At 42.2% G+C, this 108190-nt stretch carries 104 protein-coding genes (1 of these 104 running past the window's edge); 52 read left to right on the forward strand and 52 right to left on the reverse strand.

Translation table 11 applies throughout. From position 1 onward, the window contains the following. From L1077_RS11435 to trmB (L1077_RS11445), 3 genes are all read right to left on the reverse strand, one after another. On the reverse strand, window positions 1–83 hold the beginning of the coding sequence (locus L1077_RS11435; protein ID WP_237136969.1) for a sensor histidine kinase. Its footprint begins 1537 nt before the window's first position; only the first 83 of its 1620 coding nucleotides appear in the window; it begins with the start codon at window positions 81–83; the stop codon falls past the left edge of the window. Between the two features lie 134 nt (window positions 84–217). Then, window positions 218–1255 carry a methyltransferase gene (locus tag L1077_RS11440; protein WP_237136970.1) on the reverse strand — a complete coding sequence of 346 codons (1038 nt, stop codon included), beginning with the start codon at window positions 1253–1255 and terminating at the stop codon, window positions 218–220. Window positions 1256–1324: 69 nt separating this feature from the next. Next, window positions 1325–2050, reverse strand: a complete 726-nt coding sequence (gene trmB / locus L1077_RS11445) for a tRNA (guanosine(46)-N7)-methyltransferase TrmB (RefSeq protein ID WP_237137056.1) — start codon at window positions 2048–2050, stop codon at window positions 1325–1327. A gap of 128 nt (window positions 2051–2178) precedes the next feature. Between trmB (L1077_RS11445) and mutY the strand changes: the two genes are divergently transcribed. Both mutY and L1077_RS11455 read left to right on the forward strand, forming a co-directional pair. Further along, complete coding sequence (gene mutY / locus L1077_RS11450; RefSeq protein WP_237137057.1) at window positions 2179–3237, forward strand: A/G-specific adenine glycosylase; 1059 nt, start codon at window positions 2179–2181, stop codon at window positions 3235–3237. Window positions 3238–3274: 37 nt separating this feature from the next. Further along, entirely contained in the window at window positions 3275–3547 is a 273-nt protein-coding gene (locus tag L1077_RS11455; RefSeq protein WP_046356858.1) for an oxidative damage protection protein, read from the forward strand. A 35-nt stretch (window positions 3548–3582) separates the two neighbouring features. On the opposite strand, the gene ispB is transcribed toward L1077_RS11455, so the two are convergent. Next, a complete protein-coding gene (gene ispB / locus L1077_RS11460) occupies window positions 3583–4557 on the reverse strand; it encodes an octaprenyl diphosphate synthase (RefSeq protein ID WP_237136971.1) in 975 nt (324 codons plus the stop codon). Between the two features lie 379 nt (window positions 4558–4936). On the opposite strand from ispB, the gene rplU reads away from it, so the two are divergent. The 7 genes from rplU to galU all read left to right on the forward strand — a co-directional run bounded on the left by rplU (window position 4937) and on the right by galU (window position 9390). Further along, on the forward strand, window positions 4937–5248 hold the full coding sequence (gene rplU / locus L1077_RS11465; protein WP_023399739.1) for a 50S ribosomal protein L21: 312 nt from the start codon (window positions 4937–4939) through the stop codon (window positions 5246–5248). Window positions 5249–5267: 19 nt separating this feature from the next. After that, window positions 5268–5525: a 50S ribosomal protein L27 gene (gene rpmA, locus L1077_RS11470; RefSeq protein ID WP_063361063.1), complete on the forward strand. Its 258-nt coding sequence runs from the start codon at window positions 5268–5270 to the stop codon at window positions 5523–5525. Window positions 5526–5654: 129 nt separating this feature from the next. Next, a complete protein-coding gene (gene cgtA / locus L1077_RS11475) occupies window positions 5655–6800 on the forward strand; it encodes an Obg family GTPase CgtA (protein ID WP_237136972.1) in 1146 nt (381 codons plus the stop codon). Between the two features lie 51 nt (window positions 6801–6851). Further along, window positions 6852–7343: a type 3 dihydrofolate reductase gene (gene folA / locus L1077_RS11480; RefSeq protein ID WP_237136973.1), complete on the forward strand. Its 492-nt coding sequence runs from the start codon at window positions 6852–6854 to the stop codon at window positions 7341–7343. A 78-nt stretch (window positions 7344–7421) separates the two neighbouring features. After that, window positions 7422–7796 (forward strand): DUF3718 domain-containing protein, encoded by a 375-nt coding sequence (locus L1077_RS11485; protein ID WP_237136974.1) that lies wholly within the window; start codon window positions 7422–7424, stop codon window positions 7794–7796. 223 nt (window positions 7797–8019) lie between these two features. Further along, the gene (hpf, locus tag L1077_RS11490) at window positions 8020–8376 is read left to right on the forward strand and encodes a ribosome hibernation-promoting factor, HPF/YfiA family (protein WP_063361059.1); all 357 of its coding nucleotides are present in this window, start codon (window positions 8020–8022) and stop codon (window positions 8374–8376) included. Window positions 8377–8514: 138 nt separating this feature from the next. Continuing rightward, complete coding sequence (gene galU, locus L1077_RS11495) at window positions 8515–9390, forward strand: UTP--glucose-1-phosphate uridylyltransferase GalU (protein ID WP_237136975.1); 876 nt, start codon at window positions 8515–8517, stop codon at window positions 9388–9390. A 53-nt stretch (window positions 9391–9443) separates the two neighbouring features. On the opposite strand, the gene L1077_RS11500 is transcribed toward galU, so the two are convergent. Next, on the reverse strand, window positions 9444–10121 hold the full coding sequence (locus tag L1077_RS11500; protein WP_237136976.1) for a hypothetical protein: 678 nt from the start codon (window positions 10119–10121) through the stop codon (window positions 9444–9446). A 126-nt stretch (window positions 10122–10247) separates the two neighbouring features. Then, on the reverse strand, window positions 10248–10514 hold the full coding sequence (locus L1077_RS11505) for a ribbon-helix-helix domain-containing protein (protein WP_237136977.1): 267 nt from the start codon (window positions 10512–10514) through the stop codon (window positions 10248–10250). 13 nt (window positions 10515–10527) lie between these two features. Here L1077_RS11505 and L1077_RS11510 point away from each other — a divergent pair, with 13 nt between their 5' ends. After that, window positions 10528–10923: a VOC family protein gene (locus L1077_RS11510; RefSeq protein ID WP_237136978.1), complete on the forward strand. Its 396-nt coding sequence runs from the start codon at window positions 10528–10530 to the stop codon at window positions 10921–10923. Here the strand turns inward: L1077_RS11510 and recG are convergent. The 3 genes from recG to asnC form a co-directional block, all read right to left on the reverse strand. After that, entirely contained in the window at window positions 10920–13004 is a 2085-nt protein-coding gene (gene recG / locus L1077_RS11515; protein WP_237136979.1) for an ATP-dependent DNA helicase RecG, read from the reverse strand. The two genes, L1077_RS11510 and recG, sit on opposite strands and share 4 nt — an antisense overlap. A gap of 8 nt (window positions 13005–13012) precedes the next feature. Then, a complete protein-coding gene (gene trmH, locus L1077_RS11520) occupies window positions 13013–13708 on the reverse strand; it encodes a tRNA (guanosine(18)-2'-O)-methyltransferase TrmH (RefSeq protein ID WP_237136980.1) in 696 nt (231 codons plus the stop codon). Window positions 13709–13801: 93 nt separating this feature from the next. Next, window positions 13802–14260: a transcriptional regulator AsnC gene (gene asnC, locus L1077_RS11525; protein ID WP_063361053.1), complete on the reverse strand. Its 459-nt coding sequence runs from the start codon at window positions 14258–14260 to the stop codon at window positions 13802–13804. A gap of 176 nt (window positions 14261–14436) precedes the next feature. Between asnC and asnA the strand changes: the two genes are divergently transcribed. After that, on the forward strand, window positions 14437–15432 hold the full coding sequence (asnA, locus tag L1077_RS11530; RefSeq protein ID WP_237136981.1) for an aspartate--ammonia ligase: 996 nt from the start codon (window positions 14437–14439) through the stop codon (window positions 15430–15432). A 26-nt stretch (window positions 15433–15458) separates the two neighbouring features. Here asnA and L1077_RS11535 read toward each other — a convergent pair whose 3' ends face one another. The 7 genes from L1077_RS11535 to L1077_RS11565 form a co-directional block, all read right to left on the reverse strand. Continuing rightward, window positions 15459–17069, reverse strand: a complete 1611-nt coding sequence (locus L1077_RS11535; RefSeq protein ID WP_237136982.1) for a DUF342 domain-containing protein — start codon at window positions 17067–17069, stop codon at window positions 15459–15461. A gap of 368 nt (window positions 17070–17437) precedes the next feature. Beyond that, window positions 17438–17830 carry a RidA family protein gene (locus L1077_RS11540; protein ID WP_063366779.1) on the reverse strand — a complete coding sequence of 131 codons (393 nt, stop codon included), beginning with the start codon at window positions 17828–17830 and terminating at the stop codon, window positions 17438–17440. 10 nt (window positions 17831–17840) lie between these two features. After that, window positions 17841–19943, reverse strand: coding sequence for a bifunctional GTP diphosphokinase/guanosine-3',5'-bis pyrophosphate 3'-pyrophosphohydrolase (gene spoT / locus L1077_RS11545; protein ID WP_237136983.1), 2103 nt, complete (start codon window positions 19941–19943; stop codon window positions 17841–17843). Window positions 19944–20124: 181 nt separating this feature from the next. Then, entirely contained in the window at window positions 20125–20400 is a 276-nt protein-coding gene (gene rpoZ / locus L1077_RS11550) for a DNA-directed RNA polymerase subunit omega (protein WP_237136984.1), read from the reverse strand. A 122-nt stretch (window positions 20401–20522) separates the two neighbouring features. Continuing rightward, window positions 20523–21146, reverse strand: coding sequence for a guanylate kinase (gmk, locus tag L1077_RS11555; protein WP_237136985.1), 624 nt, complete (start codon window positions 21144–21146; stop codon window positions 20523–20525). Window positions 21147–21243: 97 nt separating this feature from the next. Further along, a complete protein-coding gene (locus tag L1077_RS11560) occupies window positions 21244–23256 on the reverse strand; it encodes a methyl-accepting chemotaxis protein (protein WP_237136986.1) in 2013 nt (670 codons plus the stop codon). A gap of 537 nt (window positions 23257–23793) precedes the next feature. Next, complete coding sequence (locus L1077_RS11565) at window positions 23794–24153, reverse strand: hypothetical protein (RefSeq protein ID WP_237136987.1); 360 nt, start codon at window positions 24151–24153, stop codon at window positions 23794–23796. A gap of 74 nt (window positions 24154–24227) precedes the next feature. Here L1077_RS11565 and L1077_RS11570 point away from each other — a divergent pair, with 74 nt between their 5' ends. Both L1077_RS11570 and L1077_RS27330 read left to right on the forward strand, forming a co-directional pair. Continuing rightward, window positions 24228–24455, forward strand: a complete 228-nt coding sequence (locus L1077_RS11570; protein ID WP_237136988.1) for a transposase — start codon at window positions 24228–24230, stop codon at window positions 24453–24455. Further along, entirely contained in the window at window positions 24452–24958 is a 507-nt protein-coding gene (locus L1077_RS27330) for an IS3 family transposase (RefSeq protein WP_237136989.1), read from the forward strand. The genes L1077_RS11570 and L1077_RS27330 overlap by 4 nt, the downstream gene beginning before the upstream one ends. A gap of 220 nt (window positions 24959–25178) precedes the next feature. On the opposite strand, the gene L1077_RS11580 is transcribed toward L1077_RS27330, so the two are convergent. From L1077_RS11580 to L1077_RS11595, 4 genes are all read right to left on the reverse strand, one after another. Next, entirely contained in the window at window positions 25179–26234 is a 1056-nt protein-coding gene (locus L1077_RS11580; protein WP_237136990.1) for an SDR family NAD(P)-dependent oxidoreductase, read from the reverse strand. Then, window positions 26200–26592 carry a hypothetical protein gene (locus L1077_RS11585; protein ID WP_237136991.1) on the reverse strand — a complete coding sequence of 131 codons (393 nt, stop codon included), beginning with the start codon at window positions 26590–26592 and terminating at the stop codon, window positions 26200–26202. The genes L1077_RS11580 and L1077_RS11585 overlap by 35 nt, the downstream gene beginning before the upstream one ends. Next, complete coding sequence (locus tag L1077_RS11590; protein WP_237136992.1) at window positions 26593–27666, reverse strand: Mut7-C ubiquitin/RNAse domain-containing protein; 1074 nt, start codon at window positions 27664–27666, stop codon at window positions 26593–26595. Window positions 27667–28737: 1071 nt separating this feature from the next. Then, the gene (locus tag L1077_RS11595) at window positions 28738–29742 is read right to left on the reverse strand and encodes a hypothetical protein (protein WP_237136993.1); all 1005 of its coding nucleotides are present in this window, start codon (window positions 29740–29742) and stop codon (window positions 28738–28740) included. Between the two features lie 432 nt (window positions 29743–30174). Here L1077_RS11595 and L1077_RS11600 point away from each other — a divergent pair, with 432 nt between their 5' ends. Next, window positions 30175–30837, forward strand: a complete 663-nt coding sequence (locus tag L1077_RS11600; RefSeq protein ID WP_237136994.1) for an inovirus Gp2 family protein — start codon at window positions 30175–30177, stop codon at window positions 30835–30837. A gap of 54 nt (window positions 30838–30891) precedes the next feature. Here the strand turns inward: L1077_RS11600 and L1077_RS11605 are convergent, their stop codons facing one another. From L1077_RS11605 to radC, 5 genes are all read right to left on the reverse strand, one after another. After that, complete coding sequence (locus L1077_RS11605) at window positions 30892–31392, reverse strand: lecithin retinol acyltransferase family protein (RefSeq protein ID WP_237136995.1); 501 nt, start codon at window positions 31390–31392, stop codon at window positions 30892–30894. A gap of 101 nt (window positions 31393–31493) precedes the next feature. After that, window positions 31494–32054, reverse strand: a complete 561-nt coding sequence (locus tag L1077_RS11610) for a tyrosine-type recombinase/integrase (RefSeq protein WP_237136996.1) — start codon at window positions 32052–32054, stop codon at window positions 31494–31496. 211 nt (window positions 32055–32265) lie between these two features. Next, window positions 32266–32670 (reverse strand): DUF2787 family protein, encoded by a 405-nt coding sequence (locus L1077_RS11615; protein ID WP_237136997.1) that lies wholly within the window; start codon window positions 32668–32670, stop codon window positions 32266–32268. A 50-nt stretch (window positions 32671–32720) separates the two neighbouring features. Beyond that, window positions 32721–33146, reverse strand: coding sequence for a DUF2787 family protein (locus tag L1077_RS11620; RefSeq protein WP_237136998.1), 426 nt, complete (start codon window positions 33144–33146; stop codon window positions 32721–32723). After that, window positions 33143–33619 (reverse strand): RadC family protein, encoded by a 477-nt coding sequence (gene radC / locus L1077_RS11625; RefSeq protein WP_237136999.1) that lies wholly within the window; start codon window positions 33617–33619, stop codon window positions 33143–33145. Before radC ends, L1077_RS11620 begins: the two co-directional genes overlap by 4 nt. A 234-nt stretch (window positions 33620–33853) precedes the next feature. Between radC and L1077_RS11630 the strand changes: the two genes are divergently transcribed. The 9 genes from L1077_RS11630 to L1077_RS11670 all read left to right on the forward strand — a co-directional run bounded on the left by L1077_RS11630 (window position 33854) and on the right by L1077_RS11670 (window position 44718). Further along, window positions 33854–34291 carry an RNase H family protein gene (locus L1077_RS11630; protein WP_237137000.1) on the forward strand — a complete coding sequence of 146 codons (438 nt, stop codon included), beginning with the start codon at window positions 33854–33856 and terminating at the stop codon, window positions 34289–34291. A 169-nt stretch (window positions 34292–34460) separates the two neighbouring features. Next, the gene (locus L1077_RS11635; protein ID WP_016788474.1) at window positions 34461–34646 is read left to right on the forward strand and encodes an AlpA family phage regulatory protein; all 186 of its coding nucleotides are present in this window, start codon (window positions 34461–34463) and stop codon (window positions 34644–34646) included. Window positions 34647–34773: 127 nt separating this feature from the next. Further along, a complete protein-coding gene (mads1, locus tag L1077_RS11640) occupies window positions 34774–34950 on the forward strand; it encodes a methylation-associated defense system helix-turn-helix domain-containing protein MAD1 (protein WP_016788473.1) in 177 nt (58 codons plus the stop codon). Next, entirely contained in the window at window positions 34947–35876 is a 930-nt protein-coding gene (locus L1077_RS11645) for a restriction endonuclease (protein WP_222717186.1), read from the forward strand. Before mads1 ends, L1077_RS11645 begins: the two co-directional genes overlap by 4 nt. 28 nt (window positions 35877–35904) lie before the next feature. After that, the gene (locus tag L1077_RS11650; protein WP_237137001.1) at window positions 35905–38742 is read left to right on the forward strand and encodes a type I restriction endonuclease subunit R; all 2838 of its coding nucleotides are present in this window, start codon (window positions 35905–35907) and stop codon (window positions 38740–38742) included. After that, complete coding sequence (locus L1077_RS11655; RefSeq protein ID WP_237137002.1) at window positions 38739–40484, forward strand: restriction endonuclease subunit S; 1746 nt, start codon at window positions 38739–38741, stop codon at window positions 40482–40484. Before L1077_RS11650 ends, L1077_RS11655 begins: the two co-directional genes overlap by 4 nt. Beyond that, window positions 40481–42094, forward strand: a complete 1614-nt coding sequence (locus L1077_RS11660; RefSeq protein WP_237137003.1) for a restriction system-associated AAA family ATPase — start codon at window positions 40481–40483, stop codon at window positions 42092–42094. Before L1077_RS11655 ends, L1077_RS11660 begins: the two co-directional genes overlap by 4 nt. After that, complete coding sequence (locus L1077_RS11665; RefSeq protein WP_237137004.1) at window positions 42094–43161, forward strand: hypothetical protein; 1068 nt, start codon at window positions 42094–42096, stop codon at window positions 43159–43161. Before L1077_RS11660 ends, L1077_RS11665 begins: the two co-directional genes overlap by 1 nt. An 18-nt stretch (window positions 43162–43179) precedes the next feature. Beyond that, window positions 43180–44718, forward strand: a complete 1539-nt coding sequence (locus tag L1077_RS11670; RefSeq protein WP_237137005.1) for a class I SAM-dependent DNA methyltransferase — start codon at window positions 43180–43182, stop codon at window positions 44716–44718. 22 nt (window positions 44719–44740) lie between these two features. Here L1077_RS11670 and L1077_RS11675 read toward each other — a convergent pair whose 3' ends face one another. Together L1077_RS11675 and L1077_RS11680 are read right to left on the reverse strand one after the other, a co-directional pair. Next, window positions 44741–45958: a tyrosine-type recombinase/integrase gene (locus L1077_RS11675; protein ID WP_237137006.1), complete on the reverse strand. Its 1218-nt coding sequence runs from the start codon at window positions 45956–45958 to the stop codon at window positions 44741–44743. A gap of 200 nt (window positions 45959–46158) precedes the next feature. After that, window positions 46159–47019 (reverse strand): YicC/YloC family endoribonuclease, encoded by an 861-nt coding sequence (locus L1077_RS11680; RefSeq protein WP_237137007.1) that lies wholly within the window; start codon window positions 47017–47019, stop codon window positions 46159–46161. A 153-nt stretch (window positions 47020–47172) separates the two neighbouring features. Between L1077_RS11680 and rph the strand changes: the two genes are divergently transcribed. The 7 genes from rph (at window position 47173) to trmB (L1077_RS11715) (ending at window position 53192) form a co-directional block, all read left to right on the forward strand. Then, complete coding sequence (rph, locus tag L1077_RS11685) at window positions 47173–47886, forward strand: ribonuclease PH (protein WP_023399777.1); 714 nt, start codon at window positions 47173–47175, stop codon at window positions 47884–47886. 14 nt (window positions 47887–47900) lie between these two features. After that, entirely contained in the window at window positions 47901–48545 is a 645-nt protein-coding gene (gene pyrE / locus L1077_RS11690; RefSeq protein ID WP_046354198.1) for an orotate phosphoribosyltransferase, read from the forward strand. Window positions 48546–48691: 146 nt separating this feature from the next. Beyond that, entirely contained in the window at window positions 48692–50041 is a 1350-nt protein-coding gene (mpl, locus tag L1077_RS11695; RefSeq protein ID WP_237137008.1) for a UDP-N-acetylmuramate:L-alanyl-gamma-D-glutamyl-meso-diaminopimelate ligase, read from the forward strand. A 4-nt stretch (window positions 50042–50045) separates the two neighbouring features. Further along, window positions 50046–50663, forward strand: a complete 618-nt coding sequence (locus L1077_RS11700) for a flavin prenyltransferase UbiX (protein ID WP_237137009.1) — start codon at window positions 50046–50048, stop codon at window positions 50661–50663. A 42-nt stretch (window positions 50664–50705) separates the two neighbouring features. After that, on the forward strand, window positions 50706–51626 hold the full coding sequence (locus tag L1077_RS11705) for an ABC transporter ATP-binding protein (protein WP_237137010.1): 921 nt from the start codon (window positions 50706–50708) through the stop codon (window positions 51624–51626). Window positions 51627–51628: 2 nt separating this feature from the next. Further along, a complete protein-coding gene (locus tag L1077_RS11710) occupies window positions 51629–52396 on the forward strand; it encodes an ABC transporter permease (protein ID WP_237137058.1) in 768 nt (255 codons plus the stop codon). A 121-nt stretch (window positions 52397–52517) separates the two neighbouring features. Next, entirely contained in the window at window positions 52518–53192 is a 675-nt protein-coding gene (trmB, locus tag L1077_RS11715; RefSeq protein WP_237137011.1) for a tRNA (guanine(46)-N(7))-methyltransferase TrmB, read from the forward strand. 18 nt (window positions 53193–53210) lie between these two features. Here trmB (L1077_RS11715) and L1077_RS11720 read toward each other — a convergent pair whose 3' ends face one another. Beyond that, the gene (locus L1077_RS11720) at window positions 53211–55100 is read right to left on the reverse strand and encodes a GGDEF domain-containing protein (RefSeq protein WP_237137012.1); all 1890 of its coding nucleotides are present in this window, start codon (window positions 55098–55100) and stop codon (window positions 53211–53213) included. Window positions 55101–55395: 295 nt separating this feature from the next. On the opposite strand from L1077_RS11720, the gene panP reads away from it, so the two are divergent. After that, window positions 55396–57027: a pyridoxal-dependent aspartate 1-decarboxylase PanP gene (gene panP, locus L1077_RS11725; protein ID WP_237137013.1), complete on the forward strand. Its 1632-nt coding sequence runs from the start codon at window positions 55396–55398 to the stop codon at window positions 57025–57027. Between the two features lie 348 nt (window positions 57028–57375). Then, complete coding sequence (locus tag L1077_RS11730; RefSeq protein WP_237137014.1) at window positions 57376–58470, forward strand: sensor domain-containing diguanylate cyclase; 1095 nt, start codon at window positions 57376–57378, stop codon at window positions 58468–58470. A gap of 5 nt (window positions 58471–58475) precedes the next feature. On the opposite strand, the gene L1077_RS11735 is transcribed toward L1077_RS11730, so the two are convergent. Further along, window positions 58476–61895: a PAS domain-containing hybrid sensor histidine kinase/response regulator gene (locus tag L1077_RS11735; protein ID WP_237137015.1), complete on the reverse strand. Its 3420-nt coding sequence runs from the start codon at window positions 61893–61895 to the stop codon at window positions 58476–58478. A gap of 400 nt (window positions 61896–62295) precedes the next feature. Here L1077_RS11735 and L1077_RS11740 point away from each other — a divergent pair, with 400 nt between their 5' ends. From L1077_RS11740 to L1077_RS11785, 10 genes are all read left to right on the forward strand, one after another. Continuing rightward, complete coding sequence (locus L1077_RS11740) at window positions 62296–62559, forward strand: DUF4212 domain-containing protein (RefSeq protein WP_039611905.1); 264 nt, start codon at window positions 62296–62298, stop codon at window positions 62557–62559. Window positions 62560–62570: 11 nt separating this feature from the next. Next, window positions 62571–64295, forward strand: coding sequence for a sodium:solute symporter family protein (locus L1077_RS11745; protein ID WP_063366802.1), 1725 nt, complete (start codon window positions 62571–62573; stop codon window positions 64293–64295). Window positions 64296–64358: 63 nt separating this feature from the next. After that, complete coding sequence (locus L1077_RS11750) at window positions 64359–66206, forward strand: DUF294 nucleotidyltransferase-like domain-containing protein (protein ID WP_237137016.1); 1848 nt, start codon at window positions 64359–64361, stop codon at window positions 66204–66206. A gap of 4 nt (window positions 66207–66210) precedes the next feature. Further along, window positions 66211–66828: a 3'-5' exonuclease gene (locus L1077_RS11755; protein WP_237137017.1), complete on the forward strand. Its 618-nt coding sequence runs from the start codon at window positions 66211–66213 to the stop codon at window positions 66826–66828. Window positions 66829–66990: 162 nt separating this feature from the next. Beyond that, window positions 66991–68004, forward strand: a complete 1014-nt coding sequence (gene epd / locus L1077_RS11760; RefSeq protein ID WP_237137018.1) for an erythrose-4-phosphate dehydrogenase — start codon at window positions 66991–66993, stop codon at window positions 68002–68004. Window positions 68005–68034: 30 nt separating this feature from the next. Then, window positions 68035–69213 (forward strand): phosphoglycerate kinase, encoded by a 1179-nt coding sequence (locus tag L1077_RS11765; protein WP_237137019.1) that lies wholly within the window; start codon window positions 68035–68037, stop codon window positions 69211–69213. Between the two features lie 150 nt (window positions 69214–69363). Next, window positions 69364–70428: a class II fructose-bisphosphate aldolase gene (gene fba / locus L1077_RS11770; RefSeq protein WP_063361031.1), complete on the forward strand. Its 1065-nt coding sequence runs from the start codon at window positions 69364–69366 to the stop codon at window positions 70426–70428. A 616-nt stretch (window positions 70429–71044) separates the two neighbouring features. After that, on the forward strand, window positions 71045–71734 hold the full coding sequence (gene phoB, locus L1077_RS11775) for a phosphate regulon transcriptional regulator PhoB (RefSeq protein WP_023399796.1): 690 nt from the start codon (window positions 71045–71047) through the stop codon (window positions 71732–71734). Window positions 71735–71795: 61 nt separating this feature from the next. Next, the gene (phoR, locus tag L1077_RS11780) at window positions 71796–73124 is read left to right on the forward strand and encodes a phosphate regulon sensor histidine kinase PhoR (RefSeq protein ID WP_237137020.1); all 1329 of its coding nucleotides are present in this window, start codon (window positions 71796–71798) and stop codon (window positions 73122–73124) included. 78 nt (window positions 73125–73202) lie between these two features. After that, window positions 73203–74171 carry a PstS family phosphate ABC transporter substrate-binding protein gene (locus tag L1077_RS11785; RefSeq protein ID WP_063361029.1) on the forward strand — a complete coding sequence of 323 codons (969 nt, stop codon included), beginning with the start codon at window positions 73203–73205 and terminating at the stop codon, window positions 74169–74171. Window positions 74172–74255: 84 nt separating this feature from the next. On the opposite strand, the gene L1077_RS11790 is transcribed toward L1077_RS11785, so the two are convergent. The 8 genes from L1077_RS11790 to sfsA all read right to left on the reverse strand — a co-directional run bounded on the left by L1077_RS11790 (window position 74256) and on the right by sfsA (window position 80861). Beyond that, on the reverse strand, window positions 74256–74492 hold the full coding sequence (locus L1077_RS11790) for a hypothetical protein (protein ID WP_237137021.1): 237 nt from the start codon (window positions 74490–74492) through the stop codon (window positions 74256–74258). Window positions 74493–74679: 187 nt separating this feature from the next. Next, window positions 74680–75528, reverse strand: a complete 849-nt coding sequence (gene panC, locus L1077_RS11795; RefSeq protein WP_237137022.1) for a pantoate--beta-alanine ligase — start codon at window positions 75526–75528, stop codon at window positions 74680–74682. Then, window positions 75528–76322 (reverse strand): 3-methyl-2-oxobutanoate hydroxymethyltransferase, encoded by a 795-nt coding sequence (panB, locus tag L1077_RS11800; protein ID WP_237137023.1) that lies wholly within the window; start codon window positions 76320–76322, stop codon window positions 75528–75530. Before panB ends, panC begins: the two co-directional genes overlap by 1 nt. Beyond that, window positions 76323–76829: a 2-amino-4-hydroxy-6-hydroxymethyldihydropteridine diphosphokinase gene (folK, locus tag L1077_RS11805; protein WP_237137024.1), complete on the reverse strand. Its 507-nt coding sequence runs from the start codon at window positions 76827–76829 to the stop codon at window positions 76323–76325. After that, the gene (gene pcnB / locus L1077_RS11810; protein WP_237137059.1) at window positions 76826–78175 is read right to left on the reverse strand and encodes a polynucleotide adenylyltransferase PcnB; all 1350 of its coding nucleotides are present in this window, start codon (window positions 78173–78175) and stop codon (window positions 76826–76828) included. The genes folK and pcnB overlap by 4 nt, the downstream gene beginning before the upstream one ends. 359 nt (window positions 78176–78534) lie before the next feature. Continuing rightward, window positions 78535–79500, reverse strand: coding sequence for a tRNA glutamyl-Q(34) synthetase GluQRS (gene gluQRS / locus L1077_RS11815; RefSeq protein ID WP_237137026.1), 966 nt, complete (start codon window positions 79498–79500; stop codon window positions 78535–78537). Window positions 79501–79545: 45 nt separating this feature from the next. Then, window positions 79546–79989, reverse strand: coding sequence for an RNA polymerase-binding protein DksA (dksA, locus tag L1077_RS11820; RefSeq protein ID WP_039611892.1), 444 nt, complete (start codon window positions 79987–79989; stop codon window positions 79546–79548). 164 nt (window positions 79990–80153) lie between these two features. After that, window positions 80154–80861 (reverse strand): DNA/RNA nuclease SfsA, encoded by a 708-nt coding sequence (gene sfsA, locus L1077_RS11825; RefSeq protein WP_237137027.1) that lies wholly within the window; start codon window positions 80859–80861, stop codon window positions 80154–80156. 82 nt (window positions 80862–80943) lie between these two features. Between sfsA and pepB the strand changes: the two genes are divergently transcribed. Continuing rightward, window positions 80944–82239 carry an aminopeptidase PepB gene (gene pepB / locus L1077_RS11830; protein WP_237137028.1) on the forward strand — a complete coding sequence of 432 codons (1296 nt, stop codon included), beginning with the start codon at window positions 80944–80946 and terminating at the stop codon, window positions 82237–82239. 48 nt (window positions 82240–82287) lie between these two features. Here the strand turns inward: pepB and L1077_RS11835 are convergent, their stop codons facing one another. The 5 genes from L1077_RS11835 to gpmM all read right to left on the reverse strand — a co-directional run bounded on the left by L1077_RS11835 (window position 82288) and on the right by gpmM (window position 87631). Beyond that, window positions 82288–82707, reverse strand: coding sequence for a CBS domain-containing protein (locus L1077_RS11835; RefSeq protein ID WP_237137029.1), 420 nt, complete (start codon window positions 82705–82707; stop codon window positions 82288–82290). A gap of 98 nt (window positions 82708–82805) precedes the next feature. Continuing rightward, on the reverse strand, window positions 82806–83567 hold the full coding sequence (locus L1077_RS11840; RefSeq protein WP_237137030.1) for a divergent polysaccharide deacetylase family protein: 762 nt from the start codon (window positions 83565–83567) through the stop codon (window positions 82806–82808). 109 nt (window positions 83568–83676) lie between these two features. Then, window positions 83677–84900 (reverse strand): S41 family peptidase, encoded by a 1224-nt coding sequence (locus L1077_RS11845; protein ID WP_237137031.1) that lies wholly within the window; start codon window positions 84898–84900, stop codon window positions 83677–83679. Between the two features lie 38 nt (window positions 84901–84938). Next, entirely contained in the window at window positions 84939–86084 is a 1146-nt protein-coding gene (locus tag L1077_RS11850; protein ID WP_237137032.1) for a murein hydrolase activator EnvC family protein, read from the reverse strand. A 2-nt stretch (window positions 86085–86086) separates the two neighbouring features. After that, a complete protein-coding gene (gpmM, locus tag L1077_RS11855; protein WP_237137033.1) occupies window positions 86087–87631 on the reverse strand; it encodes a 2,3-bisphosphoglycerate-independent phosphoglycerate mutase in 1545 nt (514 codons plus the stop codon). A gap of 288 nt (window positions 87632–87919) precedes the next feature. Between gpmM and L1077_RS11860 the strand changes: the two genes are divergently transcribed. The 4 genes from L1077_RS11860 to gpsA all read left to right on the forward strand — a co-directional run bounded on the left by L1077_RS11860 (window position 87920) and on the right by gpsA (window position 90192). After that, window positions 87920–88351: a rhodanese-like domain-containing protein gene (locus L1077_RS11860; protein ID WP_237137034.1), complete on the forward strand. Its 432-nt coding sequence runs from the start codon at window positions 87920–87922 to the stop codon at window positions 88349–88351. Window positions 88352–88364: 13 nt separating this feature from the next. Next, on the forward strand, window positions 88365–88622 hold the full coding sequence (gene grxC / locus L1077_RS11865) for a glutaredoxin 3 (protein ID WP_237137035.1): 258 nt from the start codon (window positions 88365–88367) through the stop codon (window positions 88620–88622). A gap of 76 nt (window positions 88623–88698) precedes the next feature. Next, window positions 88699–89181 (forward strand): protein-export chaperone SecB, encoded by a 483-nt coding sequence (secB, locus tag L1077_RS11870; RefSeq protein WP_063361015.1) that lies wholly within the window; start codon window positions 88699–88701, stop codon window positions 89179–89181. Window positions 89182–89184: 3 nt separating this feature from the next. Next, window positions 89185–90192 carry an NAD(P)H-dependent glycerol-3-phosphate dehydrogenase gene (gene gpsA, locus L1077_RS11875; protein ID WP_237137036.1) on the forward strand — a complete coding sequence of 336 codons (1008 nt, stop codon included), beginning with the start codon at window positions 89185–89187 and terminating at the stop codon, window positions 90190–90192. Window positions 90193–90245: 53 nt separating this feature from the next. Here gpsA and L1077_RS11880 read toward each other — a convergent pair whose 3' ends face one another. Continuing rightward, complete coding sequence (locus L1077_RS11880) at window positions 90246–91409, reverse strand: DcaP family trimeric outer membrane transporter (RefSeq protein WP_237137037.1); 1164 nt, start codon at window positions 91407–91409, stop codon at window positions 90246–90248. 367 nt (window positions 91410–91776) lie between these two features. Between L1077_RS11880 and acs the strand changes: the two genes are divergently transcribed. Both acs and L1077_RS11890 read left to right on the forward strand, forming a co-directional pair. Further along, the gene (acs, locus tag L1077_RS11885; protein WP_237137038.1) at window positions 91777–93717 is read left to right on the forward strand and encodes an acetate--CoA ligase; all 1941 of its coding nucleotides are present in this window, start codon (window positions 91777–91779) and stop codon (window positions 93715–93717) included. A 92-nt stretch (window positions 93718–93809) separates the two neighbouring features. Next, on the forward strand, window positions 93810–94463 hold the full coding sequence (locus tag L1077_RS11890; protein WP_237137039.1) for a response regulator transcription factor: 654 nt from the start codon (window positions 93810–93812) through the stop codon (window positions 94461–94463). Between the two features lie 36 nt (window positions 94464–94499). On the opposite strand, the gene purU is transcribed toward L1077_RS11890, so the two are convergent. The 4 genes from purU to L1077_RS11910 form a co-directional block, all read right to left on the reverse strand. Beyond that, window positions 94500–95330, reverse strand: a complete 831-nt coding sequence (purU, locus tag L1077_RS11895) for a formyltetrahydrofolate deformylase (protein WP_237137040.1) — start codon at window positions 95328–95330, stop codon at window positions 94500–94502. Window positions 95331–95476: 146 nt separating this feature from the next. Next, complete coding sequence (locus L1077_RS11900; protein ID WP_237137041.1) at window positions 95477–96070, reverse strand: Crp/Fnr family transcriptional regulator; 594 nt, start codon at window positions 96068–96070, stop codon at window positions 95477–95479. 37 nt (window positions 96071–96107) lie between these two features. Next, on the reverse strand, window positions 96108–96974 hold the full coding sequence (locus L1077_RS11905; protein ID WP_237137042.1) for a DMT family transporter: 867 nt from the start codon (window positions 96972–96974) through the stop codon (window positions 96108–96110). A 22-nt stretch (window positions 96975–96996) separates the two neighbouring features. Further along, entirely contained in the window at window positions 96997–97815 is an 819-nt protein-coding gene (locus L1077_RS11910) for an arylamine N-acetyltransferase family protein (protein ID WP_237137043.1), read from the reverse strand. 184 nt (window positions 97816–97999) lie between these two features. Here L1077_RS11910 and L1077_RS11915 point away from each other — a divergent pair, with 184 nt between their 5' ends. Continuing rightward, window positions 98000–98641 (forward strand): NAD(P)-dependent oxidoreductase, encoded by a 642-nt coding sequence (locus tag L1077_RS11915; protein WP_237137044.1) that lies wholly within the window; start codon window positions 98000–98002, stop codon window positions 98639–98641. Window positions 98642–98804: 163 nt separating this feature from the next. Continuing rightward, window positions 98805–99290, forward strand: a complete 486-nt coding sequence (locus L1077_RS11920; protein ID WP_237137045.1) for a MarR family winged helix-turn-helix transcriptional regulator — start codon at window positions 98805–98807, stop codon at window positions 99288–99290. 5 nt (window positions 99291–99295) lie between these two features. On the opposite strand, the gene L1077_RS11925 is transcribed toward L1077_RS11920, so the two are convergent. The 4 genes from L1077_RS11925 to L1077_RS11940 all read right to left on the reverse strand — a co-directional run bounded on the left by L1077_RS11925 (window position 99296) and on the right by L1077_RS11940 (window position 104011). After that, window positions 99296–101248: a BCCT family transporter gene (locus tag L1077_RS11925; protein WP_237137046.1), complete on the reverse strand. Its 1953-nt coding sequence runs from the start codon at window positions 101246–101248 to the stop codon at window positions 99296–99298. Window positions 101249–101329: 81 nt separating this feature from the next. Next, window positions 101330–102160 carry a GNAT family N-acetyltransferase gene (locus L1077_RS11930; RefSeq protein ID WP_237137047.1) on the reverse strand — a complete coding sequence of 277 codons (831 nt, stop codon included), beginning with the start codon at window positions 102158–102160 and terminating at the stop codon, window positions 101330–101332. 273 nt (window positions 102161–102433) lie between these two features. After that, window positions 102434–103291: a substrate-binding periplasmic protein gene (locus L1077_RS11935; protein WP_237137048.1), complete on the reverse strand. Its 858-nt coding sequence runs from the start codon at window positions 103289–103291 to the stop codon at window positions 102434–102436. 306 nt (window positions 103292–103597) lie between these two features. Further along, window positions 103598–104011 (reverse strand): rhodanese-like domain-containing protein, encoded by a 414-nt coding sequence (locus tag L1077_RS11940; RefSeq protein ID WP_237137049.1) that lies wholly within the window; start codon window positions 104009–104011, stop codon window positions 103598–103600. 160 nt (window positions 104012–104171) lie between these two features. Between L1077_RS11940 and L1077_RS11945 the strand changes: the two genes are divergently transcribed. Then, window positions 104172–105029, forward strand: a complete 858-nt coding sequence (locus tag L1077_RS11945) for a LysR family transcriptional regulator (RefSeq protein WP_237137050.1) — start codon at window positions 104172–104174, stop codon at window positions 105027–105029. A 178-nt stretch (window positions 105030–105207) separates the two neighbouring features. On the opposite strand, the gene L1077_RS11950 is transcribed toward L1077_RS11945, so the two are convergent. After that, a complete protein-coding gene (locus tag L1077_RS11950) occupies window positions 105208–107940 on the reverse strand; it encodes a hypothetical protein (RefSeq protein WP_237137051.1) in 2733 nt (910 codons plus the stop codon). Between the last annotated feature and the right edge of the window lie 250 nt (window positions 107941–108190).

Below are 108190 nucleotides of genomic sequence, written 5' to 3' on the forward strand. Positions count from 1 at the left end.
AGTGAGAGCGACAAAGCTGTTACTAACATAACAGCACTTATCAAAACTTTTCTTATACTTGTTTTTGTTGTGTGTTTTCCCATTGTGCGCTCATAGGTGGACCTCTTAACAGCTAACCTTAGTTTAGCAGCTTAGTTAAGTAAGTTAACAAAAAAGCGGCAATTCCCTGCATCTAGCCGCCAGCAGCCATGTTGAAGCTGGCGAACGGTGTGAGATTTTAGGCTTTCTGTGCCTGATATACCGCGAATTTGCTATTTTTAACTTCTGTTTTAAAGTGCGTAAAGTGCTGCTCTATGATGGGCGGGTATTTCAAAAAGCTATTGGCAACGATCTGTAAGCAGGCGCCTTTTTTCATTATATGTTGCGCATTTGCTAAAAATGTCTCAGCGATGCTGTAGTCAGTGTTTAGGCCAGTATGAAATGGAGGGTTGCTGACAATCACATCAAATTTAGTTGTTACTTGCGTTAGTCCATCGCTCAGAATGAACTGTCCATTGTGGCCATTTAGTTTTAGGGTTTGCTCACTGGCATACAGTGCGAGTGCACTGACGTCTAGGCATTGCAAGGATAAATTAGGTTGCGCATTTAACATGAAGGTTGCTATCAATCCAGCGCCACAGCCAAAATCGAGCACATCCCCTTTGTTTGGTATTGTTAAATGGTTAAGCAGTAACTCTGTACCATTATCAAGCTTGCCATGATTAAAGACGCCAGGCACGCTGATAGCATCAAAGTTTTGTTCAGCTACCTTAACGTTAAAAGTATGGTGGTAATCGGCAATATCAAAGCCGTCTTCTAAAGTGAGCTCGTTGAATTCGTATAAGATACAATGTTTAGCACTGTCTAATTTATAACTAGCTTGCGCATAAGGCTTCAATTGCTTTTCAACCGATTTAACACCGCCTTTATTTTCTCCAACAACGAGTAACCGAGTCGCTTCCCCAAGGTTGGCTCTAATGTTCGTTAACATCATATTTGCCTCAGGTTTAGATTTCGGATAGTAATAAATTACTAAATCTAAGTTATCTATGTTAGGTAAGCTATGGTTAACAAAGCTAGTCACGTTTTGATATTTGGAGGCAGCAAGGTGGTCAGCGAAGTTATAGCTAAAAGCATAAATTTGCGCAGCCGGATTGACCTTAGCTAGTTCAGACAAAAAACCATCATCATTATGATTAATAACTAGAACTTTTTCGCCATGGAGTTCCTCTTCATTGCGAAGTAAAAGTAAGCTAGGGTTTGATAGTTTTTGCATGATATATCTCAGGTAGTTTTGTATCGATTATGAAGTGAAAGGGGCAATCAAAGCCCCTCGGGAGTCTTGTTAAACTGTGCGCTCAAACATTAGATCCCATACTCCGTGACCCAGTCGGTGGCCGCGCTGTTCAAATTTTGTAAGCGGTCTAAAGTCAGGTCTAGGTACATAGTCATTGTTTTCAGACTGGTTACTGTAACCTTCGGCTTGTTGCATGACTTCCAACATATGCTCTGCATAGTTTTCCCAATCAGTTGCCATATGAAAGACGCCGCCGACCTTTAATTTTGCTCTGATCTTTTGTGCAAATTCAGTTTGTACAATACGGCGCTTGTGGTGACGTTTTTTATGCCAAGGATCTGGGAAAAAGAGCTGTAACTTACTCAAGCTGCTATCAGGGATGCAATCGGCTAACACTTCTACTGCGTCGTGTTCAAATACACGTAAGTTCGTGAGGCTATGTTCATCGGCTTCCATCAGGCAAGCGCCAACGCCTGGGCGGTGAACTTCAATACCAATAAAGTTTTGGTCAGGGTTATTTTTAGCCATCTCAACCAGTGATTTACCCATACCAAAGCCAATTTCTACAACTACATCATTGTCGTTGCCAAATATTTCACTGAAGTTGAGTAGGCCTTGGCTGTGCTCAAGTCCAAGAGTTGGCCAGCACTTTTCTAGCGCTGCTGCTTGACCTTTAGTTAGGCGACCTTCACGTTTTACAAAGCTGCGCACTTTACGGATGTATTTACCTTCTTGCTCAGCCTGCACTAGTGCTTGTTTACTCGATTCGTTCATTGTCATCATCTGCGGTGTAAAAATTGGGCGCACATTATCCCTGTTCACGCGGATAAGTACAAGAGCTTGACGTTTTTAAAAACCTTCTTACACTACTGGCGCGTGAAGCAAGTAGATTGAGAATAAAGATGCCCGTTGACCGTCAAACAGCAAATTGGTTTGCAACACAAGTTGTAGATTGGTACCACGTCCATGGCAGAAAAACATTGCCGTGGCAAATAGATAAAACCCCTTATAAAGTATGGGTGTCTGAAGTTATGTTACAGCAAACACAGGTTGTAACCGTGATCCCCTATTTTGAACGTTTTATGTCAAGGTTTCCGACAGTGATTGACTTGGCTGATGCGGATGAGGATGAAGTGTTGCACCATTGGACTGGCCTGGGGTACTACGCGAGAGCTAGAAACTTACATAAAACAGCGAAAATTATTCGCGATAAATATCAGGGTACGTTTCCTGAGACTTTTGAGCAAGTTGTAGACTTGCCAGGTATTGGGCGCTCAACTGCAGGGGCCATACTGTCACTTGCTCTGGGGCAGCATCACTCTATATTAGATGGCAATGTCAAAAGGGTATTGGCACGTTTTTTTATGGTAGAAGGTTGGTACGGGGTTAAGAAGGTTGAGAACCACCTATGGGATCTGACTAACGCGGTGACACCCTCTGGTGATGTTCGTGAGTTTAACCAAGCAATGATGGACTTGGGAGCAAGCCTTTGCTCTCGTTCTAGATTTCAATGTGAGCCGTGTCCGCTGGTCGATAAGTGCATGGCTCATAAGAGCAATAGGGTAAAAGAGTTTCCTAATTCCAAGCCCAAAAAAGAGAAACCTAAAAAAACAGCTTATCATTTGATGGTCAAAGTCGGTGATAAAGTTTTGATGGAAAAGCGTCCCAACAGTGGTATTTGGGGTGGGTTATTTGGGTTCTTTGAATTTAGTGATTTAACCGAGTTGGAGGCGTTTTTAATTCAGCAAGGAATTGATGTGACAACGCGTACTTTGGAATCATTTGTTCATATTTTTACTCACTTTGAGCTAACAATACACCCTATTTGTGTTGAGGTTCAACAAATTCCTGATTGTGTCCATGACAATCAATTGCTTTGGTATGATGTTAATCACCCTCCTGAGGTCGGACTGGCGGCACCAACGAAAAAGTTAGTTAAAGTATTAAAGGCAATGGGGTAAACTGTTCTCATCAAAAAGATAGAGAATAGGTGAGAAAATGGCACGTACAGTTTTTTGTCAGAAATTAAACAAAGAAGCGCCAGGCTTGGATTTTCAATTATATCCAGGAGAAGTGGGCGAGCGTATCTTCAATAATATTTCTAAAGAAGCTTGGCAGCAGTGGCAACACAAGCAGACAATGCTAATTAATGAAAAGCACTTAAATATGATGGACCCTGATCACCGCCAACTGTTAGAAGAGCAAATGGTCGGCTTTTTGTTTGAAAATAAAGAAGTTGAAATTGAAGGTTATAGACCTCCAGAGAAATAAAAAAAGCTGCCTCGGCAGCTTTTTTTATTTTGTGATTAATATTCTCTGTCTACAGAAAGCTTTGCTAATGCAATGAGCGCATCTTTAAACTGAGAGTCTGCTAAAACGTTTAGTTGTGCTATTGCTTTTTCTGACTCTTGTTGTGCTCTTGACATGGTTTTTTGTAGCGCTTGAGTTTCTTCAAGAGTTTGCAAGATATCAGGTAAATTATCGATGCCATTTCCTGACTCAATCGCTTCTCGGATCTGAGCTACCTGTGCTTCTGAGCCTGACTTCATGGCATAAATAAGCGGGAGTGTCGGTTTACCTTCTGCCAAATCGTCACCAATATTTTTGCCTAGTTGCTCAGCGTTTGCGCTATAGTCCAGTATGTCATCAACTAATTGAAATGCAGTGCCTAAATGCATCCCATACAGCTTTAAAGCATCTTTGACAGATTGCGGCTGTTCGGAGATAACTGCGGGTAACATGGTTGCTGCTTCGAATAATTTAGCCGTTTTACTATAAATCACCTGCATATAGCTTTGCTCTGTGGTGTCCGGGTCGTTGCAATTCATTAATTGCAGTACCTCACCTTCAGCAATAATATTGGTCGCATCTGCCAATATTTGCATTACTTCCATATTGTTAAGGCCAACCATTAACTGGAAGGAGCGCGTATATATAAAGTCTCCAACAAGTACACTTGCAGCGTTACCAAATTCGGCGTTTGCTGTTGGCTCACCACGTCTTAGGTTTGATTCATCTACGACGTCATCGTGTAACAGAGTTGCAGTATGGATAAACTCAATGATGGTAGCTAAAGTAATATGCTTATTCTGGGCTTCTGCTTCTAGTGCTTTTGCAACCAATAAAGTCAACATTGGTCTAATGCGTTTTCCACCGCTATTAACAATGTAAAGACCCAATTGATTTACTAACGCAACATCAGACTGCATTTGTTCGAAAATAAGTTGATTCACAGAGAGCATATCCTGCTCAATCAGTGATTGGATAGTCTTAATATCCATAGTATACCGTGCTAAAGCCCCAGTTAGAGATAAACGCCGCAGATTGTACATTAAAATTTCAGTCGACTCGAATTTTATGCGTATTGATAGGTAAAAAAATAGATGGCGGTTTAAATATTGGGCATTTTTGAGTTTGTTATATGTACGGATATGATCTGTCAAGTATTTTGATTGAAAGTTTTTGCAGAAAAAAATAGTTTAGCAACGCAAACTTTTTAGCTAGAATAGGCAAAAATGAATTAATGCTCTCAAACAAGTCAATTTTTATTCATTATTTTGTCTTTAGGGTATTGCGTGCAGTTCGACATTAGCGTAAACTTCGCGCCCTATTGAAGAATATTAAGTTGCGTCGATTTGAGGGCGCACAACGGAGTTAATTATGTACGCGGTTTTCCAAAGTGGTGGTAAACAGCACCGTGTGACTGAAGGTCAAACAATTCGTCTAGAAAAATTAGACGTTGAGACTGGTGCATCAATTGAATTTGATTCAGTACTTCTAGTTGCTGATGGTGAGAAGATCGAGATCGGTGCACCATTCGTAAATGGCGGTAAGGTAACAGCTGAAGTTGTTTCTCACGGTCGTGGCGAGAAAATTAAGATTGTTAAGTTCAGACGTCGTAAGCATTCTCGTAAGCAGATGGGCCACCGTCAGTGGTTCACTGAAGTTAAAATCACTGGCATTAGCGCTTAATTTTTAGAGGTACAGAAAGATGGCACATAAGAAGGCAGCTGGTAGTACTCGTAACGGTCGCGATTCAGAAAGTAAACGCCTAGGTGTTAAGCGTTTTGGTGGCGAATCAGTTCTAGCGGGTAACATCATCGTTCGTCAACGTGGTACTAGATTCCACGCTGGTTCTAACGCAGGTATCGGTAAAGACCACACTATCTTTGCAAAAGCAGATGGTAAAGTAGTTTTCGAAACTAAAGGTCCTTTAAACCGTAAATACGTTAGCATCGTTGCTGAGTAATCGGTAAAGATTTATAAAAACCCCGCTTAGGCGGGGTTTTTTGTTTTTATAGCTATATTTTATTTATCAGCAGCTAAGCGTACCTTGCTATAATAGCTGTTGCTATTCCAATCCAGTAAGAGAGTAACCATGAAGTTTGTCGATGAAGTAGAGATCCGTGCTGAAGCCGGTGATGGCGGAAGCGGTGTCGTTTCGTTCCGTCGAGAGAAGTTTGTCCCAGATGGTGGTCCAGATGGCGGTGATGGTGGCGACGGCGGCAGTGTATTTTTAGAAGCCGATGAAAACCTCAATACTTTAATTGACTACCAGTTTGAGCGATTCCACCGCGCAGAGCGTGGCACAAATGGCCAAGGTCGTAATTGTACTGGTAAAAAAGGCACTGATTTAGTATTGAAAGTGCCAGTGGGTACTCGAGTTACTGATGTGGACACGCAAGAAAGCTTAGGTGATTTAACTCGCCATGGACAAAAGTTGCTTGTTGCTAAAGGTGGCTATCATGGTCTGGGTAATACGCGCTTCAAATCAAGTACGAACCGAGCTCCAAGACAAAAAACATTGGGCACACCAGGCGAAGTAAGAAACCTAAAACTTGAGCTAATGCTGTTAGCTGATGTTGGACTACTTGGTTTACCAAACGCGGGTAAATCAACTTTTATCCGAAGCGTATCTGCGGCTAAACCAAAAGTTGCTGATTATCCATTTACGACGTTAGTTCCTAACCTTGGTGTTGTGAGACCTGAAGCAAATAAATCGTTTGTTATTGCTGATATTCCGGGATTGATCGAGGGGGCTTCAGATGGGGCTGGTTTGGGTATTCGCTTCTTAAAACACTTGGAGCGTTGTAGAGTCTTATTACACGTTGTAGATGTGATGCCAATAGATGGAACTGACCCTGTTGATAATGCATTTGCGATTATTAATGAGCTGCATCAGTATAGTCCTAAGCTTGCAGAAAAGCCTCGCTGGTTAGTACTTAACAAAATTGACTTACTAGCTGAAGATGAGTTGGAAGATGTGTGTGAACGCATCGCTCAAGAGCTTGATGCAAAGGAAGTTTACCGTATTTCTGCGGCAAATAAATTTAACACTCAGCAATTGTGTTACGATATTCAAGGCTTGTTGGATACCTTACCAAGAGATAAATTTGATGAGGAACAGCAAGAAGAAGTTGAGTTCAAGTGGGATACTTATCATCGTCAGGCAACTCAAGAGAATGATGACTGGGATGACTGGGATGAAGATGACTACGATGTAGAAGTTATCTACGAAAGATAATAAAGGGCCGTTTGGCCCTTTTTTAATACAAAATCATTATTGGAGTATATTGTGGTTATATCAATGATAGCGGCTATGGCAAAGGATCGAATAATAGGTGATGACAATAAAATGCCTTGGCATCTACCAGCAGATCTGCAGCACTTTAAAAAAATTACGTTAGGTAAACCTGTGATTATGGGGCGTAAGACATTTGAATCGATTGGTCGCCCGTTGCCTGGCAGAAGAAATATTGTGATTACCAGAAATGCTCAGTATCAAGCTGAAGGGATAGAAACTGCATCTTCTACTGAAGAAGCTCTTGCTTTGGTAGATAAAATAGACGAGGTTATGATCATTGGAGGTGGAAATATTTACAAACAGTTTCTACCATTATGTACAAAGCTGTATTTGACATACATAGATTTGGATGTTGAGGGAGACACTCGATTTCCTGATCACACCTCTTCGGGCAGTTGGGTAGAAGCCGAATGTGAAGTCCACGAGCCAGATGATAGAAATAAATATCGTTATAAGTTCGTAACTTTGAATAAAGGATTATGACTTTGTTGCTAACAGTTGTGTGTGTTGCTACAATAGTGTTTGTCCTTATGTAATAAAAAAGTGCTAGGTGAATTGGCAATGAAATTTGTACCTGTTTTGTTAAGTGTTTGTATTGGTTTGGGCGCGTTTTCTTTTAGTTCTGAGACTAAAGCTAACGATCAATTGGCTGTTACATTATGCGAGTACATCGCTGTTGATGACAAAGGCCGAGTTCGTAAAGCGTTAAAAAGTTCACGTGTGAAAGTGCGTAACATATTTGGTTCAATCCAATGTAACGGAAATAACATTCTTCGCCACGCAATTGCAAGTAATGCTGTTGAGACTGGCAAGCTAATTGTTAAAGGTTTACCGAAAAGCGCGCTTTCAGACGGTGCTGACATTGCTTGGGCTGAAAGCAATGGACATGGTGCTTCACCGCTCATTGCAGAAATTAAGAAAAGAGCAGGTTTATAATTTAACACTTGTTCTTACTTTAAAAAGCTCCCACTTTGGGGGCTTTTTTAGTATTTGTACACCTCCTCAAATTCATGTTCTATGCGTGTTGAATACTGCGGTTGTAATATGACCTAAATCAAATAGATAACTACATGATGACATTTTTCTTAAATTAGGCCTTGAGAATTGGAAGGTCTGCTCCAATACTTATTTGTAGGGTAAATAAAAAAAGGAAGATCCTATGAAGATTAATCTTTCTGGTCATCACGTTGATATGACAGATGCAGTGAAACAACACGTACAAGAAAAATTTTCAAAAATTGCCAATCATTTTCCTTCGTTGTTGTCACTAGATATTATAATCAGCAAAGAGCATAAAAAGTTTTATACGGAAATAAGTACAAACTATGCTGGGTCACGCATTTCAGTAAAGGGTGAAAATGACGTGATGTATCCAGCCATTGCTAATGCCGCAAAAAAATTGGATGCATCATTGAAGCATAGGAAAGGACAATTGAAAGCAAACAAACATGAAAAACCGGTGAGCACAACACCACCAATCGCACATGAAATAATACAAGAAATGAACTTGAACTGATTTAAAGGGGGCAGTAAAGCCCCTTTTTTACAATAGCAATTTGATAGATTTTTATTTTACTTTAGACATTTCACACAATTGCTATGTAAGATAGAATTGAACTTTACCTTAAAAAATATAATTCGATAGCGAACACATATGAAAGCAGTTATACCTGTTGCGGGTTTGGGGACTCGCATGTTGCCAGCAACAAAAGCAATCCCAAAGGAAATGTTACCGGTTGTAGATAAGCCGCTTATTCAATATATCGTCAAGGAGTGTGTATCTGCTGGTGTAAAAGAAATTGTATTGGTAACTCACTCTTCTAAGAATGCAATTGAAAACCACTTTGATACAAGCTTTGAGTTAGAAGCTACGCTAGAGAAGCGTGTGAAGAGAAAACTATTAGACGAAATCCGTTCGATTTGCCCTGAAGACGTCACAATAATGCATGTAAGACAAGGTGAAGCCAAAGGGCTTGGACATGCGGTCTTGTGTGCAAAACCAATCGTTGGAGATGATGATTTCATTGTTGTGCTTCCTGATGTCATTTTAGACGAATATAGTGCCGATCAGCGAATCGAGAATTTAGCTGCTATGGTTAAGCGCTTTCAAGAAAATGGCAGTAGTCAAATTATGTTGGAGCCAGTACCTCATGAAGATGTCAGCAAGTACGGTATCGCTGATATTAATGGCGTAGATTTATCGCCTGGGCAAAGTACTGCTATCAAATCAATGGTTGAGAAGCCTAGTCAAGAAGAAGCACCATCAAACTTAGCTGTAGTTGGCCGTTATGTCCTATCAAGTAAAATCTGGCCATTATTGAAGAGGACACCTGTAGGAGCTGGGAGTGAGATCCAGCTTACAGATGCCATCGATATGTTAATGGAAACAGACACAGTTGAGGCCTTTCATATGAGTGGCATATCTCATGATTGTGGCGATAAGCTAGGCTATCTGAAGGCGATTGTTCAGTATGCTATGAAAGATGAAACGCTTGGTGATGAATTCACTCAGTACATCAAATCATTATAAATGATTAAGTAAGCAGGCTCTTATAGAGTCTGCTTAAGACTAAACTTTGCAGATTAGTGGCGTTCGGTAAACCTTCTCCAAGTTATGTTGCTGTTTAACACTCTGACAGGTTTTACTACTCTGGCTAACAAGTCTATATTCGGAGCATCAACGACATCCCCATTTTCTTTCAAACCAAGTAAATAGCTCATAGCAGAGCGATTTCCCAGTTGGATCGCAGAAATATATATCTGCTGCTCAAAGTTCAACCTTAAGCTACTAATTGCAGTTTTTAGACCTTGTTGATCAATATTTGGTAGACCGCATTTTTGCAAGTAACCTAAACGCTCACCTTCCCCTGAAAACCAGATCCGTACTTTTTCACTGTAACGATTCGATTTAGATGGCAGATCGAAGAGTAACCTATCATGCCCTAACTCTTTAACAAGTTGGATGTAGTGCTCTAATCCTGCATGCCATAACGCACTATGGATTGGGACTACTCTAGGCTGGATCTTTCCATGTGTATGAAATTTAAAAGTGTGAATTGACTCTATGGTGCCTATGTCACTCAAAGTGAGATTACCTAGTTCGTCGCTATAAGCACCAGTATAGTAGGCGAGTAACGGAAGCCAAAAATGCCAATGCTTAGGCTGTTCTCGTTTGAGCTTTTCGTCGCCGTAAATATAGCCATTAAATAGACTATATAGTTCCATGTGGGTAAAGGCGCGTCTGCCAAACTGAGATTTCATAAGTCAGTGCTTTAGCTAATAAATATTTGGTAGACAAGTCTATAGCGTTTAATTGTAATGTGAAAGGACTATAAAAATTATTTGTAAATCGTTCTGTAGTAGTGGGTTACTACCACAGTTACCTATCTATTCTGTACAATTTTCTAAGTAAGTAAGGCAGGATATTCGCAATAATGAAGCGAGATTAGTTACTTTCCCATGTCTTTCAATAGATTCCTGATACAAGGTGGAAATAAACTGGGCAAGTGTGGTGTGCTCTTGTGCGGCGATTTTTTCGAGTATCCGCCAGACCTTATTTTCAAGCGCTAAACTCGTGACAACCCCCTGTATACGAATAGACTTTTTAGTGACTTGATATAATTCAGGCGTCTGAGATGCGTATAGTTCACACATATAGGAAGCTCCTATGGCTAAAATGATACATTCAATGATCCGAGTACAAGACTTATCAAAATCTGTGCAATTCTATCACGAACTTTTTGATTTAGAGGTAAAAAGGCAGGTAGATTTTGATGGCTTTTCGCTTACTTATCTGGCTAATGAAGAGACTAGTTTTGAGCTTGAGCTAACACATAATTATGATAACGAAAAAGCATATGAACTGGGTAATGGCTATGGTCATTTGGCTTTTAGTTCTGAGGATATTGAGACAATATGGCGCATCGCAAGTTTACATAACTACGACCCTTCTGATATTAAATCATTGCGTCATAAAGATACACTAGTGGCACGATTCTTTTTTGTTGCAGATCCCGATGGTTATCAAGTCGAAGTCATTGAAAAAAGCGAAGTATATTTTTAAGCCATTGCGAATTCGCCTCGATTACCCATCCAGCGCAGGATCAAGGGGTCTACAGAGTCTTGGTATTGATTGAGTAATGAAAATGCAAGCGCGCGAATACTAGGGAGCATATGCTTATCACGAGTTAAATCTGCAATTTTAAGATCAACAAGTCCTGTTTGCTTGGTACCAAGTACTTCACCAGGCCCTCTTATTTCTAAATCCTTTTCAGCAATGACAAACCCATCATTGCTATCTCTGAGCACGCCCAGCCTTTTCTGTGCTGTATTAGACAGTGGCGCGTGATAGAGTAATAAGCAATGAGAGGCAATATCGCCACGTCCGACCCGACCTCTAAGTTGGTGCAGTTGAGCAAGTCCAAGGCGCTCTGGGTTTTCAATAATTATTAGGCTGGCATTTGGGACATCAACACCCACTTCTATCACGGTTGTTGCAACGAGTACGTGATACGTGCCAGCTTTAAAGTCCGCCATGATTTGTTGTTTTTCTTGTGCTTTCATACGGCCGTGGATGAGTGCTATTTTCAGCTCTGGTAATAACTTGGTCAGCTGCTCAGCTGTATCTTCAGCGGCTTGACATTGCAGTACTTCAGATTCATCAATGAGTGTGCATACCCAATAAACTTGCCTATTTTGTTCGATACATGCGCTTTTGACGCGTTTTATAACTTCATCACGACGGGTATCAGGCACTGCTACAGTTGTGATAGGGGTTCTACCTGGCGGCAGTTCATCTATGATTGAAGTTTCCAAGTCTGCATACGCAGTCATAGCTAGGGTACGGGGAATAGGCGTCGCAGTCATCACCAGTTGGTGTGGATAGCAATCGCCAAATTTACCTTTTTCTCTGAGTGATAGACGTTGATGTACACCAAATCTGTGCTGTTCATCAATAATGATAAGCGCAAGATTAGAGAATATCACCTGTTCTTGAAATAGGGCGTGTGTGCCTACCACCATTTGAGCTTGTCCAGAGGCGATTTTTTCAAGTGTTTCTTTGCGTTCTTTCCCTTTGGTTTTCCCACCTAGCCAGCATGTATCAATTCCTAATGCAGTAAACCAGTTCGTGAAGTTGAGCGCGTGTTGCTCTGATAGGATCTCTGTAGGTGCCATCAATGCAACTTGATAGCCTTTTGATATTGCAGTTAATGCACTAAGCGCTGCGACTAAGGTTTTACCTGAACCTACATCACCCTGTACTAGACGAAGCATCGGTTCTGGCTTTTGTAAGTCCTGTTTTATTTCACTGACAACTCTGCTTTGCGCATTGGTTGGCTTAAATGGAAGTTGGGCCAAAAACTCAGTTTCTAATGGATTACTAGGTGGCAGTGCAATTGCTTTGACGGCTTGGCTTTTTTTTCTGAGCTTTAATAAGCTTAAGTTTTGTGCCAGTAGCTCTTCAAAAGCAAGACGCTGCTGTGCAGGGTGCTGCCCTAATTCCAATTGGCTTAAATCTACGTCATGTGAAGGCGAGTGTAATAACAGTAGCGCTTCTTTGAGGCTTAATTGATTCGGTCTGAATTGAGCTGGTAAATGGTCTTCTATATCGTATTTTTGCAGTAACTTTACTGCTTGCTCTGCAATTGCTCGTATGCTGAGCTGCTTAAGCCCTTCGGTCGTAGGATAGACTGGGGTGAGTGTGTCATCGGCTGCGTTATTATCTTGCAGCGTATCCTTGATACTATATTCGGGGTGTGCCATTTCAAGGCCAACTCGACCACGGCGAGCCTCACCAAAGCAGCGCATGATTTTACCAGGTTGCATGGCATTTTTTTGTGCCGCGGAGAAATTGAAAAAGCGCAGAGTGAGCCTGCCTGTACCATCGTTAATTTGGCACACAAGCATACGGCGTTTACCAAAAGTGATGTTTGCCTGCTCAATCTCTCCTTCTACACTGACGTGCATATGCGGCATTAATGTCGCGATGGAATAAGTTTTTGCTCTATCTTCGTATCGTAATGGCAAGTGAAATAACATATCTTGAACACTTGCTATACCTAATTTAGCTAACTTCTCAGCAGCTTTAGGACCAACACCTTTTAGATCTGTAATGGGGTAATTAGCTAAATTAGGAGCAGACATGAGTTTCCTTACTTTTTACTAAATTTGAGCGTATTCCAAAATGCATCATCAGCGACAATTTCGCCATCTTCATCTAACTCAGGGTAGGGAAGGCCTTTTTCATTACAGCGGTTTGCAATAATTGGGTGGCACCCTTCAAAAAGGAGCGTGTGTTTTATTTTTGGGTCCAACATGTCTTTACGTTGGTACATACCGGCTTCCTCGCGTTGCCTTTGCGCTTCGTAGAGAATGAGCGCTGCTGCAACAGATACATTTAATGACTGCACCATGCCTGCCATTGGAATGACGATATGCTGGTCAGCATGCTCAAGCGCCCTATCGGATATACCTAAACGCTCTTGACCAACAATCACAGCAGTTGGTTTGGTGTAGTCAATTTCTCTAAAGTCGACGGCGGTATCACTTAAATTGGTAGCAAGTAGCTGGATCCCCGGGTTTTGCTCTCTGATTTTGGCAACAGCTTGGTCGATATCATCATGCATTTGCGTGTCGACCCAATTTTTGCTGCCACCAGAGGTATTGTTGGTTAAGCGTCTTTGATCTTGCGGCCATACGGCGTGAACATAGTGACAGCCAACAGCGTCAGCTGTTCGTACGATAGCGGATAGGTTATGGTGCTTGTGTACCTCGTCGAGGCATACAGTCAAATCCGTTTGCCGTTGTTCCAATATTCGTTTTACGCGCTGAAAGCGATTTTCTTTCATCAAGGACTGCTCTTAAATACAATATTGTGGCTATTATACCAAAATAATTACTGTATAAGTACACACCTATTTGGTCTCAGAGCTGACAAAAGTTTATGGCTGGATTTCACGCATAATTGGTGCTTGTAATGAGATCAAGGTCTCGGTCGATTGAATGGCCTCAATCGATTGTATCTTATTGACAAGTACATCATGTAAGTGGTCCATTGATTGACTTAAAACCTTAATAAAAATACTGTAATTACCGGTTGTATAATAGGCTTCGACAACTTCCTCAAAACTTTCTAATTGCGCAATGGTATCTTGGTAATCTCTCGCGTGCTTGAGGTTAATACCGATAAAGCAACACACATCATAGCCAAGTTTTTTTGCATTGATGCAGACTTTAGTCCCTGTGATGATCCCAGCTTGCTTCATCTTTTCGACACGAACATGAATTGTACCTGCACTTACAGCAAAACGTTTGGCCAATTCGGCATAGGGAGTTCTGGCGTCATTCATTAGTGCGTGCAAAATAGATTTATCGAGATTATCGATCTGATAATTTTCCATGGTTATTGTTATCTGTAATTGTTGATTCTATAAATATATAGCACTTTTTTTATTGGTTGAAGTTGTGTTTTAGTATTTTTGGTTTTGAATATTGAATTTTGTCTAAAATTTGTTGACGATGGATATATCAGATAATTAATACACAGAATCATCAAAAATTTGGAATGGGGATCAATATGAAAGCACAATACTTAAAAACACAGCAGCAAATCGCTCGCGTAAAAAGCGTTTTTTCAGCACAGTTAACTGAGCAATTAGGTTTAGTCGAAGTACAAGCACCGATACTGGCAAAGGTAGGGGACGGTATTCAAGACAACTTAAGCGGCACAGAAAAAGCGGTATCAGTGAAAGTAAAAACGCTTGCTGACAGTGAGTTTGAAGTTGTTCATTCTTTAGCGAAATGGAAGCGTAAAACGTTGGGAGATTATGGTTTTGAGGTGGGTGAGGGTTTATACACTCACATGAAAGCACTGCGCCCAGATGAGGACCGTTTATCACCTATTCATTCAGTTTTTGTTGATCAGTGGGATTGGGAAAAAGTCATTTGCGGTGATTCACAACGTAACCTTGTTGCACTGAAAGAGACTGTTCAAACACTATATCAGTGCATCAAGCACACTGAGAAAGTCATTTCTAAAGAGTTTGGTACAGACGTGTTTTTACCTGAGAAAATCACATTTGTTCATGCTGAAGAGCTAAGAGCCATGTACCCTGACTTTACAGCAAAGCAGCGGGAAAAAGCGATTGCTCAAGAATATGGCGCGGTATTTTTAATTGGTATTGGTGGCGAGCTAGGTGATGGTAAAATCCATGATGTACGCGCGCCGGACTATGACGATTGGTCAACGGCAACGTGTGAAAAATACCAAGGTCTAAACGGTGATATTATTGTTTGGAACCCGGTTCTTGAAGATGCATTTGAGATTTCATCAATGGGTATCAGAGTGTCACCTGATTCTCTGGCACACCAGCTAGAGATAAGTGACGCGCAAGAGAGACTTGAATTTGATTGGCACAAAGCGCTGCTTGCAGGTGAGTTACCTCAGACCATTGGCGGTGGTATAGGCCAATCTCGTTTAGTGATGCTGCTAATGCAAAAGCAGCACATTGCGCAAGTTCAAGTGGGTGTATGGCCAGAAGCGCTTAAGCAAGATATTGAAGGCGTACTTTAGTTGATTTAAGAGGGGAGGGCTCCCCTCTAAATTTTAAATTCTATCTCTATTTGTCCATCTGCCAATTTTGCTGTGCAAGGTGGGTAACTCCGGTTGGTGGTATAGGTTTTGTCAAAAATATGAATTTCAACACCGGAATGTAGTGCTGACGTTGCTTGTAGCTGTGTACCTTCAAGTAATTCATGAAGCGTATGATCCAACTCACTGAGTTTATTTTCAAGTGCTTCAGCTTGCTGACAATAATGTATTTGCGTGGCACTGATTTTGGCCATGAGCATTTTCTTTTTTTCGATATCTTTGAGTTGTTCGGCTTTTTCGACCGCTTTTTGTAAATTTTCTAATTGCTCGTCTGTGTCGCCTAAGTCGCGTATACATTGGTCGGTTTTATTGGTGATTTCGACGCCTGAATTGGCAAGGAATACGGACATAGTTGCCCCTGAAGGGCTGCCTATTTCGCCCGCTGTGACAGATTGCGCATCAAATACGGTTCCGCCAATTAATTTACCCCGAGGATTGTCTTCTAAGCCAACACGAACTGTTCTGAGCGCTTTGATATCACAGTGGTTTGCTTGTTTTTGAATATAGATATTACGGGCTTCTAAATAAGTGTATTGGCCGTGGACTATATTGATATTACCTTTGGCAATGAGTTTGCAGGTTAAACTTTGATCATTGTCGCTGTGATCAAGGTGACCAATGACGCCGCCGCGTACTTCTATATTTCCTTCGCTGATAATTTCACCGGACTCGACTGTGCCCATAATAGTAATATCGCCACTGGCTTTGACTTTCATGCCAGGTTCGACGTTATGGGTGACAATCACGCTGCCGCTAAATTCTATATGGCCAGATTTCACATTCACATCTGCAATGGTAAATATGTCATCGACTCGCATACCATTTTGAATATCTGAGGGGCAGCCTGCAATGGTTGAAATTAGCTCGAGTGGATTGGTTGGTGAGATTTCAGTGCCTTCACCTGCAACCAGTTGAAACGATTCTCCAGGTACTGGTGTAATGCTATCCCCTGTTACTGTGAAACCCTCTTTGCCAGGAGTCGCTGGGCGCTGAGTAATGAGTAATGTCCCTGGCGAGACGCTTGAAAGCGCGCCAAAGTCGCGCATGTCTACAGTACCGTCCTCTCTTAATTTGGGCTGCTTTAAACGCTCTTTGAGTGTTAAAACGTGTGATATTAGCTTGGCTGGTAGACCATTTTCAGGAGGACGACCTTGGGCAATAATACCGCTATGCTCGGTACCTGGAGGTGCGTCAAATTGCTTTGCGAGTAGCTTTTCTAAAAAAGCTTGCTTGTACCCTCTACAAACCCCAGCTTTAACAATTATTTTTTTAGCTTGCTCTAGACTGATAAGGCTACCGCCTTGTGCCGTTGTAATGGTGGCAGAGGCTTGCATTTTGTCTTCGGAAATTGAAATTTTTAACTGCGCGTGTTTTTGCTTTGCGACTAACAACTGCTGCTCTGCTACTTCACTTTGAAAGTAAGCAGCTATTGAATCATGATCGACTTCACAATCGGCATAGGGAGAACACTCAAGCGCTTCGACAATGAACGCCTGACTGGGTGGTGTTGCAGAAGCAACGTCCATTAATATTTGGCCATTTTTAGTGACTTTAAACACAGACTATTCCTTATAGACCGAGCGGCTCAAAACTGAGCTCACACTTAAACTTACCCTTTGCGCTGTAATTGCAGCGCATGTGCGCTTATTAGCAATGAATTCGTTAGTATTAGTATGACAATCAAAAATTCAATAAATTCCGAGCGTCCATTTTATGTCATCATTTCTTATGATTAGGCTGACTCAAAGCATTTTATTTTTGCTGTTCGCGTTATCAGCTTGCTTAATTAATATTATGTAGTCAAGCTGTTAAGATCAAAGTTGATGGGCTATTTTTGGAAGATTTTTCAATGTATGGCGTTATATAAGTTGTACGCAAATGAAAAAGGCCTAATGGGTTAGGCCTTTTAGCGGGTGATAAGTCACCGTTAATTCATTGATGGTAACTCCATAATACCGTCAATTTCAATTTGTACATTTTTTGGCAACTCTTTCACACCAATAGCAGCTCTGGCAGGGTAAGGTGTTTTGAAGTACTGGCTCATAATTTCATTCACTGTGGCAAAATTGCTTAAATCAGTCATGAAAATATTCACTTTCACCATATCTTGCAACTGTCCGCCTGCCGCTTCACATACTGCGGTTAAGTTTTTAAACACTTGATGTGTTTGTTCTGCAAAATCTTCAGAGATAACTTCCATTGTATCTGGCACCAGCGGGATCTGACCCGATAGGTATACCGCAGTACCTACTTTGATTGCTTGGTTGTATGTACCGATCGCAGCAGGTGCCTGATCGGTTGAAATAATTGCTTTATTCATAATAACTTCCTTAGCGCTTTCTATATACACGCTGCACATCAGGCATAACGCGGATCTTGCGCATAATATTGGCGACGTGAATTCTATCTTTTACTGTCACGCCCAAATCAATAATATATAAATTACTTTCTTTTTCTTCTGTGGCTATTTCAACAATATTAGCTTGTGCACTGGCAACCACATTGGTTAATTTGGCAAGCGCACCTTGGTGGTTGATGATCTCTACTCTCAGTGCTGCAATGTATTCTTTCTCGGGATTGTCTTCCCATTTTACAACACAGTACTTCGCACGTTCACCTTCCCAGCCTTTGATATTACGGCACTCTTGTCGGTGCACCATCAAGCCTTTACCTTGACTGACATAGGCTGCAATTGCATCACCTGGCACAGGTCGGCAACACTTAGCGTAAGTCACTAGCATACCTTCAGTACCAATAATCGCAGCTTTAGCTTGCTTGGCAAGGCTTTCAAGTCCGTCATCAGCCTGAAGTAAACGTTTGGCAATCAATACACTCATGATATTGCCATTACCTATTTCCACAAGCAGCTCTAGTAGTGTATTAAGATTATGCTCTTCTAGAACACGTTCAATCTGTTCGGTTGGAATGTCATCGAGTTTTTGTTCACCCAGTGCTGAATCAAGCAAGCGCCTACCCAGTTGAATTGACTCTTCTTGGTGCTGGCTCTTGAGGTAATTGCGAACGCCTAAACGGGCCTTACCTGTCACAATAAAGTTAAGCCAAGTCGCATTCGGATGTGCCCCAGAGCTGGTGATAACTTCAACGGTCTGACCGGTATCTAGTGCTTTACTTAGTGGATATGGTTTACGGTTTACCCTTGCTCCGACGCATGTGTTACCTACATCAGTATGTACTGCATAGGCAAAATCAACAGCCGTTGCGCCCATGGGTAGCTCAACAATGCGACCATCAGGAGTAAATACGTAGATTTCTTCTGGGAAAAGTTCTGTTTTTACGTTTTCAACAAACTCAAAAGAAGATCCAGCACTTTGCTGCAATTCAAGTAAGCTCTGCATCCATTGGCGAGCACGCTGCTGCGCAGTATGACCTGCACTGTCACCTGACTTTTTATACATCCAATGTGCAGCAACCCCTTTGTCTGCCATATGGTCCATGTCATGTGTTCTAATTTGAATTTCGACAGGGATACCGTGTGGGCCGACTAGAGAGGTGTGTAGTGATTGGTAACCATTGGTTTTAGGAACAGCGATGTAGTCTTTAAAGCGAGTTTCAATTGGCTTGTATAGGTTGTGCGCAACGCCAAGGACTCGGTAACAGGTATCGATATTATCGACATTAATGCGAAATGCATAGATATCCATGACTTCATTGAATAACAGCTCTTTATTAAGCATCTTTTTATAAATACTATATAAGTGCTTTTCACGCCCCTTAACGGAAGCGGTGATACCGCTTTCTTCTAAGCGAGACTCTATCTCAGTCTGAATATTACTGATCACTTCTTTGCGGTTACCACGTGCTTTGGCGACTTCTGACTTAAGTGCGCGGTGACGCATCGGGTAGAGCGCTTGAAAACCTAAGTCCTCTAGCTCGTTTTTGATATCATGGATACCTAAGCGATTGGCAATTGGCGCGAATATTTCAAGCGTTTCTCTTGCAATTCTGCGGCGCTTCTCAGGTCTTAAAAAACCTAATGTGCGCATATTATGTGTTCTGTCCGCAAGCTTGATAAGAATGACGCGAATATCCTGTGTCATTGCCATGATCATTTTGCGATAGTTTTCAGCTTGAAATTCTTTTTTGTCTTTAAAATCGAGCTTATCTAATTTACTTACACCCGCAACAAGTTCGGCAACGGTTTCGCCGAAGATTTCAGCCAGATCCGCCTGACTAAAATCAGTATCTTCTATGACGTCATGCATTAATGCAGCCATGAGGGTCTCATGGTCTAACTTCATGCTGGCAAGTATCTGCGTCACTTCAACAGGGTGAGTGATATAGGGTTCACCACTTGAGCGCGTTTGCCCTTCGTGCGCTTCGCGCGCAACAACATAGGCTTTTTGCACCAATTCCACATCTTCAGGTGCTAGGTACTCTGAGATTTTTTTCTTGAGGCCTTCAAATAGATACATTCACACTCCAATGTTCCAGTGAAGTTAATAGATAGTTATTATTGAATATACGATGAATTGGCTCGGAAGCCAACGCAAAGGCGTGATGCTTTTGCAAATAATGAAAAAAAACGCCAGCTTTGAGCTGGCGTTATATCAAACTTTACTTAGACAGGGCGTTTTAAGCCGTCTAGAAGTTTATTTAGCGGTTACCACCAACAATAGCTGCAACTGCTGCAAGCTCTGCTGCTTCTTGGTTCTGCTGCTCTTCACGGTCGATTACGTCAAGAGAGTCTGTTGTTACAAGACCTTCTTCGATTTCACGTAGCGCGATAACGGTTGGCTTGTCATTTTCAGCCTCAACCAAAGGGTCTTTGCCACCAACAGAAATCTGACGAGCGCGACGCGCTGCAACAAGGATTAAATCGAAACGGTTACCAATTTTATCTACTGCATCTTCTACAGTTACGCGAGCCATCGAAGCACTCCAAAAAATTATACATTTAGCAAAGGGCTAGTTTACTTCAATCAGCCCTGTTCGCCAAGTGAATGGTTAAAATTTATCGCGAGTATGTCAATCTCATCCAGGATTTAACGTGTTTAATCAGCGAGTAGATCCGCGATAAGTGCTTTGTGACGAGTTTGCTGCGCTTTGATTTGCAATCTCGCTGCGACAACAATGTGCTCCAATTCACAAAGCGCAGTATCAAAATTATCATTCACTATGACGTAATCAAATTCATCGTAATGGCTACTTTCTGACTTGGCTTCAGCCATTCTTGCAGCAATCACTTCTTGTGAGTCTTGACCGCGATTATTTAAGCGCTGCTCTAATTCGCTTTGCGAAGGCGGTAAGATAAACACGGTTTTGACTTCAGGCATTAATGCTCTGACTTGCCTTGCACCCTGCCAGTCTATATCTAAAAAGACATCGATACCCTTGTTTAACTGATCTTCAATCGCTTGCTTTGACGTACCATAGTAATTCTCAAAAACTTGCGCCCATTCAAAAAAATCACCTTTATCGATCAGTGCTTTGAATTCATCAACGGAAACAAAGTGATAATGCTCACCATTGTTTTCGCCAGGACGTGGTGAACGTGTCGTATGTGATACTGAAACTTTAATATTGGCTTGTTTGTTCAATAAAGCTTTGATCAAGCTTGATTTACCAGCACCAGAAGGCGCAGATAAGATAAACAAGTTACCGCGAGTCATTGTCATAGTGAAACCTTTGTGTACGCAAAAGGGAGTCTGAGCGCTTCTTACTCCCGTAAAAAGCGCTATTTTAAATCTTTGTGCGTCTACTTACCAGTTTTGGCTAGCCACGTAATCTAAATCGGCTCACCAACACGGCCAGCTCTTCGGCTTGTTTGTTCAGCTCTTGTGCTGAATGTGCGGCGACTTGTGTATCTTGCAAAGAGCTCTGGCTCGATTGCTCGATCTGTGAAATATCTCTGGCCATTTCACTGGCTACGACTGATTGCTCTTCAGTGGCGGTGGCAATTGATTGGATCATCGACGCGATTTCACTGGCACCGGTGACGATCCCTTCAAGTTGTGTACCTGCATCTTCAGCCATAGACACGCTGTGGTTAACTTGCGCTACGCTGTTTTCCATGGATTTAACTGCATGTTCTGTCTGAGATTGGATCGACTGGACGGTACTCACAACTTCTTCGGTGGCTTTGGATGTGCGCTCAGCTAGTGTTCTTACTTCATCTGCAACCACGGCAAAACCACGCCCTTGCTCACCGGCTCGTGCGGCTTCAATCGCAGCGTTCAGCGCCAATAAGTTGGTTTGTTCGGCAATACTGCCAATCACACCAATAACATTGCCAATTTGGCTACTTAGCTCGCCAAGGTGTGTGACGTTTTCAGCGGTATCTTGTACTTCATTTGACGCTGATTTAATTTTATCAACTGTAGCCGTAACGGTAGAGCCGCCCTCTGATGCAAGGCTTCGTGCGCCGTCGGCATGGCTAGCGGCAACTTGGCTTTGTGATGCCACCTCTGAAACAGTTGCACTCATTTGCTCTATGGCTGTGGCGACCTGAGTGGATTGATCGGCGGACGCTTGGCTGCGAGAGGCAATTTGATTGTTTGTCTCAGCGATATCATCACTGGATGTTTTAACATCATTCACCACATTACTGATGGCTTGCAGTAGAGAGTTGAGTGAGTTTGACATCTTATTAGTGGCTTCTGCGAGGCTGTCAATTTCATCTTTGCCCTCATGGGTCAGCAGCGGTCTTGAGATATCTCCTTCACTGATCCCTTCCGCAATGGTGAGTACTTGACTTAAACGAGTCACAATCGAGCGACTGATCACAAATGCGACTGCGATAGCGATAATGGCAGCGACAAGCGTAATGAGAATAATGATCACAAGTGTGGTATTGAGTCCTTCAACCAATAAATCCAGCGCTTTAGTGGCATCATCTTTTTCTTCTTCACTTGAGACTTCAAGGATTTCGGATAGCTCGATCATCTGGTTAGTCGTGAGCTCAGCTAATTTTTTTTGTGCTGTGACGTAAGCTGTTGAGTCATAGGAGCTAAAGACTTCTTGCGCTTCTTTTTGAATGGTTGCGAACATCTCTTCAATGCGGGCGATATCACGAACTTCGTTAGGTTTTTGTTCTAGAGGTTTTAGTAAATCTAAGTAATGCCTGAAGCTTTGTGCATCATCGTTAAAATCCGCTTCAGCGGCTGGGGCACCCGTGGTGTGAGAAATGATGGCTGCGATCATGTCACCACCCTCATCAACTAGCTCTAAATAATATCTTACACCCGGTAAGTCATCGTTTATTGATTCCTGTAGATCGGTTGATTTTAGGGCACCATTAAATTCTTGCTCTTTTAGATCATCTAATAAATCTTCCAATGGTTGACCTACGTCACGATCTAATTTATCAACGCGTTGCTTAACTTGTTCGTAAGCGCGAGGGTCATATTTGGCAAAAATCTCGTTATTTACATCGCGGTGGAACTTCTCTGCCAACTCCATGATACGCGCCATTTTGTCTCTGTCAGATTGCTTCGCAGACTCATACCCGTAAAGCTCTTTTTGCGTGGATTTAAAACGTTCAAACAACTGATTAAATTGTCCCACTTTACTGACATCGCCATTAAGATATTCAAGCGCAATATTATTGAGCTGGTACTCTAAATGAAGTAGACGGTTATATAAAATCATACCGGGTAGGTCATCACCTTTAACTTCAAAAGCTCTTGCAGTCTCGGTGGAGACTTTAAACCAAACAACGGTACTGGAAAAAACCATCAGTGCGATGAGGCAACCAAAGGATAAATATAGCTTTTTACTTAAGTTCATATTGTTACCCAAGAAAGTTGTGTACTCCGATTCCCTGGAATATCAAATTTGCCTTTTCAAATTATTAATTAAGGATAAGAAAATTGCGAATTTATGAATTAATTTCCTGATTGTTTGTTATATCGACATAAAAAGGTTCATAAAAGCACTTCGGGTAAAGCATGCTATTGTTTACTTGTTTAAAAAGTAAACTTGGCTTTCTCGTTTTTGATATAAATGGTGGGATGCTTATCACTGTGAAGTAATTTTCAGACTTGGTCAAAAGCCAAGCCTGAATTAGGCTTGGCGATGTACAGTGAACTAACCTTCGCTGTTTGTCACCCTAGGGTGCCTAGAATGGAATATAACTAACGCGATATACACACAAGTCGCATAGGTGTTGATCAGTGGCAGCATTGCTGTGATAACAGCTAATATTTTGCTATATCGATATTTGTGCGCGACGAAATAGTTTATTACAAGGCAAGCAAAAACTTGCACAAAAAAAGCGACGGATATAAGGTGTAGCTCACCATTTCTAAGCATTTCTATCATATTTTAAGTCCTGTCAATTGGGGTAATGATTACTCTTCCTCTCACTCCTGTTTGTATAACTCTTAATCGAATACCATACTCTGCTGCTTTTTGTATGTACTGCTCTAGCTTGTATTGTGAAGAAAACTGATAAGTACCGTGAATTGAGGATCCCGCATCTGGGATCCGGTTTCCTTCAGAATCAATTGCACTATGTCTTGTATACGTTAAGCGCAGTTTGGTCCCTGATCTCAAAGTGGCTGCTTTCATAACTAATTGTGAGCCATCATCAAATTCAAATAGTAGCTCAATTCCTGCAACAGGATCATAAAATAAACCGCCAAAATAGAGAGTGTAACTCCCCCATAAACTGAAACAGTCCATAAGTAGAGTTTCTATCAATATAAGAGGAAATTTTACGATGCGAAAAAGTAAGTTCACCGAAACACAGATAGTTTATGATCAAAGAAGCTGAATCGGGTGTGCCTGTACCAGAAATATGCCGTAAACATGGTGTTGGTCAAAGTACATTTTATAAGTGGCGTTCTAAATATGGTGGGATGGACGCCTCTGATGTGAAGCGTTTAAAAGAGCTTGAAGATGAAAATCGCAAGCTAAAAGACATGTTTGCGACTCTCAGTTTAAAACATTCAATGCTTGAGGGAATCATCTCAAAAAAGCTGTGAAAACAAGTAGACGCAGAGCTTGGGTCGAACACTTACGAGCACGGTTTGAGGTTAGCGTAGCATTTGCCTGTGACGTAGCGGGTTTAGGTCGAAGCGTTTATTATTATAAATGCAAGCGACCATCGGATGATGATGTAATTGATGCTTTGTTAGCGCTTGTTGAGCGGCACCCTAGGTGGGGCATGCCAAAGCTGTTTAAACGACTTAGGTATCAAGGCAAAGTATGGAATAAAAAGCGCGTTGAGCGAGTGTATAAGATGCTTAACCTTAACCTTAACCTTAGACGAAAAGGGAAACGTCGTGTACCAACACGCATACCGGAGCCGTTAAGCGAACCGAGCAAACATAATGACTCGTGGTCGATGGATTTTATGAGCGATGCGCTTAGTTACAGGCATCGCTTTAGAACACGGAATGTGCTGGATGATTACAACCGCCAGCCCAGCTTTCTTAATACCATTCAATCAAACATAACCATCGATGACAACCATGTTTGGTTTTAGGCAATGTTCATTCAATAGGGTAGCAATAAAGGGCAACTTTCTAAGATAGAAGCTCCAGCTTCATATTCTTTTACGTTAGAAACTTTGCTGATATAAGAGCGCTTTTAAGTTTGTCTTGCCAGTCATTAAAAGAAACACCTGCAACACACGCAAAACCATCTCTATGATCAACCGCGAGCATCATTATTTATTGTTACCTTGTCAAATGAATTGTTTATTTTTACCATTCGCATTCATGATAATCTTTTAAAAATCGCCCATAAGTAGGCGTAGCTCCATTAATAGTTTCAAAAATTGGAGCTAATACTCTGGCAGCCCCGTCAATACAATCTAAAGGGGGGACAACACCTATAGCTCGATTACGTGATTTAATTGGCAAGGGGTTTTCTTGAGTTACCCACCCAGTATCAACACTATTGACGTATATATCTTGTTTTACGTAATCAGATGCGATTGTTCTTGTCATCATATTTAGCGCAGCTTTTGCCATATTTGTATGGGGGTGACGGTGAGTTTTATTTTTTCGATTAAATTGTCCTTCCATCGCCGATACATTGATTATGAACTTTCTTTCCAAGCTAGATTTTTGAAGCAGGCTTTTTAGTTTAGAGCAAAGTAAAAACGGAGCTGTTGTATTAATAGTTTGCGTTTCTAAAAATTCAAGTGTATCTATATTTGCTGCTGTTTTTGTCCAACTATTCTGAGGTGATATATCGACTGGCTCGGAAAACTCATCAAGCATAGTGTTATCGATGACATTAGGCTTTGATACTCTAGAATAGGTTAACCAACGATGGTTCTCACTTTCTAACTGAGGATCATGGAAGCGACTGAGTAAATTGCGATCAACACATTCTAACAGGGCGTTTTCTCGCTTGGCCATTTCTTGATAGTAACTCTGAGGCTTTTTTATTGTTTGCGCAGCATTATTGATAAGAATATCGAGCTTATCATAACGTTTAACTATATATTCAATAAAAGATTCCACTGAAGGAATATGTTTTAAATCAAGGCCATATATAATTAAGTTATCTGCCCAATCTTCATAGTCATGTTCTAACATATAACGTCTTGCAGTATCGTACTTAAAGCGACTGGTTACAATCACTTTCGCACCAGCACGTAATAGCTTCAACGCGATTTGAAAACCAATTTTGACTCTTCCCCCTGTTAATAAAGCAAGTCGTCCATTTAGATCTGCTTTATCACTTCTGCGCTTAAAGTTAAAGGATGAACACTCATTACATAGACGGTGGTAATGATGATGAACACTCATTACATAGACGGTGGTAATGATGATGAACAGATTGATATAGTTGCTTGCAAATGTAGCATCGATTTGGCTTAAATAACTTTCTTTCAGACGAGGCAATAATATCAAACATTTGATGAGCTGATTTTTTACATTGAAACTTGTTCATGAGCCACTGACCGCTAGGTATGATATCTCCATCTAACGAGAAGTTTGGTTCTGCAAGGCATCGCTCTGTAGATTCCAGTAGTATCGCATCATGTAGCTTTTGTAGTTCTTTTTGAGAATGAGTACCGCTATTGCCATTATAATGATGAGCTAATTTAGACAAAATTGCGTTCTGTTTCATATGATAATGCAGAGGAGGTGTGTTTAAGTTCATTTACAAGCTCCTATTTTTCACATCAGTTAATATTTTTTGTATTTTGCTAAAATGCCCACCTTGCCAATAAATTTGCTCACATTTAGCACATTGGCTAAAAGTTATATTATTGGCATAGACCTTTTTAGGTACTTTTGTTTTAATTTCTTCTTTTTTAACGGTAGTGATAGTGCCATTACATTTAATACAGCGTGATAAAGGATCGAAGTGGTCAGCTAAATGATAGTGTTTAACTATTTCTCTAAATTGCTCAATCGGCTCTACTGCTCTTACCCAGCGACCGTATTTAACTTTACTACGTTTCAACAAACCTTTATCGCGGGTCAATAAAATACACTCACCAACTGAAGCGACCTCCGCCAATACCGAATCACCATGGTCATGGTTTTCAAATAAGCAATTGAATCCAGCCATTCTCAAGTAACGAGCAAGTCCACCTAAATGTACATCTAATAAAAATGTCAATTCACCATTTGGTTTCCACGGCATATTTGAGTTAGTATACTCAGCAGAAGAGGAATAAACGGAAACTTTGTCTCCGTCATTAAGTCGGAAATTTAAGTCTACATTTTTATCATTTACCCTAATTAACCCTACTTCTGTATGCGGAATCCCCATTGCCTGAATGGCATCCCCAATGGCAGGAGTATCATCAAAATCATATCTAATCTCTACATTCTTAATTTCATCGTTAAGAAAGTCAGTACAATGCCCGTTAAACCGAAATAATGCATGATACATCTTCGTTGTGAGTGAATAGTTGTGATTTAAATACGCAGGCCAAAGCATATGCATGAGCTGGCGAGCTTGAATCTCATTCATCGCACCTAACTTTGCAAAACGCTGTATCCACTCTCTGTAGTGAGATTGAACTATTTCCTCTGAACAGGGTACTAATGACGTAGTATGCGCAGTCGTGACGTGCATCTTTCGATAGTGGTGATCATTTTTATAACCATATAACTGTGAAAGTAAGTTCCGCGCAGCTGAAATTTTTATTGGCTTAAAAGGCCAGTGTTTAACAAGAACTTTGGCTTGATTTGAAAATACTTTTGGGGATAAGTAAAAGGGCATAACTGTCTCCGTCTTTACAACCAATAACGCATTTTCTGTCCCACTCTAAAAGCGTTATCTGCCACTGACGTGTGCATTATGCAATGATTTATTAAACTATGATTTAGGTTGCTCACCTATTACTTCATGACCTACTGATCTTTTCTTGTGGGAAGAAAGGATATGAAGCGACCCTTAATTCCTCGATATCCTAAATCAATTATAAAAAGAATTAAAGTTATTTTTATATCAAGAAACCGCACCTCAATTTTCAAGTTTTTTCTGAGTGGTTATTTATCGCTAGTATGCGCCCCTGCACGAAAACTTTTATCATAAAGAACCAGCGTAGGGAGGAGGAGTAACTGTGTTGCTAATAAAATACAGCTTTTAATTGGGTGCAAAAAGATTATCCATAAAGTAGTGAAGTAGCTTTTTTAAGGAATAATCTACTAAATATGCTTACTTGGTTATTTCTATTTAGTAGCACACTATTCGCAATTGACTACTTTTGCTACATGGATTTTAGAAACCTCTGTGAATTACAGCATTGCATATGGGTTCTTGATTTTTAACGACGAAAAGTAATTTATCCTTATTCACTTTGGTTGCATTATGCCCAGCTCCAGCTGCCCGACTTTACTCTGTGATTTTTTCCTCCTCTTTTCGTTAGAGGTATATCCCAGAGACCAATCAGGTTCGCTACGCGTCGGAACGACGAATAACAAACAGTTTCCATCGGATGTTTTACTATGCTGACCTTTAGTAAGCATGTTGACTTGTTTAACGGTTAAATTTGGCATTTTTTCACCTCTTGTACTCACCAGTAGTTTGAGACTAGCAGTGAAAAATACTCACCACAATACTCATCAATTGGATGAAACAGAAAGAAAAAATACGGAACGATAAAACAAAACCCCGCTATAAGGCGAGGTTTTTCATGTGGTTATGAATTTTAATGAGCGCTAGTTAAATTTATTCAATATTCTGGATCTGAATGTGTATTCTGGTTATAAAGAGTTAACATATCAAGTGGTTAGATTGTTTTGATGTTTGGATTTAGATTTTTAACCACCAATTTAACCACCATTTGAGCTATTGTAATTTCTCATATCTCTCATCAATGAGTTTCTTGATTACATCGCTAATATTCGAGTCATCCTGCTTCACCAGCCATGTTAGTCGCTCTTTAGTGCGATCTGTCATAGAAACGCTGTAGGGACGTTTACCCTTATTTTTATTTCTAAACTTCGTCTGGTTCCAGGATGCCTTCATTTTTTGGATTACCAATATTGTCTCAGCTGGTTTCATTAGCAAGTGATAATCGAAGTAGGAGACCAGTGCTTGGTATTTTTCACTAGTCATTACTGGCTGCCAGGGCAAGGTAAACTCATCTAAATTTCTTTTCAGGTACTTTATACAGGTTGTAATTTGCTCTTCACTTTTATGGTCAAGCCAATCTATAAACTTTTGGTTTTCGCTGACTTGATTACTACATTGAGCCCATAGATCGTGAATCAAATTTACCAAATAGCGCTGCCCTCTCAAGTCAACATTACTATGATGTAGTGTTTCAATTACATAGCGAAAACGAGCGTTATGGTCGACGAATTTTCGCAGTTCATCTGTCCGCGTAAAAAACCTTAAAGGCACAGGATGGTCTCTAAATTCGTTGGAATTTGGTCTTGCTTTTCTACCATAAGAACTCGATGCGACTGGTGAAAAGTTATACTTTTCTTTCTGTGCAAAACGTGAGTTTTCATTATTTGAGAAGGAAGTTGTTGAGTCAGATCCCGAGTGAAACAAAAGTAGCGTGATACAGAAACCACAGGCTCTTGGATTTTTCTTTAGGAAACGCAACTCGTCTTCCGAGATTTGATCATTGGCTTTGAACTTTGCACGGACCTCTGCAATTAGTTGCGATTTATCTTCACATTCTTCTAACTCGGATAGGTATCTGTTGAGGTGCTTATTTGCTTGTACCAAAGTATCGCAAGACTCAATAAAGCCTGTATCAATGGAATGTTGTCTGCGTATTTCTCTTGCAAGGTAAATAGCTTCACGCCAAGAGTGAGCCTGTAACATACCAGAATCATTCATTACTACTTCTCTAGTTAAAAACATAATCACGTTAGCAATAGAGTATCATTTCAATGAGAATTACTCATTAATTTAATGTCGTTTTAGTGATGATTTAATAGTGATTACATAGTAATTTATTGTTGATGAATTTAACTTTTGAAGCATTGCTTTGTATGGGGTTAATCGTAATGATGCCTTGTTTCTGTGATGTTTTTCGTTTCGTTCTTGATAACTTGAGAGTGAATTTCACGCTTTTTGTGATAGGTGGAGTGTTGTCAGAGCTGGTTTGTGACCGAGTAACAAGCCAAGTTTAAGTGACGGTATGGTTTATATATATAGGCAAAAGAGCCATCTAGGAGGGTTATACCTACCTTAAGTAGGTTAGGGATATACGGTAAAAAATCATATGAGAAGAGATTCCTGTAGATGAACAACACAGGAATCAATCTCATGAAGAAATCTACCTACCAAGGATTACCAACATTAGGTTCATCGTATGAGCTTAACAACGATCACCTAGATACGATTCGTATACCAATCGACAATGCTATCGATGAGTACCCGAGGGTTTTTGCTGTTAGGTTTGAGCTTCGTCAACCTAGAAGTGTTTTAACTGATTGCCTTAGCCGTGATGAGATCATAGGTAATGAGGCTTTAGGTATTCGACGTATCGATTTAGCTACTCGTTTTGTTCAGTCGTTCAAGGCTAAGCTTAAGGCGCATGAGCGTAAAGCTCGTAGAGAAAAAAAAAGATTTTACCCTTGTACTGTTAGATACGTATGGGTACGAGAGCGTGATACATCGGATAATGATCATTATCACTTTGTTTTGCTGTTGAACCGGGATTGTTTTTGGAGGCTGGGTAGCAGCAAAAAGGTTGGGTCTTTAGCATGGACTATCGCTAGTGCGTGGGCTAGTGCACTTAACTGTGATATTGATTATGCCAGTACGCTTGTAGATTACCCACCAAATCGATGTTATGCCCTTGAGCGAAATAGTCATGAAATTATTGAGCAGTATAAAAACTTATTCTTTAGGCTCAGTTATTTTGCCAAGTATGCCACGAAGCATTATGACGAAGGTCATCGCTGTATAGGTCGAAGCATTCGTTAGGTTCGAACCAAGGTCTTTATCCAGAAAGCAAAAAATAAAGGGGAGACAATCCCCTTATCCTTTGTGACGGTCCCTTAAGTCCCATACACGCCACTGACTCGCTTGAATGTGCGCACGAGCGTCACGTTTAAGCTGAGTCAATGTGAAGGTGTTTGAAAAGATATCACCGCTTAGACAGTGGCTACAAAACTGATGGCAATTTTCATCTAGCAGGGAATAGTCTGTCTGCACACCAAGCATAGCTTCTGCAATTTGGGCGGTAAACTCGCTGCCAACGGAACGGCCGTGAGCATTGCAACTCACGTAAATGGAAAGAGCTGTAGTATCAGCTAGGAATTGATGAATTGATACGGCTTCAATAAGACCTTTGCCATTACGATGGATGATACGTCCATTTCCCACGTAGACACCCGAATGTTCAGCATAACCAAATGCGAGATCGCAATACACTATGCAGCCTCTGACTGGGTGATTGGTTTTCCAGAATAAATTTTGGATTAAACTTTTCGATAAGTTGCCGACTAGAAAGCTTCCTATTGCGTTATATGGATTCATGTTATTTGCCCTCTAATGTTGTGATGACGAAACTCAAAAAGGCTCTGAGCTTAATGTTTATAAGGGATTAGCGGTCCCGCCCCCTTAGTAAATGACCATGCTTAAAGCTCAAGAGAAACGAAGTCCTTATCAACCTCATCTTGAGTGATACCGATATATCGAAGGGTGACGCCCTCAGATGTGTGACGAAGCATTTTCATGACACGCCCTATATCTTTTGTGGATTGATAGAGAAAGTAACCTCGGGTCTTTCTCATCGAGTGAGTACCTAACGCGATATTCAGCTCTTGGCCTACTTGCTGAAACGCCATCGATACAGCACGTCGCGTGATTGGCTGCGGTGGTTTGTTTTTCAACTGTTGGCATCGGTGGGATTGAAACAAGTAGATGTGGTCGGGATGTTGCTCTCTCAATCTAGCAATGTGCAGCTGCGCTTTGGTATTGAGCTGAATGTTGGCGAGCTTTCCGGTTTTACTCTCTCGAATAATAAGTCGGTCGCCATTAATGTCTTCAAAGCGAATCGACAACAAATCAGAAATCCTCAGTGCCAGATTTAATCCGATATGCCATATATCGGCCATTTGTGGATGACAACGAATACTCAATAGATGACCAACCATACGTATGGTGTCATCGTCTTTGATTGCTTGGACCTCAGCCATAGTCTGCTTCCTTTTTTGTCTGTAGGAGGGTGTTTTGGGAAGCACAAAGCCGACGATATTAAAGAACCCTTATACAGCAAGGGATGGAAGCTTCCCGTTTTAACAATATGGGAAGCAGCCTCGTTTTGGCTCTGTGCTGGTGGTTGTGTTGAATGTTTGTGATATGAAGTTGAGCTTGATGGGCAGTGGATAGGGTTGCTACGAGTGATGATTAACTGTACTCAACCTGAACTTGGTCGTAGGCGTTCATTTCTACATAAGCTAGAAAGTTACACTCCCACATCCCATATAGCTCGGTTGTTTCTTGCAGGTACATACCAAGCCATCCGCTGAAACGAGCGAAAGCGACGTCGTTAGCAAAATCAAAAGCCAAGTCAGGTACGAGCTCTTGTGTACCTGTTTCTACATAAACAAGGTCAGTGATTTCCATAAGAGCGATATGGTTATCTTTGACCTCCACCGTAATAGAGACCGGGTGAAAGCCTCCGTCTTTCGGATGGTAGCTTGAATCTTGAAAACGGATGGTCATTTTTCCTCGGTAATTAACATCATCAATAGAGCGTTTAACTAACTCGATAAGTTGATGTGAAGGCTTAGCTCGCTTGCACGCGAACATAGCCAGATTGGCAGCTTGATTCATAGAGACCTCTTTGAAGGTAGTTAGGATTAACGAACGGATGTGATGTTGATTGAGATTGCAGATTGCGTGGTTAGAGTGTGAGTAATGGCTTTGAGCCAGCTAGCAAGCAAGGCTTGTACTTCTGGCCGTTGTAAGTTGCACTGCTTAATCTCTGGGTGATAGAACCAACACCCTGCGAAGTTGAAATACAGGGATAACTCTTTTTGTGGAGTACCTGTGACCATCACATCAAAGGTGGCAATAAAACGTAGTTGCCAAGGTGTTTTGCTTGATGCTCGCTCCAATTGAATTTCGATTGGTTGAAAACGGCTATTCATATCTTTAGAGCGTATGTTTAACGCTACCCGTTCGACTGTATTCGGGATGACGTTTTCAGACATTAGCGCATCAAGAAAACAATGCATGGGACGAACGAGTTCTTCGTTAACACCGGAAATGGTGAATCTATTCATACCCACCCCTTTTCTGCAAATGACACACAGTCCTCACCCACAACGATGTGGTCCAATACTCGGATATCTACCAGCTTTAGTGCATCCACTAGACGCTGTGTAATACGCCTATCTGCTTGAGAGGGCTCCGCAATACCTGAAGGGTGGTTGTGAGCAAAAACTACCGCGGCGGCGTTGTGGTTTAGCGCTGCCTTGACCACCTCGCGTGGGTAGATAGAAGCAGCATCAATAGTGCCAAAGAACAATTCTTCAAATTCTATTAACTGATGTTGATTATCAAGAAACATCACAGCAAACACTTCGCGGTCGTGAGCCCCTAACTTGAGCTTTAAGAACTCTTTTACATTGGTTGGGTTAGTGAACGTGCCCTCTCGTTTGTATTTTGCAGCCAGTGCTTCGGCTGCACGTTCTAGCAGTTCATTTAACTTTGAAGTTTTGAATGGGTAATCGTGTTGGTTGTTGGAGTTACGCATAAGAGCTCCTTAGATCATCTGTTTGGTTATGCGTACTGATGAAATATATCTGAAAGGACTTTAAATCGGCTTGCTAGGGATGGAGGATAGAAAGCAATCGCTCTCAGAGGCAGGTAAAAAATAACTTACTTGTCGTTGTTATGTACCAATCGTAATTAAGCGACGAATGAACAATCAACACAATTGGCTGGTGCAAAGGGTGTATCGGCTTTTTAGTCTCTGGAGAGTATGACAATGAGTATAGAAATTTATGTAGAAGCGGCCATGGTGCGGAAGCAAAGAGGTCGCCTTGTTGGTGGTATTGCGTACACAGCGCTCGATGCTAATGGATGTATTGATGATGAAGATTGGGAGCCTGTTGACTATGTCGCTGACCAGGCTTACCTAGATCTGTCAGCGCTTGCTTTTGGGTTAGAGCATGCGAGAGATAGCGATATTATTTATTCAAGCAGCGATTATTGTGTCAAGGGTTTTAATGAGTGGTTAGGTGGTTGGAAGCGACGAGACTGGCGCAAGGTAAATAAAGAAACGATAGCTAATGCAGACCTTTGGCGGTTGGTTGATGAAAGAAGCAAAGATAAGAGTGTTGAGGTGAGAAAAGTCGCAGCTTGTTCAGCAGGAAAAGATGCCGCTTATAGATACGCTCTCGCGGTGGCGAACCGTCAGTTGTAATGATAATGAATCACTTGCTGGCACTGCCAGCAAGTGATTCATATGTGTGTGCTCTTATGAAGAGGTATGTTTAGCTACCCCATCCCCATCCCCGTAGGCGAGCTAAGGAAAAGTAAAAAATAACGCTGTGGCCTTTGTTATGAGTTGAACTACATAACAAGGTTTCAAAATGAAATTTCTTAAACTACAACAAGTAATGGACAAAACTACACTGTGTCGTAGCAGCATTTACAACCTGATTAAGGCTGGTGAATTTCCTAAGAATGTAACCGTGATGGGTAAGCGCAAGGCTTGGCTGGAAAGTGAGGTAGAAGATTGGATGATAGAGAAGTTGCAAGCAGCAGAGCTCGATTAAGATTGCATAATAAGTATATAAAACAACAGTCACATAAACACATATCTACACATTGTCCATTCCTTAATTTTCCCATATTCTCTCATATCAACTTTGATGACTAAACCAATATGAGATTGCACTTTGAATGGTTGACCAAATCCTAACGCTTAAAGAAGTAGCGGCTTATCTAAAGTTAGCCGAGAAAACAGCATACAGATTAGCAAGCGAAGGCAAGCTACCAGGCTTTAAGGTCGGTGGTTCATGGCGCTTTAAGCGAGAAGATTTAGAAGCTTGGATAGAAAAGCAAAAGGACAACGGATGATCCCCAATTACCAAGAGTTTATGCGCCCATTCCTTGAAGTGATAAAGTCAGCCAATGGGAAAGAAGTAAAGCTTAGGGATGTGATTAATCAGTTAGCACAACGGTTCAATCTCTCAGACGAAGATCGGGAAGAGCGATTGCCGAGCGGTAAACAAACCATCCTTGACAACCGTATTGGCTGGGCACGCACTTACCTTACTAAAGCAGGTTTGCTTGAAGCTACTAAGCGAGCACACTTCATTATTACAGATAGAGGCATTCAAGCGCTGCAAGATAAAGATGCGGTTATCAATAATCAATACTTAAAGCAGTTTGATGAATTTGTTGCGTTCAAAGAGCAGAAAAATGACTCTTTAAGTTCGCAAACAGCCTCTACTGAAGTAATTGAAGATACAGTAGATGAAATCACTCCAGATGAAGTGTTAAGAGCTGCGTATAAACAAATAAATGACGCCTTGGCCTCAGATATCTTATCCCGAACCCGTAAAGTATCCCCAGCTTTCTTTGAGCAATTACTTATCGATCTGCTACTAGCAATGGGCTATGGGGGTAGCGATGAGGGAATGGCCCATACGCTTGGGAAGAGCGGTGATAACGGAGTCGATGGCGTGATTAATCAAGACCCACTTGGCGTTGATCAGGTTTACATTCAAGCCAAGCGTTATGCTGATGGTAATAACGTTGGGGCAGGTGAAATTCGAGACTTCTTTGGTGCGCTTAGTCTGAAGAAAGCACAAAAAGGCATTTTCATCACTACATCCGAGTTTACTTCTTCAGCCATACAAACAGCTAAAGATTTGGGGATGCGCATAGTGCTTATTAATGGTAAAGAGTTGGCTAAGTTGATGTTGCGATACAACATTGGCAGCCGTGATGAAGATGTATTGCATTTGAAAAAAATTGACGAAGAGTTTTTCGAAAGTTAATCAATGAAACAAAGCTTGGAATTAGATTATGGATATTGACGGACTAAAACCGGAAACGCAGGCGCGCTTATCAATTGATGAGCAATTGAAGGCCTCTGGCTGGAAAATACAGACCTGGCCCAAGGTGAATCTTGGCGAAGGCTTGGGCGTAGCGGTCCGCGAGTATCCAATTGACAGTGGGAAAGGGCAATATACAGATAGTGCCGATTATTTGTTATTCGTTAACCGTTTAGCTGTTGGTGTTATCGAAGCAAAAAAAGATGAAACAATTCTTTCACAGGTGGAAGAGCAAACGCTTCGTTATGCCACTAGCAAAATCAAGTTCCGAAAAGAAGAAACGCCTTTATCGTTTCTATTTGAAGCAACAAGCCAAGTTATTCATTTTACAGATTTGCGAGATCCGGCCCCGAGAGCTCGAGAACTATTCCATTTCTTTAAGCCGGAAACATTACAAGCGTGGTCCAAGCAAGAACACTCTTTACGTAACAGCTTAAAGAACTCTATGCCAGAACTAGAGAAAGCAACTCTTCGCGATTGTCAGGTGAGTGCTATTTCCGGGCTCGAGAAATCGCTAGCTGAAAATAGACCGCGTTCGCTGATACACATGGCAACAGGTGCGGGTAAAACCTTTACCGCTATTAATGCGGTCTACCGTTTGCTTAATCATGGTGGGGCGAAACGTATACTCTTTCTGGTAGACACTAGAAACTTAGGTAAACAAGCACAACAAGAGTTCCATGCGTTTAAACCGCAAGGTAAACAAACCTTTTTCCATGAGAATCACATTGTTCAACGCTTAAATAGCAGCACCATAGACGATGCGGCTGAAGTGTGTATTTGTACCATTCAACGCATGTACTCTATCTTGAGTGGCAAGCCGATAGATGAAAGTGCTGAAGATGTATCTCTACATGAAATTAAACAAAATCAACAACAGGGAAAGTTGGTTAAGTACAACCCAGCAGTACCTATCGAAACCTTTGATTTCATCATCGTTGATGAGTGCCACCGATCGATTTACAACTTGTGGAAGCAGGTACTCGATTACTTTGATGCTTTCACCATTGGTTTAACTGCCACACCAGATAAGCGTACTTTTGGTTTCTTTAATGAAAACATTGTTGCTGAATACAGCTATGAGGATTCGGTGCTTGATGGCGTAAATGTTGGCTACGACGTTTATGAGATAGAAACAGCAATTGGTAACAAAGGTGCTGAGCTAAAAGCTAAAGAGTGGCTAGATCATCGTGATAAACTCACCCGTACAAAACGTTGGGCGCAGGCTGAAGAAGATAGCAATTACACCAGCAAAGACCTTGACCGTTCGGTGGTCAATACAAGCCAAATTCGCCAAGTCATAAAAGCGATGAAAAGGGCGGTTGAAACAGAGATATTTCCCAATCGCAAAGAAGTACCGAAAACACTGATCTTTGCCAAGACAGACAGCCATGCTGATGACATCATTCAGGTTGTCCGTGAAGAATATGGCCAAGGAAACGAATTCTGCAAAAAGGTAACCTATAGCGCGAAAGACCCTGATGGTATTCTTAATGACTTTCGTAACGACTTTAACCCAAGGATCACGGTTACCGTTGATATGATTGCAACGGGAACTGATGTAAAGCCACTCGAAATCTTGCTCTTTATGCGAGACGTGCGCAGCAAAGGCTATTACGAGCAAATGAAAGGGCGTGGTGTACGTAGTTTGAGCTATGAGGATTTACATAATGTCAGTAAAAGCGCTACTACCGATAAGGACCGTTTTGTTCTTATTGACGCCGTTGGGGTGGAGAAATCTCTAAAAACAGAGAGTAGATCGTTAGAAAAAGCTCCTAATCTGTCAATGAAAGACTTATTACAAGGTGTGGCGATGGGGCATAGAGACGATGACACCATCCAAAGTTTGGCCAGTCGTTTAACGCGGTTAGCTAAACAGCTCGATAAACGGGGTTTAGATAAAGTAGAAAAGATCGCAGGTAAACCATTACCACAACTAGCTAGAGAATTACTCACTGCGATTGACCCTGATGCTATCACTAAACAAGCATTAACCAATGCGAAAAAGGCAGGGATCACACGTAGTGAAGAAACCCTAACCGATAGCGAGCGTCAAACAGCGAAAGAGCAACTTGTCGACCAAGCTTGCCAAAGTTTTGATAATCCAGAAACACGTGATGTGATTGAATCAGCTCGCCGTAACCGCGAACAGCTTATTGATCACATCAATCTAGATACCGTCACGTATTCTGGTTATAGCAGCCAAGCCGCGGATGATGCTGAAAAGATGATTCAAACCTTTAAAGACTTTATCAAACAACATAAAGACGATATCCAGGCATTAAGTTTCTTCTACCAGCAACCTTATCAACGTAGAGGGTTAACATTCGCTATGCTAGAAGAATTGCACCAAGCGTTAAACAAGCCACCATTGCTACTTACAACGGAAAAGCTCTGGACTGCCTACGAGCGATTTAATCAAAGCGATGGTAATAACAAGAAGAATACAAACACGCGACGACAACTAACCGATATAATATCACTAATCAGGTTTGCCATCGGCTTAGATACAGAGTTGAAACCTTTTGCTGAACAGGTTGATGCTAAGTTTAAAAAATGGATCTTCCGTCACAATGCCCAACGATCCACTGCCTTTACCGAGCAACAGACTCAGTGGTTACGTTTGATTAAAGACCATATTTCCGTCAGCTGTTTTATAGAACGTGATGACTTTGACTACAGCCCTTTTTCCGATCACGGTGGCTTACAAAAAGCGTGGGGTTTATTCTCCGTTAGTAATGAGAACAACGGCGACAGAAACGAATTAGATAGCCTATTGGCTGAATTGAATCAGGAATTAATTGCGTGAGTGAAATAGATAATTTGCCCCAAGGGTGGGAGCAGTCAAAGATTGGCGAAGTATGTGAGCCATCTCAATACGGCTACACAGCTAAAGCAGGTGCTCATGGCAATTACCATTACCTTCGTACCACTGATATTACAAAAAAAGAGCTAAACTGGGAAAACGTACCGTTTTGTGAAATTTCAGACGAGGATGCTAAAAAGTATCTTTTAAAAGATAATGATGTAGTTATCTCACGCGCTGGTTCAATCGGCTATTCATATTTAATATCAAAAGCTGAAAAGTCCGTTTTTGCATCATATCTAATAAGATTTCGTCCCTTATTAAATCCAAAGTACTTCAGGTATTTTTTAGACTCTCAGCAGTATTGGAATGCTATCTCAGAGGGAAGCTCGGGAATTGCTGTTCAAAACGTGAACGCTAAAACACTTTCTCTTATTGATTTACCAATTGCTCCAGAAAAGGAACAAAGCCGAATTGTCGAAAAGTTAGATGAGACATTTTCGGAACTCGACTCTGGAGTAAAAGAGCTTGAATCAGCGAAAATAAAACTTACTCAATACCGTCAATCATTACTAAAAAGTGCCGTTGAAGGCTCGCTTACACAAAAATGGCGAGAAGTTAACAGCGGAAGTATTAAGGAAACTGGAGCTCAACTATTAGAGCGAATCCTTACCGAACGTCGTGAACGTTGGGAACAACAAAAACTGGCAGAGTTTAAAGCTAAAGAGAAAAAGCCACCTAAAAACTGGCAAGCTAAATACCCTGAGCCGACAAGTCCGGAAGTCGAAGGTTTACCAGAGTTACCAGATGGCTGGGTGTGGGCAAGTTTGGATATGATCATTAATAATGTAGAAGCTGGCAAAAGCTTCAAATGTTTGGAACGACCACCTGAGAGCGGTGAGTATGGTGTGGTTAAAGTAAGCGCTGTGACTTGGGGGGAGTATGATGAACAAGAAAGTAAAACGTGTACACGCTCCGACCTAGAGAACGATAATATTCTTATCGAAGAAGACGACTTTTTATTTTCTAGAGCGAATACCACTGAGCTTGTAGGCGCATGTGTAATTGCAAAGCATGTTACGAAAAAGGTAATGCTTAGCGATAAAATACTCAGACTACAATTCGTTGAAGACAAGTTGAAGTTTTGGCTCCTTCAATTCATGCGAGGAGAGCTTGGGCGTACTCAGATAGAGCATGCCGCTACAGGTAACCAGGCTTCAATGAAAAACGTTGCTCAGGGAAAACTTCTTAAATTCGCAGTGCCGTTACCTCCTTTAAGTGAAGTGGAAGAAGTACAAAGTAATTTAACTAGTGCTTTTCAATATATAACTAACAGCACCTCTGAAGCAGACATAACGTTGAAGTTTTTAAATGCTCAGCGTAAAAATATACTTAAATCAGCTTTTTCAGGACAACTAGTACCTCAAGATCCTGCTGATGAACCTGCTTCTACATTACTCGAAAAAATAAAAATAGAGCGTGAAGAGCTTGCAAGAATAGCCAAACCTAAACGAACGAAGAAAGTGCAAACTATGAAAAAAATCACTAGAGATAACGTTGCTAAGTGGGTAAGTGAATATAAAGAAAGCAGCTTTACCTTTGAAGAATTACAAAAATCCTTTCAAGGTGATTATGATCAGTTAAAAGATTGCATATTTGACATGTTAAGTGAAGACAAGCCGGTAATTATCCAGGTGTTTGATCAGGAAATTGATTCAATTAAATTCGTAAAGGAAGGCAAATGAAACTCGTTAGGCTGAAAATTATAGATGCTGATACTTGTGGTGGTTTGTTAAATAACGTTGAAATAAATTTCCGAAATAGCGAGATTGAAACGGATAGATTTTCACCATTATGTTTGATTGGCCCAAATGGTACAGGTAAATCACAAGTATTACAGATTATTGCTGAGATATTTCAAGCTGTATTTTCTGAGTTTCTACCAGAGGAAGAGCAAGGCACAGCAAACAAGCAGATCCAGTTTGAACTCGAATATTTTATTGCTGATAGCAAGGAAAAGATCCATCTGGTAAAGATACAAAGGCGTAAAGTTGGTAAAAAATTACCTGAAATTGCAGTTGAAGAGCTTATTGATGCTAAATGGGAATTAATTTCTGACCAATCTAAAGTAGTGAGCTTATTGCCTTCGAAGATTATAGGTTATACATCTGGCGACAATGAAACCTTAAGTATTCCTTTTTTTGTAAGTAGGGCTGGCTATGCAAATCAAGTAAGAACTAATGCTACTAAAGATGAACTAAAATCGAAACCAATCCTAGACTCTAGAATGCTATTGATCGATTACAGTACCAACTTGGAAGTTTTAGTAGCTAACTTACTCCTAAATCCAACTAATGTTAGACAAAGCTTAACTGAGAAGTCTAACTTGGAAAAGCTGAGATCATTTCGTTGCGTTATTCAAAGAAAACATACGGCTGCTCCCAGTGGTGGTGTGCAATTAACGGATGAATTAGATAGTTATATTGAGTACTTGAAGCGTTGTGCAACTTGTTTTATCTATGATGAACAAACATGGTCATGGACGTTTGACTTCTATGTTCAGAATGCGACTAACACAGCTTTTAAACATTACTGGAAAGGAGGGGCTTTAGAGCTATATTCTTGTTTTCATAAATTAGCAATGTTGAATGATCTCATTATTCCAGCGAAAGATAGAGCGGCATATGTAAAAGGCGTAGAACAGAGACGATTTGCGTCTAGGTTACCAGAACCGATGGAGCGCGAAAAAGTTTTTCGGTTTGAGCGTGTTGAGTTTATTTCACAGAAGAGTAATAAGCCTGTTGACTATGTTTCTCTTTCAGACGGAGAGCACCAATTTGCACAACTATTAGGGACACTATGCATGGCATCATTCCCTAATGTATTGTTTCTACTAGATGAACCGGAAAGCCATTTTAATCCTAAATGGAGAGTCGAATTCATATCGAACATAATGAACTTACCGACCGCCAGCAAAGAGAAGTGTAAGAATGAAGGAAAGCGTTCTGAAAATTCATTAGCGTCTATGCAAGACTGCCTGATAACTACGCACTCTCCATTTGTTCCTTCAGATATGGATAGAAAAAACGTAATAATATTTAGTAAGAATGATAAAGGAGTAATTGAATCACGACCTCCGAGAATTCAGACGTTTGGCAGTAAATTTGATGCGATTCTTGCTGAGTGTTTTGATATTTCACCACAAATATCAGGGGTGCCAAGAGATCAAATTAAAGAGTTAATGGCAAGTGGTACAAAACAAGACCTCCAAGAAGCAGTAGCGAATTTAGGCGAATCACCAGAACGAATGAAATTAGCAGCAAAATTAGCATTAATTTCTAGTGAGGATAGTTAATGTTTGTTAATTACCCGGTTGATGCAGCACTAGATAATAATTTTGTTCATGAAAGTATTTACGAAGCGATTGCTCTTATTTTTGATAATCTTAATAGGGGAGCCGTAGTACCTGATTGGCCATTAATATTACCTGAAAGGCATAGAGCAAAATTAAGCTCTCGAAGAAAACTGCGTGACTTGCTAGTAGAATTAAAAAATATTGCAGCCCAACAAACAGAGGCGCGACGAAGTGCAGTATTGGCCTTTATTAATACTCAAAATAGCATTGATGAGTTATTAAGCGGAGCTATAGTACCACCAGCTGTAACAGATGATGAACGGCCATTTATCGATTGCTTACAAAGAGTATTTATAGAAGGGTTTAGTTTGTTAACAAAGACTAAATCTAGAGATACGCATTACAAAGCTATTTATGACTCTTTGACTAACAAAACTTGTCCTTTTTGTGGGTATGAACCTTTCGAAGCTCCAGGATTAAAAAGGGAAGATGAAGATCATTATTTGTTAAAAGATATTTATGTAACTTCTGCTGCAAATCTATTCAACTTAGTTCCTATGGGAGGGAAGTGCAATAAAAGTTATAAACTTCAGCAAGATATAATTGTTAAAAACAATGCTGGGAGAAAAGCTTTAAATCCCTATGGAAACGTCAAAGCGGAGATTTGCCTGAGTAGAACACCGGTTATAACACTGCTTGATGAGAAGCCTGATTGGATTATCTCGATTTCGCCAGATATAGAAGAAACTAGAACGTGGAATGAGGTTTTTTCGGTAGAAAAGCGTCTCAAGGAAACCGTCTTATCATCTAACTACCAGCAAGTCCTAGGTGAGATCGGCGGATACTTAGCGTCCCTGGATCTAAATAAAAATAGTACAAATGCTGAAATTTTAGTCGGGTTAAGAAAGTATGAGGCTTTGAAAAGGGATTACCCACCGCAAGGCTTAGGCTTCCTTACAGATAAGGTGGCCAAAATGATTAATCATTACTTCGAAGCAGAAAACCCACTTGTGTTAGCATTAATTAAAGATGGCTTGCCAGTAGCTCAAGAAGAGCAAGTCGCATAGTTTAAATAGGTTGAAGTGATGAATGCACCAGCATTAGTACAAAAAGTTTGGAATTACTGTCATACATTGCGTGATGACGGCGTAGGGTATGGTGACTACTTAGAACAGCTCACATATCTACTGTTTTTAAAAATGGCACATGAGTATGCACAACCTCCATACTCAAGGGATACCAAAGTTCCTACAGAGTTCAATTGGGAAACGTTGCAGGGGTTAAAAGGCGAGAAGCTAGAAGAACAGTACCGTAAGGTGTTAAAAAACCTAGCAAAAGAAAGTGGTATGATTGGTGCGATTTTCTATAAATCTGAAAACAAGATCCCCGATCCTGCTAAGTTAGCTCGTATCGTTAAAATGATTAACGATGAAAACTGGATCAGTTTAGATTCAGACGCTAAAGGTGATCTGTACGAAGGCTTATTACAGAAGAATGCGGAAGATACAAAAAGTGGTGCTGGTCAGTACTTTACGCCACGTGCATTGATCGACGCTATGCTGGCTTGTGTTCGACCGGAGCCAAAGAAAACCATCTCTGACCCAGCTTGTGGCACAGGTGGATTCTTCTTAACAGCCAGTGACTGGATAACCTATGGTGACGAACATTGGATTGAAAAAGGCATGAGCCACTGGAATCCATCAAAGCATGATGAAAGTATTATAGCAAAATCGAAGCTAAACAAAGACCAAGTCAAGTTTCTGCGTGACGAAACCTTCCGTGGTAATGAGATTGTTCCATCGACTCGCCGTATGTGTCTGATGAACTTGTTCCTTCACAATATCGGTAGTATTGATGGTGAGCCTGAAGTAGAGCGCGCTGATGCATTGCTAACGCCTATTAAAGGGGAAGATAAGGTTGACTACGTATTAGCCAATCCTCCTTTTGGTAAGAAAAGCAGCATGACCATTACTAATGCTGAAGGTGGTGAAGATAAGGATGCTCTAACCTATGAGCGTCAGGACTTTTGGGCGACAACCACCAACAAACAATTGAACTTCTTGCAGCATATTGTTTCGAGCTTAAAAGACACAGGTAAAGCCGCAGTAGTCTTGCCTGATAACGTGTTATTTGAAGGTGGGGCAGGTGAGCGCATACGCCGTAAGTGGCTAAACAACTGCGATGTACATACGATTTTACGATTACCAACAGGTATCTTCTATGCCAATGGTGTTAAAGCAAACGTAGTCTTTTTTGATAATGCTGTTCGTGACGAAAAAGTCCATACCAAAGGTATTTGGTTTTATGACTTGAGAACAAATAAGCACTTCACACTGAAACAACGTCCAATGATGCTGAGCGATCTGAAAGACTTTATTCAATGCTACAACCCAGACAACCGTCATGAGCGCGAAGAGACTGAGCGATTCAAATACTACAGCTATGATGAGTTAATCAACCGTGACAAAGCTAGCTTGGATGTGTTTTGGCTCAAAGATGATAGCCTAGACAACTTAGATAACGTGCCTGCGCCAGATATTTTGCAGCAAGAGATTATAGATCATCTAGAAGCAGCATTAGCTTCATTCAAAGATGTAGCGTCGGGCTTGCCAGTCAGTAAATAAAGTTATACCACCATCATAGCAACTAAATGAGCTTGTGCACTGTAATGACTAACGCTGCCAGAGCGTCTCTCCGCTCTTCCAAATAGTCATATTGGTCATAAATACCTTCGACACCCTTTAACTTGTGATTCAAGCACCTCTCGGCCACATGGCCGGGAGTGCCTTGTTTTGCCAATAGTGTTCGACAAGTGCGGCGTAGGTCATGTACGGTGAAGTGAGGTATATCACCCATTAGATTGGGTGGCTGTTTCTTTTTACCAGCTTCATGTCCAAATAGCTTGGTAATGGCTCGGTTAAGCGTGTCTGGGCCCATGTGAGGGCGCTTACTGGTTCTCCTGCTAGGGAATACAAACTCAGAACCAAACCCTCGTATTTTTAACTCCTCAAGCCACTTCAATACCTCTGGTGCTAGTGGAATAGTAAAACCTACATTGGTTTTACTGCGTTCCTTTGGTAAATGCCAAAAACCTTCCTTCAAATCAAACTCTTCCCACTTTGCTTCACACAATTCAGATTTACGAACCCCTAAACAAACTAAGAGAGCACAGGCTAAATAGTTGTCGCGGCTAAAGCTGGTACTGTTTTCTCTCGCCATACGGAAAAATGCGGTTAGCTCGTCTTCGCTTAACGCTCGATCTTTGCTTTGCTCTATTCCGCCAGCGTCTTTCACAGTGAAAGCAGAGGCTGGATTACCCTGAAGAAGGTCAAGCTTAATCCCATGGTTAAAAAGCTGCTTACAGTGGCCTAGAGCGTCATTGGCAATGGTTGGTCGACCGGAGTCATTAATTGCTGTGATTGTTGTGCGAATATCACGGGCAGTAATTTTATCGAGAGGGATTTCACCAATGTGTGGGGCGATGTCTTTGGTGTAAACACGCTTGGGGATATTAGGGTGTTTAAGGCGCTTAACTAGAGTTGGGTACCAATCTTCAAATAAGTCATTAACGGTTTTAATGCTTTCTTGTTCGGCGCGTTTACGCTGTAAGAGTGGATCAAAGCCCTCACGCACCTGCTTCATTTTAGTAGCAGCATCGGCACGTGCATTCGCTAAAGTAAGATCTTTAACCTTACCAAGCGTCATTTCACGGCGCTTTTTATTGGAGGTGAAGCGTAGCATCCAGCTCGCAGTGCCCGAAGCTGGGACTACCAAGTACAAGCCCTCACCATCAGCATGGCGCTTCGTTTTATCGCCACCAGCTTTAATGAGCGCTTCTACTTTCTTAACCGTTAACTTAGCCATAACCCACCTCTAGCAGTGCATGATCTCGGTGAATATCGATTACCCACCACTTACGTTTATAGTAAGTCTATCATACCCACCACATTAACCACCAGTTGGTGGTGGTTAATGGTGTATTAAAGAATACTAAAGTGGAAAGTTGTTTTTTCTAAGTTGTTGTATTTTTGATTATTAAATCCAATAAAATACAATTATGGAGATTACTCAATATTCTGGATCTGCTCACGCATTTGTTCAATCAGTACTTTTAGCTCTACCGCGGCATTGGTGATCTCAGCATTGATAGATTTAGAGGCAAGTGTATTCGACTCACGGTTAAACTCTTGCATCATAAAGTCTAAACGACGGCCGCATGCGCCACCTTTTTTCAAGATTTTATGCGTCTCTTTGACGTGAGATTTTAAGCGGTCTAGCTCTTCTGCCACATCTTGCTTTTGTGCAAGGTAAATAAGTTCTTGCTCTAAGCGTGATTCATCGATTTCCGTTTGTAGCTCTTCCAGTTTTTGTGTGAGCTTGTCACGCTGCCATTTAGTCACTTCTGGCATGTGGCCTTCAACAACGGCGACTTGTTCAAGAATACCGTCTAGGCGTGTGGTGATCATGCTCCCAAGGTTTGCACCTTCAGAGGCTCTTGCCGCTTTAAAGTCTTGTACGACTTCGTCAAAACCGGCAAGTAATGCACTGTTTACTTCATCTAAATCGACTTCTTCAGCTTCCATAACGCCTGGCCAGCGCAAGATTTCAGTTGGGTTGATATCACCACCGCTGATAGATTGCACCCATTTAGCATTTTCTAAAATTTGTTTGGCTAGGGTTTCGTTAATAGACAGCTGACCAACATGCGCTGGATTTGCTGCAAATTTTAAATAGACTTCTACTTTGCCTCGTTGCAGTTGCTTGCGAAGGCGTTCACGTACTACTGGCTCTAATGCCCTGAATTGCTCCGGCGCGCGGATAAATGTCTCGAGATAACGTTGATTGACTGAGCGGATCTCCCAAACCCCAGTGCCCCAATCGCCTTTTACCTCTTTTCGAGCGTAGGCGGTCATACTATGGATCATATAAAGTTCCTATTTAATTAAGTTTGCGTGGCCATTATAGCCTAAGAAAAACGCTGCTCGATAGGTAAAGCTAAGATTTCTTTTGGTATTGCGTGGCATAGCGCAAAGGATCCCTTTATAATATTGCGAAACTTTGATGATAGGGGAACGTGGATGCGTCCAAGCGAAAGAACTGCAAATCAGATTAGACCTGTAACATTTACCCGTAACTATACAATGCATGCTGAAGGCTCAGTGCTTGTAGAGTTTGGCAATACAAAAGTGCTGTGTACAGCGACTGTGGAAGCGGGCGTACCGCGCTTTATGAAAGGACAAGGTAAAGGTTGGATCACTGCAGAGTATGGCATGCTTCCTCGCTCTACTCACACTCGCAATGGCCGCGAAGCTGCAAAAGGCAAGCAAGGCGGTCGTACGATGGAAATTCAACGCCTTATCGCACGCGCTTTACGTGCTGCGGTTGACCTATCGGCGCTAGGTGAAAACACCATTACAATTGACTGTGATGTGCTGCAAGCAGACGGTGGTACACGTACAGCATCAATCAGTGGTGCATGTGTGGCATTGGTTGACGCACTGACGCACATGCGTGCTAAAGGCATGATCAATGCAAACCCTCTTAAGTTCATGATTGCCGCGATTTCTGTTGGTGTATACAACGGAGAAGCGATCAGTGACTTAGAGTACCTTGAAGACTCAGAAGCAGAAACTGACATGAACGTGATCATGACAGAAACAGGTAAGCTGATTGAAGTGCAAGGTACTGCTGAAGGCGAACCTTTCTCATTCGAAGAGCTGGACGAGTTGCTGGCACTCGCTAAGCACTCAATTCGCGAGATCATCGATATTCAAAAACAAGCATTAGCGTAAGCAGTAGGTGAGTTATGAAACAGTATCAAAAAGATTTTATTGAATTTGCGCTAGAAAAGCAGGTACTAAAGTTTGGCGAGTTTACGCTTAAATCTGGTCGTACTAGCCCTTATTTCTTTAATGCTGGCTTATTTAACACGGGTCGTGACCTTGCGCGTTTAGGTCGTTTTTATGCTGCAGCACTAGAAGATGCGGGCATTGCTTATGATGTGTTATTTGGCCCAGCCTATAAAGGCATTCCAATTGCGACAACAACTGCTGTTGCACTGGCTGATCACCATGACAAAGACGTACCTTACTGCTTTAATCGTAAAGAGAAAAAGCAACACGGTGAAGGCGGAAACCTAGTTGGTTCTGAGCTTAAAGGCCGTATTATGTTGGTTGATGATGTGATCACAGCTGGTACTGCAATTCGTGAATCGATGGAAATTATTAAGGCGAACGAAGCAGACTTAGCTGGTGTATTGATTGCCCTTGACCGTCAGGAAAAAGGTAAAGGTGAGCTTTCTGCAATTCAAGAAGTAGAGCGTGACTTTGGCACAGAAGTGGTGTCGATTGTTAAGCTTGCTGATCTCATTACTTACCTAGAGCAACAAGGTAGCGCGTCTGAGCATCTGGCGGCAGTTAAAGCGTATCGTGACCAATACGGTGTTGCTTAAGTTGTGACTTAATGAAGTATTGACTAAAAATACCAGCCAACAGGCTGGTATTTTTTTGTCTGTGCAAAAGTGTTTTGCGTACAAAGTCAGCCTAGGCTCATTGGAGTATGTTACTCTAAGGGCAATTTTCATAACTAGCTGAACTTATGCATATTCATATTCTTGGGATCTGCGGCACCTTTATGGGGGGCATTGCAGCCATCGCACAATCTTTGGGCCATAAAGTCACGGGCTCAGACCAAAATGTTTACCCGCCAATGAGTACCCAACTTGAGTCTTTGGGTATTGAATTAACGCAAGGTTATGATCCCGCTCAGTTGGAGCCAAGACCAGATGTGGTTGTGATAGGCAATGCAATGAGTCGCGGTAACCCTTGTGTAGAGTATGTGTTAGAGAAGGGCCTGCCGTATACATCAGGACCTGAGTGGTTAAAACAGCATGTATTGCAAGATGCTTGGGTACTCGCTGTTGCTGGTACACATGGCAAAACCACCACAGCCAGTATGTTAGCTTGGTTGCTTGAATATGCAGGTCTTAAACCCGGCTTTTTAATTGGTGGGATTGTGCAAAACTTTGGTTTATCCGCACGGGTTACCGATACGCCATTTTTTGTTATCGAAGCCGATGAATATGACACCGCTTTTTTCGACAAGCGCAGCAAGTTTGTTCACTATTTACCACGTACGTTAATTCTGAATAACCTCGAGTTTGATCATGCAGATATTTTTGCTGATTTAAATGCCATCCAGACTCAGTTCCACCATTTGATCAGAACCCTGCCTGGGCTGGGGAAAGCGATTTATCCAGCACAAGATAGTGCAATAAATGAGGTATTAGCGCGTGGTTTTTGGAGTCAAAAAGAATCGCTTGGTGGAGACTGGTCGTATCAATTAACCGCGCCAGATGGCAGCCGCTTTAATGTGCTGCTAGAGGGTAAAGAAGTTGGTGAGGTAAACTGGTCTGCCATTGGTGAGCACAATGTGAAAAATGCCATTATGGCCATTGCTGCCGCGCGTCATGTCGGGATCCCAGTTGAGGTAAGCATTGAAGCACTGCAAACTTTCAAGTCGCCAAAACGTCGTATGGAACTCAAAGCCGAAATAGGTGGAGTGAGTGTATATGATGACTTTGCACATCATCCAACTGCGATTGAAACGACGCTTGCAGGGCTTCGTGCCAAAGTGGGTAGTGATGAAATCATTGCTATTTTGGAGCCGCGTTCAAATACCATGAAAATGGGCGTGCACCAAGATACGTTAATGAATGCGCTTGGCGCCGCTGATGAGGCTTTAGTCTATGAGCCACAAGGCCTTTCATGGTCTTTAAAAGAAGCGGCAGTAAAAGCGGGTCGCCAATGTTTTGCGAGTACAGATGATATTATTAAGTACGTCACTTCGCAGGCCAAACCAAATCAGCATATTTTAATTATGAGTAACGGTGGTTTTAATGGCATTCATGATGCCCTAACCGCTGAGCTTAAAAAGGTAATGTCATAAACCTATGTCACAATTTAAAGATCCAATTACGTTAGCATTTAGCGGTGCATCGGGTGCACCATATGGCCTACGTTTATTAGAAGTTTTGGTCGCACTTGATTATCAAGTCTTTGTGCTTATCTCCAGCGCCGCGCGCGTGGTACTGGATACTGAGTCCAACGTTAAACTCTCTGGTAATGAAGCCAAAGCCACTGAACAGCTTAGTGCGTTATGCAAAGCCAAAGAAGGTCAAATTCAAGTCTTTGGGAAAGACAACTGGTTTAGTCCCGTTGCATCCGGTTCTGCCGCACCGAAAAAAATGGTGGTGTGTCCGTGTAGCGCAGGAAGTGTCTCAGCGATTGCACTGGGTGCATCAGATAACTTACTTGAGCGTGCAGCGGATGTGGTGATTAAAGAGCATGGGCAGTTAATATTGGTGCCAAGAGAGACGCCATTTAGCCCGATCCATTTGGAAAATATGCTCAAACTGAGTCAATTGGGCGTCACTATTATGCCTGCTGCGCCGGGCTTTTATCATCAACCACAGTCAATCGAGGATCTGGTTGATTTTATGGTGGCACGGATTTTAGACCATCTAAACATCGAACATAATCTGGCAAAACGCTGGGGATATGGCGACTAAATTGTTTGAAAACACATTATGGGGATTGGGGATCCGAAATACATGACAACTGCATTAAGTATAAAAGGCTTAAAAAAAGTCTATAAAAACGGTGTTGAAGCCGTTAAAGGGATAGATTTAGAGGTCCAAGAAGGGGATTTCTTCGCATTGCTAGGCCCAAATGGGGCGGGCAAGTCAACAACAATTGGGGTTATTGCCTCTTTGGTGAATAAAACCCAAGGTGAGGTCAGTGTTTTTGGCCACTCAATTGATACCGCATTAGAAGAGGCGAAATCTGAGCTTGGTTTAGTCCCTCAGGAGTTCAACTTTAGCCAGTTCGAAACGCTGAGCCAAATTTTGGTGAATCAAGCAGGCTACTATGGCGTACCTCGCCAAGTTGCACATCAGCGCGCCGAGAAATACCTCAAGCAGCTAGGACTGTTTGATAAAAAAGACAAGCAAGCACGTACCTTATCTGGAGGTATGAAACGCCGTTTAATGATCGCCCGTGCACTGATGCATGAGCCAAAGCTATTGATATTGGATGAGCCTACTGCGGGTGTGGACATAGAGCTAAGACGCTCGATGTGGGATTTCTTGCGCGAAATTAACAGCCAAGGTGTCACCATTATCTTAACGACTCACTATTTAGAAGAGGCTGAGTTATTGTGTCGCAATATCGCCATTATCGACAAAGGGGTTATTGTTGAGCACACTACGATAAAAGCCTTGTTAGCAAAGCTGGACAAAGAAACCTTTATCTTAGACTTACAAGCGCCCATCAAGCCAGTGTCGCTGTCAGGGTACCAGTTTACCTTGATTGATGATCACACCCTTGAAGTCGAAGTGGAGAAGTCACAAGGGCTTAATGGCGTTTTTGCGCAATTGAGCGAGCAGGGCAATACAGTGTTAAGTATGCGCAATAAAGCGAATCGCTTAGAAGAGCTATTTGTGGGGTTATTAGAGCAGGGGCGTAAGCAATGAGCATATTAAAATATCGTGTTGCACTGAAGAGTATTTGGATTAAAGAGTGTATACGCTTTTTGCGCATTTGGGTGCAAACCTTAGTACCGCCAGCCATTACGATGACACTTTATTTTATCATTTTTGGTAGCTTGATTGGGTCGCGCATTGGTGAAATGGGCGGCTTTGGCTACATGGAGTTTATTGTGCCGGGTCTTATCATGATGTCGGTGATCACCAACTCCTATTCAAATGTGGCGTCTAGCTTTTACTCAACAAAGTTTCAAAAGAGTATTGAAGAATTATTGGTTGCGCCAGTACCTAACTATGTGATTGTACTCGGTTACATGGGGGGCGGTATGGCTCGTGGCATGCTGGTGGGCTTAATTGTCAGCTTGGTTAGTTTGTTTTTTGTGGATATTCAAATTCATAATATCGCCGTGATTGTGGCCACTGTGGTGCTCACTTCCGCTGTTTTTGCACTTGGCGGTTTGATCAACGCCGTGTATGCAAACAGCTTTGATGATATCAGTATTATTCCGACCTTTGTGCTAACGCCGTTGACGTATCTGGGTGGGGTATTCTACTCGATTCAGTTGCTCCCTGAGTTTTGGCAAGGGGTATCTCAAATCAACCCAATCATTTATATGGTTAACGCATTCAGATATGGCTTCTTAGGTGTATCTGACGTCAATATCTATGTTGCATTTGGCGTGCTCATTGGTTTTATTTCTGTGCTATTTACGATAGCGCTGACACTGATTAAGCGTGGTGTTGGACTAAGACACTAACAGATAGCAGAGCGCAAGCTCTGCTTTTCCCCTCTTCTAGGGGGATTTTATTCCTCACCCTATTTACTTTGGCCCCCAAGCTTTTAAAATTGCCCCATTCAAATGCAATATGATAAGTAACATGGCTGACGCAAACTCTCGAAGTATCACGACAAATCAGACTGGGCTACATGAAAAGCTCGACGAAATCGTTCATAAGCACTTAAGTGCAGAGTTCAAAAAGCCCATTGCTGAGCACACCTTAAGAGCGTTTAATGAGGTTAATGAAAAAGTACAGGCTTTTTCAGGTCCTATTATTCTAGATTCATGCTGTGGTGTCGGTGAGAGTACCGCAAACTTGGCAAAGCGTCATTCCGATGCCTTAGTGATTGGCATTGATAAATCATCGCATCGCCTTGATAAACACGATGTTGAGTACAAGCAAGATGAGCACGGTCAATATATATTGGTACAAGCCGATTTAAATGATTTTTGGCGCTTGGCTTATGAAGCTAATTGGCAGCCTAGTCACCATTATTTGCTGTATCCAAACCCATGGCCAAAAGCCAAGCATATTCAAAGGCGTTGGCATGGTGCCGCTGTTTTCCCTTTTATTGTTAAACTTGGCGGTGTATTGGAAGTGAGAAGTAACTGGTCTATTTATGTCGAGGAGTTTGCAAGAGCACTGCAGCTTGCGGGCGTTACAGTTGACGCTGAGGCGTATGAAAGTGAGTACGCAATCACGCCATTTGAGCGCAAGTACTGGGCCAGTGGCCAATCCAGTACGCGCTTAGTGGTGAATTTAAGCCAAATTTAATCGGTGAGGCCATCATAGCTAGGCCTCATTGAGTTGCACTCGAGCGGTTCCTTCTTTAATGTGCGGTGCCGCTGCGCCAATGAATTCTCCCTCAAAAAGCGTAATATGCGTGCCAGCTAATTGATTTAATTGCGCTTGTGTTTTTATCCCTGACACAATCAATGAGATCTGGCTGTTTTTGCACTGCTCGCCGATATGCTGCACTAGCCCTTTGACTTGAGGGTTGTCTGCCAGCTGTTCAATCAACTTTTCGTCCAGTTTTACTGCATTGATAGACATTTTCAGTATGCGACTAATAGTGAGCAGGCCACTATTGCGTGAATTCACTAATATGTTGACACCCTTAGCACGCAAAATGCTGATGATTGCCGTCATATCGTTAAATTGACTGATCAACGCCTGTTCGTCCAATTCAAAAGTGATTAAATTAGGTTGCGGATAGCGGTTAATGGCCTGAGTAATACACTCCATCATTTGCGGGTCACGCAAGTCTTGCGGGGTCAGTGCCAAACTCCAAGCAACATTGGTTTTTCTAAATTGTGCGACACATAATTCAAGCATTTGCTTGGTTAATTGCGAGTTGAGACGAGAGTGCTTAATTACTTCCCCAAAAGCTTGAGATTTTAATATAACGCCTTGTTCTGTCAGTACTCTTGGGGCGCAGTGGTACTGGACAATTTGCTGATCATTAATACTGGCCCTTGGGGTGAAATAAGGAATGATCCTATGCTGGTCAAAAGCACTTTGCACCGTTTTTGCAATGGCTAAATTAGACTCTTGCAGTAATTTGGTTTTCTGTGTTTGCTGCCCATATATGTAGGTGGTTTGATGAAGCTGCTGAGCCTGTCTACATGCGATGAAGGCATTCTCGAGTAGCAGACCTTTATTGCCGCGTGCTATACCTGCTTTTAGTTGAATGTATAGCATGGGCTCATTAAGAATGGGTCTTGAAAATGGAAACTCAGAAATTAAATTATTTAAATAGTGCTCACCATTTGGCGTATCACAGAGTAACACCAGTTTTGAGGTGGCCAAACGATACACCTTAAAGGGGGTGGTTAGGTTTTGAAAGTATCGCATTACATTTTGAATGACTTTGTCACCGACGCCTGCGCCATAAAAGCTGATGATTTCTTCAAGTTCACAAATTGAGATAATAGCGAGGCTCAAGTGCGACCTTTTTGCATTGCCTAAGTCTTGCTCAAGCGCTAAACGGTTGGCAAACCCCGTGCGGGCATCAGTTGTGAGGGTGCGACGATAAACGAGCATATAAGTGCCAGCCACAAGTAAAGCAATGCAGAAGAAAAAGCTCGCTGAAAGCGCAGCCTGAGTGACATTTTCTTGTAGCTGACTTTCTATATGTGAAATCGTAATGTCTGCGCCAGTGAGGTAAATCTGCCCATTTGGGGTTATATGAGGCACAAATATTGTTTTAAAATGTCCCCATTTATCAGAGGAAATCTCAAAGACTTCTGTGGTTGATAAAAAGGCCCCTTTATTACTTGTGGTGGCTTCTTCATAGATATCTTTAAATTGGGTGATATGACCTTTAGCAACATCATCAACTGTATAGCTGGAGGCTGTGAAACGCACATGGGGTGAGTCGTAAACCATTGAGTAGATGTACTCTACGCCAATAGATTGGGCAAGTTTTGTCAATTGCTCGCTGTGTGCTTTGTATTCAGTAAGTGATAAATCAGCCAAGTTGTCGTGGTAGTTAGAGCCGACAAATAAATTTGCGCTATGCGCCGCGATGCGTAACTTCTCATCTATTTCACTCATGATCATCTCTTTACTACTTTGATAGGTGTAGTAAACATATCCGATAAGAGAGGTGACAAAGATAATAAAGCCAATGAGTACCCAAGTTAAAGAAAGGGTACGATGAGCAAAGTTCCATTTAGTCATTGCAGTTCCTGTTGCTTGTAGCGTTAAATAATATTACAAATTTTATATCTTTGGTTTAAAGTTTACAAAGTTTTTAGCAGATTGCGCGCATTTTTTGTACCTGAAAACTTTCATTTTGTTTATTTATGCAGAAAATAGCGGGCAAGTTTATTTTTTTACACCACATTTAAAGACTTTCCTGCAACTTTAAAGTAGAGTTAGTGATTTCGTAATAAATTAGTAAGGTGGATGTGCCTGTCAGGCGTAATATCAGCGCAAGCGCACTTATCTACTCTATTTGTGATTGGGAATAACAATGGGTCCAAAGCGTTGTGCAGTCGCTTCTGAAGAAAGCTTGATGCGAATCTTTACCGTACCGGAAGCCCCTGGCTCTACACTCAGTAAAATAGAACAAGAGATCTCTCACAATCTTGCGGGTTTTCTGAACGAGAATATTGCTGCAATTGAAAAGCCCCTGCATGAGATAGAGAAAGACTTTCAATCAGCGGCAATTCCAGAAGAGCCTACTTTTGTATCTGATTATGCTCAAGATATTATGGAGCAGTTGGTCGCACACTCGGTGCATACCGCGTCGCCAAGCTTTATTGGTCATATGACGTCGGCATTGCCACACTTTTTATTGCCTTTGTCAAAGCTAATGGTCGGTTTGAATCAAAACTTGGTTAAGATTGAGACGTCCAAGGCATTCACACCCCTTGAGCGCCAAGTGTTAGGTATGATGCACCATTTGACTTATGGTCAAGATGAAGCCTTTTATGAAAAGTGGATGCACAGCGCCAAGAATGCGTTAGGTGCGTTTTGCTCTGGCGGAACGATTGCCAATATTACCGCATTGTGGATTGCGCGAAACCGCTTATTGAAACCTGATGGTGAATTTAAAGGCATTTCGTCGCAAGGCATGTTTGCTGCCATGATGCACTATGGCTATAAAGGCCTTGCGGTACTGGTATCTGAGCGTGGTCATTACTCTCTTGGCAAAGCTGCTGATGTACTCGGCATTGGCCGTGATAATTTCATTGCTATTCGTACCAATCAAAATAATAAAGTGGATATGAATGCCATGCGTGAAAAAGCACTCGAGCTTGAAGCGCAAGGGATCAAGGTGATGGCCATTGTTGGCGTTGCGGGCACAACTGAGACCGGCAGCATAGATCCATTACATGAGATGGCTGCGTTATGTGAAGAACTAGACTGTCACTTCCATGTAGATGCAGCATGGGGGGGCGCAACATTACTGTCCAATACCTACAGGCATCTCTTATCGGGTATTGAAAAAGCAGATTCAGTCACCATTGATGCGCACAAGCAAATGTATGTGCCAATGGGTGCTGGCATCGTGCTATTCAAAGACCCAGCAGCAACAGATGTGATTGAGCACCATGCTGAATATATTTTACGTAAAGGCTCAAAAGATTTAGGAAGCCATACACTTGAGGGTAGCCGACCAGGTATGGCAATGCTTGTTCATGCATGCTTGCAGGTGATTGGTCGTAAAGGGTATGAGATGCTCATTGATCAGAGCATAGAAAAAGCTCAGTACTTTGCTAACTTAATTACCGAGCAAGATGACTTTGAGCTGATTTCTCAACCTGAACTTTGCTTACTGACATATCGTTATGTGCCAAAAGAGGTTAAACAAGCATTGCTTAAGGTTGATGAACAGGAAAAGCTGGATATATACGCTGCGCTTAACCGTCTTACTGCAAGTATGCAAAAGCGCCAACGTGAAACTGGCCGATCATTTGTATCCAGAACAAGGCTTACACCAGAACAGTACGGGAATCAACCTACCGTAGTGTTTCGTGTTGTCTTAGCAAACCCGTTAACGTCCTATCAAATGCTCAATGACATTTTAGAAGAGCAAAGGGAAATGGCTCAGCATGATCCTATTTTGAAAAAATATTTAAGCAAATATTTAACGACATAAAAAGGAGCCAGCTGGCTCCTTTTTATTTGGTAATAACGAAAAACAGTATAATTTATAAATAAAACAACGAGTTTGGGCTGGACGGTGAGGGGCTAAGTGAAGTTTTAAAAACGCATTTTTTGATTCAAAATATTTTATCTTTATGTGAGTACCTTAAATGGGATAAATAAAGTGCTTTTTTATCTTATCGGCGTATTATTAATAATTGAGGTAGCCAATGGTATTGCGCCAACTGATTTAAAGTTGTTGAATTGAAAACAGCGATTTAAGCTGCAGGAGTACAGGCTACGCATTATTACATGTGACCGTAAATCAAGGTTACTGAGTACATAAACTAGATGTATTTGGGTGAAAACATTGGCTGTAGATGTGAAAGAGTATGAAGGTGATATGTCTAACAATAGACATAATGAGCTAACACATGTCACACAGAGACTGAGAAGAGTCTTATCAAAAGAGGTCGATGTATCTGTCGGCCACCAACAATTTTTGTCGGATATTTTGCTTGAAGCAAAAGAGTTATTGAATGTTAGTCGCGTATCAGTGTGGTTATTCGATGATGCCGCTAAGCCAAGTAAGTTAATTAACTACGCCAATACAGATTGGAATGGGTTGATAACTGGGCCTTTACCTGAACTAGCAGTGCAAGATTATCCTAATTACTTTCGCGCTATTATCAATGGCGAGACAATCTCCGCAAATGATGCGATGACAGATGCGAGAACCAGTGAATTTACGGATGGTTATTTAGTACCACAGCAAATCTGCGCTTTACTGGATGCCGCGATTTTTCAAAATGGTTTAGCCATTGGCGTGGTGTGCTGTGAAGGACGTTTTGAGCCCCGAAATTGGTTGCAATGGGAAGTGGTGGCGACAGAGCTTATCGCTGATTGTTGCAGCCGCAGGCTATTGGTGCATGAGTTATGGCAAATGCAGCAGCGCTTAACGGAGATGGCATTTCAGGATGTGTTAACAGGACTGAATAACCGTCGCTATGTAATGGATTATGCCAAGAGTGAAATGAGTCGCCATCAACGCGCGGATAGACCTCTAAGCTTGTTAATGATTGACCTAGATAGATTTAAGTTGATCAACGATAAATACGGCCATGATGGTGGCGATGAAGTGTTAAAGCAATTTGCTCAGTGTTGTAATTCGTTGGTGCGCACGGAAGATTGCGTGTGCCGATTAGGTGGTGAAGAGTTTATTATTTTGCTGCCTGAGACAGAAGTTGCGTTAGCAATGAATGTAGCGCAGCGGCTCAAAGTAAAAGCCGCGGCGTTAGAGGTTCTGTATGAAGGAGATATTATTCATTTTACGGTCAGTATCGGTGTTGCCAGCGTAAATCTAAATATGCCCTTTAGCCAATCTCTTAAAGCAGCTGATCAAGCTGTTTATCAAGCGAAAGCAGCCGGACGAAACCAAATAAAACTCGCGTTGTAACTGGATCACTGAGAGTGATTCAGTAGTGCTTTGAGCTTGGCTGGTTTTAATGGCTTTGTCAGGTAATGTATTTGTTTCTCTTTAACTTGAGCTTTTAAAGATTGATCTCGCACAGCGGTTATGAGCACTGCGGGAATATCATGTTGCCAAACTTCTCTGAGAGTTGCGATTAACGTGACCCCGTCACACTCATTACCAAGCTGATAATCAACCAGTAATATATCGGGTGCTTTATGGCTTTTTGCATAGGCAAGTGCATCTTCGACTTGTGCAAACACTGAGTGTTGTAGCTGCCATTTATCCAATAGGCTGGACATTGCCGCCAAGTTGTTAGGATCATCATCAATGGCAATGACAGAGAGCTGCCTTTTATTTTTTGACGGTCTGACTTCTCTGTCAGCTTGCACGTGTTGTTGCTCGCCCAATGGCACTTCAATACAAAAGCGGCTTCCTGCTGACAGTTTTGAGTGCATTGATAGAGGTATGCTCATTAAATCACAGAGGCGCTTTACAACGCCCAAGCCCAGCCCGACGCCGCGGTTATCTCCTGATTCAATACGATAAAAATCAGTAAATATTTTTTCTTGTTCAAGCTTCGAGATCCCGGGACCAGTATCCCAAACTTCAATACGCAAGCCATGTTCGCGTTTACGACAGGCAATAAGTACGCTACCTGAACCCGTGTATTTAACGGCATTGGACACCAGGTTTTGTATTACACGGCGCAAATAAGTCATGTCGCTATGCACGATATGCTCAGTGTTTCGTACTTTAAACTTGAGCCCCTTGTCTTGGCAGATAATGGCGTATTCATTGACCAAAGGTTTAATAATATCATTGAGGTTAAAATGCTTTGGAGTGGGTTGCATAGCACCTTGTTCTAGCTTGGCAATATCGAGTAACGAGGACATGAGGTGGACGGTTGAGTCCAGACTATCACCCAGTTTATTGAGGTTACTCTTTTGTGTATCTGGGATCTGCTGCTCATCAATGGCGCCAAGGTATAATCTCGCAGCATTTAGCGGTTGTAGGATGTCATGACTGGCAAGGGCTAAAAATCGCGTTTTACTGTCATTTGCGCGTTCGGCCTCTTTTTTTGCACTGACAAGATCTTGCTCTATTTTTTCTCGAGTTGCGATTTGGGCTTTTAAATCTTGGTTTATTGCGCGTATTTCCAGTGTTCTGGCCTCAATACGATTTTCCAAGTCCATATTGATTTCTTCAAGGGCATTTTGCGTGGCCATGTGCATAGTGATGTCAGAGAAACTGGTAACAAAGCCACCGCCAGGTAGCGGGTTACCGGTCATTTCAAAAACCTGCCCATTTTCTCTGTGCCGTATATAGTGATGGGGCGTGCCATTTTTGAGGTGTTGCACACGCTTCTCAACCAGCTTTTCTAATGCGCCAGGCCCACATTCACCGCGCTGTGCGTTGTAGCGGATAATCTCTTCAATATCTTGACCGACTTGTAGATAACCTTGAGGGTATTCAAACATTTCATGGTAACGCTTGTTCCAAGCAACAAGCTTAAGGTCTTTATCTACGACTGAGATGCCATGACTCAGGTTTTCCAATGAGGTAAACAAAAGGTTTTGGTTAAATTGTAGCGCTTGTGTTGTTTCATCAAAAAAGGTGACAACTTCTTCAAACGCCATTTGTTTGCCAGAAGATACTGCGTGGATCAGGGCTTGTGCTGAAGACGCACCAAGCACACCTGTTAATGCGCGCTCACAAAAGCTAATGAAATCAGGTGTTGGCGATGCGTTATTTTCATCAATATCTTCGTTGAGGGCATAGTGCCCGAGTAACTGCTGACTACGCTGAATACCTAAAAAAGTTTGCAATAGAACTTTGAAGTCATAGACGGTGGCTTTGACTTCTTTATTTAGCTTTTTAGCTAAAGCTGCTTGCTCTTTGGGCCTTACAAATGCGGTAGCTTGCAGTTTATCGATGAGACGCTCATGAGCCCCTAAAGAAAAGCTAATGTAACAGCTGATATTGGCAAGCAATGCGAGCAAGGTGCCTCGTGTGACTATGGTTTGCTGAGTTTGATAATCCAATAACTCGGGAGATGAGATAATGGGCAATAATAAAAACAGTGCCCAACAAATAAGCCCCGCGAGCAGTCCTGCATATACGCCATAGGCATGGCCTTTGCGCCAATACAATCCTCCGACAATGGCTGGCAGTAATTGGGTGACTAAAGAAAAGGCAACTAGTCCCATACTGGCGAGCGCTGCGCCATGCCCGAACCATTGCTGATACAAATAAGCGAGTAATAAAATAGCACCAATAATAAAGCGTCGAACAAGCAGTATTTGTGACTTATAGTTATTGGTTAATAAGCTCTTTTTAAAGCGCCTTTTTAGTAGTAAAGGCAGCACAATATCGTTGGAAAGCATGGTACTTAGTGTCAACGTTGCGACAACAATCATAGCCGTTGCTGCAGAGAGACCACCAATAAATACGAACGTAGACATCACTGGGTAGTCGATGCTCAGTGGCAGGCCTAAAACAAAGCTGTCTGCGGCGATCCCTTGACCAATACCTGGGTGTATTGCGGCGCTTGCGATGGGAATAATCATCAAAGCAATCAACATTAAATATAGCGGGAAAGCCCATCTTGCGGTGTTTAAATGATTACTGTTTTGGTTATCTACAACTGTAACGTGAAACTGTCTAGGAAGACAAATGATGGCAGCTGCTGCCATGAGCGTTTGGCCTATAAAGTTAAAGTTAGCGAAATCAAAGTCGCGCCAGTGCGCCCAAATTGAGTGGGTATCGTTTTGCAAAAAAAGGGCTTGGACTGAAATATATGCAACGGCGATGAGGGCAAGTAATTTAATGATAGACTCAAATGCAACCGCTAACATGAGCCCAGAACGGTATTCTGTGACATCGACCTTTCTTGCGCCGAAAAAGATAGCAAACAGCGCCATCATTAAGGTACCGGTCAATGCTAATATCGCGCCTGAGACTTCATCATTTTGACGCAGCAGTTCGAAGCTGTTGGCCAACGCTTTGAGTTGCAGTGCAATGTAAGGAATAGTTGCAAGCAAAGCGATGAGTGTGACCATGACCGCAGTCATTTGCCTTTTGCCGTAACGGGCACTGATAAAGTCCGAAATAGTGGTGATATTTTGCTTTTTACTGACCAATATCAGTTTACGTAAAAATCCGTGACCAAATAAAAACAGTAGCGCAGGCCCCAGCAAAATGGGGAAGAAGTGCCAGCTACTGGCAGCTGCGGTACCAACTGAACCATAGTACGTCCATGATGTACAGTAAATACCTAACGCAAGCGCATATACAAAGGGGTGATGGCTTATCTTTTGTGCCAAAGGCGTGTGTTTATCTCCCCAATTAGCCAGCCAAAATAGTAGGCCAATATAACTCAGGGCAACCAAAATGAGCGCAGCTGTCATCGTCAGTCCTAATTGATGTTATTGATTGTATTATTAAATTCGATGATTGGTTTGAGCCCTCATCTTATCTGGCTTACCCAGAATATACCAGCGAGTTAGTCGATAAATATAATACGCTGATTATTATGAAGAATTGGTAATTTATTGTGCTAATTAGACTAATGTCTTATACCGTATGAAGTGTTAATAATTTGCATGGTATAACATGCAAATATTTTATAAGGTGTTGATTTTAAAGTCTATTAAATATATTCAAGTTGTTTTAATTTGCAGTTTACGTAAACGTAACCCTGTATTTACGACTAAGGTCTCAATTCAATCTAGACAAGCCGTTGCTACAGTCAAAAGGTCAATTAATACCAACGCATATACACATTATGCGTTAAACGGGGAGTTAATCATGGCCTTTAAAAGTGAAGAACAAGCAAAAGCATATTGGTCAGAAAATCTAGCCTTGATGTTTAAGCTACTAGTAATTTGGTTTGTAGTGTCATTTGGATGTGGCATTTTATTTGTCGACGTACTGAACGAAGTGCGTTTTTTTGGGTTTAAATTGGGCTTTTGGTTTTCACAACAAGGCGCAATTTATACATTTGTTGCTTTGATTTTTGTCTACGTATCAAAAATGGATGCGCTCGATAAAAAATACGGCGTAGATGAGTAAGGAGCAGCATAATGGATGTTCAATCGTTTACATTTTTAATCGTAGGGCTGAGCTTTGCGTTATATATCGGCATTGCCATTTGGGCGCGTGCTGGATCAACTAATGAGTTCTATGTCGCGGGTGGCGGTGTGCCTCCTGTGGCAAATGGGATGGCAACTGCAGCTGATTGGATGAGTGCTGCGTCGTTCATTTCTATGGCGGGTATTATCTCTTTTGCGGGATATGATGGTGGTGTTTACCTAATGGGGTGGACTGGTGGTTATGTATTGCTGGCACTCTGTCTGGCACCATATTTACGCAAGTTTGGTAAATTTACGGTACCTGATTTCATTGGAGATAGGTATTACTCACAGGTCGCACGGGTTGTGGCTATTTTGTGTGCCATCTTTATTTGCTTCACCTACATTGCAGGGCAGATGCGTGGCGTTGGTGTCGTTTTCTCTCGTTTCCTAGAGGTTGATATTGAAACGGGCGTTTATATCGGTATGGTTATTGTTTTCTTCTACGCCGTGTTGGGTGGTATGAAAGGGATCACCTACACTCAAGTAGCACAGTACTGTGTGTTAGTGTTTGCTTACTTAGTGCCGGCTATCTTTATTTCTATGATGATGACAGGCCATTTATTGCCTCAAACGGGGTTTGGTGCAACGCTTGCTGATGGCTCAAACACCTATTTACTCGATAAACTCGATGGGCTCAGTACCGAGCTGGGATTTGCCCAGTACACCGAGGGGTCTAAGAGTATGATTGATGTGTTTGCTATTACAGCGGCATTGATGGTGGGTACTGCGGGTTTACCCCATGTTATCGTGCGCTTCTTCACCGTACCAAAAGTAAAAGATACACGTATCTCTGCGGCGTGGACATTGGTATTTATCGCCATTGTTTATACAACCGCTCCTGCCGTTGCTTCGTTTGCACGAGTAAACATGATAGATACGATTAATGGTAAAGACGGCAGTGGCACAGCATATGCTGAAGCGCCGCAGTGGGTGAAGAACTGGGAAAGAACAGGCCTTATCACATTCAATGATAAGAATGGTGATGGCAAAATGTTCTACTCTGCAGGCAAAATTGACGACCCTGCAAGTACAAACGAAGTTAAAATTGATAGAGATATCATGGTATTGGCAAACCCAGAAATTGCAGACTTACCTGCTTGGGTCATCGCTCTGGTTGCCGCTGGTGGTATTGCTGCTGCACTGTCGACAACCGCAGGACTATTGCTGGTTATCTCGACATCGGTGTCGCATGATTTACTCAAGCGTACGCTCAAACCGGACATCAGTGACAAGCAAGAGCTCATGGCTGCAAGGCTCGCTGCGATGGTGGCCATTGGGATCTCGGCCTATTTTGGCATAAACCCGCCGGGGTTTGTGGCATCGGTAGTGGCCTTTGCCTTTGGCTTAGCAGCAGCGAGTTTCTTCCCTGCCATTATTATGGGGATTTTCTCTAAGCGCATGAACAAAGAAGGGGCTATCGCTGGTATGATCTCGGGTATTGGCTTTACCGCGGCGTACATTATTTACTTTAAATTTGTGAGCCCTGAGCTGAATGCCCCTGCAAATTGGCTATTTGGTATCTCACCTGAAGGCATAGGTATTATCGGTATGTTGGTTAACTTTGGTGTTGCTGCGGTTGTGATGAAACTCACCGCTGAAACGCCAGAAGAGGTGAAGCGCATGGTGGATGGGATCCGTAATCCAAAAGGCTCTGGTGAAGCACACGCGCACTAAAACGTTGAAGATGAATAATAGCCCAGCTCTTGCTGGGCTATTATTTTTTTGAGGCTATTAAAAATGACACATACTCACTCAGCAGTCACCGATGTACTGGATTTTGTGACGCAGCAACTGCCGTTTAGCACGTTGCCTGCATCTTGTGCGCACTTCTTTGTGAATCATGCAAAGGTTGTGTATATCACCGCGTTAAATCAGGCTGAATTACTGAGTTCTGAGCAAAAGTATTTATATCTTGTGCGCTCAGGCGTGTTTGATTTAGTTGATAATTCAGGGGAAGTAGTCACGAGATTAGGAGAAGGCGACTATTTTGGTTACCCGTCTTTACTCACTGGGGAAGATATTCAAAACCATCTAGAAGTACAAACTGGTGGGCTTATTTTTTTACTGCCGCAGGAAGACTTTGATTTTTTACGACGAGAATATCCACAGTTTGAGCAGCACTTTGTGCGTGCGCATAAAAAGCGCTTATTGTCGAGTCACTTTAAAGAGCGGGGTAGAGGGTGGTCAGAGCAAAAAATATCGACGTTAATGTGTAGAACTGCTGTGACTATAGAACCAAAAGCGAGTGTTGTAGAAGCAGCGAAAGTTATGCACAAAGCGGGTGTGTCTTCAGTGATCATCACGGAAAACGGGCAGCTGTCAGGGATAGTGACAGATAGAGATTTACGTAATCGTGTTTTGGCAGCTGAGCTTGATCCACGTGCGTCCGTGACAAAAGTGATGACCCGCGATCCTAAGTTTATTTTTGAAAATAATCGTGCTTTTGCTGCTTTACACTTAATGCTTAAACACAATATCCATCATTTACCCGTACTCAATGAAGAACGGATGCCCTTAGGCATGGTGACCAGTACCGACTTATTGCGTCAACAAAAGCACGACCCGGTACAATTAATTGGGCAAATATATAAAGCGAATAGTCATCAAGAAGTTGTTCACTTGGCGAAGGAAGTGCCCGCTTTATTGAGAGGATTTTCTAATACAGTTGAAGATATTTCGTTTATTGGGACACTGCTCAGTGGCTTAACTGATGCAATGACGAGTCGCTTAACTGAATTATTTATCAAACAGCAAGGTGAGCCGCCTTGTCGTTTTTGTTGGATATGTTTTGGCTCTCAAGCACGAGAAGAGCAAACGTTACACTCAGACCAAGACAATGGCTTGATTGTCTCAAATTCTATTTTGCCGCATCAAAGGGCCTATTTTGCAAAATTGGGGGAATTTGTTACTGGGCATCTCATTAGTTGCGGGATAAAAGCGTGTCCTGGCGGTATTATGGCTAGTAATGAGCAGTGTCGAGGTACTGTTGATGAGTGGCTGATGCGTTTTGAGCAGTGGTGCCAAACCCCGACGCCTCAAGCGATGCTCAACAGTAAAATTTTTTTTGATAGACGCTTTATGTTTGGCGACCAATCCCTGTATCAAGCATTAAATGCACAGCTTAACAATATGCAAAAGCAAGACATCTTCTTTGCGGCAATGGCGACAGACATCAGTGCTAATAGTGTGCCGATGGGGTTATTTCAACAATTTAAGCTGCAGCGTGATAAAAGAAAGCATGGTTATTTGGATTTAAAAACACGTGGTGTAGCAATTGTGAATGACCTTGCTCGTATTTATGCGCTCAAGTGTGGTTTAACAAAAGCCAATACACAAGCGCGTTTAGAGGCACTGAAAGCGTTTTCAATTTTAAGCAAAGAAGATATTTATAATTTGCAAGATTGCTGGCGATTTTTGACTCAGCTGCGCTTTAGAATACAGATTGAGGATTTAGATTTACCTCCCAATTGTATTAACCCAGAGCACTTAAGCTCCTTGGAGCGCCATCAGTTAAAAGAAGCATTTCACCTAATCAAGCAAGCGCAGCAAGCATGCGTATTTAAATTTGCACGAGGCAGTTTGTAAACATATGAAATGGTTGTTGCCAAGTTTCATGAGAAAAGAGCAAGAACCGCTTTGGTTGGAAAGTGAGCTAGTTGTTGTCGACTTAGAACTGACCGGGTTAGACCCTAATCAGCATGAGATTGTCTCTGTTGCTTGGGTGGAAATAAATCGAGGTCAGGTTGCGTTACAGAGTGCACAATACCGGTTAAACAAAGGTGTAAAAGACCTTGAACAGAGCCCAATTTATCACGGAATATCAGAGCCTGAAATTGAAGAAAAAGGCGAGTGCCTTGAGCAAATACTCACTGCCTTGGCAAGTGGTTTAAATACTAAAACATTGGTGTGTCACAATGCGTTTCTTGATTGGGGGTTTTTGCAAAAACACTTTATTCAATACGATATCTCTGTACAACCTAAGTACATCATAGATACTTTAAAGTTGGAAAAAAAACGCCTGCTCCGAGCTCAGGAGGCGGTACGGCAAGAGCAGCTAACTCTGCCCGCGTGCCGAGCGCGATATGGCTTGCCTACTTATCAAAATCACAACGCGTTAAGCGATGCACTGGCAACCGCAGAGCTTTTGTTGGCTCAAGTCGGCCATTTAGATACTCAAAAGTCTATCAAGCTGCGAAATTTAGTATAAAGTAAGGCAGTTCACGTTCTTTTTTTGGCAATTTACCTCATATAAAGAAAAATTTTTGCATATCACTTACACATTTGTTCAAGGTCGATTACAATAGCGCCATCTTTACAAAGGAGTCTAGGTTACTTCTTTATCGCATGTAGAAAATGGGTCTTCTAATTAATGACAATCAAACTGGCAATCAATGGTTTTGGTCGCATAGGTCGCAATATTGTCCGAGCCCTCTTTGAGTCTGGGCGTCACAATGAATTTCAAATAGTTGCTATTAACGAGTTGGCGGATCCTGAAGGGATCGCGCATTTAATGAAGTACGATACCTCGCATGGTCGCTTCGCATTTCCTGTCAATCTCAACAAACCCTATTTAGAAGTTGCCGGACAACAAATTCAAATTTTTAATGAGCAAGACCCTAGTCATTTACCATGGCATGCCTTAGATATCGATGTCGTTTTAGAATGTACAGGTGTTTACCATTCTCGGCAGCATGCGACAGCGCATATCGCCGCAGGTGCTAAAAAAGTGCTGTTTTCTCACCCTGCTGATGCAGATGTAGACGAAACCATTGTTTATGGTATCAATGACGATAACTTAAAAGCAGCACATACCATAGTCTCAAATGGGTCGTGTACAACAAACTGTATTGTTCCTGTCATTAAAGTATTAGATGATGCTTTTGGTATCGAGTCTGGTGCAATAACAACCATTCATGCATCGATGCATGACCAGCAAGTGATTGATGCATACCATAAAGACTTAAGACGTACTCGTGCTGCGAGTCAGTCTATTATTCCGGTTGATACAAAATTGGCGCGTGGTATTGAGCGCATATTACCTAAATTTCATGGGCGCTTTGAAGCAATCGCCGTCAGAGTTCCTACAATTAATGTGACCGCAATGGACTTAAGTGTGTCTTTGCAAAGTGATGTCACGTTAGAACAAGTTAATCAGGTATTGGAGCAGGCTGCCAGTGGCAGGCTACAAGGGATTTTAGATTACACCGAAGAACCCTTAGTATCGGTGGATTTTAATCACGACTCTCACTCCAGTATTATTGATGGCACCCAAACCCGAGTAAGCCATAAACGCTTGGTGAAGGTGTTAGTTTGGTGTGATAACGAGTGGGGTTTTGCAAACCGTATGCTCGACACCGCAATGGCAATGATTAAAGCCTCTTAATTTTAGTATCGTTCTTTTAAGGAGATGTCCATGTCAGTCATCAAGATGGCGGATTTAGATTTAAACGGCAAACGCGTGCTTATTCGCGAAGATTTGAACGTGCCAGTGAAAGACGCAAAAGTGACGTCTGACGCGCGTATCAAAGCATCTTTGCCTACCATTAAATTAGCCCTAGAAAAAGGCGCTAAAGTAATGGTGATGTCACACCTAGGTCGCCCAACGGAAGGGGAATACGATGCTCAGTATTCACTTCAGCCGGTTGTTGATTACCTAAATGAAGTACTTGAACAAAATGTAAGACTCGTTACAGACTATCTTGATGGTGTTGAAGTTGCTGATAACGAAGTGGTTGTTTTTGAAAATGTACGCTTTAATAAAGGTGAGAAGAAAAACGACGAGGCACTTTCTAAACAGCTAGCTGCTCTTTGCGATATTTATGTAATGGATGCGTTTGGTACTGCACACCGTGCTCAAGCATCAACACATGGCGTAGGTCAATTTGCAGATGTTGCTTGTGCAGGTCCTTTATTGGCGGCTGAATTAGATGCTTTGGGTAAAGCATTAGATAATCCTGCTCGTCCATTGGTTGCGATTGTAGGTGGTTCTAAAGTATCTACTAAACTAACAGTACTGGATTCACTTTCGACGGTTGTTGATCAGTTAGTTACGGGTGGCGGTATTGCTAATACATTTATTGCTGCATCTGGTAACCCTGTAGGTAAGTCTTTGTATGAAGAAGAGTTAATCCCTGAAGCTCAAAAGCTCAGTGCTGCAGCGAAAGCAAATAATGGTGAAATCCCAGTACCTTCAGATGTTGTTGTTGGTAAAGAGTTTTCAGAAACAGCAGTTGCAGTGATTAAAGATGCTTCTGAAGTTGAAAGTGATGACATGATTTTTGATATTGGTCCTAATACGGCGAATGAATTAGCTAAAATCATCGAGCAAGCTGGTACTGTTGTCTGGAACGGCCCAGTTGGTGTTTTTGAGTTCGATCAATTTGGTAATGGTACAGAAGCCATTGCACATGCGATTGCCAAGTCTAAAGCGTTTTCAATTGCAGGTGGTGGCGACACATTAGCTGCGATTGATAAATATGGCGTTGGCGATGAGATATCGTATATCTCAACTGGTGGTGGTGCTTTCCTAGAATTCTTGGAAGGTAAAAAGTTACCAGCAGTTGATATGCTAGAGCAAAGAGCAAAAGCATAAAAATTTAAGGGGGCCTGTTTGGCCTCCAACTATTAACTTAAACACTCTCTCACTCTTTGTTTAGGTTAATAGCGGTTGTGATGCAACCAAACTAAATCTACCCCGTTCAAATAGATAGCCAAGTGCTATCAAAAATTGGAGAAAAGCAATATGGCTTTAATCAGTATGCGTCAACTTCTCGATCATGCGGCTGAGAATGGATACGGCGTTCCTGCCTTTAACGTGAATAACCAAGAGCAAATGCGTGCGATTATGGAAGCGGCTGACAGAACAAACAGCCCTGTTATCGTGCAAGGCTCTGCAGGCGCTAGAAGCTATGCAGGTGCCCCTTTTATTCGCCATATGATTTTAGCTGCTGTTGAAGAGTGGCCACATATCCCAGTTGTTATGCACCAAGATCACGGTACATCTCCTGCGGTATGTCAGCGTTCAATTCAATTAGGTTTTTCATCAGTCATGATGGATGGCTCTTTGCTTGATGATGGCAAAACACCATCATCTTATGAGTACAACGTAGATGTTACACGTCGCACAGTTGAAATGGCGCACGCGTGTGGTGTATCAGTAGAGGGCGAGCTAGGTGTACTAGGCTCTTTGGAAACTGGTGAAGCAGGTGAAGAAGATGGCATTGGCGCGGTTGGTAAACTGACCCAAGACCAGTTACTGACTGATCCAGAAGAAGCTGCTGACTTTGTTAAGAAAACGGGTGTTGATGCCTTAGCAATTGCATGTGGTACATCGCACGGTGCATATAAATTCACACGTCCACCAACAGGTGACATTCTTGCGATTAACCGCATTAAAGAGATCCATGCGCGTATTCCTAACACGCACTTAGTTATGCATGGCTCTTCATCTGTACCACAAGAGTGGCTTGCTGTTATTAATGAGTTTGGTGGTGAAATCCCAGAAACATACGGTGTGCCAGTTGAGCAAATCGTTGAAGGGATCAAACACGGTGTACGTAAAGTGAACATTGATACAGATTTACGTTTAGCCGCTACTGGCGCAATTCGTCGTCACCTTGCACATAACCCTGCAAACTTTGATCCTCGTAAGTACCTAGCTGAAGCGACTAAAGCAATGACAGAGATTTGTGTTGCACGTTATGAAGCGTTTGGTACAGCAGGTCAAGCATCTAATATTAAACCAATTTCTTTAGATGACATGCATGTTAAATACCTTTCAGGTGAACTTGCACCTCAGGTTAAGTAATTCTCGTAATTACACTTAAGAAAAGCCCCATTAGGGGCTTTTTTTTCGCATTGAATACATGTCTTATGATGTGTAGTTGTGTTTGGGATGCTTGATCAGTGAGCGGGATCGTTATTTTACTAACCTTGAAGCGATCAGATCATTAATTTACTAACGATCTAACATTGGGATCGAATTATTACTAACTCGGACTGTATCGGATCTAAGTTTTGTCTGTACTTTAACAAGCTTTATGTTGTCACTGAATCAAAGATCAATAACTTAGCATTACCTAATATCTGAACTTATCTCTCTAGTACGTATAGAACTGATCCCGAAAGGATCTGCTTGGTAAGAAAGTGATCTCAAGTTGGTGGACTTAGGAAAATAATGATCCTTGCAAAATTACACGATCTTAATAATTTTTTAATCTAAATTTTTATTGCAAAAAAAACACCTTTATTCGATGCTAACTCACGCTAATTGCAGATAAAATAGGAACAAATTGTATCTAACTTATTGAAACTATGTTCCTGATAAATGCATTAACGTTATATTATCAGGTAAACTTTCATAAAACTGTCATACTTAGTCATAATAATGAAACCGACTTCGGTAACGTAAGAGATAAATGGGAATGTCACGTAGAGTACTAGTAGTTGATGACGAAGCACCAATCAGAGAAATGTTGGTGTTTGTGTTAGAACAGAATGGCTTTCAAGCAATTGAAGCGGAAGACTATGATTCAGCGATTGCAGCTATGGTAGAGCCATACCCAGATATGGTGCTCCTAGATTGGATGTTACCTGGCGGTAGCGGTATCCAAATTGCGAAAAAATTTAAGCAAAGTGAGTATACTCGTCAGATCCCTATCATCATGTTAACAGCACGTGGTGAGGAGGAAGACAAAGTTAAAGGATTAGAAGTAGGTGCAGATGACTACGTGACTAAGCCTTTTTCTCCAAAGGAGCTTATGGCGAGAATTAAGGCGGTAATGCGCCGCGTATCTCCTACATCGCTTGAAGAGGCGATAGAGGTACACGGCTTAAGGCTGGATCCAATTTCACACCGTGTTACCTCTGCAGGTAACGAATTAGAAATGGGACCAACCGAGTTTAGATTGTTACACTTCTTTATGACCCATCCAGAGCGTGTTTATAGCCGTGAACAGTTGCTCGATCACGTTTGGGGCACTAATGTGTATGTTGAAGACCGTACGGTTGATGTACATATTCGTCGCCTAAGAAAAGCAATTGCGCCACTTGGCCACGACAGATTAGTTCAGACTGTTCGTGGTGCGGGTTATCGCTTTTCTAGTAAAGTATAAAGCATTAATTTATGCGCTGTGGTAGCGTTATCCTAGCGCTTAATCTTTAGGATCATTTTATATGTATAGAGTGATTGATAAACAGGCGTTATTAAAACGCCTGTTTTTGTATTTTCTGCCGCTTACCCTGATAGGTATTCTGCTTGGTGCGCCTTTTGTGATGTTATTTCTGGGCGCAACAGTGTTATTGTTTTGGCATTTTAAGCAGCTCTATAAGTTGAGTGATTGGTTGATCAATCAACGCAGCTTTAATCCTCCTGAAGGATCTGGTGCGTGGGAGCAAATTTTCGAAGGGATATATCACCTTCAACATCGCAATCGTAAAAAGCGTAATGAGCTTGCTGCTTTGATCCGTCGCTTTCGTGAAGGTGCTGAGGCGGTGCCCGATGCAGTGATCGTGATGCAGCAGGATCTTAGTATTATTTGGTGCAATCAGTTGGCGCTGAAGATCTTAGGGCTGCAATGGCCGACTGATCATGGTCAGCGATTGGATAACCTGATCCGTGATCCCAAGTTTGTGAAGTATATGCAAGATCATAATTTCACCGATCCGTTGGAGTTAGAAAGCGGCCACAACGATGAACGAGTGTTAGAATTTCGGGTAATGCCCTATGCTGAGCAGCTGATGATGGTTGTGCGTGACATTTCAAGACTCAAAAAACTTGAGCAAATGCGCAAAGATTTCGTTGCTAATGTGTCGCATGAACTTCGCACACCTTTGACCGTGGTCACGGGCTATCTAGAAATGATGGAAGGTGACAATATGCCACCGCCTGCGATGTGGCAAAAAGCACATTTAACCATGATTGAGCAGTGCAAGCGCATGGACAGCTTAGTGAATCAGCTGCTTTCTCTATCCCGTATTGAAGGTGATAGAGATCAGGGTAATGATAAGGCCGTTAACGTACCTGGTATGTTGCAGTTGATCCAGACTGAAGCACTTTCTCTGAATCAAGATAAACATCATGACATTGAGTTTGATATAGATGAGACTTTGGACATCAAAGGGAGCATTGATGAGCTGCGTAGCGCTTTTTCAAACCTCGTATTCAATGCCATTCACTATACTAAACCGAATGGCAAAATTATCGTTAAATGGTATTTAGAAGGGGAGTGTCCAGCATTTGCCGTGACGGATAATGGGGATGGCATTGCACCAGAACATATTAATCGTTTAACGGAGCGCTTCTATCGAGTGGATAAGGCGAGAAGCCGGAAAACTGGGGGCTCAGGTCTTGGTCTTGCGATCACAAAGCATGTACTGAGCCGTCATGGTTCTCATCTAGATATTACCAGTACTGTGGGAGAGGGCTCATGTTTTTCATTCTCTTTTCCAAAAGAAAAACGCATTTTTATGACAGTGTCTGAAAGTCATAAAAGTGTCATTTAAGAGTAATTTTATTGTAATTAACTGAGCGCACAATGAGCATCAGGTAATCAAATGGGACGAACAATCGGAGTGACCCCAATGAAATTTAAAAGCTTAGTTGCCGCAATGGGTGTGGCTGTGACAACATTGGTATCAACGCAAGTATCAGCGCTTGATAAAAACCTACAAGAGTACAACAAAACCAGCGGTATCTCAGGTAACTTTTCATCTGTGGGTTCAGATACGCTAGCGAATATGATGACGTTTTGGGCTGAAGAATATAAACGCATTTACCCTAACGTAAACATTCAAATTCAAGCGGCTGGTTCTTCTACTGCGCCGCCAGCTTTGACAGAAGCAACTGCAAACTTCGGCCCAATGAGCCGTAAGATGAAATCAAAAGAAGTTGAAGCTTTTGAAAAGCGCTATGGTTACAAGCCGACAGAAGTACGCGTAGCAATTGATGCGCTGGCTGTTTTTGTTCATAAAGATAACCCAATTAAAGGTTTACGTATTGACCAAGTGGATTCAATTTTCTCTTCAACACGTAAGTGTGGTGGTGATAAGCAAGTTGATCGTTGGAGCGATGTAGGTCTAAATGGTCCTTGGGCTGCAAAAGATATCCAATTATACGGTCGTAACTCAGTATCTGGTACATATGGCTACTTTAAGAAAAAAGCACTGTGTAAAGGCGACTTCAGAAATAACGTAAACGAGCAGCCTGGTTCTGCGTCAGTTGTACAGTCTATTTCTTCATCTGTAAACGCAATCGGTTATTCAGGTATCGGTTATAAAACGTCTGGTGTTCGTACTGTTCCACTTTCGAAGAAAGGCGATAACTTCGTAGATGCAACACTAGAGAACGTGGCAACTGGTAAGTACCCACTTTCACGTTTCCTATATGTTTATGTGAACAAGCACCCAAATAAACCACTTTCTCCAATCGAAGCTGAGTTCTTGAAGATGGTATTATCTAAAGAAGGTCAAAAGATTGTAGAAAAAGACGGTTATGTGCCGCTAACAAGTAAAATGGCAAACCGTGAACTTAAGAAGTTAGGTCTTCTATAAGTATCAAAAATAAGTAAAAAGCCGCTCAATGAGCGGCTTTTTTTGTGGAAAAGTTTTACTCTAATTGCATTAGTTAGACTATTCCTAATATTGTTGCGTTCGTATTTTTGTTAGCTCTTCAGCTTGTGCCTTACAGGCGTTATATTTTTCAACACATTCGCCATTACATATCTGCCTTGTCATGGTTTGCTCAGTCGAACTCATCGAGCAATTTTGTTCACATTGAAAGTTTTGTTGAGCACATTGATTGAGCTCCGGAGAGTTTGGTTGATTGCTACAGGCAACTAAACCGAGCAGTAAAAGGGGCAGCGCAAATCTCATAATAGATCCTATTATTCAACTGATAGAGAGTATGGTGTGTTATTTTAATCTTTGAATACACATTAAATTTAGCATATTTTCAGAAAGTGCAGTGCGTTATGTCGTGATAAAGGCATTGGAGTGAAATAGCGTGTGTGAAATGTCGAAATAGCATAAACGCCCATGAAGGGCGTTTATAACAGGTGTACTACTTACCGACTTGGATATTGTCTATCAGTCTAACACTCCCTAAAAACGCGGCTGCTAAGATGACAAAGTCTTGGTCACTTGCTGCTGCAGGTTGCAATGTGTACCTGTGTGCAACAGAGAAATAGTCAGGCTTAAGACCAGCGTCCGCAAGCGTTGACTTAGCATGTTCCTCAAGGGCTTTGAAATCTCGCTCGCCAGCTTCAAGCTGCTTTGCTGATTGCCGCAATACTTGATAAAGGACTTTGGCAACGTCTTTTTCTTGCTCTGATAAATAGCCATTACGAGAGCTCATTGCTAATCCTGAGACCTCTCTTTGCGTCGGCACGCCAATGATTTCAATTGGCATTGATAAGTCATGCACCATGGTTTTGATGACTTGAAGTTGCTGGTAGTCTTTTTCACCAAAGCAGGCAAAGTCAGGCTGTACCAAGTTAAATAGCTTGGTTACAACCGTGGCAACACCGCGAAAATGACCACTGCGACTACCGCCACAATAGCCTTCAGAGACACCAGGTACATCCACAAAACTTTGTGTTGCTAGGCCATTAGGGTAAATCGTTTCTACACTGGGGGTAAAAACGATATCAGTCCCTAGTTCAGCAAGCCCTTGCTTATCTTGAACCAGAGTACGAGGATAGCTATCTAAGTCTTCATTTTTACCAAATTGCATCGGGTTAACAAAAATGCTGACAACGACTTTGTCAGCCAGTGTTTTTGCTTTTTCAACGAGTGAAAAGTGCCCTTGATGCAAGTTGCCCATTGTAGGCACAAACGCGATGCTTAGCCCTTGCTGACGCCAAGCTTTAATCTGGCTGCGTAATGACTTTATTTCGGTAATAGATTGCATTAGTTAAACTCGTGATCTTTGCCTGGAAACGCGCCTGTTTTGACATCGTCGCAGAATTTTTTAACCGCGTCTGGCATGTTACCCGTTTCGGCTAAGAAGTTTTTAGAAAATTTAGGAATATAGCCTGCTGAAATGCCAACTAAATCGTGCATAACTAAGATTTGACCATCTACTTCTTTCCCTGCGCCAATGCCAATAACGGGAATGTTAACGGCCTCTGTAATGCGCTTGGCAAGACTTGATGGAATACATTCGATGACCAGCATTTGTGCGCCAGCTGCTTCTAGTGCTTGTGCATCTGCAATCATTTGTAATGCTTGCTCTTCCTCGCGTCCTTGTATTTTAAAGCCACCAAATACATGTACAGATTGCGGTGTTAGGCCTAGGTGACCACAAACAGGAATGCCCTGTTGAGTAAGTAGTTTAATTGACTCTATTAGCCACGTACCGCCTTCTAGCTTGACCATATTTGCGCCGCTGCGCATTAAAGTCGCTGCATTTTCACAAGCTTGTGCTGGATTGGAATAACTCATAAATGGCATATCAGCAATCACAAATAACTCTTTGGCGCCTGCTCTGACACTGCGCGTGTGATAGGCAATATCAGCTGTTGTCACTGCCAGTGTGTCATCACCGCCTTGTAATACCATGCCAAGTGAGTCACCAACTAAAACAACATCAACGCCATTATCGTAAAAAAGCTTCGCAAAGCTGGCATCGTAAGCCGTTAACGCTGTGATTTTTTCACCTTGTTGCTTTTTTTTAGCCAAGGTTGAAACCGAAACTTTAGCCATTTAAAGTGTCTCCTTTGTTTCTTTTTTAGGTAGAGTGGTTAGGCCATTTTTTGGTAAATTCTCAGCAATTTTCTTGAGTCTTTGACCATTAGGGAGTACCAGTTGAGGGGCTAACTCTAACAGTGGGAATACGACAAACTCTCTATCGCACAGGCCATAATGTGGCACAGTTAGGCGCTCAGTATAGATGGTTTCATCGTTAAACAGTAAAATATCCAAGTCTAAAGTTCTTGGTCCCCATCGTTCATCTTTACGTACTCTACCCTGACGTAGTTCAATATCTTGCAATTGGTCTAGCACAGCTTCTGGTGCTAATAGAGTTTCAAATCTAGCAACTGCATTCACATAATCAGGTTGATCTTGCGGGCCCATAGGTTTTGAGCCGTAAAAGCTGGACACAACCAACTCGTTAAAAGCGGGATGTGTATTCAAGGCATTCACTGCCTTAATGAGCTGTGCTTGGGGATCAACTAAATTCGCCCCAAGCCCGATATAAACTATATTCATGAATCTTGTTTTGGTTTTCTGCGAGGTTTATTACGGTATCTACGCTTGGGACGATCTTTTTGGCCAAGGTTTTTAACCATGTCCTTTTGTCCACCCACATCTTGTTTGAGATATTCAGTCCACCAATCTGCAAGTTGTTGCTGGTCAGATTCCCCGCTTTCAACACGCAATAATAAGAAATCGTATGATGCTTTAAATTTAGGTTGTAGGCTCAATCTATATGCGCGTTGGCCACTACGCCTGTCTAAACGCTGCTGAATATGCCAAATATCTCTGGCGCCCAATGTGAAGCGTTTTGGTACGGCAACTCTTTGTGCATTTTCACTTAAGACCTGACTAATTGCTTGCATAAACGCGTCATATTCTGTGACACCTTGTTGCTCTAACAATGCAGCTCGTTTACGTAGTGGGAACCAAAGCAATGCGGCATAGATGAAAGCTGGAGTGACCTTTTTGTTACTGTTGATTCGCGCGTCGGTATTGGCAAACATTTGCTGTACAAAGCGTCTTTCAAAATCACTCTCATCCTGCTCTAAGATCTCTTCAAGGGTTGGGAAGAGCTGCTTGAATAAGCCCAACTCTCTGAGCATGAGGAAATTCTCTTCGGCTTTGCCACCTAAAAATAATTTGAGAGTTTCTTCAAATAGTCTTGCAGGTGGAATATTACCTAGTAAAGAGGAAAGCTCTGAGATTGGATTGAGCGTTGCCGGTGCAATTTCCATATCGAGTTTGGTAGCAAAGCGCACTGCACGTAGCATTCGTACAGGATCTTCACGGTAACGCGTTTCTGGGTCGCCAATTAATTCAATACGTCTGGCTTTAATTGCTTCAATACCGCCAGCAAAGTCACGGACGCCAAAATCATTGACGGAATAATATAGAGCATTGATAGAGAAATCGCGGCGCTGCGCATCTTCTTCAATGGTGCCATACACGTTATCACGCAACAGCTGCCCTTGCTCGCTGGCTTTACTGGTTGGGTCGTCGCTACTGCTTGATTGATGATGACCACGCATAGTGGCTACTTCAATTACTTCGCGGCCAAATACGATGTGCGCAAGTCTAAAGCGTCGACCAATCAATCGACAATTTCTAAACAGGCGTTTAACTTCTTCAGGCGTTGCATTTGTCACAACATCAAAATCTTTTGGCTCGATGCCTAACAAAATATCCCGAATACAACCACCGACAAGGTATGCGTCATAGCCACCATCTTTTAATCGATATAACACTTTGATTGCATTGGGGCTAAATTGTTTTCGAGAGATATTGTGCTCACTGCGAGGAATGATCTGAGGTGTTGCTTTGGCCTCTACAGTCCTGCTAGCTTGCTTAGTACCAACAATTTGCCTACACAATTTGAATATTTTAGAAATAATAACCACTCTCCTAACTACTTTGAGTCCCCACCCGAAGCATCATATTTACCTGATAGTTTTATCTCGCACATCGCTTTATTTTTTCTAAAGTGTAGGCGATTTAATAAGGCTCGCTATCATATACTCAAACGCCTTGAAATTGAAGTTTCAGACATGAATTAGCGATTAAATTTTCAACCAAATCGGCGAAGACGAAATATAAATAGGTTCATAGGGTTTATTTTCTTCATAGCAACAACCATTCGTGATTTATTGTGATTGATTCACACTCTAAATTATGGAAAACGTCCTTGAGCTAGGTGATAGCTATTGGCGCTATGAAAATGTTACAACGGCTTAAATTGATATTCCAATGGAGAGCGTTGCTGAACTTGGATTTCTCTGTTTGGGGGCAAAATGTTTCGCCTATAAGTCGAGGTTGCCCATTGGAGCATATCCGCAATATCATCGATTTGATTAAGTGCATTGAGATCGAAACCTAAAAACGACAGTGCGGCTTTGAGGGCGGGCAGTGGCATTTTGTTATCGATTGCCGGTGCATGGTTTTGTTTAGAAAGTTTAAAACCGGGCTCAGCAACCGCCAATGGTACATGTAAATAGCTAGGTGGTGTCGCGTTGAGTTGGTTGAATAAACTTAACTGCCTTGCTGTTGGCTCAAGTAGATCGGCTCCGCGTACAACATGGCTAATTTTTTGCTCTATATCATCTACCACAACAACCAATTGATATGCATAAAGACCATCACGGCGTTTCACGATATAGTCTTCTTGAGCAATAAGGTCAGGTATAGAAACACGACCTTGCAGCGCATCTTCAAATTGGTATACCGGAAAGTTTTGTTTTAACCGCAGTGCATTGTGCTCAAATTGGTTTTGTGAGGCACGGCAGTAGTTATCATAGAATCCGCCACGTTGTTTAATTTGCTTACGTGTACAAGTGCATGCGTACACATCAGAAGTGGACATTAAATCCGTTAAGACATCTTGATAAAGCGAGTGTCTTTGGCTTTGATAAACGACTTCTTCATCCCAGTACAATCCGAAGGCTTCAAGTGTGGCAAGAATATCATCCGCTGCACCCCTAACAACGCGAGGTGTATCAATGTCTTCCATTCTGACTAACCATTTTCCGTGGTGCGCTTTGGCATCGATATAACTCGCTAAGGCTGCGATTAATGAACCAAAATGAAGTGCGCCGGAAGGTGAGGGGGCAAAGCGTCCTCGATAATCTGAAGACGTACCCAGAGCTAAAAGGTGATTTTGCTCTGGGTCTTTTGTCTGTGGGGTCTGCATAACTGCTGAGTTTAACCTATCTAACTTACAGGTTAATTACTCGGCTTAACCTCGACCTTGCTGTTTTTCTTTTATCTCAGCAAGTGTTTTACAATCCACACATAGATCTGCAGTTGGACGAGCTTCTAAACGACGGATGCCAATCTCAATACCGCAAGAGTTACAGAAACCAAAATCATCTTCTTCAATCAGCTGTAACGTTTTTTCAATTTTCTTGATCAGCTTACGCTCACGGTCACGTGTACGCAATTCAAGAGAAAACTCTTCTTCTTGCGCTGCACGGTCAACGGGATCAGGGAAATTTGCCGCTTCATCTTGCATGTGAGTCATGGTGCGGTCTACTTCGTTACGAAGGTCGTTACGCCATGCTTCTAATATTTTTTTAAAATGAGCTAGCTGTGCCTCGCCCATGTATTCTTCGCCCGGCTTTTCTTGGTAAGGTTCTAAACCGGCCTGAGCCAATAACCCTAGTTTTTTTTGGTCTGGCATAGCATTCTCCTAAATCCTTAATAAACAACCCCAGCTAACGCCGGCGGCTATAAATAGCAAAATCTTCAACCCTTAGCAAACACTTTTTGCATAGCCTCTGTTCGTAAACAAGCCCTTAGGGTGATGTTTTTAACGGCTGATATATGTGGGTAAAGATTTTTTTTTCAAGTATTGAGTACAGATACTTGCTTAATTACTTTTACCTCAGTTGGGGTGATTTGTGCTTTATATGCATATATTTCAACCCCTTCGCCTCTCGCCTCTGCCAATAATAAGGCATATTTTTTATCTATATGCGCCGCTGCTTGGACAGATTCGATCCCATCGTGCATAACTATAAATAATAGCACGGCACGCTGGCCTTGTTTTTTTATATGGATCAACTCTCTAAGGTGCTTTTGTCCGCGAACTGTTTGTGCATCAGGGAAATAACCTTGGCCTTGTTCTAACAAGGTCACAGATTTAACCTCGACGTAGCAATCTGGTTTGCCATCGCTTGAAAGTAAAATATCGATACGGCTATTCTCATGGCCATACTTTATTTCGCTTTTGATCTCATCATAGTCAGCAAGTTCTTCAATACGATTTTCTTCTATTGCTTCATAAGCCACCTTGTTTGCAACCCCAGTATTGACGCAGATAAGATGACCCTGATTATTTTCAGTTAATTCCAATGAATGCACATATTTGCGCTTTTTGTTATCGCTAGTGGAGTAATAGGCTTTGAAGCCACTATCCGCACATCCGGTCATTTTACCTGTGTTTGCACAGTGTACTGTGAACTCTTCATTGTCATTGGTACGTAGGTCGACCAAAAACCGTTTATAACGCTTGAGCAGCGTGGCACTTTGGAGTTGAGATGAAAATTTCATTGTTTAGTCGCATTCGTTTTGGGGCTATGGGGCTGCTAGTGTACACTGACAAGCAACAACAAGCGTAAGAGTGAAAATCTATATGTCTGATAAATTTATTGTTCGCTTAAGTGAACAAGCGCCTGCAACACATTGGGGCAATAATGCATCACTGTCATTTGACGAGCAGGGTGCAATTATTCATTTAGCTGAGCAAGAAACACTAAAGCATATTCAAAGAGCGGCTCGTAGCCTAGCACAACAGGGGATCCCTGCGGTAGCGTTAAGTGGTGAGGCATGGTGCACTGAGTCTCAGTGGGCGTTTTATCAGGGCTTTGTGAGCCCAAAACAGCTTGATCCAGTTACTTTTGCTGAAAATGCACAGTCAGATTTAAAAGAATTACAAGCACTAAAGCAAGCGGCGACTTGGATGCGTCAAATGATCAACGGCACTGCTGAAGACATTTATCCTGAGAGCCTTGCTGGCAAAGCCGCTGAATTTATTCAATCTTTGGCACCTGAGCATGTCAGTTATCAAATCATTAAAGGTGATGCGTTATTAGAGCATCAGTGGATTGGTATCCATGAAGTAGGTCGTGGTAGCGAACGCGCGCCAGTGCTACTTGAATTAGACTTTAACCCAACGGGTGATGAAGATGCGCCTGTGAGCGCGGCGCTTGTGGGTAAAGGGATCACATTTGATTCTGGCGGTTACTCAATCAAGCCGAGCGAAGGCATGCTGACGATGAAGTGTGACATGGGTGGCGCAGCGACAGTGACTGCGGGCCTTGCGTTGGCAATCGAGCGTGGTATCGATAAGCGCATTAAGTTGTTCTTGTGCTGCGCTGAAAACTTGATCTCAGGCCATGCATATAAGCTAGGTGACATCTTAACTTATAAAAATGGCACAACAGTTGAGATTGTGAACACAGATGCGGAAGGTCGTTTAGTACTTGCTGATGGCCTAATGGCTGCTGGTGAAACGGGTGCGCCATTGATCATTGATGCGGCAACACTCACCGGTGCGGCGCTAATGGCTGTTGGTCAAGAATACAATGCGCTGTTTGGCCTAGACAAAGAGCTTGTTGGTGAAGTGCAGCAATTTGCTAGTGAAGAATTTGAGGCTGCATGGCCACTACCGTTAGAAAAGTGGCACCAAAATAACTGCCCTTCGGCGTATGCTGATACTGCAAACAGCCGTGCACAAAAAGGCGGTGGTTATGGCGGTGCATCTAATGCTGCTGGTTTCTTATCACGTTTTGTGCCGAATGAAGGCCAAGGTTGGGTTCACATTGACCTTGCGGCAAGCTTCCAAAACAATGCAGGTGCACAGTGGGCATCTGGCGCAACGACTATGGGTATGCGAACTGTCGCACGTACCTTGATTGCAAAAGCTTAAAGTTCTGTTAAAAGCCTCTCAATAGAGGCTTTTTTATTTGGTTTGAGATTAAGAGAGCAGTGCTGCTGCAAGGCGGACAAAGTCAGAAGAGGTTAAAATTCCCAGTAGCTTTTTGTTTTCATCAACCACAGGCATACAGCCATGGCGATTTTCGACAAAATAGGTCACGACCTCATGTAGACTTTGTTTGGGGGTTACACTGACAAAATCTTCCGCCATGACTTCACTGACCTTTTCTTGCTTTTCTTTTCGTTCTAACGCTAAGTTGCCGTAGGTCGATAAAATGTTCATGACTTTGGCAATCATGATCTTTTGCGTCAACATACCCACTAAATGGCCGTCGTCATCAATGACGGGGATATGTCGAATATTCTTTTCTCGCATCAAATTGTGTGCATCATGCAGGGTATGCGATGATTTTACTGCTAATGGATCTGGCGTCATTAATTGTTCAACGGTGTGCAGCATAGTTTTTTCCTATCAGTAAAGCTTACTTTTAGGTATAACTGATAATAGCGTTGTTTTCCTGCGTTTAGATCAAGAAAGTGGTCATCATAACAATGGAGCTATGGGGTTAAGTTATTTGATTTTTGCAGTGCTGCCAGCCGAATAGATTTATTTTCAACGAGTATTGATAAGGGGACTAGTTCGAACCCTTGAGCTTGCAAATCTTGTAGTGCGTGATTTAAAAACTGATGTGTCTGTGGGTAAGGATGGGCAATGCCTATTGCATATCCTTGCTCGGTCGCGATGGTCTTAAGTTGATTGAGTTGTATCTTTAATTGTGCATGAGCAAGTTCATTGTCTAAAAAGACGTGCCTTGCCACATTATCAACGCCGTAGAGGTTAGCGGCTGTCTGCGCCTGACTATAGGGGGTCGTGCGGCTATCTAAAAAGTATAGATCGCGCTTTTTCAGTACTTCCATAGTCCATTTCATGGCTTCTGCGTGTTGAGTCAGTGCCGATCCCATGTGGTTGTTAACGCCTTTTACGTGGGGGAGGCTAGAGAGCGCATGCCCCAGCGTTTTTTGCAATTGCCACTTTTGCATATCCAGTGTTAAACCACCAGGGCCTAGGGCTTTATTATCTAAAGACTGCATTGGGATGTGCAGAATAAGTTCTTTCTTTTTTAATGCGGCTTGATAGGCAAAGTGTTGAGAAAATGGCGTGTGTGGGAGCAGAGCATAAGTCACTTGACCTGGTAAGTTGAGTAACTCCAAGTCTCTTTGGTGATTTCCAATATCATCAATGACAATGGCAATTTGCTTAGCATTGCAAGCAAATGCACACAGCCACAGGGCTGTAACAGCAAGTTGTTTTAAGCGCACAAGTTAAATCACAGTTTTTGTTATGTTTTATTTTGGTCGTTTATTTAACGACACTTTCATCACCTAAACTAGCACGATTTTTATACTGATAAAAGCGTCATTATTGTCTTTAATTTACTGTAGGTTGCTGTTTTACCACTAGTTGACGTGCAGCATGCCAGTGTTTTTCAAGTCGAGTAAATAAGTCTTTATTCGCTTTGTCGTTGCTCATTATAGCTGTTTTATTGAGGCTCGATAGGGCGTTTTTACTATATTCAACATCCGGTTTTATCCCTGTCCCCTCAATAGACTGCCCTGAAGGCGTATAATATCGAGCTGTGGTTAATTTTAGTGCGCTTGTACCGTTGCCTATCGGGATCAATGACTGCACAGAACCTTTGCCAAATGAGCCTTGTCCGAGGATCAGTGCGCGCTTATTATCTTGCAGTGCGCCGGCTAAAATCTCAGCAGCTGAGGCCGATTGCTTGTTGATCAAAACCAAGATAGGTGCGCCATTTAAAATGTCGCCTTGAACCGCATAAAACTTCTGATTAGCATCAAAAAAGCGGCCTTTGGTGGTGACAATGACACCGCTTTGTAAAAATAAATCCGAAATCGCAACTGCACTATTGAGCGTCCCTCCTGGGTTGTCTCTGAGATCGATAACTAAGCCCTTTAGAGAAAGCCCACTGTGTGCAAACAGCATATTAATGTGTCTAGCTACGTCATGATAGCTATGGTTATTAAACGAGGAGATAGAAATGTAGCCTATATCCCCTTTGAGCAGCTTACTGGTGACGCTTTCAAGCGTGATCTCTTGACGCCTTAATGCCAGTGTGACATGCGCTTCCTCTCGCTCAACGGTGATGTGAATAATAGATAGTTTGGCTTCTCTTAACAGCTTGGAGACTTCTGAGATACTTTTATTTGTGACGTCATGTGTATTGACGGCAACCAACTTATCTCCCCCCTCAATACCCGCTTGCTCAGCAGGAGAGCCAGGTAGTGTATCGACAATGACAATTCGATTTTCCACTTCTTCGACTTCAATGCCAATTCCCGTATAACGGCCATTGGTGGCACTGAATAAAGTTTCTAGTTCGTGTTCATTTAGATACTTGGAGTAAGGGTCTAGTTGCTCAAATAATTCGTTGAAGTTATGTTGCTTTATATGCGAGGTGGGCACTTCTTCAACGTAATATGTTTGGATGTGATAAAGAATTTCTTCCATGTGTGCATGGCTAATTTGCTTTGCCTGCACGGAGGAAAATAATAAGGTAAACAATAATGCGCATAGGTAGATGTGCGCGCGTTTTAGGTTATCGGGCGGGGAAATTGAGACAATGTATTTCATATGCTGCTCCTAGTGACGGGGCAGCATAGGTTATTCATTTAACTTGATCTGCACCATTTAACTGGATTCACAGCGCTTCCTTTATGCCGTATTTCGAAGTATAGCCCAGGATTTTGTTGTCCGCCGCTTTGTCCCACTAATGCGATGGCATCCCCTGGGTTTACATGGTCGCCAACATCTTTTAAAAGGGTTTGTGCGTGCCCATATAAGCTCATAAACCCTTTGCCATGGTCAAGGACAATGACCCAACCAAAACCATTTAGCCAATCCGCATAAACCACATGGCCTGGCGCAACACTATTAACTTCAGTGCCTGTTTTACCGGTAATCATAACGCCTTTCCAATTCATACCCACGTGTTTACGTTGGCCAAACCGCTTTTTGATTTTGCCTTTTAGTGGCCATGCCAATTTTCCTTTTAGCCGTTGCAGACCGTCTAATTTGGCAATAAATACCTCTTCTGTAGGAGCCTGTACTTCCGCGAGGGCTTCTAAGGTGGTTTTTAAAGTGGTTTCGTTTTCTTCTAAATAAGCGATGGCTGACTGGGTTTTAAGCAGTTTATCATTCAGCTTGCCTAAATGTGTTTGACGCTGTTTTTGCGCAAGCTGTAAGTCACTTTGCCTGATCTGCTGTTGCTCAAGGAGTGCAATGAGTTGTTGCTGAGATTTGACCAGCGCTTGTTGGTTTTCTTCAAGCTCAACAAAGACCATTTTTAGATCTTCTAATTGATTGATCCGTGCTTTGTTAAAGTAGTCGTAGTAGCTAATTGTGCGCTCAAGTGCTGCGGTTTTTTGTTGGTTGAGCAGCATCTTCGAATAGTCATGGCTGCCAGTGACATAGGCACTTTTTAGTTGCGCAGCAAGCAGCTTTTGTAACTTGTGTTTGCGGCGATTCAGCTGTGCGCTTTCTTGCTCGAGAGCATACTGCTGTTGTTTATTTTCGCTGATCCCTTGTTGTGTCAGCGTCAACGCTTTTGCACTTCGGGCAATTTCAAGTTCAAAGGACTGCAAGCGCTGTTTGAGTGCACTAAAAGACGCTTGTTGTTCTTTATAAGCAGCCTGACTCTTTTTTAATTCAGCCTGAACTGCAGCCAAATCTGCTTTGGTTTGTGATTCATTGGCCTCGGCATGTGCCGAGAACAATGAAATCACTAAAACTAAGTTGGCGAGTTTACCTCTTACCATATTTATTTTAAGTGCATAATTGGCGAACCAGTCATCTCTGCTGGTTGCTCTAGACCCATCAGATGCAGCATGGTTGGTGCTACGTCGCTCAGTGTCTTATTGGCTTGTGGCTCGGCATCACGACCGACATATATAAATGGCACTGGCTCGCTGGTATGTGCTGTGTGTGCCTGTCCTGTGCTTGGGTCTTGCATTTGCTCAGCATTACCGTGGTCAGCTGTGATAAGTGCTTCGCCACCATGCTCTTTCAGTGCATCAACAACACGACCGATACAGTTATCGACTGCTTCACATGCTTTTACCGCGGCATCAAATACACCAGAGTGGCCGACCATGTCGCCATTCGGATAGTTACAGATAATGGCATCATACTCACCGCCTTGAATGGCTTCGATAAGTTTGTCTGTCAGCATTTCTGAGTTCATTTCAGGTTGTAAGTCGTATGTTGCTACTTGCGGTGACGGGATGAGTTCGCGCTTTTCGCCTTCAAATAAGTCTTCACGGCCGCCACTAAAGAAAAATGTAACGTGTGCATACTTTTCTGTTTCTGAAATACGAAGCTGTGTTTTGTTATGTTTTGCAAGCCATTCGCCAAGCACATTGTTTAGCTTTTCAGGGGCAAATGCGATAGGGGCGTCGATGTCTGCTGCGTATTCCGTCATCATGACAAAGCTGCTAAGTGCAGGAGCTTTTTTCTTCTCAAAGCCAGCAAAATCTGTATCGACAAATGCACGTGTCATTTGTCTTGCGCGGTCTGCCCTGAAGTTTAAAAATAGAATTGCATCACCGTCATTGATTTGAGCTGCTTGCAGGCCTTCTGGCGTGATACTTGTTGCTTTGACAAACTCATCATTTTCATCGCGTTGATATGCAGCTTCTAATGCCTCAATACCGTCTGCAAACGAATATTGCGCCTCACCACACACCATCAGGTTGTATGCTTGCTCAACACGTTCCCAGCGATTATCACGATCCATCGCGTAGTAGCGACCGACAATTGACGCTAAGCGGCCCGTGCCAAGACGAGCAAAAAGCGCTTCAATACGCTCAATAGACGCTTTTGCACTGCGTGGCGGTGTATCACGACCATCTAAAAACGCGTGGAAATAAATATCTTTGGCACCGCGTTGTGCGGCAAGCTCAATGCTGGCGACAATGTGGTCTTCATGACTGTGAACACCACCTGGACTTAGTAGACCCATTAAGTGCACGGCTTTACCCTGTGCAACTGCATCATCAATGCTTTTAACTAAGGTTGGATTATGGGCAAACTCACCATCATCAATGGCTTTGGTGATACGAGTAAAGTCTTGATAGACGATTCTTCCTGCACCCAGGTTGACATGACCTACTTCAGAGTTACCCATTTGGCCGTCAGGCAAACCGACATCTAGACCAGACCCTGAAATTAGCGTTGTTGGCTGAGATTGCCAAAGCGAATCAAGAACAGGTGTATTAGCCGCGAGGATTGCATTGCTTTGTGTTTCTTCTCTATATCCCCAGCCATCTAAAATGATAAGTACCAGTGGTTTTTTCTTCGTAGTCATTTGGGCTCCTGAAAAATGCACGATAGATGGCGCATAGAATACCCTGTTTAGCTCGAAAATTCAGCCCTAAGCTGGTGATTTATGTTCAAGATTGATTAATCTAATGGTAACACCTTTCATATAAAGCCCGCTGTGAATAGCGATTGTGGATGTTTGTTACCAGAGGTCTAAAAAGAGAATTTAAAGATACCTTCTTTACAGTGTATGACAATAGGTTTGTACCAAGGGACGTAAAAACGTATACTCGCTGCACTGTAAGTTTTATCTGCTAATTAAGTGGCAAGGTTCATGGAACAATATATAACTTTTTTCACCAATCACCCTGTATTAAGCATTATCTGGGTCGTCCTAGCAATCATGTTGGTACACAGCTGGTATAAAAGCCTATTTTCATCAATTCGTCAGATCAACCCTCAGCAATTGACTATGTTGATCAATCGCGAAGATGCACAAGTGCTCGATATGCGTGGCAAAAAAGAGTTCACGGCAGGCAGGATCGCAGGTGCTGAGATGATGAATGTCGACAAAGCAAAACAAAATGACTTTGGTGGACTTGAAAAGTACAAAACAACGCCCATTATACTTGTGTGTAATACAGGTATGACTGCCAACAACATTGCTGAAAGAATGAAGCAGCAGGGCTATGAAAAGCTACATGTGCTATCTGGCGGCATGAGCTCATGGCAAAGTGCAGGACTACCAACGACAACTGGCAAGTAATTGGAGTGAAAAAATGAGTAACAATGTAGTTATCTACACCAAAGATTATTGTCCGTTTTGTCATCGTGCGAAGGCGCTATTAGATAGCAAAGGCGTCACATATACAGAGTATGATATTGCTGTACAGCCTGAACTTCGTGATGAGATGATCGAAAAAGCCAATGGCGGACATACTGTGCCACAAATTTTTATCAATGAGCAGCACATTGGTGGCTGTGATGATATGATGGCACTTGAAGCTCAAGGCAAACTAACCCAGTTATTGGCTTAGTCGAGCGAAATTAAAAAATTTCCAGCACTTAAAGTATTTAGTAAGTGCTGTTTAACAAAAATTTATAGGAATAATAATGACTGAACAAAATCAAAACGCGGCAGCAGAACAACAAGAAGGCCCACAATTCAACATTCAGCGCATCTACACTAAAGATGTATCTTTTGAGACGCCAAATTCTCCTGCTATTTTCCAAAAAGAGTGGACACCTGAAGTTAAGCTAGATATGGATACGCGTTCAGCTAAGCTAGACGAAGGCGTATTTGAAGTTGTTCTTGCATTAACAGTGACTGCGACGATTGGCGAAGAAACAGCATTCCTATGTGAAATTCAACAAGCGGGTATTTTCTCTGTTGGCGAACTAGAAGAGCTACAACTTGCTCATATGCTAGGTGCTTTCTGCCCTAACATCCTTTTCCCTTACGCTCGTGAAGCAGTTGCAAGCTTAGTTAACCGTGGTACTTTCCCACAGCTTAACCTTGCACCAGTTAACTTCGACGCACTATTTGCTCAGTACATGCAACAACGTGCAGCGCAAGAGCAAACAGCTGACGCATAATCTATGAATACATCACAGTCTGCTGTGACCGTATTAGGGGCGGGGTCTTATGGCACCGCCCTTGCTATTTGTTTTGCTCGAAACGGTCACCGAGTAACTTTATGGGGACGCACACAAGCTGATATTGAACAATTGGCTGCTGAACGTCAAAACCAACGCTACCTTCCTGATATTGAGTTTCCCGCGTCTCTGACGTTAGAGACTGACTTGGCACGTGCAGTTCAAGCAAGCAAAATTGTCTTGGTTGTGGTACCAAGCCATGCGTTTGCTCAAACTCTTAAGCAAATCCAACCTCATCTTCAAAATGGAGCACAGGTTGCATGGGCCACTAAGGGTTTAGAGCCAGATACGGGCAGGCTTTTAGAGGAAGTGGCCAAAGAAGTACTTGGTGAAGAAGTGCCTTTAGCCGTTTTATCAGGGCCTACTTTTGCAAAAGAGATGGCAGCAGGCTTACCAACGGCTATTTCTGTTTCAGCAAGAGATGAAGGGCTTCGTACAGAGCTGGCGAGTTTACTACATTGTAGCCGCTCATTCAGAGTGTACAGTAACGATGATTTTATCGGTATTCAGCTCGGTGGTGCAGTCAAGAATGTGATTGCCATAGGCGCCGGCATGTCAGATGGCTTTGGCTTTGGTGCCAACACGCGGACCATGCTGATCACGCGAGGCTTGGCTGAGTTATGTCGTTTAGGCTGTGCGCTTGGTGCAAAGACAGAAACTTTTATGGGTATGGCAGGACTAGGCGATTTAATCCTTACTTGTACCGACAACCAGTCTAGAAATAGACGCTTTGGTTTGGCGCTTGGGCAAGGAAAAAGTGTTGATGATGCAATGAGCAGCATTGGTCAAGTCGTTGAAGGTTATCGCAATACCAAAGAAGTTTTTTTACTGGCTAAACGCAGTCGTATTGAAATGCCGATCACAGAGCAAATCTACCAAGTGCTCTATGAGCAAAAAGATGTTAAAGAAGCTGCCATGGCACTATTAGGCCGAGAGCAAAAGTCAGAATAAGACATAAAAAAACCACCGTTTGGTGGTTTTTTTGTTTAGCCTTTCAGGGAGACTTAAAAGGCGTATTTGACTGAAAATTGCAGTCTGTCTAAATCACCTTCAGCACCGCTGTGGACTTCTCTGTTGGCCATTTTGTATTCCGCGCCAAAAGTGAGTTTTTTCACTGGTGAATATAAGATGTTGGCACTGTAGCTGGTGGTCATATCTGTTGGGTCGCCAGTGACGTTTAGCAAACTTGCATCGTTATCGGCACTGAAGTAAGAGTATAAAAATGTTGAGCGCCACTGCGAATTCCAGTAGTGCTGATACGCAATAAACCCTGAAGTAGAGTCTATGGCATGTAAATCAGTGCCGTCATAAACTGCGCCATGCGCCACATTTAAGCCAACGTATCGACCTAAGCCCTGGCCGTGAGTTAACATGAACTTTAGGTTGTTTTTACCAAAGTTGACCCGACCTGATGCACTTACTCCGAACGAACTCTCAGTTTCGTCGGCTGCACCTGTTTTATAGGTAAGCTGTCTTGCGAGTGCTGCGACGGTAAAGTGCCCCCAGTCTGCCTTATAGTTGTAGCGAGCAGTAAAGTCTGGCATTTGAGCATCATCAGTGACCTCACGAGCACCACCTGTGGTGGTAATTGTGCTTTCAGGGTTTTCTGCTGAGAATGACCAGTTACCGACGGTGTATTTTGCCATGGCTTGACGCACGAACACAGTACCTTCTGCTGGCCCGACAAAGTCTAGAGTTTCAGGCAGTGCACTTACGTTTTGGAAGTTTGACCAGGCTTGGCCAAATAGCCAGCCTTTATAAGTCACAAAAGCCTGCCTGATACGCGGTGAATATGAGTTACTTACTCGCTCATTGCCACCCACTGATGCGATGAAGTCCAATTCAATTTTGGTTTTGATGGTACTGCCATCGTCTAGCTTTGTTGCTGTGCCAAAGTTAAATCTAGATTGGCGTGCGTGCATATCAAATACGGCATCCTCGCCTGTGCTAGGTGTGACCGGTGTCGTGCCTGGCACGTAAAAGTCTCTACCTATATGCTGAGAGCCTAGTGTACCATCTGAAAAGTCACTCCAAATGGCATCCAATTTGATATAACCACCATAGCTGACATCTGTATTGTCGAGGTTTGCAGCCATAGCTTGGCTACAGAGTAGGCTTGACACTGCAACCGCAGCAAGTTTCATGTTCATATTAATTTTAGTTGTCATAAGGTTGTTCCTATAATACTGCTTGTTCGTTGCAATGCAGAGAATTATTTCTCATCCACTTTTTCTGATGACTGTTATTTACTCAATTACCCATTGGTCTATGAGACTAAGGTTGAATAGCTCACATCTTTTCAAAAAATACGTGTGGCAATAATTGATTACACTTCTTTTTATCTTGTCACAACTGGCCCTCTGGTCTTACTGAGTGAGAGACAGTATGCTGGTGCTCGTTAATTTATAGTTAAATATTCCCAGTTTGGATAAACTTAAAGCAACAATTACAACTAAGGTCTAATACTTAATCGTTTGCTTGTAAGTGATCCTTGAGAGAAGCCGCTATAGGCAAGTAATTAATATGGAGATGAGTATGTCACAGAGCATTTATCCGGTACCTGAAGCGATCAAGCAGGCTGCACTTGTAGATAATGAACAATATCAAGCACTGTATCAGCAGTCGATTGACAACCCTGAGGGGTTTTGGGCTGAACATGGTAAACGCCTAGACTGGTTCACACCTTATAATAAAGTTAAAAACACGTCTTTTGACAAAGGCCATATCAGCATTAAGTGGTTTGAAGATGGTGTGTTGAATGCCTCATATAACTGTATCGACCGCCACTTAGAAAAAAATGCCAATAAGGTTGCCATGATCTGGGAAGGTGATAACCCAGAGCACAGTGAAAATATTACTTTTCAAACGTTACATGATGAAGTGGCTAAATTAGCAAATGGCCTTAAAAAGCTAGGTGTTCAAAAGGGCGATCGCGTTGCTATTTATATGCCAATGACCCCACAGGCTATTTATGCCATGCAAGCATGCGCGCGCATTGGGGCAATTCACTCTGTGGTATTTGGTGGTTTCTCTCCATCTGCAATTGCAGATCGTATTAAAGACTCAGGTGCAAAAGTTGTGATCACGTCAGACGAAGGTCGTCGTGGTGGCAATGCTGTACCATTGAAAGCCAATGTGGATGAAGCCGTATCACAGGAATCAGTCACGACCATTGAGCATGTTATTGTACATCAGCTAACGGGCGGTGAGGTTGAGTGGAACGCACATGACGTTTGGTGGCATGAGCTAGTTGCTGATGTACCGACTGAGTGTACGCCTGAGCCGATGAATGCAGAAGACCCGCTTTTCATTTTATATACATCAGGTTCAACAGGTCAGCCAAAAGGTGTTGTACATACGACAGGCGGCTACCTCGTCTACGCATCCATGACACATGAGTATGTATTTGACCTACAAGAGGATGACGTTTTTTGGTGTACTGCTGATGTAGGTTGGATCACAGGTCACAGTTACATGGCTTATGGTCCTTTGGTTAACGGATGCACACAAGTTATTTTTGAAGGTGTACCAACTTATCCAACTTCTGGCCGTATTGGTGAAGTGGTTGATAAACACCAAGTCACCATTCTTTATACTGCACCAACTGCCATTCGCGCGCTGATGGCCAAAGGCGATGAGCCTACAGCTAGCTCTGAACGCACAAGCTTAAGAATTATGGGATCTGTGGGTGAGCCAATCAACCCTGAAGCATGGGCTTGGTACTACGAGCAAATTGGTAATAGTGCGTGCCCGATTGTAGATACTTGGTGGCAAACTGAAACTGGTGGCATCATGATCACACCATTGCCTGGTGCAACAGATATGAAGCCTGGCTCTGCGACACGCCCATTTTTCGGTATTGCACCGGCATTATTTGATGCTGAAGGCAATACACTTGAAGGGGCAACAGAAGGCAATTTAGTTATATTAGACAGCTGGCCATCTCAAGCTCGCACCGTGTATGGTGACCATGAGCGTTTTGAGCAAACTTACTTCTCAGCTTATCCTGGTGTTTACTTCACAGGAGACGGCTGTCGTCGTGATGAAGATGGCTATTACTGGATCACAGGCCGAGTTGATGATGTATTGAATGTATCAGGACATAGACTTGGTACAGCTGAAATTGAAAGCGCGTTAGTTGCTCACGAAGCAGTTGCTGAGGCTGCAGTTGTGGGTTATCCGCATGATATTAAAGGTCAGGGCATTTATGTTTATGTCACACCAAATGAAGGCGTGGTTGTCACTGATGACCTAACAAAAGAAGTAAGAAGCTGGGTACGTAAAGAGTTAAGCCCAATTGCATCACCAGATATGATCCAATGGTCACCAGGCTTACCGAAAACGCGTTCAGGTAAAATTATGCGTCGTATTTTACGTAAAATTGCGGCAAATGAGTATCAACAGCTCGGCGATACGTCGACACTTGCAGACCCAACTGTAGTTGATGAATTAATTGAAAATCGTTTAAACCGTTAATTGAGCGTTAAAAACTTGAAATTTAGCGAATTCTAAACGTACTATATCGGCTGTCTTTATACTAAAGACAGCCGATTTTTTAGGAGCTATGCATGAATCAGTTTTTAATTGCGGATGATCACCCCCTGTTTAGAGAAGCGTTAAAGGGGGCTTTGCAAAATCAGTTTGAAGGCCTTGAAGTTATCGAATCAGAAAACTTTGAGCAAACATTACAGCGGTTGTCTCAGTATGATGACTTAGATTTACTATTGCTTGATTTACATATGCCAGGTAATGGTGATTTATATGGTCTTATAAGAATAAGAGAAGACCACCCAGCCCTGCCTATTGTTGTGGTTTCAGGCAGTGAAGATTTGAATGTCATATCTAAAGTTATGGGCTACGGCGCAATGGGCTTCATACCGAAGGCATCTTCCTCACAAGATATTGTCAGTGCTTTACAGCAAGTCTTAGAGGGCGAGAGTTGGCTCCCCGTTGATATCAAGGAGCAAATCCAAGACCTTGATGGGGAAGATAGAGAGTTGGCACAGCAAATTGCTTCACTCACGCCACAGCAATATAAAGTACTGCAGTACTTGCATGAAGGGCTACTAAACAAGCAAATTGCGTACGAGCTGAATATCTCAGAAGCCACGGTGAAAGCGCATATTACCGCTATATTTAGAAAACTCGGTGTGTATAACCGCACCCAAGCTGTATTGATCGCTTCCAAATTACAATTAGAACCAATCGAGGCGGCAAAGTAGCATTAAGCTACTTTTGCACCTTCTTTACTGAGGCTATCATTTAAAAACAACGGTTTTGTTACCATTGATAAATAGCTTGTGCTCTGAAGCCAGTTGCAGCGCTTTACAAAAAACGGTTTTTTCAATATCTCTGCCTATTTTGGCCATCGCATCCGCTGTATCAGCATGCGTCACTTGCGTGACATCCTGTACAATGATAGGCCCCTCATCTAATTCATTATTGACGAAATGGGCTGTTGCCCCAATGATTTTCACGCCGCGTTCAAATGCTTGATGATAAGGCTTAGCACCGATGAATGCGGGTAAAAATGAATGGTGAATGTTGATGATCTTGTCTTCAAATCGAGCAACAAATTCAGGGCTTAAAATACGCATATATTTCGCTAGGCAAACTAAATCTGGATTGTAACTTTCAATTAAGTCGCCCACCTGTTGATCATGCTCTGTACGGCTTAAACCTTCATGAGACAAGCAGTGAAAAGGGATATCAAACGCGTTTGCTAGAGGTTCTAAAGTAGGATAATTAGCAATAACGGCTTGTACTTCAATATTAAGCGCATTTTCAAATTGCTTGAGCAACACACCACCTAAGCAATGTGCTTCTTTTGTGGCGAGTAATACCACTTTTACTTTTGTCGGGCTGTGTAATTTTACTAGCGCATCATCAGGCAAATTAGCTTGGAGCTGCGAAATAAACTGCTCGGTCGGCGTACCGGTTAATTCGGTTCGCATAAAAAAGCGTTTACCTTCTCTGTCTACAAACTCATTGTTACGAACAATATTTAAATGATGCTCGTGACATAGGCTGGTTATTTTGGCGATTAGCCCGATATCGTCACTACATTGTGTTGTTAATATAAAACTCATGGTCCTCATTCCATTTGTATGGTGGTTTCTCAGGTTACCCCAATGGAAAGAAATTGTATTGTTCTAGATGAATTATTTATTCAATGATGAGTAAATTTCACACCAAAAATAATTACATGAGTTTTAGTTTTTTCTAATTTCAACGTTTACAATGCCAATTTCCTGCGAATACGGCTCAGCGCTATGGGGGTAATACCAATATGCGAAGCGACCATTTTTAGGGGGACGCGCTCACTGAGTTCAGGGTTTCGGTCAATAAAGTTTAAATACCTTTGCTCTGCACTGTGATGGACAAAGGCATACTCACGCTCTTCTTTTTTGATAAAGAGGTTTTCCAGTAGTTGCGTATAAGCCTCTAAAAACCCTGGGTGTGATTTCATGGTATGAAAGAAAGTATGCCATTCAAATTCAAGACAGATCACATCATCTAAAGCTTCAATACTAAATAATGCAGGCGTATTTTGTGTCATAGCGCGAGTAGAACCGGCGATACAAGGTGCGCTGGCAAAGGCTTGCGTAAACTCTTTTCCCTCCGCAGAGACGTTAAAGTAGCGCACGTCCCCTTGAGTGATAAAAAATAAGTTGGGTGCGGGACTGCCTTGGCTCATTAGTAAAGCATTTTTAGGATGGTGTTTGAGTTTGCCTTGTAAGCCATACTTTTGAAAATCTTCGGTGCACAGAGGCTTTGCGTCGGTACTGAAAAAAGAGACGAAATCTGCGAGCTTATGTTGTATGTTCAAGCGACATTCCTTGATGATACGACTTTATAGGAACATGTTAGGGTGCACGCGTTATCAAGTAAAGTGCAAAAAATGCAACTAATAAAGCGGGTGTGCTAAGTAAAAATTGGGACAATCCGCCTTGAAAAAAGATCACAAATGCGGGCACTAAATAGGTCATGGCTAAAAAAGCATTTGGGCTTACCTTTTTTAATAAGTGTTGCTGCAAAAAGAAAGTGCCCAGTGTCGTAAACAAAGTTAAGTAGATGAGCCATGTCCAAAATGTGTGGCTCTGCCAAACTAAATGTGTGAGGTCACCATAAAACAGCATAATGGGTAAAAGCAGCAGGCTACCAAGGAGTGCAATATAAAATGTGCTGGTCAGGGCTGACTGTGTGGTTGCCCACTTTTTTATCAAAATAACATGCATGGCGAGACAAAAACAGGCAGCTAAAAACACAGTGTCTCCATATTGCCATTTGCTTAGAGCCTGCAGGTTATTCTGCCCATTTATGAGCATCCAGATAGCGCTGGCGGTGCCAATCAAAAAACCGAGTAATTGGCTTGTGCGGGTTTTAATGCCCATAAATATAAAACTCAAAAACACACTAATGAGTGGCAGTAAGGTATAGATGACCGCCGTTTTTTCTGCGGTTATGGTTTTTAAAGATTCAAATAAGCCGACAAAAAACAGCACTAAAAAGCCACTGATCAAAGTGTATTGCCCGATTTGCTTTACGGTTAGTTTGACGTTGCTGGAGCGCCAAACAAGCGGCGCGAGGCAAAGGCTTGTCAGGATAAAGCGCAAGCAAGTCGCTGCAATTGGACTGGCGTAAGGCAGTACTTTGCCAGACACCACAAACGATGAGGAGAGTAAGCCGACCCATACAAGCAGGAGTATGGGCTGGGCGAGCGTGTGATTCATAATTTTCACCTCGGTAAAGGGATCAGCTTTGTTGTGCAGGTTTTGCAAACTTGCTAAATAAATAGGCGGAGATTGCCTCATCAATATTGAGCGAAAACACCCCAGTAAGTAGCTGGTGGAGCTGCTCGATGTTATCAATTTCGGTGACGTCGGTGTGGTTAGCGGTAATATGGTGATATTCACCATTTCTCAGAGAATGTGTTTCATTAAGCGTTTTTTTACTGACAACCAAGTTGTTTACAAAAGCAGCATTGGGATGCTTGTGAGAGTAAAAGTGACTGAGTTCACAGTCTGCTTCGCTATAGTGGTTAAGATCAAAAGTGTAGAGTGTGAAATATTCCCCATTTTTTAAAACATCAAAGCAGTACTCTTGGGCTTTATTTTGACTTATGCGATAGGTCATGTGCCCTTGTCGCTGTGGTACATCTAACACCAGCTTAAGCGGGAATATCGCTCCTTGCGGTCCAAAGCCAACATCGAGTAAATAGTGTGTACCTTGATATGTGACGAGCGTTGCTCTGTGCGTTCTCGGCACTTCTACATCTCTGTTGTATACCACCTTGGCGAGCAGCAGTTTTACTTCAAAACCTAAATTTTTCAGGACATGAAAAACCAGCTTGTTATGTTCGAAACAATATCCACCAAATTGCTTTTGGATGATTTTAGTGAACAGATGGTCTACCTCCAAAGGTAAGGGGTGTTTTAACACTGCTGATACACTGTTGAATGTATGTTTAGCCACATGTCGGCTTTGCAGCTGCGCTAAAAAATCCGTGTCAAGTGGAAGCTCAGTAAGCGCTAAATCAGCCAAATAGTCGTTTACGATTTGCATGTCTGTCATGGTGTTTGCTCCTTGTTTTCATTGAGTGCCTAGCTTAATCGTAAGCAGGTAGGTTGTAATGAACCTAGGTTTATTCCTTTGAATTTTTATTTTTTGCAGAAATAAACCTAGGTTAATTCCTATGATTGAAAATACTTTTAAAGTGGAGGTGTTTCTTAAGCATATAAATTGAAAGGAGAAGTACATGCGTATCACAGTATTTGGAGCCACAGGTAATATAGGTCAGGCGGTCGTCAATGAAGCAATTGCACGAGGACATCAAGTGACGGCGGTAACGCGAGATGTGCGAAAAGTGTCACAGCTACCTGCTGAGGCGTATGCGCAAGTGGGTGATGTAAATGACATTCAAGATGTGATCCGCTTGAGTAAAGGGCAAGATTTGGTGATCAGTGCAACCAGGCCAACGGCGGGCCAGGAAAAGCAACTTGTCGATATTGCGGAGTCTTTACTGACAGGCTTACGAGAGACACGCACACGTTTATTACTCGTAGGTGGCGCGGCTTGCTTGACGGTTCCCAACTCGAACGGTGGTCTGGTTTTAAACGATACTTCGCTGGTCCCCCCCGCATGGAAAGACATCGCTCAAGCCTGCTTTGAGCAATATCAACATTGTGAAGCACATGAAAATCAGAATTGGAGTTATGCCAGTCCTTCGGCATTGATTGGTGAAGGCGCACGTACCGAACAGTTTAGAGTCAGTGAGGGCGAGTTATTGGTTGATGAGACGGGCAAGTCGCATATTTCATGGCAAGACTTTGCAATTGCGCTAATTAATGAAGCCGAGTCGGCGACGTATGTGGAGAAAGTTTTTACGGCGGGTTATTAATTTAACCATTATCGCCAAATGCAGGTATTTAATACTAACTTGGCTGAATACTGTCGCGCATTTGTTGTCGTTTGGCTGTTGATACTGATTGTGATTTGTTGTGGTTCAGCGCCACTGAAGCGATTATACTGGCGAAATTGGTATTGTTCGGAAGCGCTAATAAATGGAAAAGTACGAAGAACTATTAGTCTCAATTAGAAAGGTGATCCGCGCCATTGACTTGCATTCAAAGCAACTTAATAAGTCATCGGGGCTGACTGGTCCACAACTATTGATTATGCAGGAAATTGCGCGCGTAAAAGGTGTCACTGCTAGCCAAATCGCGAAGCATGTTAATTTAAGTGCCGCGACGGTGACCAACATACTTGATCGTTTGGAGAGCCGAGGTTTAGTCGAGCGAGTGCGCAGCGCACAAGATAAACGTCGTGTGAGTCTGTTTTTGTCTCCACAAGGGAAGAATTTATTAATTGATGCACCGCAGCCATTGCAAGAACACTTTATACAAAACTTTTGTGAGTTAGAGGAATGGGAGCAATCCTTGTTACTCTCGTCTATGCAGCGGATCGCCACCATGATGGATGCAAATGAACTCGATGCGGCACCGGTGCTTGAGATAGCACCGATGAACCAAACCGAATCGGGAAAGTAACCGTGCTACTCTCGCAGCACATTTAAGAAGTGAAGGTGCTTTTGATATTGCGCTAATACATCGCTGATGATGGCGCTTTCAGACCACCCCATGATGTCATAGTTTTGACCGCCTTCACTGAGGTACACCTCGGCGCGATAATACGAGTCACTATCTGCGACATCACTTTGCGTAAAATCTGGTTGCAATGCTTCACTTTTATACACACCATAAATGAAGTCGTGCTCGTCACCGTGATGAACGGTAAGAATAACGGCTGCGTTATTTACTTTGACTTCAGCCTCGACTTGGTTGCTTTCAAATTCATTCCTGATTTTTTTCAGCGCAGGTTTCACCTCTTTTAAGATAAATTTATCAACCTTACCTTTAGCTGGCGTCGCGATAAGCAGCGCAAGGCTCTCTTGCCACGTTTGCTCATCATTGACTTGGTTATCAAACGTCATTGGCATGGTGTGTGTACTGCGTTTGGCATCGTCAATACGCAGTGCGCGAATGAGGCCGTAACAGGCAACGAGCAGTACCACTGAGAATGGCAGAGCACTAACTATGGTGAGTGTTTGCAGTGCATCAAGACCGCCCGCTAAGCTCAGCGCTGCGGCGACAACCCCGACCCCAATCGACCAAAATAATCGCTGCCAAAGTGGGGTGTTATTGCTGCCGTTTGAGCAGAGCATATCGATAACCATGGCACCAGAGTCACAAGAGGTGACAAAAAACACCACAATCATGATGATAGATAGGCCGATTAAAAACTCAGACAGAGGGAAGTTTTCTAGAAATACAAACAGGGCAACGGCCGAGTTGTTGCTGACCATATCTGAGATCCCTGTCATGCCTTGCTCAAAAATCATTGCCAGTGCCGAGTTACCAAAAATGGTCATCCACAATAAGGTGAATGCGGTCGGAATACAGGTGACGCCAATCACAAACTCTCGAATAGTACGGCCCTTTGATATACGAGCAATAAAGAGGCCGACAAAAGGTGCCCAAGCAAGCCACCAACCCCAATAAAAAATCGTCCAGCCGCCAATCCAATCTTTTTTCTCATACGCGAATAAGTTGAAGGTGGTAGACACAATATCCGATAAATAGTCACCGACATTTTGTACATATGCTTGCAGTAAAAACACACTTGGGCCAATAAAGAAGATCAGGGCTAACAGTACTACAGCGAGTATCATATTGGTCTGGGATAGAATTTTAATGCCTTTATCTAACCCCGTCGCCACGGAGATAGATGCCAGTGCCGTAATGGTGATCATAATGATGACTTGATTTTGCACCGAGACATCAAAAGAGAACAAGTAGGCTAGCCCAGAGTTGACCTGCGCTGCGCCCAGGCCTAAAGAGGTCGCGACACCAAATACAGTGCCGACAACAGCAAAAACATCCACAGTATGGCCTATCCAGCCATGAATTTTGTCACCAATAATCGGGTAAAGCGCTGATCGCAGTGTCAGTGGTAATTTATGTCGATAACTAAAATAAGCCAAAATCATCGCCACAATGGCGTAGATGGCCCATGCGTGGAACCCCCAGTGGAAAAAGGTGATCCGCATGGCTTCTTTGATGGCTTCAACTGAGCCGGTATTTGCAGACGGCGGCGAGACAAAGTGCATCACGGGCTCAGCGACACCAAAAAACATCAAACCTATGCCCATGCCAGCGGCAAATAACATGGCCAGCCAAGTCGAAAAACTATAATCGGGGTCCGAGTGGTCGGGTCCTAATTTAATCTCGCCAAAACGTGACATGCTCAAATACACGACTAAGCCTAATATGATGGCGACGGTTAAGACATAAAACCAGCTGCCATTTTGGGTGATGGCTGATTGAGTAACAGAAAAGAGTGATGAGGCAGTTGAAGGGCTGATCACTGCAAAAATCACCAACGCCAATACAATTGCTGACGCGCTGTAAAAAACGGGGAGATTTAGAGAGGTGTTGTCTTTTTTCATAGTGAAACTCTATTGATTAGACTACAAATTACTTTGCTTGGCTAAGGACAAAATAATACATTTGTCATTGAGGTAACCGCATTAGCGGTCTTTTAATAACTTCTTGGACCACATGTTTACGGAATGTAGCTGGTCTTGAGCAATAATTTGGTTAGTAAGGCGTCCACCAAAATTAAACTCATGGCGCGCTAGCACTTTATTCATTGCATAATCATCAGCAATGCATTGACAATGTATTGTTTTTACGTCATTACGAAGCAGTCGGTCCAGCACGAAGTCAATTAAAGTGGTCGCCATCCCCTGACTCTGAACAAAAGAGGCAACGGACAAATCTTGTACAAAGCAGCTTTTTGTTTTTGCGTCATGCTTGATGTTGACCGCAGCAACTATATTATCCAAGTAGTCAATGACAACGTATTCATGTTCGCCTTGCATACTTGCTTTAATTTTTGGCTCATCCTCTTGCTGATGCGAGTAAAGCGTATCATCGTTTGCGAAGAGCTTGGCAATGCCTCTCGCATCGGAGCGGTTTGCAAGCCGTGCCATTGAGGTATTGTGTTGTGTTGCTTCAACGTTATCGGTGTTACTGATGACATGCTCAAGGATTTCATCATATAAACCGCTGTTTTCCTCTATTTTGCGCTGACTATCTAAGTATTTTGCAGCAAAAATCGCATCTTCATTGCAATATAGTTTGGGGATGGTTGCCTCGATTTGATATCCATTCGACATTAAGGCAAGTGAATTTGATTCTTTAACTTGTAGCAGCACTTTGGTGTTGCGGTTTTGATTTGCTGTATTCTCTATATGATGGAGTGTGTTGTCACAGAGATGTTGCGTCTGTATTTCCATTGCAAGCAGTTTATGTTGCTTGTCATTAGGCAATAATGGTGTTGCCTCATAAGTTTGCATATAACCCTCTATGCCTGTTTTATATACAGGAATCTATTTAGTTAGAGTTCTAATATTTTTTATTGTAACTTTTTGAGGGGGATAATTAAAGCTACGTTACAGATTGCTATGGGATTAAGCAAAAAAGCCCCCTTTTATAGAGTATTTAGCAAATATTTTTCCTACCTTTGCTAGGTATGTCTTGAGATAGTAATGAATTTCATATGCACAGCGGGTTTAATAGTTTTAATTGTAATTAATTTGGGACCAGTTTGATGCAATCGAAGTACAGAATCATGGGTGTGACTGGCTGTGACTATCCAGTGCACCTCGCAACATGAGTTCGAGCTCTTGTGTATAAAAAGGCACGTACTTTTGAATATAGGTGAGTCTAAGGCCTTGTGAGTCCAATTCATCGAGTGCAGATTGCCATTTGTTGATAATTGTATCTGGCGTTTGCGCAGAAAAAGCCATATACACGCCATGCGGGGGTAGCTGAATAGACATGTGGGTTAAGGCATCGAGTGAGTAGCCAGAAGAAGCGAGTATTTCCCGGGTATTCATCAGTGAAATAATTGTGCAATCAAAGCGGCTTCTGGGCTGTAGAAGTAATTGAATCGCTTCAAGTTGGCTGTCCGTTTCATGGTATGGGATCTGATATTTTTTGTATATCTCTGTGTCCGCGACTTTACGTTGTGATACACAGGTTGCTTGATGACGGCGAATGTCTCCCAGCTGCTTAAACTCTCTTTTATCGCTTGAGCGTTTATATAAAACAGAACCGTCATATAAAAAAGGCCCCACCCATTTAAAGGCAGGGAGTCGCTCAGTCGTCTTTGCGACGATAAGGTGCGCTCTATGGTACAAAGTGACTTTACCAGAAGGTGACATAACTCTTTTTGGAGGTTGCTTTAATATGTTTAATCCTCGGGCAAAAGAGCTGACTTGCACAGGCTGGTAATGAGACAGACGACTAGCCATCTGATTGTAGATGTCTGCGACAAAACCTGAGGTGACTTTACCATTTTCAATATAGACAAAAGGCTCAAGTGGATGCATTGACACAATCAGCTTGTGCTCCACGGTGTTGGCATACAAGGTGTGGCTGAGGATGCCAAAGAGTAAAAAGAAGAATAACCTAGCTTGCTTCATAGCCGCTCATATAACTTTGATGACAATTTGAGTATTGTGGTCAGTTTTATATTTGTCTATTTAAACCCAATTTAAAGTGCGGATTTATCTGCCCCGAGACATGGGTGCTCAAAAACATTGCAAAACTGAGCATGTTGAGCGTTCATTTGCTTGTGATTTGCGCATGTTGAGGTGTTTTTATTCTGATGTTCGGGCAGACGATATTTTTATTAGCTGATATAAAAAGCCGTGTTGCACCACGGGACTTTCAGCGGTACTTGTTTAATTTGAGAGCGATAGAGCTTGTTTATAACAAGCTCTATGCGGTTACTGTTGTGGGTCGCCCAAGCGTCTATTAACTGGGTAGCGCTCAAAGTCTTCCCAGTAGTGGATCCCACCTATCATTTCTTTGACTTTTAAACCTAGCTGAGCCAGTTTATATCCAGCCTTGGTCGCGCCATTGCAACCGGGGCCCCAGCAGTACACAACAAACAAGGTGTCGGGTGCAAAGTCTGCCATACGTGCGGCGGTGATTTCATTATTGGGTATGTTTATAGCGGTGATCGCATGGCTCTTGGCAAAAGCGTGTACAGAGCGAGTATCTACGAGCACAAAGTGCTGTGTCCCTTGCTTGATATCGGCATACACATCGCTGCAATCCGTTTCACAGTCTAACTTTGCACTAAAGTGTGCCCGTGCTGCACTTGGTTCTGCGGTATTGTTTATTTGAATATTTGTCATCAGTATTTGTCCTGTTTGGTTGGTGTTGTAACAGCTTACAAAGGGCGTTGCACTGGGTAAATTCATCATTTCTGAACGCGATGTTCACACATTGTGAATAGGTCTTGGTGACAGCCTGTTGTATATTTGTGGTTCAGATTCAAATCAGGTGAGTGAGCACATGGAATTTTACCATTTAAGGTCATTTGTGGTGGTTGCTGAAACGGGCAATTTAACCAAGGCTGCAAAACAGTTGTTTACTACACCGCCTGCAGTCAGTGCCCATATTCGCGCATTAGAAGATGAGCTGAAAACCACATTATTTGAGCGCACCAGCAAAGGCATGCGTTTGACCCCAAAAGGCGAGCAGTTGCGCTTGCAAGCGCAAAAAACTTTAGACAGCGCCACAGACATGGTGAATCTGGCGGTAGAAAATGCAGATCAAGTGATAGGCACCTTTAAACTGGGTTTAAACCGAGACGCAAGTACATTGCGTATTGCAGAGTTGGTCAAAGCTTTGGTTTGCCACTGCCCGGGTATTGAGCTTGAGCTGCATGCGCTGAACACAGGGCAAATTCTTGAAAAGGTAAGCAGTGGTGAATTGGATGGCGGATTTGTTTATGGTGATAGTTCGCCTGACCTATTTCATACCGAGTTAGCTTTGCAGCCCATTACCACGATAGTGCCAACCTCATTTGATATTACCGCGATTCAAAATGTTTACGATCTAGCTGATCTACCTTGGATAAGCGTTGGTGAGCATTGCCCATTCGATACGGCACTGCAAAAGCGGATTACTCAGTCCATTAAATCACAGGTACAAAGTGCAGATAACGCCTCTCGTGCGAGTTTAGTTGAACAGGGCGTTGGCGCCAGTTTTATCGAATTGGAAGTGGCACAAGCCATGGTTACAGCCAAGCAAGCACAGCGGCTCACCTTGTTGGACTTTGAGATATCACTGAACATAGTGGCAAAACAATCAGCGCTAAATAACCCCGTGGTAAAAGCAGTGCTGGATCAAGTTGATGCACTTTGGTAAGTGTGGGTGTGAGGAGTATCGCCACTGTACTCAATGAATTATGGTTTTAACCTGTAAGGAAAAGGTTCTCGTATTTATGTGAACTTAGGAAGTGGGATTGGTTCTCTTTAATTTTAGTTTTATTATCAGGGGTGAAGGTAAATTCTGCCCCTGATAATAAATTTAATTATTAGTAACTTTATTTCCCAATGTCATATATTAATTTGTAAGAAATAATGTAATTGGTATCTGAGCTTATGAAGTGGTCGCTAGCAACAGGGTCCCATTTCCTTTCAGATTTTTGCGTCGTTCTATCCCAAATATATAGTGGGTAGAGTCTATCTTCAAGTTTTTTAGTGTAACTTACTCTCCCAAAGTCGAGTTTTCTTAAACCTACATGACTAATAGTTTCTGTATGACCATTGTTAAAGTCCTTAATGGTGATTTGGTTGTACTCGTTGTTTATACGATCTTCCCAAACTAATAAGTTATCTTTTAATATTACATTAGATAGCGCTGATCTGACCTGGTCACTCAGCTTTGTTGTGGTTTTGGTTTCTATATTATACATCAATAACTCATTTTTCTCAGAGTGGGATGTATAATAGAAAATGTATTCATTATTTATACCTATACAATAAGAACCGTTTTCTCCTGCCTCTTGATTGTTAGTTAACCTGATAGGTTGTGTGTCAGTACCATATTGATAAATGAATACGTCACTAATGTAATTAATGTAAGAGGCTTGGCATGACCAATAATTATCGTTAATAAACTTCGGTTTGTAGTTTTTATCGTTATTTGGCGCCTGTAAAAATTCATAAGTTAATAAATCTAAATTCCATAAATATACTCCGCTATTATCAGTCGTTGATTGTATTATGGAGTTGCTTTCAAAGTTAAAATATTCATCATCACCATTTCCTTCAGTGATTAAGGCGCTTAAATTAATATTATTTCCATCTTTGTTTACGTATAAATCTCGAAGGCCTGGTGAGCCAAAACTGCCTGCAAAACCCCCTGTGCTATTGACTGTTTCGCTATATACACTTTTTCGATCACCTGAAAAGCTGAACTCTCTAGTAGTTACTGGATTAGCAGATAAATCAACAACTGTATATTTATCGATAGACTCTTTTGAATGGTAGCTACGCATGTCCTTTAATAACAATTGCTTGTCATTAATGGTTATTATTTTGTGGTCTTCGGGAACTTCATATACCAAATTCCTTTCGGCAAGGTCTGGGTCATAATAAAAATCTATTTGGTCAGATGACCTGACGTTATACTCATCAAAAGTAATCATATAAAACATATAGTCTCCCTTTGGTAAGCCATTCAAAGGGTAGGTGTATGAAAATTCGCCAGTGCCTTTTTTCTCTGCTAGCTTAATATCCCCAAAGTATACAGATGTGGTTATATTCTCACTTTCATCGGTGATACGGCCTTCCATGATTAATGTGTCATCTGAAATATATGAATTATCTCGTGGTGAAGTTATGTCTATAACTGCTGGAGAATTGACAACCTCTTTAAACGCACGCTCTTTTACTACGCCATCCGTATCTTGCGCTACGATTTTTATTTCGTTGTCTCCATACTCTGGGTCCCATAATATATGGAAAGGATACGTTGTATTACATATGATATGCTCACTCTCGCATGTATCTACTGTAATTGGAGTTTCTTCTGTCTGTGTTTCAACTAATACACCATTCACCCAATATGAAACGGTTTCAATTTCCGATTTGGTTTTACCAATTGCTGCAATAACCTTTTTATCTTGATAGTCCTTTATCGCAACGATTAGCTCTAAGTTGGGGTTGTATATATCAATTGTCTGACTAACTTGAACAAATATGCTTGGTGACACTTCTGCGGTGACGTCGATACGGTGGGTACCATCAGAGTATATAGCCGTATTTAATTGAGCATCTTCAGCGCCACAGTAATTATGTAGAGCGCACATGTTTTGGGTGTCAATAAACCATTGAGTACTTTGTACTGTTTGGGATAACCCGATATTAATGGTCCCTTGGTATGGAGATGTTTGCCCATCAGGAAACGTAAGGGTTAATTGCTCGATAGTCTGCTGTTCAATATTAAACCTAACAACGTCTTGTGATGAACTTAATATTGACTCTGTATCATCGCTATTTACTACCAGGACACGATAATGAGCAGATGATTCGCTCTCAATCGTTTGCTCAGCGTATAAGCCTTCAGGAGCAGGACCAATTGATGCAACTGTGCTCCACTCTGCACTGTTCTGAGAATTTCTGCCAGCCGTGTTTTGTAACTTTTGTATTTTATAACCTTTCTCATCGCTAAAGGTATCTAGCCATTTGAAAGTAATTAAGTTGTTTTTATCGCTTTGTAAACTTAAAGTCACGTCTGACGCAACTGAGTTATTTGAATGTTTTGGATCTAGTGGAAAGGGGTCTTCTTCATCAGGAGTGCCGTCACCATCTGTATCAGGTAAATCAGGCTCTTTATCTGAGTCGTCGCCACCGCCGTTATCATCGTCACCGCCGTTATCATCACCACCGCCGTTATCGTCGCCACCGCCGTTATCGTCGCCACCGCCGTTATCGTCGCCACCGCTGTTATCGTCGCCACCGCTGTTATCGTCGCCACCGCTGTTATCGTCGCCACCGCTGTTATCGTCGCCACCGCTGTTATCGTCGCCACCGCCGTTATCGTTGCCACCGCCGTTATCGTTGCCACCGCCGGTGTCGTCGCTGCCACTATTTGGTGGTGTGGTTGTGCTATCAGGTGTATCAGTCGTTTGATCTGGCGGATTATTCGACTGTTCTGATGAGTTAGCGGTTGCGTCAGGTGTGTTTCCTGAATTTTCCGCCGGAGCGTCACTGCTGCCGCACCCATTGAGTAGTAAGAGTAATGGAAGTATTAGAGCTTTTTTTGTAGACACATTTATTCCCTTAAATTTATTGAAATGTGATTAGATTAGTTTAAATCTCAAGGAGCAATAAATCAAAGAGGTTGTGACCATTATGAATATGATTATAACAGAAGAAGTTAAACCCAAGTTGTTTGTTTTTATTGGTTTAATTTTTTTGGTGGGAGATGTTGGTGAAAAAATGGGGGAAGTAATTTTTACATAAGTTTACATTGAATTTGGCGTGTTTATATAAATGAGAAACACTAAGTTGTAATTAGTT

The organism is Pseudoalteromonas luteoviolacea (assembly GCF_021654285.1).
In the GTDB taxonomy this organism is placed as follows: domain Bacteria; phylum Pseudomonadota; class Gammaproteobacteria; order Enterobacterales; family Alteromonadaceae; genus Pseudoalteromonas; species Pseudoalteromonas luteoviolacea_J.

What these genes read in the sequence shown, in the direction of transcription:
- L1077_RS11440 (WP_237136970.1), bottom strand. Translation starts at nt 1,255, where the DNA reads ATGCAAAAACTATCAAACCCTAGCTTACTTTTACTTCGCAATGAAGAG.
- trmB (WP_237137056.1), bottom strand. Translation starts at nt 2,050, where the DNA reads ATGAACGAATCGAGTAAACAAGCACTAGTGCAGGCTGAGCAAGAAGGT.
- mutY (WP_237137057.1), top strand. Translation starts at nt 2,179, where the DNA reads ATGCCCGTTGACCGTCAAACAGCAAATTGGTTTGCAACACAAGTTGTA.
- L1077_RS11455 (WP_046356858.1), top strand. Translation starts at nt 3,275, where the DNA reads ATGGCACGTACAGTTTTTTGTCAGAAATTAAACAAAGAAGCGCCAGGC.
- ispB (WP_237136971.1), bottom strand. Translation starts at nt 4,557, where the DNA reads ATGGATATTAAGACTATCCAATCACTGATTGAGCAGGATATGCTCTCT.
- rplU (WP_023399739.1), top strand. Translation starts at nt 4,937, where the DNA reads ATGTACGCGGTTTTCCAAAGTGGTGGTAAACAGCACCGTGTGACTGAA.
- rpmA (WP_063361063.1), top strand. Translation starts at nt 5,268, where the DNA reads ATGGCACATAAGAAGGCAGCTGGTAGTACTCGTAACGGTCGCGATTCA.
- cgtA (WP_237136972.1), top strand. Translation starts at nt 5,655, where the DNA reads ATGAAGTTTGTCGATGAAGTAGAGATCCGTGCTGAAGCCGGTGATGGC.
- L1077_RS11485 (WP_237136974.1), top strand. Translation starts at nt 7,422, where the DNA reads ATGAAATTTGTACCTGTTTTGTTAAGTGTTTGTATTGGTTTGGGCGCG.
- hpf (WP_063361059.1), top strand. Translation starts at nt 8,020, where the DNA reads ATGAAGATTAATCTTTCTGGTCATCACGTTGATATGACAGATGCAGTG.
- galU (WP_237136975.1), top strand. Translation starts at nt 8,515, where the DNA reads ATGAAAGCAGTTATACCTGTTGCGGGTTTGGGGACTCGCATGTTGCCA.
- L1077_RS11500 (WP_237136976.1), bottom strand. Translation starts at nt 10,121, where the DNA reads ATGAAATCTCAGTTTGGCAGACGCGCCTTTACCCACATGGAACTATAT.
- L1077_RS11505 (WP_237136977.1), bottom strand. Translation starts at nt 10,514, where the DNA reads ATGTGTGAACTATACGCATCTCAGACGCCTGAATTATATCAAGTCACT.
- L1077_RS11510 (WP_237136978.1), top strand. Translation starts at nt 10,528, where the DNA reads ATGGCTAAAATGATACATTCAATGATCCGAGTACAAGACTTATCAAAA.
- recG (WP_237136979.1), bottom strand. Translation starts at nt 13,004, where the DNA reads ATGTCTGCTCCTAATTTAGCTAATTACCCCATTACAGATCTAAAAGGT.
- trmH (WP_237136980.1), bottom strand. Translation starts at nt 13,708, where the DNA reads ATGAAAGAAAATCGCTTTCAGCGCGTAAAACGAATATTGGAACAACGG.
- asnC (WP_063361053.1), bottom strand. Translation starts at nt 14,260, where the DNA reads ATGGAAAATTATCAGATCGATAATCTCGATAAATCTATTTTGCACGCA.
- asnA (WP_237136981.1), top strand. Translation starts at nt 14,437, where the DNA reads ATGAAAGCACAATACTTAAAAACACAGCAGCAAATCGCTCGCGTAAAA.
- L1077_RS11540 (WP_063366779.1), bottom strand. Translation starts at nt 17,830, where the DNA reads ATGAATAAAGCAATTATTTCAACCGATCAGGCACCTGCTGCGATCGGT.
- spoT (WP_237136983.1), bottom strand. Translation starts at nt 19,943, where the DNA reads ATGTATCTATTTGAAGGCCTCAAGAAAAAAATCTCAGAGTACCTAGCA.
- rpoZ (WP_237136984.1), bottom strand. Translation starts at nt 20,400, where the DNA reads ATGGCTCGCGTAACTGTAGAAGATGCAGTAGATAAAATTGGTAACCGT.
- gmk (WP_237136985.1), bottom strand. Translation starts at nt 21,146, where the DNA reads ATGACAATGACTCGCGGTAACTTGTTTATCTTATCTGCGCCTTCTGGT.
- L1077_RS11560 (WP_237136986.1), bottom strand. Translation starts at nt 23,256, where the DNA reads ATGAACTTAAGTAAAAAGCTATATTTATCCTTTGGTTGCCTCATCGCA.
- L1077_RS11565 (WP_237136987.1), bottom strand. Translation starts at nt 24,153, where the DNA reads ATGGACTGTTTCAGTTTATGGGGGAGTTACACTCTCTATTTTGGCGGT.
- L1077_RS11570 (WP_237136988.1), top strand. Translation starts at nt 24,228, where the DNA reads ATGATCAAAGAAGCTGAATCGGGTGTGCCTGTACCAGAAATATGCCGT.
- L1077_RS11580 (WP_237136990.1), bottom strand. Translation starts at nt 26,234, where the DNA reads ATGAGTGTTCATCATCATTACCACCGTCTATGTAATGAGTGTTCATCC.
- L1077_RS11585 (WP_237136991.1), bottom strand. Translation starts at nt 26,592, where the DNA reads ATGAACTTAAACACACCTCCTCTGCATTATCATATGAAACAGAACGCA.
- L1077_RS11590 (WP_237136992.1), bottom strand. Translation starts at nt 27,666, where the DNA reads ATGCCCTTTTACTTATCCCCAAAAGTATTTTCAAATCAAGCCAAAGTT.
- L1077_RS11595 (WP_237136993.1), bottom strand. Translation starts at nt 29,742, where the DNA reads ATGAATGATTCTGGTATGTTACAGGCTCACTCTTGGCGTGAAGCTATT.
- L1077_RS11600 (WP_237136994.1), top strand. Translation starts at nt 30,175, where the DNA reads ATGAAGAAATCTACCTACCAAGGATTACCAACATTAGGTTCATCGTAT.
- L1077_RS11605 (WP_237136995.1), bottom strand. Translation starts at nt 31,392, where the DNA reads ATGAATCCATATAACGCAATAGGAAGCTTTCTAGTCGGCAACTTATCG.
- L1077_RS11610 (WP_237136996.1), bottom strand. Translation starts at nt 32,054, where the DNA reads ATGGCTGAGGTCCAAGCAATCAAAGACGATGACACCATACGTATGGTT.
- L1077_RS11615 (WP_237136997.1), bottom strand. Translation starts at nt 32,670, where the DNA reads ATGTTCGCGTGCAAGCGAGCTAAGCCTTCACATCAACTTATCGAGTTA.
- L1077_RS11620 (WP_237136998.1), bottom strand. Translation starts at nt 33,146, where the DNA reads ATGAATAGATTCACCATTTCCGGTGTTAACGAAGAACTCGTTCGTCCC.
- radC (WP_237136999.1), bottom strand. Translation starts at nt 33,619, where the DNA reads ATGCGTAACTCCAACAACCAACACGATTACCCATTCAAAACTTCAAAG.
- L1077_RS11630 (WP_237137000.1), top strand. Translation starts at nt 33,854, where the DNA reads ATGAGTATAGAAATTTATGTAGAAGCGGCCATGGTGCGGAAGCAAAGA.
- L1077_RS11635 (WP_016788474.1), top strand. Translation starts at nt 34,461, where the DNA reads ATGAAATTTCTTAAACTACAACAAGTAATGGACAAAACTACACTGTGT.
- mads1 (WP_016788473.1), top strand. Translation starts at nt 34,774, where the DNA reads ATGGTTGACCAAATCCTAACGCTTAAAGAAGTAGCGGCTTATCTAAAG.
- L1077_RS11645 (WP_222717186.1), top strand. Translation starts at nt 34,947, where the DNA reads ATGATCCCCAATTACCAAGAGTTTATGCGCCCATTCCTTGAAGTGATA.
- L1077_RS11650 (WP_237137001.1), top strand. Translation starts at nt 35,905, where the DNA reads ATGGATATTGACGGACTAAAACCGGAAACGCAGGCGCGCTTATCAATT.
- L1077_RS11660 (WP_237137003.1), top strand. Translation starts at nt 40,481, where the DNA reads ATGAAACTCGTTAGGCTGAAAATTATAGATGCTGATACTTGTGGTGGT.
- L1077_RS11665 (WP_237137004.1), top strand. Translation starts at nt 42,094, where the DNA reads ATGTTTGTTAATTACCCGGTTGATGCAGCACTAGATAATAATTTTGTT.
- L1077_RS11670 (WP_237137005.1), top strand. Translation starts at nt 43,180, where the DNA reads ATGAATGCACCAGCATTAGTACAAAAAGTTTGGAATTACTGTCATACA.
- L1077_RS11675 (WP_237137006.1), bottom strand. Translation starts at nt 45,958, where the DNA reads ATGGCTAAGTTAACGGTTAAGAAAGTAGAAGCGCTCATTAAAGCTGGT.
- L1077_RS11680 (WP_237137007.1), bottom strand. Translation starts at nt 47,019, where the DNA reads ATGATCCATAGTATGACCGCCTACGCTCGAAAAGAGGTAAAAGGCGAT.
- rph (WP_023399777.1), top strand. Translation starts at nt 47,173, where the DNA reads ATGCGTCCAAGCGAAAGAACTGCAAATCAGATTAGACCTGTAACATTT.
- pyrE (WP_046354198.1), top strand. Translation starts at nt 47,901, where the DNA reads ATGAAACAGTATCAAAAAGATTTTATTGAATTTGCGCTAGAAAAGCAG.
- mpl (WP_237137008.1), top strand. Translation starts at nt 48,692, where the DNA reads ATGCATATTCATATTCTTGGGATCTGCGGCACCTTTATGGGGGGCATT.
- L1077_RS11700 (WP_237137009.1), top strand. Translation starts at nt 50,046, where the DNA reads ATGTCACAATTTAAAGATCCAATTACGTTAGCATTTAGCGGTGCATCG.
- L1077_RS11705 (WP_237137010.1), top strand. Translation starts at nt 50,706, where the DNA reads ATGACAACTGCATTAAGTATAAAAGGCTTAAAAAAAGTCTATAAAAAC.
- trmB (WP_237137011.1), top strand. Translation starts at nt 52,518, where the DNA reads ATGGCTGACGCAAACTCTCGAAGTATCACGACAAATCAGACTGGGCTA.
- L1077_RS11720 (WP_237137012.1), bottom strand. Translation starts at nt 55,100, where the DNA reads ATGACTAAATGGAACTTTGCTCATCGTACCCTTTCTTTAACTTGGGTA.
- panP (WP_237137013.1), top strand. Translation starts at nt 55,396, where the DNA reads ATGGGTCCAAAGCGTTGTGCAGTCGCTTCTGAAGAAAGCTTGATGCGA.
- L1077_RS11735 (WP_237137015.1), bottom strand. Translation starts at nt 61,895, where the DNA reads ATGACAGCTGCGCTCATTTTGGTTGCCCTGAGTTATATTGGCCTACTA.
- L1077_RS11740 (WP_039611905.1), top strand. Translation starts at nt 62,296, where the DNA reads ATGGCCTTTAAAAGTGAAGAACAAGCAAAAGCATATTGGTCAGAAAAT.
- L1077_RS11745 (WP_063366802.1), top strand. Translation starts at nt 62,571, where the DNA reads ATGGATGTTCAATCGTTTACATTTTTAATCGTAGGGCTGAGCTTTGCG.
- L1077_RS11750 (WP_237137016.1), top strand. Translation starts at nt 64,359, where the DNA reads ATGACACATACTCACTCAGCAGTCACCGATGTACTGGATTTTGTGACG.
- L1077_RS11755 (WP_237137017.1), top strand. Translation starts at nt 66,211, where the DNA reads ATGAAATGGTTGTTGCCAAGTTTCATGAGAAAAGAGCAAGAACCGCTT.
- epd (WP_237137018.1), top strand. Translation starts at nt 66,991, where the DNA reads ATGACAATCAAACTGGCAATCAATGGTTTTGGTCGCATAGGTCGCAAT.
- L1077_RS11765 (WP_237137019.1), top strand. Translation starts at nt 68,035, where the DNA reads ATGTCAGTCATCAAGATGGCGGATTTAGATTTAAACGGCAAACGCGTG.
- fba (WP_063361031.1), top strand. Translation starts at nt 69,364, where the DNA reads ATGGCTTTAATCAGTATGCGTCAACTTCTCGATCATGCGGCTGAGAAT.
- phoB (WP_023399796.1), top strand. Translation starts at nt 71,045, where the DNA reads ATGTCACGTAGAGTACTAGTAGTTGATGACGAAGCACCAATCAGAGAA.
- phoR (WP_237137020.1), top strand. Translation starts at nt 71,796, where the DNA reads ATGTATAGAGTGATTGATAAACAGGCGTTATTAAAACGCCTGTTTTTG.
- L1077_RS11785 (WP_063361029.1), top strand. Translation starts at nt 73,203, where the DNA reads ATGAAATTTAAAAGCTTAGTTGCCGCAATGGGTGTGGCTGTGACAACA.
- L1077_RS11790 (WP_237137021.1), bottom strand. Translation starts at nt 74,492, where the DNA reads ATGAGATTTGCGCTGCCCCTTTTACTGCTCGGTTTAGTTGCCTGTAGC.
- panC (WP_237137022.1), bottom strand. Translation starts at nt 75,528, where the DNA reads ATGCAATCTATTACCGAAATAAAGTCATTACGCAGCCAGATTAAAGCT.
- panB (WP_237137023.1), bottom strand. Translation starts at nt 76,322, where the DNA reads ATGGCTAAAGTTTCGGTTTCAACCTTGGCTAAAAAAAAGCAACAAGGT.
- folK (WP_237137024.1), bottom strand. Translation starts at nt 76,829, where the DNA reads ATGAATATAGTTTATATCGGGCTTGGGGCGAATTTAGTTGATCCCCAA.
- gluQRS (WP_237137026.1), bottom strand. Translation starts at nt 79,500, where the DNA reads ATGCAGACCCCACAGACAAAAGACCCAGAGCAAAATCACCTTTTAGCT.
- dksA (WP_039611892.1), bottom strand. Translation starts at nt 79,989, where the DNA reads ATGCCAGACCAAAAAAAACTAGGGTTATTGGCTCAGGCCGGTTTAGAA.
- sfsA (WP_237137027.1), bottom strand. Translation starts at nt 80,861, where the DNA reads ATGAAATTTTCATCTCAACTCCAAAGTGCCACGCTGCTCAAGCGTTAT.
- pepB (WP_237137028.1), top strand. Translation starts at nt 80,944, where the DNA reads ATGTCTGATAAATTTATTGTTCGCTTAAGTGAACAAGCGCCTGCAACA.
- L1077_RS11835 (WP_237137029.1), bottom strand. Translation starts at nt 82,707, where the DNA reads ATGCTGCACACCGTTGAACAATTAATGACGCCAGATCCATTAGCAGTA.
- L1077_RS11845 (WP_237137031.1), bottom strand. Translation starts at nt 84,900, where the DNA reads ATGAAATACATTGTCTCAATTTCCCCGCCCGATAACCTAAAACGCGCG.
- L1077_RS11850 (WP_237137032.1), bottom strand. Translation starts at nt 86,084, where the DNA reads ATGGTAAGAGGTAAACTCGCCAACTTAGTTTTAGTGATTTCATTGTTC.
- gpmM (WP_237137033.1), bottom strand. Translation starts at nt 87,631, where the DNA reads ATGACTACGAAGAAAAAACCACTGGTACTTATCATTTTAGATGGCTGG.
- L1077_RS11860 (WP_237137034.1), top strand. Translation starts at nt 87,920, where the DNA reads ATGGAACAATATATAACTTTTTTCACCAATCACCCTGTATTAAGCATT.
- grxC (WP_237137035.1), top strand. Translation starts at nt 88,365, where the DNA reads ATGAGTAACAATGTAGTTATCTACACCAAAGATTATTGTCCGTTTTGT.
- secB (WP_063361015.1), top strand. Translation starts at nt 88,699, where the DNA reads ATGACTGAACAAAATCAAAACGCGGCAGCAGAACAACAAGAAGGCCCA.
- gpsA (WP_237137036.1), top strand. Translation starts at nt 89,185, where the DNA reads ATGAATACATCACAGTCTGCTGTGACCGTATTAGGGGCGGGGTCTTAT.
- L1077_RS11880 (WP_237137037.1), bottom strand. Translation starts at nt 91,409, where the DNA reads ATGACAACTAAAATTAATATGAACATGAAACTTGCTGCGGTTGCAGTG.
- acs (WP_237137038.1), top strand. Translation starts at nt 91,777, where the DNA reads ATGTCACAGAGCATTTATCCGGTACCTGAAGCGATCAAGCAGGCTGCA.
- L1077_RS11890 (WP_237137039.1), top strand. Translation starts at nt 93,810, where the DNA reads ATGAATCAGTTTTTAATTGCGGATGATCACCCCCTGTTTAGAGAAGCG.
- purU (WP_237137040.1), bottom strand. Translation starts at nt 95,330, where the DNA reads ATGAGTTTTATATTAACAACACAATGTAGTGACGATATCGGGCTAATC.
- L1077_RS11905 (WP_237137042.1), bottom strand. Translation starts at nt 96,974, where the DNA reads ATGAATCACACGCTCGCCCAGCCCATACTCCTGCTTGTATGGGTCGGC.
- L1077_RS11910 (WP_237137043.1), bottom strand. Translation starts at nt 97,815, where the DNA reads ATGACAGACATGCAAATCGTAAACGACTATTTGGCTGATTTAGCGCTT.
- L1077_RS11915 (WP_237137044.1), top strand. Translation starts at nt 98,000, where the DNA reads ATGCGTATCACAGTATTTGGAGCCACAGGTAATATAGGTCAGGCGGTC.
- L1077_RS11920 (WP_237137045.1), top strand. Translation starts at nt 98,805, where the DNA reads ATGGAAAAGTACGAAGAACTATTAGTCTCAATTAGAAAGGTGATCCGC.
- L1077_RS11925 (WP_237137046.1), bottom strand. Translation starts at nt 101,248, where the DNA reads ATGAAAAAAGACAACACCTCTCTAAATCTCCCCGTTTTTTACAGCGCG.
- L1077_RS11930 (WP_237137047.1), bottom strand. Translation starts at nt 102,160, where the DNA reads ATGCAAACTTATGAGGCAACACCATTATTGCCTAATGACAAGCAACAT.
- L1077_RS11935 (WP_237137048.1), bottom strand. Translation starts at nt 103,291, where the DNA reads ATGAAGCAAGCTAGGTTATTCTTCTTTTTACTCTTTGGCATCCTCAGC.
- L1077_RS11940 (WP_237137049.1), bottom strand. Translation starts at nt 104,011, where the DNA reads ATGACAAATATTCAAATAAACAATACCGCAGAACCAAGTGCAGCACGG.
- L1077_RS11945 (WP_237137050.1), top strand. Translation starts at nt 104,172, where the DNA reads ATGGAATTTTACCATTTAAGGTCATTTGTGGTGGTTGCTGAAACGGGC.